Source organism: Plesiomonas sp. ISS29 (genome assembly GCF_056522795.1).
Genome location: NZ_JAWRZQ010000001.1, coordinates 57672 through 173014 on the forward strand (window position 1 = coordinate 57672; position 115343 = coordinate 173014).

The following is a 115343-nucleotide window of genomic DNA, read 5'->3' on the forward strand; positions in this document are numbered from 1 at the left end:
GCTCACGCTCTTCGAGGATCAAACGCTGGTACTCGGTACGAATAGCATTTTCCGGATCAACAATCACGCTACCGCGATAACCGTCAATAATCAGCTCGCGCCGCTCAAGCTGATCGGGTTCAATATCCACCCCCATCACGGTGGGTACGCCAAGTGCACGCGCCAAAATAGCGGCATGAGAGTTGGCTGCGCCATCGCGCACAATAATGCCGGCCATTTTTTCACGCGGTAACTCGGCAATCAGTGTAGCTGTCAGCTCATCAGTCACCAGAATAAAGTGCTCGGGCAAATTCCATTCACTTTCCGGCACATCCATCAAATGAAACAGCAGACGCTGGGCTAAAGCACGCATATCATTGGCCCGCTCACGCAGGTACGGATCGGGCAGGCCGGCAAACTGTTCAGCAAAGTGCTCAAACGTTTTGCGCACCGCCCACTCAGCCACCACACCCTGATCAAGCTGTTCGGCCATCGCTTTACGCAGTGCCATATCTGATAGCAAATGGATATAGAGATCAAAAATAGCGGCAGATTCAGAGCTGATGTCGGCATTAAAGCGCTTGCTGTGACGACGAAACTCACTGGCCGCCGACTCTACCGCACGCGATAAACGCTCACGCTCGGTATCAAGGTCCAGCGTGCTGGCCTGTGCAATATCTTCTAACGACAGGTGCGTTCTATCCAGCCAGCCAATACCGATAGCTACACCCGGTGCGGCAGCCTGTGCGCGGATCCGCCGTTGCTGGCTGTCACTGAGCAACCCCAATGATTGGGTATGCGATAAAATACTTGCCAGCTGGGTGGCCAGAGTCACTAAAAAAGACTCTTCACTCTCATCAAACTGACGCACTTCGCGTTGCTGTACCACCAGCACCCCAAGTAGCTGACGCCGGTAGATAATCGGGGTACCCAAAAATGAGCGATAAGACTCTTCACGCACATCAGGCAGGAATTTAAAACTGGGGTGTTGGCGTACATCGGCCAGATTAATCGGCTCTGCCCGTGAGCCGACCAGCCCGACAACGCCCTCATCAAAGGCCAAACTTACCGATTTCCCCGCAGGCTTTGCCAGCCCGCGAGTGGCCATTAACCGATAACAACGGTGGGTGTGATCAGCCAGATACACCGAACACACTTCGGTTTTCATAATCTGGCAGGTTTTGTTGACCAGCAGTTCCAATGCCTGTGGTAAATCGGTCGCGGCGGCGACCTGCTCGACAATTTCCCGCAATTTGGTCAACATAATCAGGTTATCCTTTCCTTCTTATTCTTGCATTTTTCAGCGATGATCTTTCCAGATCATCAATGGGCATCACAACCGAAACAAACTCTTTCATCACTCGCCGGTAAACATCACGCTTAAACGACACTACCTGCCGTACCGGATACCAATAACTGACCCAGCGCCAGTCATCAAACTCAGGGTTTCCGCTGGTTTGCATGTTTACCTTTGACTCATCACACATCAACTGTAATAAGAACCAGCGTTGTTTCTGCCCGATACACACCGGTTTGGTATCCCACCGCACCAGACGTTTTGGCAATTTATAACGTAACCAATTACGGGTTGAAGTGAGTAAACGGACATCTTTTTTTGTCAGCCCCACCTCTTCAAACAACTCACGGTACATGGCCTGTTCAGCCGTTTCCCCTGAATTGATCCCCCCTTGTGGAAATTGCCATGAGTGCTGTCCATATCGGCGAGCCCACAGCACTTGCCCCTCTCGGTTACAAATGACAATGCCAACATTTGGGCGGTAGCCATCACCATCAATCACAGGACTACCTCAATACTGAAAACGTCAGTTATGCTGCGATTGTTTCATACAACCTAGAGTCGGTAAACCGGTGTACGCATCCGGAAGTGCTTGATGTGTTATGCATCAACATTATTGAGCGACCTTGCTGCTTATTTGTACACCCTATGGATAACTTTTACCGCAACAAACACTTATAAACAACTTTCACCCTGACAGCGGGAAATTATTCACTTTTTCTGTGGATATCACTGTGTAGAAATACACACCATCACGCAAAATATGCTTCTTAACGCGAAAAGATCAAACCAAAAATAATAAATTAAAAATATAAAATACAAAGACTTAAAATAAAAACACAATTTATCCACTGTAAAATATCGCACTTGGTGATCGAAAGGATCATCGATTGTGCAAAGATCCATCAGTGGTGAATTTATCCACACTTATCGCTGACAAGATCAGCAGTTTTCCCTATTGTTGCACGTGCTTCCCGTTATGCAGACAGGGTATACCGCCTTACTCACAGCGGTTATCCACGATTATCCCAGTTTTCTGTGGATAACTAGGGGGGAGATCCTGTTTATTGTTGGTGATTTGTACAGTTAGGATTTTATTATTATGGATGATCTTAAGATAATTGCATTATTATTTCTTTATAGATCATAGGATTAAAAAAATAAGATCAAAACATCACCACATGATCTGATGTGGATGACTCTGGCTGCTCAAAAAACAACCTACGCAGGTTGTTGGCCGAATCATCCCCGTGCAAAATAAACGCACCGTATCCACTCGGTTTATTCTTCAAACCGATTTTTCACCTACAGCTTCTCAGACTCAAAAGTAGCACGAAGAAATACAGAAAAAAGAACGGTAGAAAAAAGCATGGTAAAATATGCCAATGAACAGATCTGAATTCTCTATTCCCCTCTCACGCCACGTACTGTGGCAACGGGCACTACAGTTAGCCGGTTACCGCTTAGGCGACCTTGCTGCTGCCTGTGGCCAGACCGTTCCGGTTAACTTAAAGCGTGATAAAGGTTGGGTCGGCATGCTAATAGAGCGCCACTTAGGTGCGTGTGCAGGCAGTAAACCCGAGCAAGACTTCCCCCATTTGGGTGTTGAATTAAAAACAATTCCTATTGATCGACAGGGAAAACCACTGGAAACTACGTTTGTCAGTGTAGCGCCGCTCACTGGTACCTGTGGTGTCAGTTGGGAAACCAGCCATGTTAGGCACAAGTTACAGTGTGTTCTATGGCTGCCGGTAGAGGGGGAGCGCTCAATTCCACTGGCTGAACGGCGTATTGGCACTCCGCTGCTCTGGACTCCTTCAGAAGAGGAGGAGATGCTACTGCGCCGTGACTGGGAAGAGCTAATGGATTTAATTGTGCTGGGGGAAGTTGAAAATATTACCGCCCGCCACGGTGAGGTGTTGCAGCTTCGCCCTAAAGCCAGCAACAGCCGAGCCTTAACCGATGCTGTCGGGCGTAACGGCCAGCTAATCAAAACACTGCCGCGCGGGTTTTATCTTAAAAAAGCCTTTACTGCCGCTATTTTAGCTAAACATTTCGATTTATAACACTTAATGAAAAATCCCTATCAACAGGTTATGATTTCAGGTCATTCCCGTACTGTTTAGGTGTAGGTTTTTCATGGAATTGCTTGTTGATCCAAATGCGTGGATTGCTCTGTTAACGCTCACCGCACTCGAAATTGTGTTAGGCATTGATAATATTATCTTTTTAAGTATTTTAGTTAGCCGCTTACCTGAGCATCAACGGCAGAAAGGGCGCATTCTGGGTTTAGGCCTTGCCATGGGCACACGGATCTTGCTGCTTATCTCATTAACCTGGATGATGCGCCTTACTGAACCGGTTTTTACATTGGCAGAACATGCCATATCAGGGCGCGATCTGATTTTGTTCTTTGGTGGGCTATTTTTGATAGCCAAAAGCACCCACGAGATCCACGAAAGTTTACAGCAACACAGTGCCGATGATCAGCCACAGCTAGGCCGAGCCAGCAGTCATTTTCTGCTCACCCTAGTACAAATTGCCATTTTAGATATCGTATTTTCACTCGATTCAGTGATTACGGCGGTTGGATTGGTTAGCGACATTCCCATTATGGTCGTTGCCATTGTGATTGCCGTACTGATTATGATGGTTGCAGCGAAAAGTATCGGTGAGTTTGTGGATAACAACCCGACCATCAAGATGCTGGCACTGGCCTTTCTGATCTTGGTTGGCTTTACGCTTGTTGGTGAGAGTTTTGGCGCGCATATCCCCAAAGGTTATATCTATTTTGCGATGGGTTTTTCCTTTGGTGTCGAGATGCTCAATATCCGTTTGCAACGGGGTAAATCAATCACACTGAACAAAAATACCCCTGACTAACCACTCTGCTGTCTGTCTTTCATTCACACATTTGCACCCTTGCACACTGGCAGTAAGTACGATACTTACTGCTGTTTTGCAGGCAAAAAAAAACCTGCGACTCCGCGCAGGTTGGTGCAAACAGGGCTATCGTAAGCCCCTAAAATATTTCTTGGAATTAGAGTAGCGAATGCCCAAGTCTGACTCCAGCACTGATTGGCAACAAACAGGTTCAAAACGTAACGAAGGTTTTCAGACCTGAGTGTACGGATAATAATGAGAGTGGGGTTAACAGACTAAGCTACTGGTAATCAGCACGCAAATCAGCATTAGGTAATACTAAATTGTTTGATACAGAGGCTAAACCAGTAAGATAACGACTGAAAAAAATAAAATAGGAAAGAGAAAACAGAGAAAACAGAAGAGGAAGCGTAACAAAAAGGATATGGAGCGGGTGAAGGGAATCGAACCCTCGTATGCAGCTTGGGAAGCTACCGTTCTACCATTGAACTACACCCGCATCACTAAAATCTGACTTTTAAAAGCAAAAGCTGTTACACGCAATACCCGTAACGTGTGCTCGATTATAACCTTCTTAGCGGTGACTGCAAGCAACCATATGCTTAACTGATTGAGAATTAAGCAGGAAAAAGTATGGATATATGTTTCCGTGCTCTAAATCCCAATTAATGGCATAAAAAAACGGAGTCAACCGACTCCGTTTTCTGATATTACGAACATGCCGGTATGCTTAGATACCAGCAGGCAATCACTTATTTTTGCGGACGCATTGCCGGGAACAGGATCACGTCACGGATACTCGGTGCGTTAGCAAAAATCATTGCCAGACGGTCGATACCGATACCTTCACCTGCTGTTGGCGGCAGGCCGTACTCCATTGCCATGATGTATTCAGCATCATAATGCATTGCTTCAGCATCACCTGAATCACGCTCTACCAGCTGCTGGCGGAAACGGCGATCTTGGTCTTCTGGGTCATTCAACTCAGAGTAAGCATTGGCAATTTCACGTGCACCGATGAACAGTTCAAAACGATCGGTAACACTTGCATCTTCATCATTAGCACGTGCCAGCGGAGAAGTTTCTGCCGGATGCTTGGTGATGAAGGTTGGTTGAATCAGGCAGTGCTCAGCCAGCTCTTCGAAGATCTCAACTTGCAGACGGCCTACGCCCCACTGCGGTTGATACTTGATCTTGTGCGCATCACACGTTGCACGTGCCGCTTCCAGCGTATCAAGCTTATCGATAGTCAGGTCAGTATATTTCACGGTAGCTTCAGCAGGCGTCAGGCGATCAAACGGCTGGCTGAAATCATACACATGATCACCGTAATGAACGGTGGTTGAACCCAGAATGCTCATCGCCAGAGTACGGAACATATCTTCGGTTTTATCCATCAGATCGTTGTAGTCTGCGTATGCCTGATAGAACTCAAGCATGGTGAACTCAGGGTTATGGCGTGCTGACAGGCCTTCGTTACGGAAGTTACGGTTAACTTCGAATACGCGCTCCATACCACCTACAACCAGACGCTTCAGATACAGCTCTGGTGCGATACGCAAGAACATCTCTTGATCCAGCGCATTGTGGTGGGTTGCAAATGGCAGTGCTGTAGTACCACCCGGAATCGGGTGCAGCATTGGGGTTTCCACTTCAACGAAGTTTTGCTCTTCCAGATAACGGCGAATACCGCTGATCACTTTAGAACGGATCTCAAACGTACGGCGAGATTCCGGGTTGGTGATCAGGTCTAAATAACGCTGACGATAGCGCATTTCGGTATCGGACAGGCCGTGGAACTTGTCTGGCAGAGGGCGCAGTGCTTTAGTCAGCAAACGCACTTCTGTACAGTGAATCGTCAGCTCGCCTGTTTGTGTCTTAAACAACTTACCGCGTGCACCAACGATATCGCCCATGTCCCATTTCTTGAACTTCTCGTTGTAAACGCCTTCTGGCAGATCATCACGAGATACATACAGCTGGATCTGACCACCCATATCCTGCAAAGTGACGAAAGCAGCTTTACCCATGATACGACGGGTCATGATACGGCCAGCCACTACCACTTCTTTGTTCAGTGCTTCCAGCTCTTCCTTAGACTTATCATCAAACGCGGCATGCACTTCGTTAGAAATGCTGTCACGACGGAAATCATTTGGGAAAGCAATCCCCTCTTCGCGCAGAGCTGCCAGCTTTGCACGGCGGGTTGCCATTTCACTGTTCAGATCTAATGTACTTTCTTGCTCAAGATTTTGTTGTTCAGACATGGGAGTTCCTTACAATCCGGCTTTTAAACTTGCCTCAATAAAGCGATCTAAATCACCATCCAATACAGCTTGCGTATTGCGATTTTCGATTCCTGTGCGTAAATCTTTAATACGGGAGTCATCCAGAACATAAGAGCGGATCTGACTGCCCCAACCGATATCAGACTTGGTGTCTTCCATCGCTTGTTTCTCAGCGTTTTGCTTTTGCAGTTCCAACTCATAGAGTTTGGCTTTTAACTGCTTCATACACTGATCTTTATTCTTATGCTGCGAACGGTCATTCTGACACTGTACCACGGTGTTGGTCGGTATGTGTGTAATACGTACCGCAGATTCTGTCCGGTTTACGTGCTGCCCACCTGCACCCGAGGCGCGGTAAACATCAATGCGCAGGTCGGCCGGATTAATATCAATATCAATATTGTCATCAATTTCCGGATAGACAAATGCAGAGCTAAATGAAGTATGGCGACGGCCACCCGAGTCAAACGGGCTTTTGCGTACTAAACGGTGAACGCCGGTCTCGGTACGTAACCAGCCGTAAGCGTATTCACCGCTGATCTTGATGGTTGCGCCTTTAATACCAGCAACATCACCATCAGACTCATCCATCACTTCGGTTTTAAAGCCTTTGCTCTCTGCCCAGCGCAGATACATACGTAGCAGCATGCTGGCCCAGTCTTGTGCTTCTGTACCACCAGAACCGGCTTGCAGATCAAGGTAACAATCTGAACTGTCATTCGGGCCAGAGAACATCCGGCGGAATTCAAGTTTTGCCAATTTCTTTTCCAGCTCGGCTAACTCGGCAACGGTTTCGTTGAAGGTGTCTTCATCTTCAGCGTCAACTGCCAGCTCTAACAGGCCTTCAACATCTTCTAAGCCCTGATCCAGATCATCAATGGTATTGACGACAGCTTCTAAGCCAGAGCGCTCTTTACCCAATGCTTGCGCACGGTCAGGCTCATTCCAGACATCAGGTTGTTCTAATTCCGCATTAACTTCTTCTAGACGCTCTTTTTTAGCATCGTAGTCAAAGATACCCCCGAAGGGTGTTGGTGCGTTCGCTCAGGTCTTGAATGCCGTTTTTTACAGGATTAATTTCAAACATAGTGATTCGCGTCTTTACTCGTTATTTTGGCCAAAACACTTGGAGTCTAGCGGATTAACGCCCGAAGTTACAAGGTCAGTTCATACTCATCGCGCTTCTGGTCTAATCATAATGCTTCGATATGCTCAACCAACAGTTGTAAGTTCCGGCTGCCACGAAATTCATTAATATCCAAACGGTATGCAAGCCGAGCTTGTCGTACTGAAGGATCGGGCCACAAGGTGGTATCAACATTAAATGCAATCGCATCAAGCATCGGGCCACCCGCTACCGGTTCAAGCAACATTTTCAGGTGCTTATCACCTACTCTGCGCTGCTGCAGTAAAGTAAAATCGCCATCAAACAGCGGTTCACTAAACCCTTGCCCCCATGGGCCTGCTTGACGCAGCATCTCTGCGGTTTCCATCGTCATCAGTGCAGCCGGTAACTCGCCATCACTCCAGATTTTCCCCTGCAGTGCCGACTCATCTAACCACTCGGTGACAATCTCGGCAAAACAGTGCTGAAAACGGGTAAATTGCGCTTCATCTATCGATAATCCGGCGGCCATTGCATGCCCGCCAAAGCGCTGAATTAATCCTGGATTTTGCGAGTCTAATCGCTCCAGTGCATCGCGCATATGTAGGCCAACAATCGAGCGGCCCGAACCTTTCAAAATACCCTCACCTGCCGGCGCAAATGCAATTACAGGTCTATGAAAACGTTCTTTAATACGAGATGCTAAAATTCCTACCACTCCTTGATGCCACTCTGGATGAAACAGTGCAAGCCCACATGGTAACAAATTATGATCTTGATCTAACTTTTGACAAAGATTTAATGCTTCTTGCTGCATACCCTGCTCAATTTCTCGCCGGGTTTGGTTTAATGCATCAAGATCACAGGCCAACTCACGGGCCGTTCCCATGTCCTCACACAAGAGTAATGTCACGCCGATTGACATGTTATCCAGACGTCCTGCTGCGTTTAAACGCGGGCCCAGTGCAAAGCCTAAGTCACTGGCGACTAATTGGCGTGAATCTCTGTTAGCAACTTCCAGCAGTGCCAAAATTCCCGGTCGACAACGCCCTGCTCGAATGCGGTTTAACCCCTGCCAGATCAGCAGGCGATTATTAGCATCAAGTGGCACAACATCGGCAACACTGCCCAGCGCCACTAAGTCTAGCAGTTCCGCCAGATTAGGCTCACTGATCCCCCTGCGGGAAAACCAGTCATCGGCCCGTAAAGCAGCCCGCAGTGCCAGCATCAGGTAAAAAGCCACACCAACACCGGCCAGTGCTTTTGAGGGAAAACAACAGCTGTGTAAATTCGGGTTTACGATGGCATCGGCATCGGGCAGCGTAGTACCTTGCAGATGGTGATCGGTAATCAACACCTGTATTCCGCGCGCATGGGCTTCTTGCACGCCGCTGTGCGATGAAATGCCGTTATCCACCGTCATAATCAACTCTGCACCCAGAGCTTGTGCCTGTATCACCACTTCTGGGCTAAGACCGTAACCATCTTCAAAACGGTTCGGCACTAAAAAATTCACCCGTTTTGCCCCCAGCGCACGCAATGCCAATACGCTGAGCGCGGTGCTCGTTGCACCGTCAGCATCAAAATCACCCACAATGGTAATCTGACGATCCGCATAGATCGCCTGCTGTAAAAGCTCGGTTGCCTGCTCAATGCCCTGCAGTTGACGGTAATCAAGCAAATGCTTGACCGAGCGATCTAACTGCTGCAGAGCACTGACGCCACGGCAGGCGTAAATCTGACGTAAAAACGGCGGAGAGACCTCAGCCAGATGTGAATCATCTACCTGCGGACGACGGCAAATTTCAGTATTCATGGTGTTCCTAACAGCATAACGATGCAAAAAACGGCGCAGAAAAAGCACAGAAATGGCGGATAAACAGAGGTATCAGGCATGTAATTTTACCCGTACAACAACACTAACCCACAGGTTATCGCTACTGTACGGGTAATCAGGCATGCAACGCTAATCGAGCATTACTTACCGGTAGCGCTGAGCACTTCAAGCAGCGCTTTAGGGTCACGATAACCCGGCAGCATATCGCCATTTGGTAACAGCATAGCCGGCGTACCTTGCACACCAAACTGATGGCCTAGCATAAATTGTTTCGCCACAATGGAGTCTTTGCTGTCTTTAGCTGGTGCAGGTTTACCGGCAAAAGCATCAGCAAATGCCTGTTTCGGGTCAGCCGATGCCCAGATCCCCGCCATTTCATTGGCGGCATTTGAACCGATACCATAACGCGGGAATGCCATATAACGAATGGTGATCCCCAGATCATTGTACTCTTTCATTTCATCGTGCAGTTTACGGCAGTAACCGCAGGTAATGTCGGTGAACACGGTGACCACATATTTTTGGTCTTTGGCTTTGTAGACAATCATCTCTTTGTCGAACTTGGCTAGCTCTTTCATCAGCAGTTGATTGGTAACATTCACCGGCTGTTTTCCGCTCAGTTGAAACATTGGGCCTTGCAGCACAAATTCACCGTTGTCACTGACATATAAAACCCCATTTTCGGTCAGCACGGTTTTCATGCCCGCCAGTGGTGAGGCTTGGATTTCTGGGTTTTCAATACCTAGCTCAGTCAGTTTGGTTTTGATGATTTGTTCATCTGCATGTGCGACACTAAACGCAAACGTGGTCAGCAACGCTGCTAACGTCAAAGTTTTTTTCATGAGTTATCCTATTTTATTGTATGCAACGTTCGATTATACGTAATACGTATACTGTCATTATACGCATTGTGTGATTGAAGTATCATTGAATACCCTAACTCTACTGTTACTGAAAATACGCAATTATGCTCTGGGGTGATGCTGTTCATGCAGCTGCTTTAGGCGTTCAGTGGCCACATGGGTGTAAATTTGCGTAGTGGATAAATCACTGTGACCCAGCAGCATTTGTACCACCCGCAAATCAGCACCGTGGTTTAACAGATGCGTTGCAAAAGCATGGCGCAACACGTGTGGCGATAACTTTTCAGCATCAATTCCAGCAACCACGGCATAGTGCTTGATACGGTGCCAGAAGGTTTGCCGCGTCATCTGTGTGCCGCGCGAGCTTGGAAACACCACATCAGAAGAGTTGTCTTTGAGCAACGTTGGCCGCCCGTAAGTCAGAAACTGCTCTACCCAGTAGAGTGACTCTTCCCCCATCGGTACAAGCCGCTCTTTATTTCCTTTACCGACCACCCGAATCACCCCTTGTCGCAAGCTCAGGCAATCCATCGTCAGACCGACCAACTCAGAGACCCGCAGGCCTGCGGCATATAGCAGTTCTAACATTGCTTTATCACGCAATTCAATGGTCTGTTCCGGATTTGGTGCTGCCATCAGGTATTCAACCTGCAATTCACTAAGATCTTTTGGCAAGCGAGCCGGTAATTTGGGGGATGAAAGCGCCACACTCGGGTCATCGCTGCGCTGTTTTTCACGATACAGATACTGAAACAGCCGGCGCATTGCACTAAGCATGCGGGCCGAACTGCTGGCTTTGTAACCCTTATCCAGCCGCTCGGCCATAAAGGCTTGCAGCTGATCAATTGAAGCGCTCAGCAGTGAGCTTTTCTCACGTTGTAGCATTTCAAGCAGTTGAGCAAGATCGTGCCGATACGAGGCCAGCGTATTTTCTGATAAATTTCGCTCTAACCACATCGCATCTAAAAATTGTTCAACTAATTGCTGATCTTGCTGCACTCGATCCCCTTACATTACAAGCCTAAAATAAGCATAGTGACGATTTCTGGTACACTGAGCAGAGATTACATTATCACAGGATATCTGGCATGAAATTTGGCTTATTTTATGGCTCAACCACCTGTTACACCGAAATGGCAGCAGAGAAAATCCGTGATGCAATAGGCGCCGAACTGGTTGAACTACACAATGTAAAAGAGACCCCGCTAACACAGATGCGCGATTATGATGTGCTGATTTTAGGGATCTCCACCTGGGATTTTGGTGAACTACAAGAAGATTGGGATGCCATCTGGCACTCGCTCGATAATCTTGATCTCTCCGGAAAAATCATTGCACTGTACGGCCTTGGTGATCAAATAGGCTACGGCGAATGGTTTCTTGATGCGATGGGGTTATTACACGATAAATTGCTGACCAGCAGCGCACAGCTGATCGGTTACTGGCCGGTCGACGGGTATACCTTTACCGCATCCAAAGCCCTCACTGCTGATAACCGTGCTTTTGTCGGGCTAGCGCTTGATGAAGAGAATCAATATGAACTTAGCGATGAGCGAATTGTAGACTGGAGCGGGCAGATTTTGCTGGAAATTGAAGCTCTACTCTGACAGATAAACAAAAAGCCACCTCACAGTGATCCCCTAAGAGTCACGATGAGATGGCTTTTTAATCAGCACAACAACATACGCCTATTATCAGGCTGTTTGCGCTTCACCTTCACTTTCACGGCTTGGCAGCATCAGTGCAATCGCTAGCGCAATCAATGTTGGTAACACCCATGCCATGCTCTTATCAAACAGCGGCAGGAAGTTCATTACCGACAGATTTGCACCCGCAGCAACCGCCGCATCCATAAGGCTAAATACCAGTGCCACACTCAGCACCAAACGGTAACCCAGTGCCGGATTTTTTAACCACGGGCGGGCAAATGTCAGCATCACTAAGCCAACGGCCAGCGGATACAGTGCATACAACACCGGTACTGACAGGCTAATCAGCGTACTCAAGCCAACGTTAGCTACCACGGCACAAGTCACACCCAGTGCAATCACCCACTGACGATACGAGAACGAGGTCAGGCTTGAGAAGTAATCAGAACAGGCACTGATCAGGCCAACTGCGGTTGTCATACAGGCCAAAATCACCACAGTAGATAAAATCCACTGACCCGGCTGACCGAACAGCGCTTGTACATAGGCCGCAAAAATAGCCCCACCGTTATCCAAACCACCGGCGATCGAGCCCGATGTTGCGCCCAAACGGAACAGCGAAATATAGACAAATGCCAAACCTGCTGCCGCAATCAAACCAGCAATGATGAGATATTTGCAGGTGACTTTGCTGTCAGTGATCCCCTTACTGCGAATAACATCCACAATCAGCATACCGAACATCAGCGCGGCAAAGGTATCCATGGTGTTATAACCATCCAAGAAACCTTTGGTAAACGGTGAGTGAATATAGTCACCCTGCGCCGCCTCTACCACACCTTGCGGAGCAACCACCACGGCTACCGCCAGCACGGCTAGCAGCAGGAACAAAATCGGGGTCATCACCTTACCAATGCTGTCAATCAGTGCACCACGGCTCCATGACAGCATCATCGCCAGAACAAAAAACCCGGCTGTCATCAGCATTTGTGTTGTGCCATCGGGTGCGCTGAAATAGGGCTTCATTGCCATTTCATACGCCACCAAACCAGTACGTGGTGCGGCAAACGCTGGGCCAATCACGATAAACAAAAGTACCGATGCAAATGTACCAAACCCTGCTGGCAGATCACGGGTCATATCTGGCAAACCACCACCGGCACGTGCCACGGCAATAATTGAAATCAGGGGCAAACCAACGGCAGTGGCAAGAAAGCCAAGGGTAGCGTACAGAGAGTGATCACCGGCCAGCTGACCTGCCAGCGGAGGAAAAATAATATTTCCAGCACCCAAAAAGAAGGCAAATGTCATCATGCCCAACCCCATTACATCTTGCCATCTCAATGCTTGTTTCACGGCAACACCTCTTAACTTAGCAATATCTGTCAGTACATAACCGGTATAAAAACTACAAATCGGGCGGAGTAAACCACACGGTCATACGCGCTATACGTTATGAAATCCGGTTAATGTGAAAATGTTAGGGCAAAACAGAGGATAAATTCTGCACGGTAGCAGGGCTTTATTGCCCTGTATTGCGGTTGAATAATTGTTAATCAGAATAACCCGCTGGAGACTTTGCACTAAAAAGCATCATCTATGATCGATACTGACAGCGCAATGCACTCAGAAAAAAAGGTAAAAATCTTTTGTTAGATCGCGATAATCGCAGTGATAAACTCCACCAATATCGTTAATTACCAGTTTTTTATCCTGCCTATCTTGTCTGACAAATCCAAATTCCAGCAGAATACGTTGTGCTTTTTTCCCTTCACGGCTAAAAACGGCTACGGCCTGATAGCAGAACAGACCAAAATTCTGTGCTAATGCGCATAGGGGTTCAGCAACATCAAACGGCAGAACCAGACACACGCGGCCGGTTGGCGCTAATACACGACAAGCACTCTGCAACAGCACTTCATGGCTGAGTGTATCGGTATAACGTGCTGCATCTCTGGCACTATTACGGCAGGCTACGCCAGATTCAAAATAGGGGGGATTAGAGACTACCAGATCAAATTTCGGCAGATTATGCTGCGAAAATTGCTGAATAGACTGGTTAAATAACCTGATTTTATGCTGCCAGGGTGAGGCGGTAATATTCTGCTGCGCTTGCTCGGCTGCAGTATTGTCAAGCTCAACTGCCGTAATCTGTGTATCAGCAGGGGTGCGTTGTGCTAACATCAGTGCTATCAGGCCGGTTCCCGATCCGATATCCAGAATCTTTGCCGCGCCGTTTATTGGCGACCACGCACCCAGCAGGATCCCATCCGTTCCGACTTTCATGGCGCAGCGATCGTGTGCCACAAAAAACTGCTTGAAGGTAAACCCGTTACGCGCCAGATTGCTGGTCGCTTTTTTGGGCGTAATTTCAGCATTGTTATTGAGTAAGGGTGGCTTATCAGACATGGCATCTCTCCGCAAAAAGGTTGCCAAGCATAGGCGAAATGCAATTAAGCGTGAAGAGGCGTGAAGCAAAACGCCGGCAAGGTTATAATCCCCCCCTCGCATAAGAGGTGAACCATGGTAGCGACACAATTTACAGAATTAGATCTCGACAAACGTCTTCTGGCCGCACTGAAAGATAAGGGTTACGAACGCCCGACTGTCATTCAAAGTGAGACCATTCCAGCCGCCATGGAAGGGCGCGATGTCATGGGGTCAGCCCCGACAGGTACGGGTAAAACCGCTGCGTTCTTGTTGCCTGCAATTCAGCATTTGCTGGATTACCCACGCAGAAAACCAGGTACACCGCGTGTACTGGTACTCGCCCCAACACGTGAACTGGCAATGCAAGTGGCTGACCAAGCACGTGAACTGGCAGCACACACCAATCTGGCAATTGCAACCATTACCGGTGGCGTTGCCTATTTGAACCATGCTGAAGTGTTCAGCCAAAATCAGGACATCGTGGTTGCCACCCCAGGGCGCTTGCTGCAATACATCAAAGAAGAGAACTTTGATTGCCGTGCGGTTGAAATTCTGATTTTTGACGAAGCCGACCGCCTGCTGCAAATGGGCTTTGGTCAGGATGCTGAGAAAATCGCAGCAGAAACCCGCTGGCGTAAGCAGACCTTCTTGTTCTCTGCAACGCTTGAAGGTGATTTGCTGACCGATTTTGCCGATCGCCTGCTCAATGATCCCATTAAAATTGAAGCCGAGCCGAGCCGCCGTGAGCGCAAGAAGATCCTGCAGTGGTACTACCGCTCTGATGATGTAGAACACAAAACCGCGCAACTGGCACACTTGCTCAAGCAAGAAGATGTCACCCGTACAATTGTGTTTGTACGCAAACGTGAACGTGTGCGTGAGCTGGTTGATGCTCTGCATAAGCACGGTATTGTGGCCGGTTTCCTTGAAGGTGAAATGGCACAAACCCAGCGTACCCGTGCGATTGATAAGTTGAAAAACGGCGAAATCAGCGTACTGGTTGCAACCGATGTTGCTTCACGCGGTATCGATATTGATGATGTCAGCCATGTGTTCAACTTTGACATGCCGCGCACCGCTGATGCCTATTTGCACCGTATTGGCCGTACTGGCCGAATGGGCCGTAAAGGTACGGCTATTTCACTGGTTGAAGCGCATGATTTTGATCTACTGGGTAAAATTACCCGTTATATCGATGATCCGCTCAAGTACCGTGTGATTGATGAGCTACGCCCGAGCACCAAAGCGCCAAAGCATGAAGGCCGCCGTGGTCCATCGAAAAAGCAAAAAGAGCGTATCAAAAAGAAACGTGCTGATAAGCTGGAACAAAAAGATACCGAGAAAACTAAAATCCGCCATCGGGATAAAAAGAATATCGGTAAGCGCCGTACAGCCAGCAACGAAGCAAACGTAGAAGCCAAGCACAAGCAGGATGCTGCTGCTAAAGCTGCGCACAAACGCGAACAAGCTGCCAAACGTGCTGCAGATGACGATTACGACGATTAATCGTAAAAGTGTCTGAACTGCCATAAAAAAGCCCATTCTGGGCTTTTTTTTGTTTCTGTATTTTATTATGAACTATGTAATAACAACACAGCCCTGATTCAATCTAAAATATTTTGTTGTGATTTTCTAACAAAATTCCCAGCCAGAAAATCAGCGCATCAAGCATCCCGCTATTTTGACGATAACCATGCAGAGATAAGCGAGCCCAATTCGGAGACATCGGAATACAGATGATCATAACCCTGCACCTCGATGCACTGGCAACGCTGGCTGTTTACCGCCTGTTTAACCACAGAGAAGTGCCCGAATGGGTCACTATCCTGCTGAATAATCAGCAGATTAACCTGATCATTTTCTGATAGTTCACGCAGCTTTACTTTATCCGCATCAGAGTACAAAGAGAGAGCAATACCGATAAAAACGATATTTTTCACTTTCAGTTTATCCAGTGCTCGCAGTGTAATTAACGTACCAATCGATTTAGCAACCACGGTATCAAATTCACCGGCAGGTACATATTCCACTTCTGCGGTAACGTTAAACTCTGCAGCCGGATGCTGCCATGCAAGCAACGAATGAGTAGTCAATTGCAGATCAGGCAGGCTAACGGCATTTACAACCTGATTAATCCATGTCTTAGTTGCAGGTATTTTTCCCGGAACAGCAATAACATTCATATTATACGCAACCTATGCTCAACTTTAATTCGTTGGTCGTTGTATATCGGTGTTGTTTAATATTAATCCTATTACCAATGTTCCCCTGTAATAAAGCATGTTTAAGTGTGTCACCCTCTGTTTTATCCGTGATTAATCTTGATGCTCACGTTTAAATACCGGTACAGTTGCAGTAGAGTCGGCTTCTGAGTAGTAATAACCCTCTAGTGCAAAATCAAGCAGTTGCTCCGGTGCTGTTAATTGTTGCTGAATAATATAACGGCTCATTAACCCGCGGGCTTTTTTCGCATAAAAGCTAATAACTTTATACTGTCCATTTTTTTGATCTAAAAAGACCGGTTTAATCACAGTCGCATGAAGCTCACGCAGCTTAACGGCTTTAAAATACTCATCAGATGCTAAGTTAATCAAAATATTATCGCCCTGATCTATTAACGCCTGATTTAATGACTCAGTAATACGGTTTCCCCAAAACTGATACAGATCTTTGCCTGCCGGATTAGCCAGTTTAGTGCCCATCTCTAATCGGTAAGGTTGCATCAAATCCAAAGGGCGTAATACCCCGTATAATCCCGACAAAATACGCAAATGTTGCTGCGCGGTATCAAAGTCAGCCTCTGAAAAACTCTCAACCTGTAAACCAGTGTAAACATCGCCCTTGAATGCCAATAGCGCTGGGCGGGCATTGTCTGGCGTAAAATCAGGCTGCCATTCGGCAAAGCGCGCCGCATTGAGGCCTGCCAGTGCATCGCTGATCTTCATCAGTGAACCAATCTGTGCCGGTGTTAGATCACGACACAAGCTAATCAGCGCAGCGGAATCTTGCAATAATTGTGGCTGGCTGTAACGTTCAGTGGCTAGTTCAGAGGTGTAATCAAGCGTTTTTGCCGGAGAAATAACTGTCAACATAACTGCCGTATCCTTATGGTTGTTATCGGCCAAACATTAAAACAGACATTAAAAGAACAGATGCCCGCGGTAAACACAGGAGATAACATCTTTACAGAATCTGCAGTTTATCGCGTTCAGACAGCAAAAAGCCACGCTCAGGTTGTAGGCAACACTGGCGTGGCTTTTCAGTGGTAGAGCGGCCAATCAGGGTACTGCACTGCAGCCCCCTGATATTGGCCAAAACGTTAACCGATAATTACTCTGCCATTTTTCTCAGTGCTTCAGGATCATCCCAAATTCCGGGCTCTAACTGGCTGTGCAGCTCAGGATACTTACGGACATCAAAGACCGGCAGCTTTCCTGAATCAAGTTGCTCGTTATAATCTTTTGCCAGCTTAATCGCAGTGCCTGAAAGCAGTAAAATAGCAATTAGGTTAGTTAGTGCCATCATTCCCATTGAGATATCAGCCATTGCCCAGACCATTGGCAAATCAGCCAGCGTACCAAAAGCAACCATGCCCAGCACTAAGCAGCGGAACAGCGCCAAACCGGCAGTGCTTTTGTGCTCAAGGAAAACTAAGTTGGTCTCGGCATACGCATAGTTGGCAATGATTGAGGTAAAGGCAAAGAAGAACACTGCAACAGCGATGAAAATTGCACCCCAGTCACCCACCGCGGTAGAGAGCGCGCGCTGAGTCAGATCAATACCGCTCATGCCCTGTGCGGTCTCCAGCGTACCGGAAGTCAGGATAATCGCCGCTGTTGCTGTACAGATAACGATAGTATCCATAAAGACACCTAGCATCTGTACATAGCCTTGCGAGGCCGGATGTGGCGGGTATGGCGATGCCGCAGCCGCCGCATTAGGTGCAGAGCCCATACCGGCTTCGTTCGAGAACAGGCCACGTTTTACACCATTAATCATTGCTTGGCTGATGGTATAAGCCAGTGCACCGGCCGCCGCTTCTTCCCAGCCAAACGCACTGCGGATAATCAGCATGATAACATCCGGCAGCTTTTCGATATTAATCCCGACCACATACAGTGCCAGCAGCAGGTAAACCAGCGCCATCACCGGTACAACCAGCTCAGCAACTCGAGCGATTGTACGAATTCCACCAAAAATGATGATTGCGGTTAAGACCACCAATCCAGCACCAACGGCAATTTGCGGAACGCCAAATGCCACGTGCATGGCTTGTGCAATCGAGTTTGACTGTACGGCGTTAAATACCAAACCAAAGGCAATGATTAAAAAGACCGAGAACAGCATACCCATACGGCGCATGCCCAGACCTTTCTCCATGTAATAAGCCGGGCCACCGCGGTAGTTCCCTTGTGCATCTTTGGTTTTATACAGCTGTGCCAGTGTGCTTTCGACAAAAGCCGTTGCCATACCGATAAAGGCTACCAGCCACATCCAAAAAATTGCACCCGGCCCGCCGAGTGTGAGTGCAACGGCAACACCGGCCAGATTACCTGTGCCAACACGGGCAGCCAAACTGGTACACAGTGCCTGAAAAGAGGAGATCCCTGAGGAATCAGAGCGGCGGCTTCGGCGTAAAATTGAGAACATGTGGCCAAAATGACGCACCTGTAAAAAACCTAACCGTAAGGTAAAGTAGATACCCGCGCCCAATAGAAAATAGATCAGCACCGATCCCCATAAGAGATCGTTAATAAACGAGATTAAGGCATTCACAGCAAATCCTCAGCAAAGAAAAAAGTTAACTATTAATTAAAAATTATGAATATTATTATGTATGCTCTGATAAGAGCTTATGCCGTACTACTCTGGCTATCGGCGAAAGCTAAGCGTACGATATTATTTTGCCGTTGAACGTAAACAGGGTAACGGTGTACCGATAAAAAGGTCAATTTGCAATTTAGAACCAAACGTTTGCGCAAAATAAACATACCATACACTGCAAATTGTTACAAAGATCACACACAATAGACCCCGAAGTAAAAAAGCTTGCCCTTACCCAAGATCTGCCTGCGTGCTATTATCAGATGCCAACAAGGAAGGGTCTGCACTCAACGTAAACACCGAATTTCATATTTCCATATTAAAACACTGCGTTATATGTTTATCACGTTGCTGACAAGATCATGCAAAGTGATTCATTATGTAATGAGTGTGTGGATAACGATAAATTCACCAGTTTAGGTTTGGTGTGATGAGCGGCAGACGTGTTCTGAAATGGCCCGGGGATCGACACTTCCGGTATATTTAAACACACTAACGTCGAGAAAATACCAATGGCTGATAAACTCTCTGCTCTACGCAAACTCACTACAGTTGTCGCTGATACAGGCGATATCGAAGCCATCAAGCGCTACCAACCGGAAGACGCGACCACCAATCCATCATTAATTCTCAATGCTGCACAAATTCCTGATTATGCTCCGTTGATTAATGACGCTATTGCTTATGCTAAAGCACAGAGCAGTGACCACTCCCAGCAGATTGTCGATGCTGCCGATAAGCTGGCCGTCAATATTGGTTTGGAAATTCTAAAAACAGTGCCGGGCCGTATTTCCACAGAAGTGGATGCCCGCCTCTCTTACGATACCGAAGCCAGCCTAATTAAAGCCCGCAAACTGATCCGCTTATATAATGAAGCAGGTATCAGCAATGATCGTATTTTGATCAAATTAGCCTCTACATGGCAGGGAATTAAAGCGGCAGAGGTTCTGGAAAAAGAGGGAATCAACTGTAACCTGACACTGCTGTTCTCTTTCGCGCAAGCGCGTGCCTGTGCAGAAGCCGGCGCATTTCTGATCTCTCCGTTTGTTGGCCGGATCATGGATTGGTACAAAGCCAATACCGAAACCAAAACTTTTGCACCACACGATGATCCGGGCGTGATCTCGGTAACCAATATTTATAACTACTACAAACAGCATGGTTATAATACGGTGGTCATGGGCGCAAGTTTCCGCAATATTGGCGAGATCACTGAACTAGCCGGTTGTGACCGTCTGACCATTGGCCCGAACCTGCTGCAAGAGCTAGCAGAGGCTGAAGGTGAGCTGCCGTGTAAACTGGCTTATCAGGGCGAGATTTTGCCGCGTCCGGCCGCAATGACCGAGTCAGAGTTCTATTGGCAGCATAACCAAGATCCAATGGCCGTGGAAAAACTCGCCGATGGTATCCGTAAATTTGCCGTAGATCAGGGTAAACTGGAAACCATGATTAGCGCGCGTCTGTAATCTTCCGATACAACGCAAAGTGCACAGCAGAAATTGCTGAAAAACAGTGCAAAAAGGTGCGTATTACGCGCCTTTTTTATTGCCGAAAAGGGCACTGATCACACACTCAAAAATATTTCACTTCTGCTCAACAAAACCGTCATTAACTTATTCTATTTTTAATATTGCTGTGCTATTACCAATATAGATTAACCACGTAACGAGGTGACCATGGAAGGGTATTTCTTCGACGAAACTGAAATCAGTGATAAGGCTTCACGTGGAGGGAAACAGCAGCAAAAAAAACGGAAGTGGCGTGAGATAGAAGCGTTAAAAGACAAGTATCGTCTGCAACGTGAGCTAAAAAATATCGATATTCTCAATGACTATGCGCTGGAAGAGTTGCGTTTGTAGCAATATCACAACGCAATCACTGATTAACCACTAACTTATCCGCCACTTAACAAGGGCCGTTTAAGCGTTACGTTAAGATTGAAGTTCGGGTTTAGTCGCTAAGATACACGGCAGTTTTTGATGTAAAGTGGCATTTATGCTGCCAAAAACAGCAGAAAAACAAAAGGGCTCAGCTACATATGCAGCTAAGCCCTTGTTTTATTTGGTGGCCCCACCCCGGTTTGAACGGGGGACCAAGCGATTATGAGTCGCCTGCTCTAACCACTGAGCTATGGGGCCGAATGAGCGCAATTATAGGGAATCACAACCGATGCGTCTACTACTCATCGTACTAGTTGCTGATTTTTAATACAACAAAATCAAAAAACGCGTTTATAAGCTAATGTTATTCATACAAATCCTACTTAATCAATTCTGAATGTAGGTAATTTTAAGTGCCAGCGAATTGCCGCCAAGCGAATACCTAAAGTAGCAAACAGCCCCAATAACATCGCCGTTTGGGAGGCCATACCATACTGTAAAGCACAGGTATGTAAGATCCCCCCTACAATACAAGCGGTTGCATAAATTTCAGTACGTAATACCATCGGCACTTCACGTGCCAACACATCACGGATAATACCGCCGCCAACACCCGTAATCACGCCCATCACCACTGCAACCATCGGCCCTGCGCCATTGGCCAGTGCCTTATTTACGCCGATACCCAAAAATACCGCCAAGCCAATAGCATCCAATACGGGTAAAATCCACCATGCAATGTTGCGCGGGCGCCGTACCAACAGCATAGTCAGTGCACAGGTAACAAAAATTACCACCAAATAGAAAGGGTCGGTGATCCAAAACACCGGCCCGGCATCCAGCGCCATATCACGGATAGTACCGCCGCCAATGGCGGTCACCGCCGCTAATACCACGACACCAAAAGGGTCCATTCGCAAACGGCCAGCCAGCAGTACCCCCGAAATTGCAAATACCGCCGTGCCTAACATGTCGAAAAAATACAGCATGTGCTCGTTGACTCTCATTGTATCGGTTAAAAATCAGGAGCGGCGATTTTAGCGTTTGCGTAACGGCTGGCAATGGGATTATTAAAAAATCATGATGCAGGTGATATTTTTGCCAGCGCCTGACAAATCTGTTGTGCACCTTGTACCATACGTGGCCCGTTCCGGCTGAGCAGAGCTTCATCAACCGAAATCACCGGCACATTGAGCATACTTCCCCAGTATGCCCGCACCTGTTTGGCACTGTCGGCCGAACCAGGAAGGAAAATGACATCAGGCTTACGCAGTAAAACCTGCTCTCGGCTGATTTTCGGCCAGCTGATACTGCTATCGGAAAAAATATTCTTACCGCCACACAGTGCTACAATCTCTGACTGTAGCGTACCCTTTGCTGGGGTAAACATCGCCTGCGTGCCGTACTGGATAAAAACATTCAGCGGTTTTTCCCGCGCATACTGTTGGCGCAAATCGGCCAACTGCGCGCGGATCTGCGCCGCGCTTGCACGGGCCACAGCCGGTTGTGGGCTATCTTTGGCCAGCACATCCAGCTCGCTGGCCAGATCATCGAGTGTCAACGGGTTAATGTACAGAACCCGAATACCCAACTGCTCTAATTGGTGCAATGGCCGGGCCGGATTCCCTCCCTTCCACGCCAGTACCAGATCCGGTTTTAACAGTAAAATCCGCTCAATATTGATACCCCGGTGATCGGCAACCCGCTCAAGTTGTTGCGCCGCTGGCGGGTAATCAGAGTAGCTGCTGGCTGCCACTAGCGCATCGCCCATACCGGCGGCATAAGCAAACTCAGTGCTTGAAGGCGATAATGAAATAATCCGCTGCGCACTGTGAACCGGCAGCGCAGATAGCAGCGCGCAAAACACAAGGCTACAGCGCAATATACGAGCCATCAGCACAGCACCTTTACACGCCGTGAAGTGTGCTTGAATCTCAGAACAACATTGCTTTTGCATTACAGCAGTATCCATAAAGAAGTTAAGCTCAGCACAACCAAAGCACGCCACTGTAGTTGCCGCACAAGCACCAACAGTTGTGCTGCCTGTATACTGCTTTGCCCGCCCAGTGTCGGGCGGCTGACACGAACTCCCCGATAACGCAGCGGCCCGCCCATGGCAATATTCAGCCTTAACCCTGCTTGCGTATAGAGCGCACCTATTGGGTAGTAGGCCCACCCCTTGGCCTGCACGTGCATACGCCGCAAGCGCAAGAGCATATTTTTTCCGGGGATGAAAAGCAGCACAAACAAGAGCGTACCCGGTAGCTCGGCCAGTAAAACCAGTGCCGCAGAAAAACGGCCAAAATAGTGAAACTGCGGTTGTAACGGTGACCAGACCCGTGCCAGCAACTGGCACAAACGGTACAACAGAGCGGCAATGCCGCCCCCGAGCGCAAACCAAATCAGCACATGAATAAGGCCGCGTAAATAGCCCTGCAGCAAAGTTTCAGCGCCTGCTTTACCCAGCCCGAGCAGTGAAAGCGTATCTGTATCACGTTGCACACTTTCAGCTAATAACGTTCTGGCAGTATGCTTTTGCTGCAGATGCAGTGCTTGCCTTAAGCGCTGGTTATCCGGCCACACACGGGCCCAATCAAATGCCAACCAGAGTAACAGCAGATTAAACAGCGCATCTGACCATACCAACACCGCCAGAGCCAACAGCATAATCGCCATGGGAATTAACAGCAGTAAAGTGCTTAACATGCCTGCCAGTTGCTGCTGAAAAGGGGGATTATCAGCATGCAAAACCCGCTGCTGTAAACGCAAGGCAACGATAGTTACCCCCTGCCGTAACACCTGTGCGGGCTGCGCAAGAAACAAGTGCAATGCAATTCCACCCCACAAAATAAACAACGGGCTGAATAATACGAACCACTGCATTGCATCTGCCGGTAACACGTTTGCCAAGTTAATACCTGCTATCGTTGTGTAACCGGCATAATGCGCTGAACTTAGTGGGTAGGCACTAATTCAGTCAGCATCGCGGCTACAATTTTAGAAGATTGTTCTGCGGCAATCGGTAAAAACGTATCAAAACTCATGCTGGCTTCTTTATCAGCCACATCAGAAATTGCCCGCACCACCACAAATGGCAGCTGATACTGATGACATACATGCGCAACACCGGCCGCTTCCATTTCAACGGCGGTCACAGCCGGGAAGTTTTGCTTGATACGGGCCAGATTCTCTGCGCCATGAATGAAAGCATCACCACTGCACACCAATCCTTTAACGGCATGTAACCCGTTGGCTTGAATGCTGTTTTGTGCAGCGTTAATCAGCATTTGATCGGCGATAAATGCTGCCGGACAATTTGGCAACTGCCCGATGACATAACCAAATGCAGTCACATCAGCATCGTGGTAACGAACTTCTGTTGAAACAACGATATCACCGACATTCAGGCCGCTGTCTAACCCGCCTGCTGATCCGGTGTTGATAATGACATCAGGTTGAAAATGCTCAATCAGCAGGGTTGTTCCGAGTGCAACGGCAACTTTACCGATCCCCGATTTCAGCAGCGCTACCTCCACGCCGTTGAGCTGACCGCTGTAAATTTCACAGCCTGCACGCTCAAAGGTCTGCAGGTTGCTAATCTGACCACGTAAAATGGCCACTTCTTGCTCCATTGCACCAATAATGCCAACTTTCATGCTGTTTGCTTTCATGTTATCCACGCTAAATTTTTGCCTGTACCCTGTATTGCCCGACAGTATATTGACCAATATATTCAGCACCGGATATTCACCGGCTGTATACAGATCAACAGTGGCCGACAGGCTCAACGGTAGGCGGTAAAAGTGAGGCCAACAGTATACCTGCTTTCAAACCGACAGCGTAAATCCGCCCATTTCGCCGATAAAAAAGGGGCAAACAGTGCGAATAACCACACCATTTTCCCCGTATTTTTATAACAATAACCATACTATAACGATCACTGCACTGATAACCGTGTCGATAACCATATCAACATAATGGCAATATTATCGGCCAGTTGAATGATCAGTGAGCTGATCTATACACCCAGATAATCCATGATCCCTTCAGCAGCTTTACGACCTTCTGCAATCGCAGTGACCACCAGATCAGAACCACGCACCGCATCACCACCGGCAAAAATTTTAGGGTGGCTGGTTTGATGGGCAAATTCACGATCAACGGGTGCAACAATCCGCCCTTTTTTATCTAATTCAACATCGTGTGCAGCCAGCCAGTTCATACTGTGTGGCTGGAAACCAAACGCCATGATCACTGCATCGGCCGGTAACACATGTTCAGATCCAACCACCACTTGCGGATGGCGACGACCGGCTGAATCAGCCACACCCAGTTCAGTACGCACAACCTTCACACCCGACGCTTGCCCGTTGGCATCAAGGGCAATACCTAACGGCTGCAGGTTAAACATAAACTCAACCCCCTCTTCACGCGCATTTTTCACCTCGCGTTTTGAGCCGGGCATGTTTTGTTCATCACGGCGATAAGCGCACACCACGTGTGCTGCTGACTGACGAATTGCAGTACGCACGCAATCCATCGCGGTATCACCCCCGCCCAGAACCACGACACGTTTTCCAGCCATATCAATGTAATCGGCAGGACTCGCCTCAAAGCCCATTAAGCGATGCGTATTGGCCACCAGATAAGGCAAAGCATCATACACACCGGCGGACTCTTCGTTTTCCAGCCCGCCGCGCATGTTCTGATACGTGCCCACGCCAAGGAATACCGCATCAAATTCAGCCAGCAGAGTATCAAACGGCAGATCTTTACCCACCTCGGTATTTAAGCGAAATTCGACGCCCATTCCGGTAAAGACTTCACGGCGGCGGATCATCACCTCTTTTTCCAGCTTAAAGGCCGGAATACCAAAGGTCAGTAACCCGCCAATTTCAGGGTAACGATCAAATACCACCGGTTTCACACCATTACGCACCAACACATCAGCACAGGCTAAACCTGCTGGGCCTGCACCAATAATGGCGACCTTTTTATCGGTATGCACTACGTGCGACATATCCGGCTTCCAGCCCATTTCAAAGGCTTTCTCGGTAATGTACTTTTCGATATTACCGATGGTCACCGCGCCGAACTCATCATTCAGGGTACAAGCCCCTTCACACAGGCGATCTTGCGGGCACACTCGCCCACACACTTCTGGCAAACTGTTGGTTTGATGTGCAAGTTCAACGGCTTCGAGTATCCGCCCTTCGTGAGCCAACTTGAGCCAGTTCGGGATGTAGTTATGTACCGGACACTTCCATTCGCAATACGGGTTTCCGCACCCTAAACAGCGGTCGGCTTGCGCGTTGACCTGCGTGTCGGAAAAATTTTCATAGATCTCAACAAACTCAATCTTACGAATTTTCAGCGGTTTTTTCGGCGGATCGACCCGCTGTAAGTCAATAAACTGATAGACATTCTGGCTCATGGCATGATCTCCCTTTACTGCGCCTGAACCCGGAGTTCCGCCGAAGAGCGGCTACGGTGACCAAGTAGTGCTTTAACATCGCTGGATTTCGGTTTTACCAGCACAAATTTATCCGCCCAACTTTCCCAGTTAGCGAGGATCTCTTCACCACGGCCAGAGCCGGTAGACTGTACATGCTCGGTAATTAAACCGCGCAGATGCTCTTGATGGATCGCCAGATCAGTGACATCAAGCACCTCGACCAATTCAGCATTCACCCGCTTACGGAACTCACCGCTTTCATCGAGCACATAAGCAAACCCGCCAGTCATTCCTGCGCCAAAGTTCACGCCGGTACGCCCCAATACGCAGATAATACCGCCGGTCATATATTCACAACCGTTATCACCAATGCCTTCAACAACGGCAATTGCCCCTGAATTACGTACGGCAAAACGCTCTCCGCCACGGCCAGCCGCAAATAATTTACCGCCAGTTGCACCGTATAAACAGGTGTTACCGATAATCGTGGCCTGATGGGCTTTAAACGCCGAGCCAATCGGTGGGCGAATGGCAATTTTACCGCCGGCCATGCCTTTACCGACATAGTCATTGGCATCACCGGTCAGCGACAGTTCAACACCGCCTGCATTCCAAACACCAAAGCTTTGTCCAGCCGTGCCGCTAAACTGCACTTTAATCGGATCGCCAGCCATCCCCTGATTACCCAAACGGGAGGCAATATCGCCCGACAACCGCGCGCCAACCGAACGGTCAGTATTGCGAATATCAAAGAACAGCCGCTTAGCTTTGCGCTCTTCTAGGCACTGCTGTGCTTGCTGCAACAACTGAGTATTCAGCTCACCTTTATCAAACGGCGGATTGCCTTCGGTACAGTACATTGCCTTACCCGGATGTGGCTTGGCAGTGACCAGCAACGCTGACAAATCGAGTTTATTTTGTTTCGCACTGATACCGTCAATTTCGGTCAGCAGGTCTGTACGGCCAATCAAATCAACCAGTTGTGTTACACCAAGCTGCGCCATCAGTTGACGGGTCTCTTCTGCGATAAACTGGAAATAGTTAATCACCCGCTCAGGTAAACCGTGGTAGTGATCACGGCGCAGTTTTTCATCTTGTGTTGCAACACCAGTAGCACAGTTGTTTAAGTGGCAAATACGCAGATATTTACAGCCTAGCGCCACCATCGGGCCGGTACCAAAACCAAAGCTTTCCGCACCTAAAATCGCCGCCTTGATGATATCAAGACCGGTTTTTAAACCGCCATCAACCTGCAAACGGATCTTATGGCGCAAACCGTTCGCCACCAATGCTTGTTGGGTTTCTACTAAGCCCAATTCCCACGGGCAACCGGCATATTTAACGGACGCAAGCGGGCTCGCACCGGTACCACCATCGTAACCGGCGATAGTAATTAAATCGGCATACGCTTTGGCCACGCCAGTGGCGATAGTGCCAACACCGGGTTCGGAAACCAATTTGACCGAAATCAGTGCCTTCGGGTTAACCTGCTTTAAGTCAAAAATCAGTTGCGCCAGATCTTCAATCGAGTAGATATCATGGTGTGGTGGAGGTGAAATCAGGGTGACACCAGGCACCGAGTAACGCAGTTTTGCAATGTACGGCGTAACTTTATCACCCGGCAACTGCCCGCCTTCACCCGGTTTTGCACCTTGTGCGACCTTAATCTGAATTACATCAGCATTCATCAGATAGTGCGGCGTAACCCCAAAACGGCCAGAGGCCACTTGTTTGATACGCGATACTTTATTGGTGCCAAAGCGTACCGGATCTTCACCACCTTCACCCGAATTGGAAAAACCACCTAGCGTGTTCATCGCAACCGCCAATGACTCATGCGCTTCTGGGCTTAATGCGCCAATTGACATGGCCGCGGTATCAAAGCGTTTAAACAGCTCGGTCGCCGGTTCAACCTGCTCAAGCGCTACGGTTTCACCCTTTGGCGTGACTTGCAGCAAATCGCGCAGTGTGGCAACGGGGCGATTATTCACCAAATCAGCATAACGCTGATAATCGCTAAATTTGCCTGAGTGCACGGCTTGTTGCAGGGTTTGCACCACATCTGGGTTGTAAGCGTGATATTCGCTGTTATGCACATATTTTAGCTGCCCCCCCTGCTCAAGTGGTTTACGTTTTAACCACGCGCGGCGGGCTAAATTGCTCAGGTCTTGCTGGAAATCACTAAAATCAGCGCCTTCAATCCGGCTCGGTACACCGTGGAAACAGAGATCAACCACTTCAGAGGCGATCCCGACCGCTTCAAACAGCTTCGAGCAGCGGTAAGACGCAATGGTTGAGATCCCCATTTTTGACATGATCTTATACAGACCTTTGTTGATGCCGTTACGGTAATTCAGCATCAGTGTGCGGTACGGTTTATCAATTGCACCGTCATCGGCCAGTTTTGCCAGTGACTCATACGCCAGATACGGGTAAACAGCCGTAGCACCAAACCCGAGCAGCACCGCAAAATGGTGCGGATCGCGTGCACTCGCAGTTTCAACAATGATGTTGGCATCGCAGCGCAAGTTATTGTCAACCAAACGGGTTTGCAGCGCGCCAACAGCCATCGCTGCAGGAATCGGTAAACGATCTTGTGCAATGGCCCGATCAGAGAGCATCAGCAATACCGAACCACTGCGAACATGTTGCTCGGCCTGATCACAAAGATCATACACAGCTTGCTTGAGATCTTTTTCGCGCGGATCAAAGGTGATATCCATCGGCGTATGCCGGTAGAATTTATCATCCAACGAAAGCAGTTGATGATAGTCAGAGTAAAGCAGGATTGGGGATTTGAAATTGACCCGATGTGCCTGACCTTCCGCCTCACAAAACACGTTCATCTCTTGGCCAATTGAGGTTGCCAGTGACATAACATGTGCTTCACGCAGTGGGTCAATCGGCGGGTTGGTCACTTGCGCAAATTGCTGGCGGAAGTAGTCATAAATACCGCGAGATTGGGTCGACAACACCGCAAATGGGGTATCATCGCCCATTGAGCCAACCGCTTCTTGGGCGTTTTCACCCAGCACCCGCAGGATATTATCTAGCTCTTCGTTGCTGTAGTTAAACTGCTTTTGATAGGTGGCAAGTTGCTCGTCATTCAGATCACGGCAACCCACTTGATCGTCGGGCAACTGTTCGAACGGGATTAAACGCTTAACGTTTTTCTCCATCCACTCTTTATACGGATGGCGCTGCTTGAGATCGTTATCGATCTCTAGTGAGTGCAAGATCTTGCCGTAACGGGTATCGATCACCAACAGTTCACCCGGGCCAACACGCCCTTTTTCAACCACTTCATCAGGCTGGTAATCCCAGATCCCTACCTCTGATGCACAGGTAATCAGTTTATCGGTGGTGATGACATAACGTGCTGGGCGCAAACCGTTACGATCAAGGTTACAGGCAGCATAGCGGCCATCTGACATCACCACACCGGCTGGACCATCCCACGGCTCCATGTGCATGGAGTTAAAGTCATAGAAAGCGCGAAGATCATCATCCATATCCGGATTATTCTGCCATGCTGGCGGGATCAACAAACGCATGGCGCGGAATGGATCCATCCCGCCGCTTAAGAACAGCTCTAACATATTATCGAGTGAGCTAGAGTCTGATCCGGTTTCGTTCACAAAAGGAGCGGCAGTTTGCAGATCAGGGATCAGCGGGGTATTGAACTTGTAAGCACGCGCACGCGCCCACTGGCGGTTACCGGTAATAGTGTTAATTTCACCGTTGTGCGCCAGATAGCGGAACGGCTGGGCCAACGGCCAGCGCGGTACGGTATTGGTTGAAAAACGCTGATGGAATAAGCAAATGGCAGACTCCATCCGCAAATCGGCCAGATCTAAGTAAAAACGCGGCAGATCTGAGGGCATGCACAGCCCTTTATAGATATTCACCAGATTCGATAAGCTACAAACATAAAAATCTTTGTCATCTTGAATGCGCTTTTCAATCCGGCGGCGCACTACAAATAGGCGGCGTTCAACATCGCGCGGTCGCCAACCTGCTGGTGCGTTAACAAACAGTTGTTCAATCACCGGCAGTGAAGCCAGTGCAATTTCACCGAGTACATCAGGGTTTGTCGGCACCACACGCCAGCCAACCACAGAGAGGGTTTCTCGTTGTAATTCTTCCTCTGTAATTTGACGCGCGATTGCGGCTTTAACAGGGTCTGTACTCAAAAAGAACATGCCGACGGCATAGTTCTTTGCCAAGTGCCAGCCACGCTCTTCAGCAACCATACGGAAAAAACGTTCCGGTTTTTGCATTAATAAGCCGCAGCCGTCACCGGTTTTACCGTCGGCTAAAATCGCCCCCCGGTGCTGCATTCTGGCTAACGCGTGAATCGCGGTACGCACTACCTTGTGGCTGGGCTCACCTTCTATGTGGGCAATAAGCCCAAAACCACAGTTATCCCGTTCCTGGGATGAATCGTACAGCATGATTGCCTTCCTCCCTTGCCTTAACCCAACGACAAAATACTCTGCATAAATATGGCGATGCCGCTTTTTGCCGAATCGCTTCCAATCGACTTCTCAAATTAACGATAAATGTTACATAGGTCAAACATTGTGTAATCGATTCGCAACATGCTCGACAAGGTTAATTTTTTCTCCTTTATTTTATTATTCATGCAGTTGCACTGGCATAAGTCACTTCACTACCGCAATCAACCAAGGGGATACCTCAAGGGCTTAGTAGCAGAGGATCGTTTTTTTCAACTATCCACTACAATATCCTTCTGTAAAGAGGCTTACTTTTAATGATTATTGCTTATTTATTTAGCATTCAAGGGATAAAGATAAGTGTTAAGCCTCATTGAAAAATAACTGCACTGCACATTTTTCAATAAAATCATTAAGTGCATAAATAAATGATAAAAATGATTTTATATTCCATTAAGGGAGTTGTTTTTCATCCCCAAAATAGGTATTAAAAATGTTTTTACTCGGATGAATTTGGGTTGATCCGCATCATTACAACGAGATAACAAAACCTGTAATCTGAGCCGCTTTATGTTGGGCGGAACAGAGCAATGCAGCTGCACGAATTAGTGAATATGTTTGGCGGTGATCTGCGCCAGCGCTACGGTGAAAAAATCCACAAATTAACCTTGCACGGTGGTTTTAGCTGCCCCAATCGTGATGGCTCACTCGGCCGTGGTGGCTGTACATTCTGCAATGTTGCCTCATTTTCTGATGAAAATGCACAGTATCAATCTATTGCCGATCAGGTGGCCGCACAGGCGAAAAAAATCCATCGGGCACAACGCTATCTGGCCTATTTTCAAGCCTATACCAGCACCTATTCTGAACTGTGTTTGTTAAAGCGCATGTATGAAGAAGCCTTACAACAGGCTGATATTGTAGGGCTTTGTGTTGGAACTCGGCCCGATTGTGTTTCAGATGCAGTGCTTGATCTGCTGGCTGATTATCAGCAACAAGGATATGAAATCTGGCTAGAACTCGGTTTGCAATCGGCGCAAGATCAAACGTTAAAACGCATCAACCGTGGCCATGATTTTGCCAGCTATGTGTATACCACTCAGGCGGCACGCGCACGTGGATTGAAAGTGTGTACTCACTTAATTGTCGGGTTACCGCACGAAACAAAAGCCGATTGCCTAAACACACTAGCACAGGTGATTAACGCCGGTACTGACGGTATCAAGCTGCACCCGCTGCATATTGTCAGCGGCAGCACCATGGCCAAAGCATGGGCTGCTGGCCGCCAGCAAGCGATAGAATTGACTGAATATGCGGATATCGCTGCCGAGATGATCCGCCACACCCCGCATGACATTATTTACCACCGCGTATCGGCCAGTGCCCGCCGACCGACACTGTTAGCGCCGTTGTGGTGTGAAAACCGCTGGACAGGCATGGTTGAGATTAACCGATTGCTCTGTGAACGCGGACCACAAGGCTCGGCACTAGGTCAACCTTTTCTACGCAAACAAGAAAAGTAAGTATTCACTTATAAAGGCGCATTCACTGATCAGCCGCTCAAGTACTGACACTCAACGATCTGCCAAGCGGCATTGTTATGCCAATCCTGTGATTATACGAACAGGCTAAACACGCCAAGGTGGAGTGCAGTGCCAACTCACAGTAAGATGGGATCTCACGCTCTTTTTCTACGGATGGTGTATGAACCGGATAAAAATCCTAGCGCAATATTATGTTGATTTGATGGTCAAACTGGGAATTGTCCGGTTTTCTATTTTGCTAGCGACCATACTGGTGGCGCTGGCATTAGTGGTACAGATTGGCGTAACCCTTTTTTTGCAAGGCTCAGTGCATGGCATTGATGTTGTGCGCTCGGTTTTCTTTGGATTACTGATCACCCCGTGGGCAGTCTACTTTCTTTCTGTGGTGGTCGAGCAGCAAGAGGAGTCACGGCAACGGCTAGCCAATGTTGTCAGTAAATTGGAAGAGATGCGTGAACGTGATTTACGGCTTAATGCGCAGTTGCAGGAAAAAATCCAGCAATTGAGCCTCGAAAATGAAGAGCGCTGCAAAGCTGAACATGCCCGCCAAATTGCAATGGAAGATCTGGAAAATGAGGTCTACGAACGCGAACAGGCACAAATTCAGCTCGCCCAGCAAGGCGCACTGTTGCGCTCATTTTTAGATGCCTCACCCGATCTGGTGTATTACCGTAACGAACAGGGGCAATTTTCAGGCTGTAACCGCGCCATGGAGTTGTTGGCCGGAAAAGTAGAAAAACAGCTGATTGGCCTTACGCCGTGGGATGTCTACAGCAAAGATGTCGCCAATAAGGTTGTCGAAACTGATGCCGATGTCTTTCAGCACAATATGCCGTTAACTTATGAGCAGTGGCTTGATTATCCTGATGGGCGCAAAGCCTGTTTTGAACTGCGTAAAGTGCCTTTTTATGACAGACAAGGCGTGCGCCGGGGTCTGATGGGTTTTGGCCGTGATATCACTGAACGAAAGCGCTATCAGGAAGCACAAGAGAAAGCCAGCCGTGACAAGACAACCTTTATTTCAACGGTCAGCCATGAGCTGCGCACGCCTCTCAATGGTATTGTCGGTTTAAGCCGGATCCTACTTGATACTGAACTGACCACAGAGCAGCATAAGTACCTGAAAACTATCCACCTGAGTGCGATAACACTCGGCCATATTTTCAATGATATTATTGATATGGATAAACTTGATCGCCGCCGGTTAGAGGTGTTTAAAAAGCCAACCGACTTTATCGGGTTAATCAGCGATCTTGAGAATCTCTCTGGTTTACTTGCCGAACAAAAAGGTCTTAAATTTCAGCTTGTTCGCCACGAACCACTGCCAGATTGGATTGAAGCTGACGGTACTCGTTTGCGGCAAATATTGTGGAATTTAATTGGCAATGCCATGAAATTCACCCAACAAGGTGGCGTAACCCTCACCCTCAGCGCCGAACATCAGCATGACAGCACCCTGCTACGCTTCTCGGTACAAGATACCGGGGTGGGTATTCCTCCGGCTGAAATTGACAAGATTTTTGCCATGTATTATCAGGTGAAGGGGCAGGATGGCCGTTTAAATCCAACCGGAACGGGGATCGGATTGGCGGTATCTCGTCGTCTTGCCCAGATGATGGGCGGTGATATTCATGTTACTAGTGAACTCAATAGTGGCTCTTGTTTTACACTTGAAATCAGTTGCAAAGAGCTGCAATCGCCCACTACAGAAACTCAAAGCACACCAACACCGATCCCCCCACTGCACATTCTGTTGGTTGAAGATATTGAACTGAACGTGGTAGTAGCCCGCTCGGTACTGGAAAAACTGGGCCATTCGCTGGATGTAGCCATGACCGGTGAGCAAGCTTTACAGCTGTATCAGCCGGATAAATACAACTTGGTGTTGCTTGATATTCAACTGCCTGATATGACAGGGTTTGATATCGCCTGCCGTTTACGTGAGCACTACAGCACCTTACCTCCACTGGTCGCTCTGACTGCCAACGTATTGAAAGATAAGAGCGAATATCTTGCCAGAGGTATGGATGATGCATTAAGCAAACCGTTATCGGTCAAAGCGTTGCAGGCCATGCTTACCCGTCAGCTGCCAGTGGCCAAAGTGAGCAATAACCTCAGTACCACCGCCAATCATCTGATAGAGCAAGAGCCAATTGATCAAGAGCGCCACCTCAATACCGAGATGCTTGAGCAGTACCTTGAGCTGGTCGGGCCGGCATTAATGCTCAATAACGTTGATTTGTTTGAGAAAATGCTGCCTGAATATCTGGCAATTCTTGATTCCAACATGATTGCCCGCGATCAGGATGGGATCGTTTCAGAAGCACACAAGATCAAAGGGGCTGCCGGTTCTATCGGCTTGAAATATATTCAGCAACTGGCGCAGCAAGCGCAGTCACCGGATCTTCCAGCATGGTGGGATAATGTGGATGATTGGATTGACGAAATCCATCGCGGCTGGCGTACCGATGTTGCGCTATTGCGTCAGTGGATCAACACTCACACCACCAACGCATAGTGCACATCTCGGATCTAAAAATCAGGCATAAAAAAAGGCGCACTCTGCGCCTTTTTTACACGGTTTATTCCGTTATTTATCACAAGTTATAACGGGAGACTGAAACAATTACTCTTCAAGCTCGCCGCAAAAACGGTAACCTTCACCGTGAATGGTCGCGATAATTTCTGGCGTATCTGCAACCGACTCAAAATGCTTACGAATACGACGAATGGTAACGTCAACCGTACGATCGTGCGGCTTCAGCTCACGACCGGTCATTTTTTTCAGCAACTCAGCACGTGACTGGATCTTGCCCGGGTTTTCGCAGAAATGCAGCATCGCACGGAATTCACTGCGCGGTAACTTAAACTGCTCGCCCGCTGGGCTAACCAGTGAACGGCTGTTGATGTCTAACGTCCAGCCATTAAAGCAGTACTCTTCAACCAGACGACGCTCTTCTGTGCCGCTACCGATATTCATTGTACGAGACAACAAATTACGTGCACGGATAGTCAGCTCACGCGGGTTGAATGGCTTGGTAATGTAGTCATCTGCGCCGATTTCCAGACCCAGAATTTTATCCACTTCATTATCACGGCCGGTCAAAAACATCAGCGCGATATTTGCTTGCTCGCGCAGTTCACGCGCCAGCAACAGGCCATTTTTGCCTGGCAAATTAATATCCATGATAACCAAGCTGATATCATGATCAGACAACATCTGGTGCATTTCGGTGCCGTCATTGGCTTCGTGAACCATGTAGCCTTCGGCTTCGAAAATACTTTTCAGCGTGTTGCGTGTAACCAGTTCGTCTTCGACGATCAAAATGTGCGGGGTTTGCATGTATGCTACCTAAGACAATGACAAAAATATGAATCTTGTGGTGTAAGATTATGCACTAAACATTACTCTGGCTAATGCTGACTCTTCATGCGTAGTGCACAGAAATTAACTTATAATTCAGCTGCTTGTGCTTTCCTTAGGCGCGATGTTGGCACATTTGCCTACGCAGAACACCGCAGATGTCGTCAATGACTAATGGCAGGAAATATTTTATATACGTAATATTCTATCTGTGTAACAGCATTATAACAATGCGCTATGCTCGACTAGCGAAAATAATATAAACTTGCTTGATATATATCAAAGTTTACTAACCTTACCAATCTTAGCCTAAAACGCATATAAAATATCACCATTTATCAATAATTTGTTTATCAATATGTGCGGAATTTATGCTAGTTATTAACAACAGACACACTCTTTACTGACTGATTCTATCTGCAGTTGTAACGCATTTATTATCTGTCCGTTAGTGGCTTTATGTACTATCGTTATTCGGTAGGATAATTAAGTAACTACTTGAATTTAATAACAAGGATCGAGCCATGTTGGATTTACTGCCTGATTTGTGTGATTGCTACGCAGAGTCACTGACGGTGTTACCCCCGTTATTTCGCAATTTTGGTGGGAAGCCGATTTTTTATGGTTCAGTGGTTACTGTTCGTTGCCCCGAAGATAACTCGCTGGTACGGGAGATTGTCGCCCAACCAGGGTACGGGCAGATTTTGGTGGTCGATGGCGCAGGATCACTGCGACGTGCACTGCTTGGCGATCAACTGGCGTACAAAGCGCAACACAATGGCTGGGCTGGTATCGTGGTTTTCGGTGCGATACGCGATGTTGGTGAGCTGGCACAGATGCCACTTGGCATTCAGGCACTCGGCGCTTGCCCGATGAAAACTGATAAGCGCGGGCTGGGTGAGCACGGGATCAGTGTAGATATTCAGGGGATCAGAATTCATCCGGGAGACTGGCTATATGCCGATCTAAACGGTATTGCCATTTCAAAAACCGAGCTGGATCTGACACAGCTGTAATCAGATTAGCTCTAAACCAAGCCAGCGAAAAGTCATAACGTTAAAAATCAACCCCCAGACCTAACCCAAGTTGGATATCTGACATTTTTTCTGATTTTTGAAGATTCATTCCCGCTTTAATATCCATCACCTGATTTAACTGCATTGCACTGCCAAAACCAATCGCTGCTTGGTAAGCATCACCGTTCATTGAAGGGCCTGCCGCCGACTGGTTTTGCCAGCTTACCGCACTCTCTAGCCGTAACGATTGTGTCAGCTGATAACTAACACCGCTAAGAATACCCTGATGCCGTTTTCCAGCATTGATTGACGGCGCTGAGAGTTGATTGGCCACAAAAACCTGCCACTGCGAGTTCATCTTAACCTCAACCCCGCTAGAGATATGCCATTCATCAAACGAAGTCAGCTCATTACCTGAATCAAAATAAGGGCGAGTTTTAAAATCACTCAGCGATAATGCCAAAGCCGGAAAGCTCATTGCAGCGCTTATCAATGCCGCGAACAGTAACGGCATCACCACTACACTTATCTGCTGGGAGCTGGCGACATAACTTTTGAAAGTACCAACATCCCACCCAAACCCTGAAACTGAAGGCATAATCCAAATCCTTCTGAAAGCCGCTGACACAACCGACATATCGTGTACATAACACGCATTGTTTCAGTATGTGTCATCACTGCTATTTTTTCCTGACACTGGCCTTTGTTTTTTAATCAAACCGCTGTTACAGCCTGATTTCACGCTATTTTTAAATCAATTGCGCGAAAATCGTAGTTTACGGTGATACGGGAACACATCCTCAATATGCCCCTGCTCTATTTTTTGCTGTAAATCACGCCAATAACGGGCTTCGAACAGATCGCCGTGCAGCTCTTCAAATACCCTTTTTACCTGCGGGTTAATGCAAAGAAATGTACGAAACTCTTCAGGGAAGATATCCAGCGGCCCGACGCTGTACCAAGGTTCAGCCGCCATTTCATCTTCTAAATTTCGCGGTGCGGGAATATCACGGAAATTCATCTCGGTCATGTAATTAATCTCATCATAGTCATAAAACACCACCCGACCATGACGTGTTACCCCAAAGTTTTTAAACAGCATATCGCCGGGGAAAATATTGGCCGCCGCCAGCTGCTTAATAGCGCTGCCATATTCATCAAGTACCTGACGCAACTGCGCTTCATCGGCCTGTTCAAGATAAATATTGAGTGGAGTCATGCGCCGTTCCATATACAGGTGGCGGATGATCAGCTCATCGCCGTTCTCTTCCAGCATAGAAGGCGCTTCACGGCGCAGTTCATCAAGCAATTCAGCGCAAACCCGTTGCCGTGGTAGTACAAAGTTTTCGTACTCTTGGGTATCGGCCATGCGCCCGACCCGATCATGCTCTTTTACCAGCCGGTATTTACTCTTTACTGTTTCACGCGTCATCTCTTTTTGTGGTGCAAAACGGTCTTTAATCACTTTAAAAACAGTATCATAAGAGGGAAGCGTGAAAACCAGCATCACCATACCTTTGATGCCCGGCGCAATAATAAAAGGATCATCAGAGCAATCTAAATGGCGCAAATATTCACGATAAAACTCGGTTTTCCCGTGCTTTTGGCACCCAATCGCCGTATATAACTCAGCCTGAGTTTTAGCCGGTAAAATGGTTTGCAGCCAGCGAACCACCGCTGAGGGCACAGGTGCATGCACCATAAAGTAGGAGCGCGCAAAACCAAATACGATACTGATATCGTCAAATTCAGTTAAGCAGGTATCTACAAAGATCCCGCCCTGCTGATTATGGTGAATTGGTAGCACAAAAGGCGCATAGCATTGATTTGGTAGGTTAATTCGCCCGATCAGATACGCGGCTTTATTGCGGAAAAAGGGCTCTCGTAATGTAGTGATAGACGCTTGAGCAAGGGTTGAGGGATCAAAGCGAGCGCTCAGACGGCGGCTAATATGCTCAATATCACGCGTGAGAGCTTCCCACGGTAACGTAAACGACATGTCATCTAAAATCTGCGCCAACACCGTAGGAACACCACGTTGCAAAGCATAGGTTTTATCCAAAGGCCGCTGAGGAAGATCTTCACGTGCAGTTTGTGAACTAAATACAAACAGTTTATGCGGCTTTAAATTCCGGTGGGAAAAAATACGGCAATAAACAGAATTAAAAAAACTCTCGGCAATTTCATAGCGCGGATAATCGTGTAGCAGGGTTTCAAACGCACTCTTAACCCGCATCACAAAATGTGGATCACTGTACAGATCACCGCTCATGCTTTTTAACTGGGCCACCGCCAGTGTGACATGGTGATCATACAGGTTAATCCGCTGTTTCATGGCATCTTGCACCGCATGCCACTGCGCCTGCTCAAAGCGCTGTTGCGCACCGGCGGTGATCTCGAGAAAACGCCCATATTGCGCATCGAACCCTTGCAGTATGGTGTGAGCAATTAAATATTCCAGTGCCGAAGTCAATTCTCATATCCTTATGCTTATATTTTCACCACAACTTGTTACTATGGCTGCTATTTGCTCAGTGCGCAACTGCCTAAAATTGCATTTCTCAGGGAAGTCGTTAGAGTTTGCGGCAGTGGAATATTGAGGGAAGTGATAATGCAGTTTCATATTATTTTGGTCGAACCGGCACGGCCGGAAAATGTCGGTGCCGCTGCTCGGGCGATGAAAACTATGGGGTTTACTTCACTGCGTATTGTAAACAGTGATGCGCACTTGCAAGACCCAGCCCGTTGGGTTGCTCACGGCTCGCAAGAGGTACTGGCATCGGCACAAGTTTTTTCTACGTTAGCAGAGGCTGTTGCCGACACTGAATGGGTAATAGCCAGCACAGCCCGTGAACGGGCACGCTTCAACTATTATGCAACCCCACGTGAAGTATTGACGCAAGCACATGAAAAACAGAGCTGGATGCACTCTGCCGCACTGGTTTTTGGCCGTGAAGAGTCTGGGCTGACCAATGAGGAGTTGGCGCTGGCTGATCTGCTAACCTGCGTGCCTATGCAGGCCGACTACCCTTCACTCAATTTGGGTCAGGCTGTCATGGTGTATTGCTATCAACTGGCAGAAGTGAACGGCGTTGCCCCGGAAACCGAATGTCCACCACAAGCGGGCCAACTACAAGCTTTGCGCCGTCGCATGCAAAATTTACTGGTACAAATGGCAGTAGATGACGATCAAAAGCTGACTGACTGGCTAGATCAACGAATGGGGGTACTCGCCCAGCGTGATACTGCAATGTTACATACTTTGCTTAATGATATTGAAAAATATTGTGCAGCCAAAAAAGTGCTGTAATCACCCCTATTTTTATATCAAACCCTACTAATAGACTATTTTTAAGCGATAAATAACGTAAACAATAATCTTTTTAGCTATTAATATCACACTAGAGTGCAGCAAAATTAGAGTGTCATGCGATCAGTTGATTGACATCATCTCAAATTTGCTTTAACCAATAGGGTAATTTATGCGGTGTCAGCCGTAGGTGAGATGTAACCACGTTATAAATAACGTGGTTACTAAGCAGTATCAAGATCAAGCCAGAAGAGATGAAACGATGCCAAGCACTGCCCTGATGGTCATGATTATTACCACCACCACGACAATGACCATAACAGGTCATGGCGCGGGCTGACGCACACATACACAAAATGATTCAGGCCCGTATCCCCCCAAGGAACGGGCCTTTTTTTTGAGCCTGTTTTTCGTATCCATTTTAGTGACCTGTGCAGCAGGATAGATACGGCAATAATAGACAACAGTTTTTGCGCGAGACTCTGCTAACTAGCTGATTCGCTCAGAAAACGGATATTCATTCAGCGAAGGGAGAGCTGTGATGCGAGTACTAAAATTTGGTGGAACTTCACTGGCTAATGCCGAGCGATTTGCACGTGCTGCCGATATTATTGAAAGTAATGCCCAACAAGGGCAAGTGGCTGCCGTACTCTCAGCACCGGCCAAAATAACCAACCACTTAGTGGCTATGATTGAAAAAACGGTAGCCGGGCAGGATATCCAGCCCAATCTTCATGATGCAGAGCGCATTTTCACCGATCTGCTGCAAGGGTTGCACGCCGAATTAGCCGCTTTTGATATCGCCAAAGTACAGGCATTTATTGCACGTGAATTTGCTGATTTACGCCAACTACTGCACGGTATCAGCTTGTTACGCCAGTGTCCTGATAGTATCAATGCCAGCATCATCAGCCGGGGTGAAAAGCTCTCTATTGCGGTGATGGAAGCACTGTTTATTGCCCGTGGTTATCCGGTAAAAGTGATCAATCCAGTGGTCAGCCTGCTGGCCCGTGGCAACTATCTTGAATCAACGGTAGATATTGATATCTCTACCGCACGCTGTCAGGCCGATCCGATTCCACAAGGCGCGGTTGCGCTGATGGCCGGTTTTACCGCCAGCAATGAAAAAGGCGAATTAGTGGTACTTGGCCGCAATGGTTCTGACTACTCAGCAGCCGTGCTAGCTGCCTGCTTGCGTGCAGAGTGTTGTGAGATCTGGACAGACGTAGATGGTGTTTACACCTGCGATCCGCGTTTAGTGCCTGATGCACGCCTGCTCAAATCAATGTCGTATCAAGAGGCGATGGAGTTGTCATACTTCGGCGCTAAAGTCTTGCACCCACGCACTATTCTGCCGATTGCCCAGTTCCAGATCCCCTGCTTGATCAAAAACACCGCCAACCCGCAAGCCGAAGGCACATTGATTGGCGCTGACAGCGGCGCTGATAAGCTTGATGTAAAAGGCATCACCAATTTATCGAATGTGGCGATGCTGAATGTCTCAGGGCCGGGTATGAAAGGCATGGTTGGCATGGCTGCCCGTGTTTTTTCGGTGATGTCGCGCACGGGTATTTCAGTGGTTTTAATTACCCAATCATCTTCTGAATACAGTATCAGTTTTTGTGTGCCGCAATCAGAGCTGGCAAAAGCGCAGCGGGCGCTGACTGATGAGTTTTATTTAGAGCTGAAAAATGGCCTACTCGAACCGCTGGATGTACAAGAGAAACTGGCCGTTGTTTCAGTAGTCGGTGACGGCATGCGCACTGCACGCGGGATCTCGGCACGCTTTTTCACCGCGCTGGCACAGGCCAATATCAATATTGTCGCCATTGCTCAGGGCTCTTCCGAGCGCTCAATCTCGGCGGTAATTGCCGATGAAAAAGTGACCGAAGCGGTTCGCAGTTGCCATGAAGCACTGTTTAGTTCACGCCAAGTTATTGATGTATTCGTGATTGGCGTTGGTGGCGTTGGTGGCGCATTGGTTGAACAGATCCGCCGTCAACAGCCGCGTTTGCTGGCACAAAGCAATACACAGCTGCGCGTGTGCGGGCTATCCAATTCACGCGCAATGCTGCTTGATGTCAACGGAATCGCGCTTGAACACTGGCAAGATCAGATTCGAACGGCGGAAGAGCCATTCTCATTTGCACGGCTGATCCGAGCAGTAAACCAGCATCATCTGCTAAATCCGGTGATCGTAGATTGTACCTCAGATCAACACATTGCTGATCAGTATGCCGAATTTCTGGCCGCCGGATTCCACGTTATCACGCCAAATAAAAAGGCCAACACCTCTTCAATGGCGTACTACCATTTGCTGCGCCGCACGGCACAAAACAGCCGCCGTAAATTCCTGTACGACACTAACGTAGGTGCGGGGTTGCCGGTCATTGAAAACCTGCAAAACTTACTCAACGCTGGTGATGAACTGACCCGCTTTAGCGGTGTACTCTCCGGCTCATTATCCTTTATGTTCGGTAAACTCGAAGAGGGTATGAGCCTGTCAGCAGCAACCACATTAGCACGCAGCAAAGGCTTTACCGAACCTGATCCACGTGATGATCTCTCCGGTATGGATGTCGCCCGTAAGCTGCTGATTCTGGCACGAGAAGTGGGTTATTCGCTGGAGCTGAGCGATGTTGAGGTCGAGGGTGTTTTACCGGCTGACTTTGATGCCTCAGGTGATGTTGAGAGCTTCATGGCCCGCTTACCGGAACTTGATCAGGCCTTTGCGGTGCGGGTGGCCGATGCTGAACGTGCCGGTAAGGTGCTGCGCTATGTGGGTCAAATTGAAGAGGGCCGCTGCAAGGTCTCAATTGTCGCTGTTGACGGCAGTGATCCGCTGTATAAAGTCAAAGAGGGTGAAAATGCGCTGGCCTTTTACAGCCGTTACTACCAACCGCTGCCGCTGGTACTACGCGGTTATGGCGCGGGTAACGATGTCACAGCGGCCGGTATTTTTGCTGATTTATTACGAACCCTGCCGTGGAAGCGTGGAGTTTAACAATGGTCATAAAAGTCTATGCGCCGGCCTCTATCGGTAATGTGAGTGTCGGATTTGATGTTCTGGGTGCAGCGGTAACGCCGGTTGATGGCTCACTGCTTGGTGATGTCGTCAGTGCCGAAGCCTGTCACGAGCCGTTTGAGCTATCATGCCGTGGCCGTTTTGTGGATAAACTACCCGTCAATCCGCATGAAAATATCGTGTATCAGTGTTGGGTACTCTTTAGTGAGCGCTTGCACTTGCAGGGGAGAAAAACAAAACCAGTACGTCTAGTACTCGAAAAAAATATGCCCATCGGCTCGGGGCTTGGCTCAAGTGCCTGCTCTATTGTCGCGGCACTGGTCGCGCTAAATGAGTGGAACGATTGCCCGTTTGATGAGCACGCCATGTTAAGCATGATGGGTGAGCTAGAAGGGCGGATCTCCGGTAGCATTCATTACGATAATGTCGCCCCCTGCTACCTCGGTGGTTTACAACTGATGGTGGAAGAACTCGGTATTATCAGCCAGTCAGTACCCTGTTTTGATGAGTGGTATTGGGTCATGGCCTACCCCGGAATTAAGGTTTCAACTGCCGAAGCACGGGCTATTTTACCAGCGCAATATCGCCGCCAAGACTGTATCACCCACGGCCGTCATCTGGCCGGATTTATCCACGCCTGTTACAGCCGCCAGCCACGTTTGGCGGCACAGATGATTAAAGATGTTATTGCTGAACCTTATCGTGAGCGCTTACTTCCCGGCTTTGCCGAGGCGCGACGCCACGCCGCAGATATCGGCGCGCTGACTACCGGGATATCCGGTTCAGGCCCGACACTGTTTTCCGTCTGTACCGACTATGCTGTAGCAACACGGGTTGCACGCTGGCTAACGGAAAACTATCTGCAAAATGACGAAGGATTTGTCCATATCTGCCGGATGGATCTGGCAGGCGCGCGCATACTGGAGTAACCAATGAAACTGTATAATATTAAAGATCACAATGAGCAGGTTAATTTTTCACAGGCAGTACGTCAGGGGTTAGGCAGCCAGCAAGGGCTATTTTTCCCGTTTGACTTGCCGCCACTGAGCAATATCGATCGGCTATTGGATTTACCGTTTGTCGAGCGTAGCAGTGAAATTCTCAGCGCTTTAATTGGTGATGAAATGCCGGCCGAGCAAGTGCATGCTTTAGTCGATCGCGCATTCAATTTCCCGCTGGCTTTACAGCCGGTTGCTGACAACATCTATGCATTAGAGTTATTCCATGGGCCAACTCTTGCCTTTAAAGACTTCGGCGGCCGTTTTATGGCGCAGGTACTTGAGCATGTCAGGGGCAAAGAGAAGATCACCATTCTTACTGCCACATCAGGTGATACCGGTGCTGCCGTTGCACAAGCGTTTTATGGGATAGAGCAGATCCAAGTAGTGATCCTCTATCCAAAAGGGAAGATCAGCCCCTTGCAAGAGAAACTGTTTTGCACCTTAGGCGGGAATATCCACACACTCGCCGTAGAGGGGGATTTTGATACCTGTCAGGCATTAGTGAAACAAGCCTTTGATGATGAGCCACTGCGTCAGGTAATTGGTCTAAATTCAGCCAACTCTATTAATATCAGCCGGTTACTAGCACAAATATGCTATTACTTTGAAGCTGTTGCACAGTTGCCGAAAGAGAAACGTAATCAACTCGTAGTGTCTGTACCGAGCGGTAATTTTGGTAACCTGACTGCTGGGCTGTTGGCACAAAGTCTAGGTCTGCCAATTAAACGCTTTATTGCCGCCACCAATGCTAATGATACCGTACCACGGTATCTAGCCAGCAAACAGTGGCAACCCAACGCCACGGTAGCAACGCTGTCAAACTCAATGGATGTCAGCCGCCCCAACAACTGGCCGCGCATTGAAGAGCTGTACCGCCGCAAAGAGTGCCGCATTCCGACGCTGGCTTCCGGTTCAGTCAGTGATGAGCAGATGAAAGAGACACTGCAACAGCTTGATCAACAAGGCTATCTGTGTGAGCCGCACGGTGCTACGGCGTACCGGATACTGGCCGAGCAGTTGCAAGAGGGTGAAACCGGCATCTTTTTATGTACCGCGCATCCGGCAAAATTCAAAGAGAGTGTCGAGCAGATCCTCGATAAAGAGATAGGGCTTCCTCCGGCATTAGCGGCACGTGCTGATCTTCCACTGTTATCCGACCCAATGTCTGCCGATTTTACGCAGCTAAAACAGTGGCTAACTAAAACGCTACTGTAAATCATTCAAACGAACTGACGGCAATGTACTAAAAGCACACCCGAAAATACGAAGTAAAGCATCAAGCAAAACACAAAACAAAAAGCCGATCCCCTGCAGGGAATCGGCTTTTTCATTCGTCATTATCGGATCACTAACCAGTTTTCACTTAGATTGCAGACTCAGGTTCAGCCAACTCCTGATGGACTTTACGCACACTTTTGATCCATGCATCAGTATAATATGGGGTTACATGCTGCTGTGCCGCCGTTCGAGCCTCTTGCAGTGAACTGTACTCGCCCTGCACCACTAAATACCACGCCTGTTTATGCCGTAGCGTTTTATACAGGTATCGCGGCATGGATGTGCCAGATGACGGAATATTACGCTCCTGCTCTACCGCCTTGGCCAACGGATAATTTGGGGTAGCAATTAGCTGGATAGTATAGGCACTGGCCGGCATTGACCGCAGCTTTTGCACTACAGTAGACATATCGGGTATTAGAGGTGTTATCGGCACAGTCGACTCTGGCAAAGTTTCAGCCAGTAATTGCGTTTTTTTTGTATTAATCGGTACATCCATTGCTAATGGCACAGCAATATCGGGCTCACCTGATAAAGGTGAGTCAGGTTGTAACACTCCTGTGGAATGCACGCTATTTTCTACCGGAAACAAGGGCATTCCAGCCTGAAAAATTACCGTAGGCACTGTACTTATTGCCTGCTGATAACGGCCAATATTGCTTTGTATTCGCATCGAATACACCAATGACTTTGCCACAACTTCATCAGCAATACCGTCAATCAATAATGAACTACCATCAATCGGCATTTGAATAATCGGCATCGAGAGCAATTGCCCATCAATCAGTACCGCTAGATTACCCTGCACATGCTCACGGGTTTGTGTCGATAAGATCGACTGCCCCTGAGCAGAAAGATCAAGCCGAACAGTTGGCCCGCTGCCATCCATTGAATAAATATAAAAAACATCATCAATATGCTGGCACTGCAGTAATGGCGGTGACAAATAAAAACGCTCATCTTCACTGTTGCGAAACTCAATCGCGTTGGGGTTTTGCGCTTCATACAACAGATGCAGCGATAAACGCGGAATACATGCCTCGGCAATGCGAGAGCTGATCGCCGAAGATACACAACCACTGAGTACTCCGCCAAAGAGTAAACACAATATTACGCAAAGAAGGCGCAACCCTCTTGCAGGGAAGCGCCTTCTGTATTGCCGGAAAGTTTTCGCTATCATCAAAAACATGAAAACATGCCGTTCAACCAGAATAAACCACGCGGCTTACGCCTGCGTAGCCTTGGCCTGATTAGGGTTCTCATGCGGTAAACCGTTATCAACCAGTAAGCTGATTGCACCATCACCTGTCACGTTACAGGCAGTACCAAAACTATCTTGTGCCAGATACAGTGCAATCATCAGTGCCAACTGTGCTTCGGTAAACCCAAGCATTGAACCTAGCAGGCCTAGTGCTGACATTACCGCACCACCGGGCGCGCCCGGCGCAGCAATCATAGTGACACCCAGCATCAAAATAAACGGCAGCATAGTCAGCAGGCTTGGAATGGCCATGTGTTGTGCCAGATACATCACCGCAGTGGCACAGGTCACCAGAGTAATGGTCGAACCCGAAAGATGAATGGTGGCACACAGTGGAACGGTAAAGTTTGCTACCCCCTCACTCACTCCCATTGCTTTGCTCTGACGCAATGTCACCGGAATGGTGGCGGCAGATGACATTGTACCTACTGCGGTAAAATAGGCCGGCAGCATAGTCCGCAGCAAAAACAGCGGTGAACGGCCAGATACCAGACCCGCAGCAACATACAGCACGGTCAACCATAACCAGTGCATACTGATTGCCAAAACCAACACAATACCGAACGTTTTCAAGGTACTAAAGACTGTACCATCAAGGGTCATTTCGGCAAAAACACCCGCAATATACAGTGGTAGCAAAGGAATAATGACGTTTGCCAGCAAACCATCAATAATGTCACGGCCACCATCACTGGCCGCTTTCAGTGTAATATTCTGTGTTTTACTGATCCCGATTCCGAACAAAAATGCCGTTGCCAGCGCGGTCATCACCCCAAATAGCGGGGGAATCGACATCTGCATAAACGGCTCTAATTTCACCGCATTGTGTGCGATAGATTCAGCAACCGGTGTTAACAGCGGAATAACCTGACTGGCAATCAGAAACGCTAATGTACCGGCAACAATGGTCGAGGCGTATGCCAACCCCACTGTTTTACCGAGCAGTTTGCCCGAATTCTGCGGTAAACTGGCAATACCGCTGGTAATAAAAAAAGAATAATCAGTGGGATAGTAAAATTAATCATTTCACCAATCAGCACTTTTATGGTCAAGAGTGTACGTAAAAACCATTCGGGGGCAAAAAAGCCGAAGATCACCCCAGCCAGTATCCCGGCGATGAGTTTCGCTATTAATTTCATGTAAGAATTCCTGTACTTAATCGTGGTTTATTACTTTTTTATTGCTAGTCATAACGAACCGCTAGCATTGTTGAATAAACTACCATAAAAACAGCGAAACATCTGTGACTAGAATGCAAGGAAGAGATGAGAGAGGTGTAACACATAACCAAATAAAAAAGGAGACATAAAGCCTCCTTTTTTCTGCTAAATAAACAACTTAGCGGTGTATCACCAATACTTACAGGCTCTGTGTAAAAGTACGGGTAATCACATCACGCTGTTGTTCTGGTGTCAGTGAGTTAAAACGCACTGCATAACCAGAAACACGAATAGTCAGTTGTGGGTACTTCTCTGGGTGATTCACCGCATCTTCCAGTGTTTCACGCTTGAGTACGTTAACGTTCAGGTGCTGACCACCTTCCACACGTACTGTTGGCTCTACATCCAGCGCCACTTCGCGGTACTCAATGTCACCCAGTTCGTTAACCGGTACGATCTGGTCTTCAGCAAAATCACTTTTAGCACAAACACAACGTGCTTCATTAGTGGTGCTGTCTAGTAACCAGAAAGAGTTCAGCAGTGAGTCATTTGCTGCTTTAGTGATCTGAATTCCAGTAATCATAGCGATCTCCCACAAGGTAATTATAGAAAGAGTTGATAGTTTACAACCTTTGTTGATGGTTATTGTGTGACCTTGCTTGATTTATGTCAATATCCAGATCAAAAGTAAGGGCTAATTGCACAGCTAAAAATGATCTGCCGCACATTTAACTTTACGCGCGTAAATTTAGAACCAGCAAAAACTGATCTAGGTTCGAATTTAGCTTTTCTCTAATTTATCGAACTGCAAGACATTCATAAAATCATGTTGATACTGCTCTTCCAGTGCATGCCGCCAGTATTGTTGCGACAGAGGCAGCAGGAAAAAATACTCACGGGTAGTATCAGTTGAAAATGCCATACCCAGCGGCATCAGTTCATGGTGAATATCGTGTACAAAATCGAGCGAAAATTTGGTTCGACCAGTCAGTAAGCTAATGTCTTTACGGGTTAAATAAACCCCCTGTTTGTTATTTTTAAAACGCTCAAACAACCACTGAGCAAACTCTTTTGCACTGATCATCGACATAAATACCTCAACATCGCCAGCCTTTTGTTAACAGCATAGCAACAAAGAGGCAATGCAGCCAAAACTGTGGCTAGTCAGTGTGATGGGCAACAGGGTAAGCTGAGAGCTTTCTATCTGTTGATAAGAGATGAGTAGCGTTGTCATTCTACTCATTTTGCTGAATCACGAAGAGGTTCAACATGCCAGAACAAACCTGGAGTTCAGTTATTGGGGCGGAAAAGCAACAACCCTATTTTATGGATATCATGCAGCGCGTTGCCGCAGAAAGAGCCGCAGGAAAAGAGATTTATCCCCCAGAAAAAGATGTTTTCAGTGCTTTTCGCTATACTCCGATTGATCAGGTAAAAGTCGTCATTTTGGGGCAAGATCCGTATCACGGGCCAAATCAGGCGCACGGATTATGTTTTTCAGTGCAACCGGGCATTGCCACGCCCCCTTCACTGCTCAATATGTATAAAGAGCTGAAAGCCGATATTCCCGGCTTTGAAATACCCAATCATGGCTGTTTAAGCAGCTGGACAACTCAGGGGATTCTACTGCTCAATACAGTATTAACCGTAGAGCGTAGCAAGGCGCATTCACACGCCAAGTTTGGCTGGGAAACCTTTACAGATGCAGTGATTGCCGCGATTAACACGCACCGCGAAGGGGTTATTTTCCTGCTATGGGGGGCTCATGCGCAGAAAAAAGGGCAGATGATTGATCGTCAGCGACACCATGTTTTGACCGCGCCACACCCTTCACCGCTTTCGGCACACCGTGGTTTTCTGGGGTGTAAGCACTTCTCACAGACCAACCAAATTTTACAGCAAAAAGGGTTAGCGCCGATTAACTGGCAACCAGAGATCTGAGGTTTTGCGCTGATATACGGTGCAGTGCTTGTTGTGTTGTTCTTTTTGCGGAGTGATAGTGCGCACCTGCCGGCAAAGGCAGGTGCGATGTTTTTTTGACAACACTTTTTGACAACACACGGACATAGGTTACCCATACGGTAACGCAATTTGACGTTTACTCTGCGCTATGCAGACGGCTTAACGTACCGCGCCATGTCAGCTTACGCTGCATGCGAGTCATTCCCGGCTGCGGTTTGTCAGTACCATCAAGGCTATCAAGCACCAGTTTCAGCACGGTTTCAGCCACATCACGGTGGCGTTGTGATAGAGACATCACCTTACAGCCCAGAAAATCCAATAATTCGTGATCACCAAATGTTGCAATGGTCAGTGAAGATGGGATCTTACCGTAATGCGCAATGATCTCATCGAGTACCCCTTGTAACAGCGCAAACGACGTCGTAAAGAGGGCATCAGGCAGTGGATTATCCTGCAACCAGATTTTAAAACGCGCAGCGGCCGCATCACGCTCATAACTGGCTGCATGCAGGTAGGTAATGCTGCGCTTATCACCTTCACAAGCCTGACGAAAACCCTGCTCACGCAGCTGACTTACCGATAACTCAGGCAGTGCGCCCACATAAACAATCGAAGCAACATCTTTTTGCTGCAACAGCTCATGTCCGAGCACTTCAGCATCAGCACGGTCAGCACCCACAACACTGATAAAATGCTGGGGATCAAGCGCACGGTCGAGGGCAATAATCGGCAGATCGCGCCCAGCCCACTGCTGATAAAACGCGTGGGTTGATGAAAGCGCAGTAGACACAATCAAGGCATCTACCTGACGCTGCAATAGATGGCTGACACAGCGCATCTCGTTGTCAGTATTATCTTCCGAGCAAGCAATCAGTAATTGATAACCATGCTGACGCGCACGACGCTCTAAATGGTTGGCAATACGGGTGTAACTGGTGTTCTCCAGATCTGGGATCACTAACCCGATCGAACGGGTACGCCCTGCCCGTAAACCGGCGGCCACAGCATTAGGCTGGTAGTTATGCTCACGCACCACCGCCATCACTTTTTCTACCGTTTTATCGCTTACACGGTACTGTTTCGCCTTACCATTAATGACATAACTGGCCGTAGTACGTGACACTCCGGCCAATCGGGCGATCTCATCTAATTTCACTACAATCCCCTTTTGATGAGATTTATACATAATTGAAGATCTAACCGCATAAACACCGTTCTATGCAATATTTTTTTGATTTTAAACTCACGTATTTAGCGCTTTATTTACACATCCACAGTCTGAACCTAAATAGCGAAAAATAAACTCTTCGCTGCTCACACTTTCCATGTAATTTTTTGATATGCAATAGTAGGCCTGTTATAAAAATGACATACTCTGCGGTCAAAAAAAGCAACAGAGCTTCATTTATTTACCATGACCATTCATTGATCTGTATGTTGTTTTTTGGGGGAAAGTGTGTCGAGTCAAACCATTACCGATAAAATATTCCACATTATAAAAAAAGACATTTTGTTGGGAATATTAAAGCCAAGTCAAAAACTGGTTGTGGCCGAATTAAAAGAGCGTTATGGCGTTGGCGCATCACCCATTCGCGAAGCACTCATTAAATTATCATGGTCAAAATTTGTCTGTATTGAGCCACAAAAAGGTTGTTGGGTTGCACCTGTTTCCGTTGCCGAATTGGAAGATATTCTTGAAACACGGCAAATTTTAGAGCGTATTTTACTGACCAAATCTATTGAGCAAGGCAGTGAAGAGTGGGAGCTTAATGTCCTGACTAGCCACCATAAACTGGCCAGAATAGATGATCCGGCAAACCCGAATATTGATTACGATGAGTGGGAAATCAGACACAATCAATTTCATCTGGCACTATTTAGCGGCAGTAATAACCCTAAAATGCAGGAGTTTTTGCAAAATATTCTTGAGCAAATTGCCCGCTATCGGCACGTATGGGTGAGTGTGCATTTAGATTATGATAAACGTTACCATGATAACGGTGAACACGAAAAGCTGATGCAAGCTGTTCTTAATCGAGACATTCCGCAAGCCATCATGCTCACAGAGCAGCACTCTAGCCGTGCATTTGATCTGTTTAAGAAATCAATTCAGCAACTTGAGCATATTGATACACGACAAAAATCACCGGCTTAGTAAATAAAAATATCAATCAACCAAATGATATAAGCACAAAAAAACAAAACAGAAAGACTAGAATAGGATAAGCAGCGAATAAAAAAGATAAACCGTTAATGCCATACCGTGTTAGCGTTAGTATTAACATACAAAATAAAAGTAATAATAAAGTAATGTAAGGAAAAAAACAGAAAGCAGGTCAAACCATTTAACCGAACAAATACAACATACAGGGTTAACTTCTGATGTTAATAACAACACAGTTAACAATATCAAGATATAAGCATATAAAAAAGCGGGCATTTAAATGCCCGCTTTTTTATACTCGACTAACAGTAAATTCACGCTTAAATTTCAATACCAAAGGCAATGCATAGCGCTTGCTCTTAGCCAAATACTGAACGCTCACCACGTGAAATACCCACCACACCAGAGCGTGCCACCTCAACAATCTCGGTACAGCCTTTTACCGAAGCCAAAAATGCATCAAGCTTTTCACTCGTTCCGGTTAATTGCACGGTATACAACACCGTACTGACATCCACAATTTGCCCGCGAAAAATATCCGTGATCCGTTTTAGTTCATCACGTACCCCAGCGGGTGCCTGCATTTTTACCAGCATTAACTCGCGCTCAACATGTGGGCCTTGCGTTAAATCACTAACTTTGAGTACATCAATCAACTTATGCAGCTGTTTTTCAATTTGTTCTAACACATTCTCTTCACCGGCCGTCACTATCGTAATTCGTGATAGTGTTGGGTCATCAGTCGGCGCAACGGTTAATGTTTCAATGTTATAACCGCGCTGGGAAAACAACCCGATAACACGGGATAATGCCCCAGACTCGTTCTCTAATAATACCGATAAGATCCTGCGCATTAAGTTCTCTCCGTTTTACTTAACCACATTTCATCCATAGCGCCACCGCGTACCAGCATCGGGTAAACATGCTCGGTTTCATCTACGGTAATATCCACAAACACTAAACGATTTTTAATTGCCAATGCCTGCGCTAATTTCGGCTCAAGCTCTTCAGGTGTACGAATCGCAATACCAACATGCCCGTAAGCTTCGGCAATTTTGACAAAATCAGGTAGAGATTCCATATAAGAGTGTGAATGGCGGCCGGAATAGATCATATCTTGCCACTGCTTCACCATCCCTAAAAAGCGGTTATTAAGATTAACAATCACCACTGGAACATCATATTGCAGCGCGGTTGATAGCTCTTGAATATTCATTTGAATACTGCCATCACCGGTCACACACACCACTTGCTCGTGTGGCAATGCCATTTTAACGCCAATAGCAGCAGGGAAACCAAAACCCATAGTGCCCAACCCACCGGAGTTAATCCAGCGACGCGGTTTAGCAAACGGGTAATACAGCGCGGCAAACATCTGATGCTGCCCGACATCAGAAGTCACATAAGCCTCGCCGTTTGTTAGTTTATACAAGGCCTCAATCGCTGCCTGCGGTTTGATTTTTACGCTATCACGCGGGAAATCAAGACACTTACGGGCACGCCACTGACTGATTTGCTGCCACCAGCCAGTCAGCACTGCCGAATCATAATCAGGGTACTGCTCATCCAACAATGTCAGCATTTTATTCAGCACATTTTCAGCACAACCGACGATCGGAATATCAACGGCTATGGTTTTCGAGATCGAGGTAGGATCAATATCAATGTGCAGGATCGTAGCGTTCGGGCAATATTTTGCCACGTTATTGGTGGTGCGATCGTCAAAACGCACGCCAATGGCAAAAATCAGATCCGCATTATGCATCACCATATTCGCTTCATAGGTGCCGTGCATGCCCAACATGCCCACACTTTGCGGATCATTGCCGGGAAATGCCCCTAGCCCCATTAACGTAGTGGTCACCGGTACATTTAATCTGCGGGCAAAGGTAGTCAGCAGTTCGCTGCAATTAGCACCAATGACACCGCCACCGGCATAAATCACCGGCTGACGGGCAGCAAGCAACGCTTGCAAACCTTTTTTAATCTGACCGGTATGCCCTGTCACATTCGGGTGATACGAGCGCAACTCAACACTTTCAGGATAACTGTACGGCAACTTATTAGCGGGATTAAGAATATCTTTGGGTAAATCTACCACTACCGGCCCCGGGCGGCCGGTGGCAGCAATATAGAACGCTTTTTTCATCACCAGTGGGATATCTTCAGTGCGCTTAACCAAAAAGCTGTGCTTCACGACAGGGCGTGAAATGCCCACCATATCGCACTCTTGAAAGGCATCATTACCAATCAGGCTGGTTGCCACCTGACCGGAGAGCACCACCAGCGGAATCGAATCGGTATAGGCTGTGGCAATACCGGTAATGGCGTTGGTCGCCCCCGGCCCTGACGTGACTAGCGCCACGCCCACTTGTCCGGTTGCTCGCGCATAGCCATCAGCCATATGCACAGCCGCTTGCTCGTGACGAACCAGCACATGCTCAATGCAGCCTAGGGTATGCAGTGCGTCATAAATATCAAGCACAGCTCCCCCGGGATAACCGAAAACATGTTTAATACCTTGATCGTGCAGTGCTTGCACCACCATTTCGGCGCCTGACAACATCTCCATACGTCTGTCTCCCGGTCGGATTCGATTCCTAAGCTTCCAGCATGGTTGCTTATCTTATTGATTACTAAGCATCTACTGATTTTTAGTGGTGGTATTAATGGGTTAATTACCCTATTTCACTCTGTAATTAACCTGATAAGAGCAAAACCACGGCCTAACTCACTTTAACGTTGATTTTGTAACAAAGTCCATCATTACAGCACGTTAATTATCCACAAGATTAATGCAAATATGAAATACAGTGATAACACAGGGTTAATTAATAAAATACAGAGGAATATTTCAATCAATAGGAAAGAAGCAAAATCTTCTTATGGGCGGGATAGCAGCATAAAAAAAACCACCTTGCGGTGGTTTTTTTTATGAAAATAGAGTGCCAATTACGCTTTATTCGTACATAGAGTCAATTTCACGCTGATAACGCTGTGAAATGATCTTCCGGCGCAGTTTTAGCGTTGGTGTGAGTTCACCACTCTCCATCGTGAAAGCATCTGGCAGCAGTGTAAAACGTTTTACCTGCTCAAAACGCGCCAGCTCTTTCTGAATACCTTTCAAACGTTGCTCGAACATTTCACGGATCTGGCCGTTCTTCAACAGCTCCATACGATCGTGATATTTAATATTCACGCTACGGGCATAATCTTCTAAAGATTCAAAACAAGGTACGATTAAGGCAGAAACAAATTTACGCGTATCAGCAATCACGGCAATCTGCTCAATGAAGCGATCCTGCCCCAGCGCACCTTCAATCATCTGCGGTGCGATATACTTCCCGCCCGATGTTTTCATCAGATCTTTAATCCGCTCGGTGATGAAAAAATTGCCGTGTTCGTCAACAGCGCCTGCATCACCGGTTTTTAACCAGCCATCAGTGGTAAAGCTGTTTGCGGTCTCTTCTGGTTTGTTGTAGTAACCACGCATAACCGATGTACCGCGAACCTGAATTTCATTCTCTTGGTCTGCAGCAATCCGCACTTCCAAACCCGGCAGCGGCGTACCAATAGAGCCAAACTGGTACTCGTCATCTTCCCAGCAGGTTACGGTGGCACAGGTTTCGGTCATACCGTAACCGTACTTAATGTTGATGCCGATTGACTGGAAAAACAGGTTAATACCGTCATCGAGTTTTGCACCCGATGTTGGTAAAAAACGGGTTCGGCCACCCAGAGCACCACGCAATTTGCTCAACACCAGCTTATCAGCCAGACGATAGCTGCCCTGTAAAAGCGCGCCTGGACGACGCTTCTGGCGCAAGCACCAAAAATATTTCTCACCGGTTTTCACGGCCCACTTAAACAGCATGCGGCGGATAAGCGGAGCTTTTGCCACTTTATCGTGAATGGCGCTGAACACTTTTTCGTAAAAGCGAGGGACTGCACACATTACGGTCGGGCGTACCGCCAACATCGCGGCCTGCGCTTTATGCGGATCACGCAAAAAGACATTCACCGCGCCACGGTGCAGCACATAGAAACACCATGCGCGTTCAAATACGTGCGACAACGGCAGGAAGCTGAGAGAAACATCATCTTCAGTTAGGCTTAAACGATCATCGTGTAAATGCAGCTGTGTGGCCATATTGCGGTAATCGAGCATAACGCCTTTTGGCTCACCGGTTGTGCCCGAGGTATAAATCAGGGTAAACAGATCGGCCAAATCACGATCAGCAATGCGGCTCTCCAACTCTGCGTCAAACTCTGCCGTACCCTGCTGGCGGAAATCAGCCAGATGGCAGGCAATGCTGCACCCTTTTAAATCAACTTTCGGATCAAGGGCAATAATGTGCGTTAACTGCGGGCAAGTCTCTTGCAGTGCAATAGCAGCATTCATCTGCGCCTGTTCGCCAACAAATAAAATGCGGACATCGGCATCATCCAGCACGTATGCAGTTTGTGCCGCGGTGTTGGTCGGGTAAATGGGAACGGTAATTGCGCGTAGGTGCAAAATGGCCAAGTCAGTGAGTGTCCACTCAGCCATATTCTGGGAAAAAATCGCCACGCGCTCTTGTACGCCAACACCGAGGCTCAGTAATGCTCGGGCGGTGGCGCGCAGGCGCTCATTGGCTTCCTGCCAACAGATGTCAATCCACGCTTTGCCTTGCTGATCACGCATGGCAACCTTTGCGGGATTACGGGAAATCTGATCCTGGATACGCTCTATCAGGTGATAACCTTTCATCTTCGGACCTTAAAATTCGTGGGTAAGTTTCAGCGTACAGTTGTACGCTTAGATAACAATAAGTGTAACTGAACTTGTCGATAGAAGAAAAGGATTTAAACAGCTGTTTATGAGTAAGCACTCACAAAGCGGATAAATGCAACAGAATGGTATTTTTATCCCGCCCAAAAATGGCTTTTTTAGACAACCTGTTCCTTTTAAGTTCGACTTATAAACCGAACTCGGTGTAAAGGTTCAGTGCCGGTAGTGAGAGATCGCTATCGAGCGGGCTACAATCTTGCAAGCTTTCAACCACACTTTCCGGAAACTCTACGCTTGCCCACAATCTTTTTTTCAGGGCAGAAACATCGCCTGACGCGCCATCAGCTATCCAGCGGGAAACTGCACAGGCCACATCAGGAAAAACTACCCGGCCAACCGCGCTGCTGTGCAGCCAGTGATGCAGCGCGCCCTGATCGAGCTGATTAAGACGGGTTGCCAACCCCATAATATCGAGTGTTAACGCATTACTTTGTTGTTCAAACTGCCCTTGTAGCGGCTTTACCAGCAGCTTTTTCCCCAGCGCCATCGCTTCAGAGGGTAGTTCAAAACCGGCATTAGCAATCACGCCATGACAACTGGCCAGAGCCTGACGAAAACGTGCGTGCGATAGCGGATACAAACGGATATTTTTGTGTTTTTTCTCTTGCTTTACCGCTGGGTGAAAACAATCAAACGTGGCATGGCGGCACTCGCTCAGCCAGTGCAAGATACTGTTTAAATTCTCAAACGGCAGATACACCAAGATCTGCCCGTTATCACTGGCTGTTAAGGTTGTGCTGCTATCAATAATCGGTGGAAGAATCAGGCAATCATGGTGAAACCAGTGCAGGCCAATCGCCTGTTGTACTGGCGCAAAATGGCGCATCAATTGGCGGTTAAGCAGGCTATCACCCTCTTTGAGGATAGGGTATTGAAAAGCAGCCTGATGGCTGACCGTCAGGCTCGGTACGCCGGCACGCTGTGCTGCCCATGCGCTGATCGGCTCAAAATCGCTAAAAACCAGATCATATCCACGCAGATCGAGAGCATGAATATCGCGTAGCAGTTGTAACAAATGGTTGTGCCGAACGGTTTTCCCCAGTGCAATTTTGCCATGCTGTGAAACAAAACTCAGCCCTCGGCGGGTCTGATAGCGGCCAAAAACCTGCATATCAAAATAGTCATTCGGGTTGCGCCCCGAGCAGATCACATCCACCTGTACGCCTTGCTGCCGTAATGCCGGCACTAAGGCGCGGCCGCGCGACAAATGACCATTTCCCGTGCCTTGTATCCCGTATAAAATCTTCATGCCCACTCCAGTGCCAGAGTGGAACAGCCTAGCCCCAAGATTGCTCCGGCAATAATGTCTGTCAGAAAATGTACGCCAAGCAGCACGCGTGACAAACCAATCAGCAATGCCCAACTTAAGGCGATGGGTAACCAGAATGGATAGTAAGCGGCCACTAACCCTGTCATTAAAAACGCGGCAGCGGTGTGGCCAGAAGGTAGGCTGTAACGATCAGAGGGTACAATAAAACAGGGGAGATTCAGGGGTCTATCACGCCGGATGCTGTTTTTCAGTAGCCAGTAAATCGGCAGCTCAACTGCAAAAGCCAGACAGCCGGTGCGTAAAAAATGCGGGCCCGCATGAGGTTCAGTGTAGTAAAGCAGTACGCCCACCAGCAGATAGAGCGGGCCATCACCGGTACGCGACACCATACGGGAGATCCGGGCGACAGCATGATTGAAACGGTGGCATAAACAAAATGTTGAAACCGCCAGATCAAAACGCCGCAAGGATAAACGCACCATAGACTTCTCCTGATTGAACCGAGCAGACTTGGCTTTACTCTATAAACCCAAGATGACAATTCATTGATAGTTTTGCAGCAGTTTTATTTCCCTGATTCAACCATTCCAATCAAACTATTGACAAAGACATAACATCTGAAGTATCACATAAGCATTGCGGATATTTTATCGCCAACCGATACCTCTTTATCCCTTAATTAATCATTAGATGAATGAGAACGCGACCATGAATATCACTTCGCTGCTACTTAACCTACTCCTACTCGCTGCTTATCAGCGCGGGTCAGCTCAGGGTTTGTTCAAGTAGCAACGAGAACGGTCAGCAAACCAAATCCCCGAGCCCGCGCAGTCAGCGCGGGCTTTTTTTTCCGGCTGACCGCAGGGATGGTACGACAGCAAAAGGAATTTTTATCATGAGTAATCAGGTCATTATATTCGATACCACGTTACGCGACGGGGAACAGGCGTTACGCGCCAGCTTAAGCGTGAAAGAGAAGTTGCAAATTGCCTTTGCGCTTGAACGCTTAGGGGTGGATGTGATGGAGGTGGGGTTTCCTGTCTCTTCGCCAGGCGATTTTGAGTCAGTACAAACCATTGCCCGCAATATTAAACACAGCCGAGTCTGCGCACTGGCCCGCGCGGTCGATCAGGATATTGATGTTGCCGCTGAGTCATTAAAAGTGGCCGAGGCGTTTCGTATTCATACCTTTATTGCCACTTCAACGTTGCATATTGAAACTAAGCTCAAGCGCAGTTTTGATGATGTGCTCGAGATGGCAGTACGCGCGGTAAAACGTGCGCGCCAGTATACCGATGATGTGGAGTTCTCTTGCGAAGATGCAGGGCGAACACCGATTGATAATTTGTGCCGTGTGGTTGAGGCAGCCATTCGTGCCGGTGCAAAAACTATCAACATCCCCGATACGGTGGGTTATACCATTCCGAGCCAGTTTGGCGGCATTATTGAAACCCTGTTTAACCGCGTACCCAATATTGATCAGGCGGTGATCTCAGTGCATTGCCATAACGATCTCGGGTTATCGGTGGCCAATTCGATTGCGGCAGTACAAGCCGGTGCACGCCAAATTGAGTGCACCATGAACGGGATCGGCGAACGGGCCGGTAACTGTTCACTCGAAGAGGTGGCGATGATCATCAAAACCCGCGCAGATTTGCTGGGCGTGCACACCGGCATTCGCCACCAAGATATTCACCGCACCAGCCAGTTGGTCAGCCAGTTGTGCAATATGCCAGTACAGGCAAACAAGGCCATTGTCGGCGCGAACGCTTTTGCCCACTCTTCCGGCATTCACCAAGATGGCATGCTGAAAAATAAATCGAACTACGAAATTATCACGCCGGAATCTATCGGGTTAAACCAAAATCAGTTAAATCTGACCTCACGCTCAGGTCGTGCGGCGGTGAAACACCGCATGGAAGCGATGGGCTATTCAGAAAGCAATTACGACATTGATTCGCTCTACGCCGCCTTTTTGAAACTGGCCGATAAAAAGGGGCAAGTGTTTGATTATGATCTGGAGGCGCTGGCCTTTATCAATATGCAGCAGGAAGAGTCAGAGCATTTTTGCCTGAACTACCTGAGCGTGCAATCCGGTGGCAGCGTGATGGCCACCGCATCAGTACGCCTAAAGGCCGGCGAGAATGAATATACCGAAGCGGCTACTGGCAACGGGCCGGTCGATGCGGTCTATCAGTGCATCAACCGTATTACCGGTTATGAAATCAGCATTGTGAACTACCAGTTATCGGCCAAAGGTCAGGGCAAAGATGCGCTCGGTCAGGTGGATATCGTGGCTGATTATCAGGGCCGCCGCTTCCACGGTGTCGGGCTGGAAACCGACATTATCGAATCTTCTGCGCAAGCGCTGATCCACGTTATCAACGCAATTCACCGTGCTCAGCGGGTTTCTCAAGAAACACAACGCATTCACCAACAACGTACAGAGGCAGCACAATCATGACAGGGATGACAACAGACGCCGCAGACCATCATCACACCAACAACCACTACACTATCGCCGTATTAGCCGGAGACGGTATCGGGCCGGAAGTGATGCAAGAAGCGATTAAAGTGCTGGCCGCAGTGCAACCGCATTTTGGTTTCAGCTTAGCATACAACGAACACCCTGTCGGCGGCATTGCCATTGATCTGCACGGCACACCGCTACCGGCGGAAACACTCTCGGGCTGCGAAGCGGCCGATGCCATTTTATTTGGCTCAGTCGGCGGGCCGAAGTGGGAACACCTGCCCCCTCAGCAGCAACCGGAACGCGGCGCTCTGCTGCCACTGCGCAAACACTTCCAACTGTTTTGTAATCTGCGCCCAGCAACCCTGTATGCAGGGCTGGAAGATTTTTGCCCGTTACGGGCGGATATTGCTGCGCGCGGTTTTGATATTGTTTGTGTACGCGAGCTGACCGGCGGGATCTACTTTGGTCAGCCGAAAGGCCGCGCAGGTGAAGGCGCGCAAGAGCACGCCTTTGATACCGAAATTTATCATCGTTACGAAATTGAGCGAATTGCCCGCATCGCCTTTGAATCGGCGCGTGTTCGCCGTGCCAAAGTGACTTCAGTGGATAAAGCCAACGTGCTGCAAAGCTCAATTTTATGGCGCGAAGTGGTCAGCAGCATCGCCAAAGAGTACCCCGATGTGAAGCTGGAACACATCTATATCGACAACGCCACCATGCAGTTGATTAAAGCCCCTGATCAGTTTGATGTATTACTGTGCTCGAATATTTTTGGCGATATTTTGTCGGATGAGTGCGCCATGATCACCGGTTCAATGGGCATGCTGCCTTCTGCTAGCCTGAACGAAAGCCGCTTTGGGCTGTTTGAACCGGCCGGCGGCTCTGCGCCGGATATCGCCGGAAAAGGTATCGCCAACCCGATAGCCCAGATTTTATCTGCCGCACTGATGTTGCGCTACAGCCTAGGGCAAGAATCTGCGGCGCAAGCCATTGAGCAGGCCGTGACCGCAGTATTGGCACAAGGTTGGCGTACCACCGATCTGGCTGGCGAGCAAACGGCACTCAGCACCGCTGAAATGGGCAGCAAAATTGCCGCCTATATCACTGAGCAGGCCGGTGCTGTAGCACAGGTTGCTGAAACAGCTTAAGGCGAGGCAAACCACGGCAGCCTTGCAATCGGCTGGCACTTGGCTGTGAACAGCCAGTTGGTTGCAAACCGTGATTCGTGAACCGTAACGAATGCAGGCGCAATTGCGCCACAAGGATGTAAATCATGGGAAAAACCTTGCACTCAACAACATTGCACCCAAAAACACTGTACCAAAAATTGTTCGATGCCCACGTAGTGCATGAAACAGCCGGTGAAACACCACTACTGTATATTGACCGCCATTTGGTGCATGAAGTCACATCACCGCAGGCATTTGACGGCCTGCGTGCCATGCAGCGAGCTGTCCGCCAGCCTAGCAAAACCTTTGCGACGATGGATCACAACGTCTCGACTCAAACCCGTGATATTGCAGCATCCGGCGAAATGGCACGTATCCAGATGCAGGAATTGGCAAAAAACTGCGCTGAATTTGGCATCACCTTGTACGATTTAGATCACCCTAATCAGGGCATTGTGCATGTAATGGGGCCAGAGCAAGGGCTAACCTTACCGGGAATGACCATTGTGTGTGGTGATTCGCACACAGCCACTCACGGTGCATTTGGCGCGCTAGCATTTGGTATCGGCACCTCTGAAGTTGAGCATGTACTAGCCTCGCAAACCCTCAAACAAAGCCGGGCAAAAACACTGAAAATTGAGGTGCAGGGGCAAGTTTCTGGCGGGATCACCGCAAAAGATATTGTACTGGCGGTGATTGGCAAAGTCGGTCATGCCGGAGGTACTGGGTATGTGGTCGAGTTCTGCGGCGAGGCCATCACCGCTCTGAGCATGGAAGGCCGCATGACCGTTTGCAACATGGCCATTGAGCTGGGTGCAAAAGCTGGGCTGATCGCCCCTGATGCCACCACCTTTGCTTATTTGGAAAACCGCCCGTTTGCTCCGCAAGGTGAAGACTGGGCAGAAGCCGTAGCTTACTGGGCAACACTGCGCAGTGATGCAGATGCCCACTTTGACCACACCATCACCCTGCACGCCAGCGAAATCGCTCCGCAAGTGACATGGGGAACCAACCCCGGACAGGTGATTGCCATTGATCAGCCAATCCCCGCACCGACATCATTTAGTGATACCAATGAACGCGTATCGGCAGAAAAAGCGTTGCACTATATGGGGTTGCAGGCGGGCGAAAAGCTGTCAGATATTCGCATCGATAAAGTGTTTATCGGCTCTTGTACCAACTCACGCATTGAAGATCTGCGTGCAGCGGCCAGTATTGCCAAAGGGCATAAAGTGGCCAGCGGAGTACAGGCGTTGGTGGTGCCCGGCTCTGGTCTGGTGAAAGCGCAAGCCGAAGCCGAAGGGCTGGATAAAATTTTCATCGATGCTGGCTTTGAGTGGCGGTTGCCCGGCTGCTCTATGTGCTTGGCGATGAACAATGATCGCTTGGCTGCTGGTGAGCGCTGTGCATCAACCAGTAACCGCAATTTTGAGGGGCGGCAAGGGCGTGGCGGACGCACCCATCTGGTCAGCCCAGCGATGGCAGCCGCCGCTGCAATCAAAGGGCATTTCACCGATGTGCGCAGTTTCGCAGATAACCCGCCGCAATTCGGGTAAGCCCCGACTTGACTTATCTCTATACGATAGCCTGTGCACAGCAGACACTCTGCATGGGAAAAAGGAGTGATACATGACAGGATTCACGCAACATACCGGCATTGTCGCACCGTTAGATGCTGCCAATATCGATACCGATGCCATTATTCCGAAGCAGTTTTTACAAAAAGTGACCCGTACTGGCTTTGGTCAGCACCTGTTCCATGACTGGCGTTTTCTCGATGATACCGGTACACAGGAAAACCCTGCGTTTATTCTGAATCTGCCGGTATATCGCAGTGCCTCAGTCTTACTGACCCGAGAGAATTTCGGGTGTGGTTCGTCGCGCGAGCATGCGCCGTGGGCTCTGGCCGATTACGGCTTTAAAGTGATTATTGCACCGAGCTTTGCTGATATTTTTTACGGTAATGCCATCAACAACCAACTGTTACCGGTACGTTTAGCCGCAGCCGATATTGATGCACTATTTACCCATGTTGCGGCCAACCCAAGCACGCAATTGACCATTGATCTGACAGCACAAACGGTGTCAGTCTGTGGCGCTGATAACAATACGGATAACAATATTGATAGTAATGCCAATAGCAATAATGGCGAAAACACCTACGCTTTTACGCTCGACCCGTTTCACCGCCACTGCCTGCTTAACGGATTAGACAGCATTGGCCTAACCTTGCAGCATGCCGATAAAATCAGTGCTTACGAAAGCCATCAACCGGCCTTTTTACGCTGAGTTTTTAGATCTAATCAAAAAAGCGGATAAGAGTGATCTCTTATCCGCTTTTTTATATCAGGTTTACATGAAACTGACGTAAACCACTGTAAACCATTACGCTGAGTGCATAATCACAACCGATGTTGCAATGACTACAATACCGGCCCAACCAATCGGTTTGAGTTTCTCTTTAAAGATAATCCAGCTACCAATGGCCGTACCTAAAATACCAATTGCACCCCATGACGCGTAGGCCACGGCAAGATCCATACCCCGAACGGCTTCGGTCAATAACGTAAACGCACTCATAACCAGTAAAATAGAGAGAAAACCCCAGCGCTTACGTTTAAAACCTTTGGACTTATTCAGTGCCATATTTGCAGCAACATCCAGCAGGGCAGCAGCAATAACGAATCCAATATGTAACATTACGCCTCCTCCTGTTGTGGATGGCTTTCACCCGCGTTCACCATAATAATACCGGTGACGGCCAGCGCTAACCCGATCATCTCTTGTAACGAGAGCGAGTAGCCAAAAATAAACACCGATATCAGTGTAATTAAGGTCACCCCTACCCCTTCCCACAGTGCATAAGCGATGCCAATAGGAATTTTCTTGATCGCTTTAGAGAGGAAAAAGTAAGATATTCCGATCCCTGCCCACATAGGCAAATAACTGAAAAATGAACCGTTTTCGATAATTTTATTGATAGATGATGTTCCTGCAACTTCGGTAATAATAGCCAGTAACAGAAACATCCATGCGAATAACATGTGAGTACCCTTTAATATCCTTAATGCCCCGTGATCTGCTGATAACGTTTGCGGCACAGCGTTACTCTAGCCTTCCTGCTAGCAATATACTAATCGCTCAGCGTCAACTTTTCCGACGCTACTGTTTGACAATTTGTTTACACCCTCTAGGATCAGCCGCTGATGTCTGGAGTAGCCAATGAAGTTCTCGCAGTTAGAAATGTTTGTAGAAGCCGCCAATAACGGCTCAATTACCGAAGCGGCACGCCGTTTGGGCAAAAGCCGCAGTACCGTGAGCACGGCAATCAGTGCACTGGAAGATAGCTTAGGTGTCAGTCTTTTTGAACGCGGTTCAAACTTAACGGAATTGACTGTTATCGGTGAACAGATTTTGGATGACAGTGAACGGATTTTACAAATTGCCTATATCATCGAACAGAAATGCCAGCACTACGCCACCGGCGCGGAAGCCTTGCTGCGCATCGCACGCGATGATGCGCTATCAGAAGTTTTCTGGCGGCGGTTGTTAGGCCAGTTGAAACAACAGTTTGCCGGCACCAGTGTCTCTTTGGTGTTGGCATCACCGCCCGAATTGCCCGCACTGGTTGAAGAGGGCATTGTCGATGCAGCCTTTGGGCTACTGACCCAAGAGCAGGAGAACTCGTCACTGAAAATTGAGGTGCTGCATCCGCTGCGGACGATGATGGTGGTGGAAAAAAGCCATCCGCTGGCGCTGTTAAAACGGGTTCAGCACAATGATCTGGAATCACATACGCAAATTACGCTGTCGTATGTGGATGATGAATCAGTGAAAACGCTGCAACCGGTCAGCGGTGATCATATCGGGCTATCTTGCTTTGAGATGATCCGTGATGCAGTGGTTGATAAGCTTGGCTGGGCTATTTTGCCGATCCCGCTGGTGCAAACCCAGTTGCGCCATGATCAGTTGCAGGTGCTTAAACATAAATTCAGCATGCAGTGGCGTGATTATGCCGCTTATGCCTCCCCCGCTGCTTACCACGGTAAAGTGCTCTCATGGATCCAACAAGAGATCCAAAAAGAGCTAGAGTCTTACGATTGATTAACTCACGCGAAGGTGAATGCTGTTTGGTCAGCCTGTTGGGTAAGTACAGCTAGACTAGGCTTGTTTCGGTTGGCGGCGATACCAGAAAATAAAATGCAGTAACGCCATGCCGCCGTGCCCGATGATATACACCTCTATCAAACCGGTCAGCGCTTTATGCAGTGATTTAACATCGGCCGCCCACACTGAGCCGCTGCGCCAAAGTACAAACCAACTAATCCCTGATACCACCACCAGCAGCAATGCGCCTAATCCCAACCCCTGAATGCAGGTTGCCAACCCTTTGGGTTGTGATTCAGGCAGCCGAAAATGCAGCAGTTCGCGCACATCAGCAGTGATCTGCTGTGTATCCCCCCATAAGTAAGGGTAAAAATAGCGCAGCCCACGGGTCAGTAAACAGTAAGGCAGTAACAGTGCAGTCAGCAGTAATGCGACAATGCCGCTACCGATATGCAACCATGTACACAGTTGATCCAGCCAGCCGGCACCGATCTGTTGTTCAGGCGTAAAGTGCATGCCGTTGCTGTTGATAATCTGCAAAATCACCAGCAGTGCAATGCCTGCGTGCAGTACACGTAAAAACAGGCGCTGATTTTGCGCTAAATAACGCCAAAAACTGGAAAAAATACGCATAGAGATCCCTGATGCCTGCATACATGGCTTGAAAATATAGCCTGAAAATAGGGCTTTAAAAGATAAAACTGCAGCAAAATAACTTTAGGGGATAAAAACAATAAAATCTGTGTGGGGATATCACGATCTTCAGACAAAACGGCAGGTGCTAAAAAGCGCTCTGCCGTTGGGGATAAAGTCCGATGTTAACCGGCGCTATTTATGTACCGGAAAAACCGAATTATTCACTGAAAAAAAGGGATAACTCACTCTTCGAGGTAGCTACGTAGCATCCACGCCATTTTTTCATGTGCAGTGCAGCGATCATCTAACAGTGAGGCGGTTGCACCATCCATCACTTCACCGGTCAGCGGATAGATACCGCGAATGCGCTCAATCACGGTAGCGTGGCCTTGCAGCAGGAAGGTAATCATCTCATTGTTGCTAAGGTTTGATTGTGGTTCAGGTAAACGGCTCATTTCTTGGTATGCACTAAATGATCCCGGCGCTTCAAAACCCAACTCACGAATACGCTCGGCGATATCATCGAGTGAATTCCAAATACCTGTGTACTGCTGTTCAAACATTTGATGAATCGGCAAAAAACGCATGCCCTTCACGTTCCAGTGAAAATAGTGCGTACTCAGGTAGAGGCTGAAGCTTTCAGCCAGAAGGTGAGCCAAACTGTCAGCGATCTGTTTTCTGTTTGCATCAGGAATAGAAATATCAACTTTCATGACCAGTGCTCCGTATGGAATAACTCGGCGATAACGCCATTGCAGTTACGATACAACCGACCAATGTATCTTTCTGTAGGGAAGTGCGAATATCTGCTTCAGATTGCGACAATTTTTGTCTAAAAAAAAAGCAACCTCAGTGAGGTTGCTTTTTATCTTTATCGCCCAATTAACCACTACAGTGCATCATCAGCACCGGATATTTGAGCAGAGAATTAAGCCAGAACTTGTTGTAGCCACGGCCAGCCCTGCTTTTTACGGCTCAGGGTGTTTTGCATCATCAGAACACCGTTGTCAGCATGTGCTTCTAATTTTGCTGACCATTCGCCCTGATACAGCAGACGGGTGGTTGCAGTAGTAATGTCAGTCAGCATCAGAGCGGCCAAGACCAGTGAATCTTCGCTGCAACGGCGCTGCAAATCGGCATTCAGTGCATCGATCATCTCATCAACTTGCGCCAGTGTTGCCAGCTCAATCTGGCCAACGACCACATTATGGCCATTCAGCGGATAAGCTTTCAGATCTTTTTCGACCAGCTCTGCCGCGCTCAAGCCGGCGATATCGGTTTTAGCAATCAGCAGCTCGGTGATAAAATCATCCAGATCGGTAATTTCAGCCAGCTCTGCTAACGCATAGACCGCATCTTTATCTTTTTGCGTGCAGGTAGGTGAAGCAAAACCGACGGTGTCACTGATGATGGCCGACATCATCAGAATCGCCAGCGGGCGAGTGATCGGAGCATTTTCCATTTTGAACAGGTTGAACAAAATAGTGTTGGTGCAGCCTACTGGCCAAATCCACGCTTCCAGCGGCTGTGCGGTGGTCACATCACCTAAACGGTGGTGATCAACGATACCCAGAATTTCAGCCTGTGCCAGATCGTCCGGGCCTTGCGCCATATCGGAATAATCTACCAGCCAGACTTGTTGTCCGGCCACACCAGTACACATATCTGGCTGCTCAACACCGGCTTTATTTAAGATAAACTGAGTTTCACGGTTGATGTCACCCTGACGTACAGCCTTGGCATTCAGACCGCGCGCTTGCAGCAGTGCGGTTGCTACCAGCGCCGAGCAGATGCTATCGCTGTCTGGGTTTTTATGACCTACTACTTGAATCATATAACTTCCTTTAACTCTTTCTTTTTGTTTGGAGCGAGTTTTGTTCTCGCCTATTTTTGCTGATTTCAAAAATCAGGCTCGCAGCAAAACTGTAACGGCTCACCGGTTTTTGGATGGGTGATATTCAGCTCCAGCGCATGCAACTGCAAGCGTTCAGCCATCGCCTGTGCCTGTGCGTTGGCATAAAAGCGATCACCTAAAATCGGATGTCCCAGTGCCAGCATGTGTACCCGCAACTGGTGTGAACGGCCAGTGATTGGTGTCAGTTTAACACGGCTTGTTCCATCTAAATCGCGGCTCAGCACCTGATACAGCGTCTGAGCCGGCTTGCCGGTTTCATGGCACACCTTCTGCTGTGGCCGATTCGGCCAGTCACACACCAGCGGTAAATCTATCTCACCGCTATCGTGCTCAGGGTGCCCCCAGATTCGGGCGATATACGCTTTTTTCGGCTCACGCTCACGAAACTGACGTTTGAGCTCACGCTCGGCCTGTTTAGTTAATGCCACCACCAGCACGCCACTGGTCGCCATATCAAGGCGATGTACCGATTCGGCCAGCGGATAGTCATCCTGTACCCGCTGCATAATGCTGTCGCGGTGCTCAGGCGCTCGCCCCTGCACTGACAACAGCCCGCTCGGTTTGTTGACTACCATAATGCTGGCATCCTGATAGAGGATCTCCAGCCAAGGATCAGTCGGCGGATGGTAAGACTCCAGCGGCGGCGCGCCGCTAGGGGCGGGAGGCTCTCCCGCCAGATAAGCGGCTTTACGCTGCCGTTTGGTGCTACTTGATTGTGCCATGCGATGACCTTTGCTAAACACTTATTGATGCGTAACCACAACCACACGCAGCGAATCTAACCGCCAGTTGGCTTCATCAAGATGCTGCATCACTTGCTTACGGCCCAGCTCCAGCACGGTGACTTCATCATCACGGATGTTCGGATTGACCGCTTTGAGTGCCAACATGCGATCGAGTTCGGCAGTCATCACGTTATCTGCCAGCTGACGGGCTGCATCAATTTCAATGCGCGCCAATTCAGTGGCTTTCGGCTCGGCCAGTGTCAGCATCGCGTGGATCTCTTTTTGTACCGCATTGACCAGTTTGCTACCGGTATGACGATTCACCGGGCTAAGCTGGCGGTTCAGCGCTTCGAATGCGACTGACTGAGACAAGTCATTACCGTTTACATCCATCAGCAAGCGAATCGGGCTTGGCGGCAGGAAGCGGGTCAGTTGCAGGTGTTTCGGGGCTTGCGCCTCAACCACATAGACCAGCTCCAGCAGCAGCGTTCCGGCTGGCAGCGCTTTGTTTTTCAGCAAAGACATTGCGGTCATTCCGGTATCACCGGACAAAATCAGATCAATGCCGTTGCGTAGAATCGGGTGTTCCCATGTCAAAAACTGGGCATCTTCGCGCGACAAAGCCACATCGCGATCAAAGGTTACTGTACAGCCATCTGACGGCAAGCCCGGGAAATCAGGCACTAGCATATGGCCGGTCGGTTCAAGTACCAGCATGTGCTCACCGCGATCTTCTTGCTGCACCCCGATAATATCAAACAGATTCAGCGCAAAACTGACTAAGTCAGTATCGCCATCTTGTTCACCAATTTTTTCGGCCAACGCCTGTGCTTCTGTGCCGCCATTGGAGTGCATCTCAAGTAGACGATCACGGCCCGTTTCCAGCTTGGCTTTCAGGCTGTCGTGCAGCGCGCGGCTGTCGGCAATCAGCTCATCAAAACCTTCCGTCGCACTTGGGTCAGCCAAAAACGGAATCAAACGCTCAACAAACTGATCGTACACCGGCCGTCCGGTCGGGCAAGTGTGCTCAAACGCATCCAGCCCCTCATGGAACCAACGCGACAGCAGCGCCTGTGATGTGCCTTCAAGGCAAGGAACATGAATAGCGATATCGTGGCGCTGACCGATACGGTCAAGACGGCCAATCCGCTGCTCAAGCAGATCTGGGTTCATCGGCAAGTCAAACATCACCAACTGGCTGGCAAACTGGAAATTGCGCCCTTCCGAGCCAATTTCAGAGCAGAGCAGCACCTGCGCGCCCTCTTCTTGCTGCGCAAAGTAGGCCGAGGCTTTATCACGCTCAATAATTGACAGCCCTTCATGGAATACCGCAGCCCGAATCGCTTCACGCTCACGCAGTGCCTGCTCTAAATGCACCGCGGTTTCCGCTTTCGCACAGATCACCAACACCTTGTCATCACGGTGATTTTTCAAGAATGTCAGCAGCCACTCAACCCGCGGGTCAAAGTTCCACCAAGTGGCATTTTCGCCCTCAAAAGCTTGATAAATTTGTTCGGGATAGAGCATCTGCAGCGCACGATCATCAATCTTGCTTGATCCCATCATACGCGCAACGCGAATGGCGGTCTGATACTGGCTTGGCAGTGGCAAAGTGATCTGGTTTAAGCTGCGTTGTGGAAAGCCCTTCACACCCTGACGGGTATTACGGAACAGTACGCGGCCAGTGCCATGGCGATCCATCAGATTACTGATCAACGTCTGGCGGGCACTGATACGCTCAGCTTCATCCACACTCTTGGCATTGATCACTTTCAACAGCGGCTCAACGTCTTGCTCTGGCAGCAGCTCAGTCAGCAGGTTTTGTGCCGCAACCGTCAGTGGTTTGCCACCGGTAATATCAGCAACGGCATCAGCAATCGGCTGATACTGCTGCTGCTCGGCAACAAACTCTTCGTAATCATGAAAACGATCAGGGTCGAGCAAGCGCAAACGGGCAAAATGGCTCTGCTGGCCAAGCTGCTCAGGGGTGGCAGTCAGCAGCAACACGCCCGGAATATTCTCAGCCAGCGCTTCGACCACCTGATATTCGCGGCTCGGTTTCTCTTCATCCCAAACCAGATGGTGAGCTTCATCCACCACCAGCAGATCCCACTCAGCATCAACGGCCTGCTCGCAACGCTGGCGTTTTTTACGGATAAAATCGAGTGAGCAGATCACCAGCTGTTCGGTTTCAAACGGGTTCTCGGCATCAAGCCCCGCTTCAGCACAGCGCTCTTCATCAAACAGCGCAAAACGTAGATTGAAACGGCGCAGCATCTCCACCAGCCACTGGTGCTGTAAAGATTCAGGCACGACCACCAACACCCGCTCGGCACGGCCAGAGAGCAGTTGCTGATGAATGATCATCCCCGCTTCAATGGTTTTACCCAAACCCACTTCATCGGCCAGCAGAACACGCGGTGCATAACGGCAGCCCACTTCATGGGCAATATAAACCTGATGCGGGATAAGGCTGGCACGCACGCCGCGTAATCCGCGCAGTGGTGAGCGGAACTGATCGCGCTGATGGTTCAGGGCGCGATAACGCAGTGCAAAGCGATCCATCCTATCAATCTGACCGGCAAACAGACGATCCTGCGGGCGGCTGAAGGTCAGCTTGTTGTCTAGCATCACCTCACGCAGGGTGACATTTTCCTCTTCGGTATCTACGCGTGTACCGATGTAGGTCAGTACTCCGTGTGCTTCCAGCACCTCTTCGACACACAATTTCCAGCCCTCATGGCAGCTGATTGTGTCGCCTTGATTGAACATGACGCGGGTTACCGGCGCATCAACGCGGGAATAGACGCGGTTTTCACCGGAAACAGGAAACAGGATAGTCACGGTGCGGGCTTCTATCGCCACGACCGTACCTAAACCCAACTCACTCTCAGTATCACTGATCCAACGTTGACCAAGTGCAAAAGGCATAGTGCGGACTCAACTCTCTTCTTTGGGGTGGGTGCGGGAAAGGGCGCTATGGTAATTCAAGGTGTGTTTCCCGTCACGGATTTATCCGTATTCAATACTCTAAAAACTGTGCGATTGTCACAAGCATGTCATGAAGTATGCGTTTGATTGTTAATACGTTGCTACACTTAACAAAAGGGGCAACACCCGTGCAAAGAGCGCACTGTTTTAACACTGACAAGGAGATTGCTATGGGCACAGACGAACGAAAAAATTTCGTCCTCGATACCAATATTCTACTCCATGAACCCCAGTCTATTTTTTCGTTTCAGGAACACAATGTCATCATCCCGATGACCGTACTTGAAGAGCTCGACAGGATTAAGGATAGTAAACGCGACGTATCACGCGAGGCCAGAATCGCGATTCGTATGCTCGAAAGTGTGTTTCTTGATGCCACTGCCGAAGAGATAGCTGCCGGTGTTCCGCTCAGTAAACACGGCGCTCAGGCATCAGGCTGCATCGCTATTTTTGCTGATTACGGCCTCGATGAAACGGCCTTCGCCTTCCCGCATAAAGAGGGCGATAGCCGTATCCTCAATGGGGTATTATACCTGCAAAAGCAGCGCGCCCCTCAACCGATTATTTTAGTCACTAAAGATATTAATATGCGCCTGCGTGCCAAAGGCGCGGGAGTGATACGGGTTGAAGATTACCGTACCGATCAACTTATTGATGATGTCCGCTTCCTGACCAAGGGTTTTCGCCATCTTCCCGGTAATTTTTGGGATAAGGTCGAGGTCTGCCAAACCCAGCATGAGGGGCGAGAAACTTACCACGCCGTTGATGCTTCACTGATCCCGACAGCGCATATCAATGAATATCTGTTTGATGATACCGAGCATTTTGCCGGACGCATCTGCGCTATTGGCGAGGATCGCGTCACATTTCGCGATCTTGGCCGCGAGAAAATGATGCATCGCCAGGCCTGGGGTATCCACCCGAAAAATATGTATCAGGCGATGGCGCTGCATGCCCTGCTCGATCCCTCGATTGATTTGGTGATCTTAACTGGCCCTGCCGGTAGCGGTAAAACTCTATTGGCAATGGCCGCCGCGCTCGAACAGGTGATCGAGAAAAAGATGTTCGATAAGATTATCGTCACCCGCAATACGCCAGATATCGGCGAGTCAATTGGCTATTTACCGGGCACCGAAGAGGAAAAAATGATGCCGTGGCTGGCAGCCATTACCGATACGCTTGAGGTGCTGCATAAAAACGATCACAACACCGAGGCATCGATCAAATATATTCAGGATAAAGCCAATATCCAGTTTAAATCGATTAACTTTATGCGCGGGCGCTCGATTCAAAATGCATTTGTCCTGCTTGATGAGTGCCAGAATTTAAGTGCGTCACAGCTAAAAACCATTATTACCCGCTGTGGTGAGGGCACTAAAATTGTTTGCTCAGGCAATCTGGCACAAATCGATAGCGCCTATCTCACCCCAGTAACCTCGGGATTAACCTATATTGTTGAGCGTTTTAAAGATTTTGAGGGTAGCGTAAACCTGTATCTGAACGGCGTTGTGCGCAGCCGTTTAGCCTCTTATGCTGAGGAACATCTGTAAAATTGGTGTGGGAGCAAAACAATCTCTGGTTTTGCTCCTCTTCCTGCTGTTTTATTCTGCCTTTGCACCGCCGATTGACGGTGCAAAGCGCACCTTGCACAATACTTTCCTGTAAAATCACAACACTTCCCAATAAAATTTTTCCCCGTCAGTTTGTTCTGACCAACTACATTGAGATACTGATGGATGCTCTATTTGTACACATACAGCTCTATGCCGCGCAGTATGCGCTGACTGCGGTTTTTTTGGCGGCGCTGATTGAGTCGATTGCGGTTATCGGCCTGCTGATCCCAAGCTCGATCATTATGACATCGATTGGCCTGATGATCGGCCACGGTGAGGTTAACTTTTGGCTGGCATGGCTGCTCGCAACACTCGGTTGCATGGTTGGTGATTGGGGATCATTTCTGACTGGGCACTACTTTACCGTGCCGCTGCGTAAAGCACGCCCCTTGCAGCGCTATACCGGCCAGATCAACAAAATTGAACATGCACTGCATCAGCACAGTCTACTTACTATCTTCTGGGGGCGACATATCGGCCCGACACGTCCGATTGTGCCACTGGTTGCCGGTATGCTTAATCTGCCGCTGCAAAAGTTTGCGCTGCCCAATTTTCTGGCCTGCGCAACATGGCCTCCGGTTTATCTGTTACCCGGTTTGCTGGCCGGCGTAGCACTGGGGATCCCAAACGGGCAAGATCTCGGCGCGTTCCGTGTCTGGCTGATCCTCGGCGCGGTCAGTTGTACACTCGCGGTCTGGTTGTGCTGGCGTTACTGGCGGGCAGATCACCAGAAAGCGGATATTTTTAGCCGGCTGTTAACCCCTAGCCGTTTACGGATATGCGCGCCGATCACGTTGATTGCGGCAATTATCAGCACAGTATTGTTGCTACAACAACCGCTGATGCCGCTGTATGCCAAGCAGGTCTGGCTGATAATCAAACCATAAACACGACTATTTATGGTATACGTACAAGATAGCTACGCTATCTTGTACGTATATTCCCGCCCACATTGAGCAAGGTTTTATACGCTAATTTGAGTAAGTGATAAGAGATAAATCATCAATAATACCCGTGATTAACAACCTATTCCGAGTACCCGAGCAGCAGGCGTTTCGCCGCGGATGAGCGCCTGTGTGCTACCGTCATAGTAAATCCGGCCATCAACAATCAGTAGAGTACGCGGAGCTATCCGCGCTGCATCTTCTAAATTGTGCGACACCATCAGTAAGGTTAAATTTGCCCGCTGGCAGGCTAAATCAACACACTGCAACATATCGGCACGCAGCGCCGGATCAAGCGCCGAAAACGGCTCATCGAGCAGCAAAATAGGGGTGTCGCGCACCAAACAGCGCGCCAGAGCAACTCGCTGGCGCTGGCCGCCCGAGAGCGTATCCGGCAGCCGATCAAGATACTCGCTCAGCCCAACATCTTCCACCACTTGCGCCAAACGCTGGCGCTGTGCATCGTTCAGCTTTAGCCCCGGATTTAGCCCTAAGCCAATATTCTGCCGCACGGTCAAATGATTAAACAGATTATGCTCTTGAAACAGCATCGATACTGGGCGTTTTGCAATAGGTAAATGCACCGCATCCACCCCGTTTAAGCGAAGCTGGCCGCTATTGAGATGCTCAAAACCGGCAATAATATTCAGCAGTGTACTTTTTCCTGCCCCGCTCGGGCCAAGAATCGCTACCCGCTCTCCGGCTTTTATGTGTACATCAAAACGCATCGGCAGATGGTCGTAAATAAACAGGCCTTGCGTTAACGAAATCATGATCGGGGTTCCGTGCGCTGCCGTGGCAAACGCTCAAAAAAGGTAAACAGACCAAAACAGAGCAGCATCAATAGTAGTGCCGTGACTGCCGCATCATTGCTGCGGTATGCTCCAATCTGCTGATACAAATACAGAGGAAGGGTACGCAGATCATCACTGCCCAGCAGCGCTATCACCCCGAAATCGCCCAGAGACAACACGCAGGAAAATGACATCGCCAGTGAGAGCGGGCGGGCCAGCGCGCGCCACTCTACCCAGCGCAAACGTTGCCAGCCCTGTATCCCAAGTGAGGCGCACAACCGGTTATAATGCACCGCCAGATCCCACATCGGAACACTGAGGGTTTTCAGCACATATGGCAGTGCCATCAGTGCATTACAGATAATCACCAGCAACATGGCATGCTCGGCCAGTGCCGGATAAGGCTGCAACAACAAAAACAGGCCGGTAGCCAGCACCAGACCGGGCATCGCCAAAATCAACATCCCCGACAGCTCCAGACGCGCGGCCCAGCGGCGGCACCCCTGCATCCGTAACTGGCGGCTTGACCAAAGGATCATCATGCCCAGTATCACCGCCAGCGCCCCCGCGCCCAGCGCTATCTGCAACGAGGTCAGCAACGCCTGCCAGAGCGCCGCTTGGCGCAACACCGACCACAACGACATATTCAGGCCGCTCACCAGCACCGATAATAGCGGTGGTAGCAACAGCAGTAGTGCCGCCCCGATCAGCAGTAAATCGCCCAGCAAGCGGCCTCGGTGTCGATCTCGCTCATGCCAGATCCCACCATTACCGACGGCGGCAGGCAGTGCTCCAGCCAACCGCTGGCTGATCACCACCAGCCCAAGGCAAACGGCCATCTGCAACAGCGCCAGCAACGCGGCCTGCCCCAGATCAAAGTCATAGGTTAGCGCCTGATAAATCGCCAGCTCAATACTGGTCGCTTTTGGCCCACCACCGAGCGCCAATACCACCGCAAAACTGGCAAAACAGAGCATGAAAATCAGGCTGGCCGTCGGCAATAACTGGCGACGCAGATAAGGCCACTCTAAAAATCGAAACCGTTGCCCTGCATTCATTCCCAACTGTGCAGCAAGACGGCGTTGTTCAAGGGGAATAGCTTCTAAGCTCTGTAAAAACAGGCGGCATGCCAGCGGTAAATTAAAGAACACATGTGCCAGTAAAATCCCCTGCAAGCCATACGGGGAAAAACGGTAGTGAATGCCAAGCCACCGACACAGCTGTGCCAGCCAGCCGTTTTGCCCGTACACACTGATCAGGCCAAATACCGCCACCAGCACCGGCAATACCAAGGTCAGTGAAAACAGCCGCACCAGTAAAGCGCGACCAATAAACCGCCGTCGCGCCAGTGCCCGAGCCAGAAAAATCGCCGGCAACACCGAGAGCAGTGTCGATAAGCCTGCCTGCATCAACGTAAAACGTAATACGTGCTGTAAATAGGGGTCATCGAGCAAAAATACAGGTTCTGTCGCAGGAGCATTCAGCCATAAACTGGCCAAGGCGCTCACCGCCAACAGCAACAGCAATAATGCGGCCACCATGCCCGGCCACAACCAGCCGGGCACACGACAACTACGGAAAAAAAACAAAATTACTGACTGACGGCCGATTGCCATTCCCGTACCCACGCTTTGCGCTGCTTAGCCACTTCCTGTGGGGAGAATTCCAACGTTTTCTTCGGTGCAACCACCTGCTCAAATCCGGCGGGCAGAGCAATATTCGTCACAGGCAGCATCCAGTTAGCCGTTGGCATCTGCTGCTGAAAAGCCGGTGTCAGCATAAACTGTAAAAACTGTTGCGCCAGTTGCGGCTGCTGGCTACTGGCAAGCTGTCCGGCCACCTCAACCTGCAAATAGTGCCCCTCGGCAAAATCGGCTGCAGCATAACGCGCATCTTTTTCACTGATCAAATGGTACATCGGCGACGTGCTGTAACTGAGCACCATATCCGCCTCACCTTTAAGAAATAGGCCATAAGCCTCACTCCAGCCTTTCGTCACAGTGACCGTTTTTTTCGCCAGTTGCTGCCACTTAGTTGCTGCATTTTCACCATATACGGCCTTCATCCACAGCATTAACCCCTGCCCCGGCGTACTGGTCCGTGGGTCTTGGTAGATAATAGTCCACGGCTGTGGGCTCTCAATCAGTTGGCTTAAACTGGTCGGTGGGTTAGGCAACTTCTCTTTGTTATACACAAAAGCAAAATAGCCATAATCATAAGGAAGGAAAACCCGATTGCTCCAACCATCAGGCAGGGTTAACGCATCAGTATTCACTGATAACGGGGCAAATAATCCGGTTTTTTCAGCCTCAGCCACCAAATTATTATCAAGCCCAAGCACCACATCAGCCTTACTGCGCTTGCCTTCCATCCGCACCCGATTGAGGATCGACACCCCATCATCAAGTGCCACAAACTTCAACTCACACCCACCACACTGCGCTTCAAACGCCTTTTTCACCGCCGGGCCTGGGCCCCAATCAGAGGCAAATGAGTCATAGGTATAAACCGTCAACGTTTTACCGGCATGACTGCCCGCACCTGCCGTATCAAGCGGCTTTGTCGCTGTCGTATCGAGTGATAAAGACGTTTTGGAGGATACAGATGCAGAATCAGCCGCAACCGACGGTAAAGCGACCGGCAATAGCAGAGCAGCCAGCAGAGCATGAGGACGAACCGAAGAGATGTAATCGGTAACAGACGTGAATATTGACACTTTGCGCTCCTTACAACCTTGTTGGAGTCGGCAAAGGTTTTGGTAGCCGCAGGCAAATACCGGCAGCAATCCCCAATCCCTCCGCCGGTATTAACCGGATCAGGTTCGACGGGTGTTATCTCAGCCACAAGGCACCCCGTTGAGAACGCCGCTATTGTAATCTCAAGTGGCTGATCCGCCAACTCTAATCCCCACCGTTGCAACGCACCTTTTTAGGTCATCACCACAGAATTCATCCACTAACTGGCCGACTAACCCCAGATAATCGCGAAAATAAACCACTGCCAGATGAAAATACCACCTCACATATGAAACATTGTGTTCTGAAAATAACACGAAAAAAATCGACTTACCGCTCAAAATCAGCATCAAACTCCATACAGTAATCGACTCTCTGCATGATTTGTATGATGCTAATGCTCCGCTCGGTCTTAAGGATATGAGATGATCCCGCACGGTATGCTACAGCAATGGATTTTTGCCCACGATCAACGCTCACTGATTGATTTGGCGCTGCCCGAATTAGCGCTCTTATTGAACGCTGAACAGTGCTGGTTGTTCAGCGGGCGGGAAGATCCAACACTGCTTGATAGCTGGCCGTCAACCACTCCGCACGATACGGCATTCGGCCATTGCGCGCTGATCATACAGATCCATCAGCTTACACAAGACGGTATCTGGCAAACTTTTACCGACGATCCTACCCTGCAAATCTGCCGCTTAAGTGGCAGTGATGACAACACTCAGATTTTGGTCTGGAAGCTCAACAACACTGCATCTACAGAGCAAGACTCTTCCACCCAAATTTGTGCTCTGCTCTTTTTCGGCCAATTGCTGCAAAAACATCACACCGAAACACGAAGCTGTGCCGATCGCGCCAAACGCGATCTGCAAGAAGCCATGCTGGCCAAACAGCTCAATGACCTGCGTAATCAGGTCAATACCATTCGGGAACTGCAACAGCTAATGAGTGCCATGGTGTTGTGCCGTGAGCTTGATGAGCTTTACCAGCTGGCCGTAGAACAGTTGCGCTCAATTCTACCCGGTTGCCGCAGCGCACTGATGCTGTACGATCCGGCTACCGGCCAAGTACAGGGAACATTTGGTACTGACAGCAACGGCAATACTGCCGATGAACGCAGCATTATCTACAGCTACCGCGATCAAACCGACACCTTCAATGATGCACTGCGCAGTCAAGACCAAGAGTTGGTCATCAAAGAGAACGCACCGCTGTATACTCAGCACGAAATTGTCGGGGTAGGCTGGAACGCAATGCTGATCCTGCGTGATGAAAACGGCCCAATAGCCTGGTTTGCACTCGATAACCTGATTTCACAACGCCCACTCACTGCCGCACAACAGGTATTACTGATCACTTTCGGGCGAATGGTCTCATCAGTACTGGTACAAATGCTGCGTGAAAAACAGCTGCGTTTTTTGCATGAAGGCCTGCTGGCAATGGCAGAGACCGATAATATTCTGTTGGCATGCAAAGTAGCGGTAGAAAAGATTAAAACGCTGGGTGTTGATCGTGCTGCCGTGGCATTGTGGGATCAAAAAACACATATGCTGTGCGGTACTTATGGTTGTGATGAGCAGGGTAACTTGCGTGGTGAGCATCACCTGCATATTGACCCTTATGCTGATCCAGTTATTACCCCGATGCTGACCGTGCAGGATTACTTTACCGTTCGGCGGGATGCACCTCTGTTTAACGATAACCACCTGATCGGCATCGGCTGGCACTTAAGTGCGGGTCTGTGGCACGGCGGGCGTTTTTTCGGTGCAATTTTTGCCGACAACCTGCTCAGCCGCCGAGTGATGACCAGCCACCAGCAAACCATTTTGCATCTGTTTACCGCCGTGGTTGCCAGCTTGCTAGCCCGTTTTCAGAGTGAGCAGGATCTGCGTCATCTCAATCTTTCGCTCGATAATCAGGTACAAGAACGCACACAGGCACTCAATGAGGCCAATCAGCGCCTGCTTGATCTCTCTTATCATGATCCGCTAACCGGGCTCTACAATCGCCGTTATTTTGATCAAATTATCCAGCAAATGATGGAAGAGCCCGCAGCACCCGGCTTGATCTTAATTGATATCGACTCATTCAAAGCCTTTAACGATATTTACGGCCATCCGGCTGGTGATGAGTGCCTGCGTAGCTTCTCTGTCACACTGAGAAACTGCATGCACAGCTGCACCGTGGCACGCATGGGAGGGGAAGAGTTTGCAGTATTGATTCCAGCCGTACAGCAGCATGAGTTAACTGAACTGATCAATGATCTGATGAATATTACCGAGCAGCTGGCCATTCCACACCGAGGTTCACCGTTTGGCTTGTTAACTTTCTCAGCCGGTTATGCCAGCGGGGAAAACCGCACCATTACCGAACTCTACCATACCGCAGATAAAGCCCTGTACCGCGCCAAACAGCGTGGTCGGCACTGTTTAGTACAAGCACCAGATGCTAAACCGCAAAACCTGCCCGATCTCAGAGCACAAAAAGAGCCGCTTATTACATCTTCAGAACTCAATCAAGCGTAAGTTTAACCCAGCCAGCATACCCGCAACCTAACAGCAATTAGGCCGTGGAAATACAACAGGCTCATTCGCGGTAACACGAAGAGCCTGAGAGTGTAAATATGGGTACCGTATTACGCAAAACGAGACCGCAGTTTACTGCCAATAGCAAGGCAAACCCTCGTTAGTCTCAACTCTTATAGCCGGTTTTAGCGAAAACCACGCTCACGTCGGATCAGGTCATAAGCGGCCTGAATATCCTGTGCTTTTTGCTTGGCTAACTCCATCATCTGAGGCGGTAAACCTTTTGCCACCAGCTTGTCGGGGTGATGCTCATTCATCAGCTTGCGATAAGCTCGCTTCACCGTTTGATCATCATCGCTGCTGCTGACGCCTAAAACTTTACAGGCATCGGCCAGTGTCGGGCCATTGGCATTGCGCGGGGCCCAGCCCTCTTGCTGTGAACCTTGCTCACCACGAAATTGTGAACTGCCCTCAAGCATAGATAACAGCTGCTCAAATTGGCTGCGCGAAAAGCCCAGCTCTTCGGCTATCACATACAACACATCGCGCTCGCTCGGATGCAAAGAGCCGTCGGCAAACGCGGTTTGCAGCTGGATCTCCATAAACATCTTAAGCAGGTCAAAGCGGCCAAAACAGGCCCGGCGGAAATCACGCAACGTCTGGCGCAGCGGAAAATCGGCCAGCTTGCCATCACGAAACGCTTCCTGAGCCGCTTTTCGCGCCTCACCATGCAGATTCATCCGGCTCATCATCGCATTCGCCATTTGAATATCGGCTTCGGTCACCCGCCCTTTTGACTTGGTTAAATGCCCCATCGTCGAAAATGTCGCGTGAAAAAACAGCGACTGACGCGCCTGCTGGTTGCTAAAATAGCCCTGAAAGTTAGCTTGGGCTGCCACCCGCTTATCAATTTGATGGCCGATTAATAATCCGAAAAAAGCACCAATCGGCCCGCCAGCTAGCGATCCCAGTGCAATACCCACCAATTTGCCCCACAACTGCATTCCTGCCCCTCTTAAACCCCATCAATGTGGTTGAAAAATCTCGCTAAAAAGATCTGTTTTTGTACTCGTTGTTGTACTAAATAAGCATTTTTCTCATCAACAATTTACGCGGTATACTGGCTTTCACAGACAAATAATCATAAATGTGCCGAGTGACGCAAATTGCTTTATCATACTCTGCATTCAGCTCAATTGCTTGCGGGCATTATGGCTCGCTCAGGTTGTAGGACCCTCTATACCGGTATGAAAAAAATTCTTCCGACAATCTTAGCTTCAACCATCGGAGCCATACTGTTTAGCCCGCACACGTACGCCGATCTGCGTAGTCAATGCTTATCTGGTGTGCCGCACTATACCAAGCCGCTGGTTGAGGGTGATCCTAACACGCAAACCGTCACTATTTTGTCTGACGATGCCAATGTTGATTACCCAAATCGTGCCTTTTATCAGGGAAATGTGAATGTTGAGCAGGGCAACCGCCAGCTAACCTCACATGATGCAGAAGTGACCCAACAGCTTAAAAACGGCCAACCGGTCAAACGTGAAATGACCGCCCGCGGTAACGTACACTATTTTGACCCGACCATTAGCCTAAAAGGCCCACGCGCATGGTCAGATTTAGACAGTAAAGATACCGATGTTGATCAAGCCAGCTACCAGTTTGTAGATAAACAGGGGCGCGGCACAGCCAAAGAGCTGCAACTGCGGGAAAACCGTTACAACATCATGAAAAGTGCCGTATTTACCACCTGCCTTCCTGAAGATGACAGTTGGAGTATTGCCGCCACCACCATGGTGCAAGATCGCCAAGAAGAGATGGCAGAGTTGTGGAATGCCCGCTTTCAAGTCGCCGGGGTACCGATTTTCTATACCCCGTATTTACAAATTCCGCTCGGCAACAAACGCCGCTCCGGTTTTTTAGTTCCGGCATTTAAAACATCCAATAAAGACGGTATTCAGCTCGACATTCCCTACTACTGGAATATCGCGCCTAACTATGACGCGACCATTACTCCGCGTTATATGAGCAAACGCGGAACCGAGTGGATGACCGAATTCCGTTACCTCACCACGCCAGGGGCCGGCACGATTGCCTTCGACTACCTGCCAAATGATCCACTACACCAAGATGAGTCGCGCTACCTGACCTACTGGGGGCATAGCGGCGTGATTAATCAAGTGTGGCGTTTTAATGTGAACTACACCAAAGTCAGTGATCCGCAATATTTCTCTGACTTAGATTCCCCATATGGCAGCACAACTGATGGCTATGTAACACAAACCGGCAGCATCGGCTATGCCGATCCGAACTGGATGGTGAATCTTTCTGCCACACAGTTTCAGATATTTGACAGCCAAGTGGCCAGTGCCTATCGCACCTCGCCACAGCTAGATATCAACTATTACGACACCAGTTTGCTCGACGAGAAGCTAAATACCCATCTGTTCGGCCAAATCGTACGTTTTGAAAATAATAATCCGATAATGCCGACAGCAACACGGGTACATTTAGAGCCTAGCTTCAGCTACCCACTGGCCAACCGCTGGGGCAGCATAGAGGCCAGCGGCAAGCTGTATGCCACCCATTATCAGCAAGATATTCCACAAAATGCAGCCAATAATGCATTAGAAGAGTCGGTTTCGCGTTTTATTCCGCAAGGAAAGATCGATGCTAAAATGATCTTAGAGCGAGATACAGCCCTGCTAAACGGCTATACCCAGACTTTAGAGCCGCAAGTACAGTACTTGTATCGTCCGTATACAGATCAAAAAGCCATCGGTAACTATGACTCTACCACGCTGCAACTCGACTATTTGGGCATGTTCCGAGATCGCCGTTACAGCGGTTTAGACCGTATCTCATCGGCCAATCAAATCACTACCGGTTTAACCACCCGGATTTTCGATCAGGGCCTTAATGAGCGCTTTAACTTTGCTATCGGGCAGATTTATTACCTGTCAGCACCGCGCATTACTGAAAAAGCACAACATGAAGCGCGAACTTCTGCTTGGGCCACTGAGTCTAATGTGCTGTTCAATGAGAACTGGAGCGCCAAGGCCGGAGTACAATATGACCCGCAAGACAAGCAGGTTACACTGGCTAATACCGCCGTTGAGTACCGTAAAGATAGCGAGCGTTTAGTACAGCTAAACTACCGTTACGCCAGTCAGGAGTACATCAACAGTGCCTTGCCGAATAAGAACTATGACCATAACATCTCCCAAGTGGGCGTAGTTTCAGCATGGCCGGTCACCGATAAACTGGGCGTAGTAGGCCAATACTATTACGATACCGGTTTGAAACAGTCGGCAGAACAGTTGTTAGGGTTACAATATAATACCTGCTGCTGGGCGGTGAACCTGATGTATGAGCGCAAAACAATTGGTTACGACAACAACACGCGAACCAGCACCTATGATAATGCTGTTTCATTCAATGTTGAGATCCGTGGCCTTGGCAACAACTACTCAACCGGTATCGGTAAGATGTTGGGTAGTGGTATCCTGCCGTATCAGCGTCCGTTTACATTGAATAACTAAATTTCACACATCATCGGATGATGTGTACAGTTAACTTCAATAACAGATATTTACCTTATTAATTAAACGCTGCAAAGCGCAGGATGGAAAGGCGAATGAAGAACTGGAAGACGTGGTTTTCACTGCTGGCAATGGTCAGTACCAGTGTGATTGCCGCCCCGCAATCAATTGATCAGGTAGCTGCAATCGTCAATAACGGTGTGGTATTACAAAGTGATGTCAACAGCCTAATGCAATCAGTAAAACTGAATGCACGGCAGGCCAATCAACAGTTACCCGATGATGCGGCACTGCGCCATCAGGTGCTTGATCGCCTGATTTTGGATCAAATCCAGTTACAACTGGCCAGTAAACTGGGTATCAGCGTCAGTGATGCCGATCTCGATGGTGCAATTGCTACCATTGCCGGACAAAACCGTCTGAGTGTCGGGCAGTTGCAGCAGAATCTGCAATCACAGGGCATCAATTATGCTGACTACCGTGAGCAGATCCGTAAAGAGATGCTCGCAACCGAAGCGCGTAACTCGCAAGTACGCAGTCGAATCAATATCCTGCCACAAGAAGTTGATACGCTAGCTAAACAGATCAGCCAGCAAGTGCAAAAAGGTCAGGAGTACAACCTCAGCCACATCCAGATCCCATTGCCGGAAAACCCAACCCAAAGCGAAGTGGATGCTGCCCAAGCCAAAGCTGATCAAGTCATGCGTGAGCTGAAAAAAGGCGCTGACTTCTCAAAAATGGCTATCGCAAACTCTTCTGGCCCGAAAGCGCTGGAAGGCGGTAACTTAGGCTGGGTGCGCCCACAAAGCATCCCGACTGTGTTTGCGGAAAAAATCACCAATGCCACCACCGGAACACTGGTTGGCCCGTTCCGTACCGGTGTCGGTTTCCATATCCTCAAAGTCAATGCACTGCGTGGTGAAGAGCAAAGTGTGCAGGCCACCGAAGTGCATGCCCGCCATATTTTGCTGAAAACCTCAGTTATGCTCAGTGACGAACAAGCGCAATCGCAACTGCTGAAAATGCGGGCAGATCTACTGGCCAAAAAAGCCGATTTTGCTGCACTGGCAAAAGAGTATTCACAAGATCCTGGCTCTGCTGCACAGGGTGGCGATTTAGGCTGGACTCTGCCTGATGCATTTGTGCCACAGTTCCGCAACGAACTCGACAGCCTCAAGATAGATCAAATCAGCCAGCCATTTAAGACGCCGTTTGGCTGGCACATTGTTCAGTTACTCGGCACCAAAAAAGTTGACCGTACCGATGCGGCCATTAAAGATCGCGCCTACCGCATGCTGTTTAACATGAAGTTTGCAGAAGAGACTCCGGTCTGGCTGCAAGAGCAACGTGCTGCCGCATATGTCAAAGTGGTTGACCCAAACGATGAGTAATCGCATACCACGTATGATCATCACCCCCGGCGAACCTGCCGGGGTTGGCCCTGATCTGGTGGTAAAACTGGCACAACAGGCATGGCCGGTACAGTTAGTGGTTTGCGCAGACCCTGCGTTACTACACAGCCGTGCCACCGCGCTAGATCTGCCGCTAACGTTAATCCCCTATGCTGCCGATACGGTTGCCTGCCCTCAGGCAGCCGGAACGCTGACCATTTTGTCAGAGCCGCTGTCAGCGCCGGTTATTGCCGGAGAGCTAAACAGTGCCAATGCCGGCTATGTTCTCAATACGCTGGTACGCGCCGCTGACGGCTGTCAGCATGGTGAGTTCGCCGCACTGATTACCGGCCCGGTGCATAAAGGCATTATTAATGAATCCGGTATCCCGTTTAGCGGGCATACCGAATTTTTTGCCCAGCGTGCAGGATGCGAAAAGGTAGTGATGATGTTGGCAACCCACGAGTTACGGGTTGCACTTGCCACCACCCATTTACCACTACGCGATGTGGCCGATGCCATTACCCTTGATAGCCTGCGTGAAGTGATCCAGATCCTGCATCAGGATTTACAGCGTAAATTTGGCTGTGCTAATCCGCGTATCTATGTGTGTGGCCTAAATCCGCATGCTGGCGAGGGCGGGCATATCGGCATGGAAGAGATCACCACCATTGAACCGGTTTTGCAGCAACTGCGTCAGCAAGGGTTTGATCTGGTTGGCCCGCTTCCTGCAGATACTCTGTTTCAAGATAAATACCTGCACGATGCCGACGCAGTACTGGCCATGTATCATGATCAGGGGTTGCCGGTACTCAAGTATCAGGGCTTTGGCCGTGCGGTAAATATTACACTGGGGTTGCCGTATATCCGCACCTCAGTCGATCACGGAACGGCATTGGATCTTGCCGGTACCCGACTTGCTGACGAGGGGAGCTTTCGGACAGCGCTCACTCTCGCGATTACTATGACGGATTCACAAACACAATGAATGACAGTGTTCACCTTGGCCACCGTGCCCGTAAACGTTTTGGCCAGAATTTCCTTAATGATCTCTTTGTCATTGATAGTATTGTCGCCGCGATCAACCCACGTAATGATCAAGCTATGCTCGAGATCGGCCCCGGCCTTGCCGCACTGACCGAACCTGTAGCCCGCGATCTTGATCATATGACCGTGATCGAGATCGATCGCGATCTGGCTGAACGCTTGCGCAATCATCCAAAGTTAAAAGACAAATTAACCGTACGCCAGCAAGATGCCATGACTGCCGATTTCAGCCAGATTGCGGCTGAATTGGGGCAAAAGCTGCGTGTATTTGGTAACTTGCCATACAACATCTCAACCCCGCTGATGTTCCATCTGTTCAGTTTTACTGACAGCATCAGCGATATGCATTTTATGCTGCAAAAAGAGGTGGTTAATCGCCTAGCCGCCGGCCCAAACAGCAAAGCTTATGGCCGTTTAAGTGTGATGGCGCAGTATTTTTGTCAGGTGATTCCGGTACTCGAAGTGCCTCCGCATGCGTTTAAGCCAGCACCAAAAGTTGACTCCGCTGTGGTACGACTGATCCCGCACGCAGAAAAACCGTATCCGGTACAAAACCTGCGCTGGCTTAGCCGTGTTACCACCGATGCGTTCAACCAGCGCCGGAAAACTATCCGTAACGGTCTTGGCCACCTGTTCAGTGTTGAACAGCTCGAAGCGCTGGGCATTAACCCGGGTCTGCGAGCGGAAAACATTACCGTTGAGCAATATTGCATGCTGGCAAACTGGCTGGATAACAACCCGCCACAAGCTGCCGATGCGCATGCCGCACATGATCCACGTTAATTTGCAGCCGTGAATTTACTGTAAATCACGGTGCAAACACGGCGCTGATATCATCAACTTACTGCTGATATCAGCGTTTAGTGTCTCTTTTTCTGCACCACATCCAGCAAGAAAGTAAGGTATCTACAGCAATGGCAACGTATCTGGTCGGTGATCTGCAAGGTTGCTACGATGAACTTTTGGCCCTGCTCGAACAGGTAAAGTTTAACCCGCAACATGATGAGCTTTGGTTAACCGGTGATCTGGTTGCCCGCGGGCCAAAATCACTCGAATGCCTGCGCTTTGTGCGCGCGTTAGGCCCGGCAGCACGCACCATTTTAGGCAACCATGATCTGCACTTACTCAGTATTGATGCCGGGCTTGCCAAAGCCAAAGCACGTGATTACCTGCAACCGATTTTAGATGCCCCCGATCGTCACGAACTGCTGCACTGGCTGCGTCAGCAACCGTTGCTACTGGTACACCCTACCTATCCATTTGTCATGGTACATGCCGGAATCTCTCCGGCTTGGGATCTGAGCACCGCAACAGCATGCGCCGCAGAGGTCGGGCAGGTTCTACGTAGCCCGCAGTATCAGGCGATGCTGAGCATGATGTATGGCAATTTGCCCGACAAGTGGTCACCCGATTTACAAGGTGATGACCGCCTGCGTTATATCATCAACGCCTTCACCCGCATGCGTTTTTGCTACCCTGACGGGCGGCTTGAAATGCACTGTAAACTGCCAGCAGACCAAGCACCTGCACCACTGCTACCGTGGTATCAGTTACCTAATCCATTACTGGCCAACCATCGAGTGGTTTTTGGCCACTGGGCTTCACTGCTTGGGAAAACGAACCAACCGGCAGTCTATGCGCTGGATACCGGTTGTGTCTGGGGAAATCATCTGACATTGCTGCGTTGGGATGATCAGCGCTATTTTCAGCAACCGCGGATCAGTGCATAAACAAGTAAGCACAGCCCTTTTTATATCCATTACTGATTATACCCATCACTGAGTATTGGCAGTTTGGCGCGCTAAAATGGTAAACCGGTAAGCATATTGGTTTGCAGCATCTGCGGTGTGCGCCTCACTGAAAATCTCGTGCCACTCTGCGGTATCCCATTGCGGGAAGCGGGTATCACCGTCAATCTCGGCATCAATCCGTGTCAGATACAGATGTGATGCCAGTGGTAAGGCTTCATGGTAGACATGCCCACCACCAATCACCATGACCTCGGGAACATCTCCGGCCAGCCTCAGAGCGTCTGACAAAGATACTGCCCATAATACCCGCTCATCATTGCCCGCCTGACGCGACAGCACAATATTTTGCCGACCCGGTAACGGTCTCCCGATCGACTCATAGGTTTTTCGCCCCATGATGACAGGTTTTCCAAGCGTATTCGCTTTAAACCATGCTAGATCAGCCGGTAAATGCCACGGCATCTGGTTATTCAGACCAATCACCCGATTAGCGGCCATTGCCGCAATTAAACTTATTTTCATCTAGGCACTCTTTTGCAGTCGACTGTCATTCTCGGCCGCATCATAGCAAATCAGGCAATCGGAATCAGCGGGCTATTTTTTTATACGACCGGGCGGCGACGATAAAACAGCAAACCGGGGATCGCCAGCCCCAACGCCAGTGCCCCAACAATGAAAAAGCTTTGCAGAAAATGGGTCACCATTTGCGACATCAACTCATGGGTGTAGCCCTGATGGTTTATCTCAACCAGTGCAATCATCGCTTTATAAGCTTTCACCCCCGGAACCATTGGGATCACCGCGGCAACCGTAAAGACCTTCGGATGAGCCAGATAGCGGTGCGACCAGTGAACGCCAATCATACCAATTGTGGTTGATGCTGCCAGCGTGCTCCACTCAATCGGAAACCCGTAATGCAGCAGTAAAAAGCGCATTCCGTGCCCCAATGCGCCCAGCATCGCGCAATAGCGCAGTGCCCGCACCGGAACATTAAACAGCAAGCCAAATCCAACCGCAGGAATGGCGGCAAAAAACATATCCTGTACCAGCATCCACAATAAACTGGCCATTATGACCACCCCCTGACATCCCACAGCGCCATTGCCATGACAATCCCGGCACAAGTGGCAAAGGTCAGTAAGGTCGCCATCATCCAGCGGGCTAGCCCCATATTGACATGCCCCTTGACCATATCTGACAACGCATTAATCAGCGGAAAGCCCGGAACCAATAGCAGCACACTTGATGCCATCGCCAATGAGGGCTGATTACCTAGCTGATACACCAACCCGACCGAGGAAACGGAACTGGCCACAAACGCCGTCAGGCAGAAATTAACCAACGGATTAAAATGCCGCAGAGCCAGCTCTTGACGCACCAGCATCGCAATCGCACTAGCAATAAATGTCACCGCAAAAACGGTGGCATCGCCTCCCGATAAGTGTGAAAAACTAGCACAGGATAACCCCACCATCACAACAACCCACGAGCGCGGATAACGCAGTGGTTTAATCTTATCCAATCGTTTGCGCACTTCCGCAACAGAGAGCAAGCCGCGTTCCGCCATAATCAGCGTACGCTGCACCTCGGTAACCACCTGCATGTTAATACCGCGGTCTACATTGCGCCGGGTGGTAGTAATACACTGCCCATGGTTGAGCGTTGATAACACAATCGCATTGGCCGAGATAGAGCTTTCAACACTCTGCACACCCAGCGCCAACCCTAAGCGCTCTGCCACCTGCTCAACTAGCGTACTCTCAGCGCCGTGCTGTAACAGCAGCAACGCGCTTTGTACGCATAAACGGGTGATCTCGCGCTGTATTTCTGTGTCTGCCCACTGATCTTGATGCATTCCGTGCCGCGCTCCCTTACCAAACCTGAATAACCCGCAAAATAACATCTTGTGACATTAAACCGTTTTTCGGGATAAAAAAGCCTGATATAGAGCAAAAAAAACCGCTTTCTGTGAACAGAAGCGGTTTTTATCGCAGCGTCTTTGTTTATCCCGAAAATGGGGTAAACAAACGTGCTGGAAAATCTATGATTACGGCTTGTAGATGGTCTCTACATCGTACTCATCTTCATCCCAGTCATCGTCATCAAGGTCATCAGAGTCATCCGCACCTTCCCAGACATCACTCAGCTGTTCGCGGTGGTAATCATCCCACTTGAACTTCACCTCTTCGGTGATCGCTTCTGGCTCGGCATCAGCTTTTGGCAGGCTCTCAATTAGCTGCATGATATCCCAGCACAACGGCGTTACATTTTTACCGGTGGCTGCAGAGATGGTGTAGTAGTCCTCACCCCAACCCAGATCGGCAACGATCTTATCGATCCGCTCTTGGGCCTCTTCTTCGCTCATCAAGTCAACTTTGTTGAACACTAACCAGCGTGGTTTAGAGGCCAGCAGCTCACTGTACTGCTCAAGCTCAGAGACAATAATACGTGCATTTTCTGCCGGATCAGATCCATCAACAGGGTTGATATCAATAATATGCAGCAGTACACGGCAACGCTCAAGATGCTTAAGGAAGCGAATACCTAAACCCGCACCTTCTGCCGCGCCTTCAATCAGACCCGGAATATCGGCAACAACGAAGCTGCGCTCGCTATCCATACGCACCACACCCAAGCTTGGGATCAAGGTGGTAAACGGATAGTCAGCCACTTTCGGGCGTGCCGCAGAGACTGCACGAATGAAGGTCGATTTACCGGCATTTGGCATACCCAGCATACCCACATCGGCCAGCAGCATCAGCTCTAAACGCAGCTCGCGTTTTTCACCTTCCGTACCACTGGTTTTCTGGTATGGCGTACGGTTTACCGACGATTTAAAACGGGTATTACCCAAACCGTGATAACCGCCCTTCGCAACCAGCATTTTCTGGCCGTGCAGAGTCAGATCGCCCAGCGTTTCGCCGGTCTCTTCATCAACGGCACGTGTACCTACCGGTACTTTCAGGGTGATGTCTTGGCCACGCTTACCGGTACAGTTACTGCCCCGACCATTCTCGCCACGTTCAGCGCGGAAGCTGCGCTCAAAGCGGTAATCAATCAGGGTATTTAAGTTTTCATCAGCAATGATAAATACATCACCGCCATCACCGCCGTCGCCACCATCTGGGCCACCTTTCGGGATATATTTCTCACGACGGAAGCTGGCACAGCCATTACCGCCATCACCAGCATCAACGCGAATTACCGCTTCATCGACAAACTTCATGATCGTCTCCGTGCAAAAGTGCAAACCGGGTTATTTCACGCCCGCTGCCGGTGCTCTCACAGCACGTTGAGGCAGCAGACGGTGGCCGATCGCAGAAAACATGGCGCCGGCAACCACCACCAACGCACCAAGATAACCCAGCATATTCAGCGGAGCGGCGGCAAATTGTGCCGGAGCCCACATACTCAATAGCTCTAAAAACAGTATGGTGAACAGTGGCGCTAACGTCACTATTGCACTCACTTTAGCCGAATCCCACTTCGCCATGGCTTCTGCAAATGCACCGTATCCAACCAGTGTATTGATACAGCAAAATGCCAGCATTGCCCACTGACGTGCATCCATCGCTAACGCCTGCTGCGGTTGTGCTACTGGTGAAAACAGTAAGGCACTGAGCACATACAAGGTCAATAAAATCTGTGGGGAGGAGAGACGACGCAATAAAACCTTTTGTGCCAAGCCGTACACGACCCAGACCAACGCGGCAACCACTGCCAGCAGTACCCCTAGTGTATAGGAGCTTAAACTGGTGAACAGCTCATACAGCCGTGCATTGAAAAACAGCAGCATACCGCCAACGAGCAGCAACAAACCAATCACCTGATGCCGTTGTAGTTGCTCTTTTAACACCACGACACTGGCTATCAACAACAACACCGGAGCAAGTTGAATAACAACTTGTACGACTGCTGGGCTAAGAAATTGCAACGCACTGTTGAATAAGAGGAAATTACTGGCAAGCCCTAAGGTTGCAGCCAGAATCAACCACCGATAATGTCGCCACAATAGCGTAGGTGAGGGTAAATTACCGCGAATAGCCAGCCAGATACCTAACCCAACCGCTGCGGTGGTAAAACGAAACCACACAATGGTGTAAGGATCGACAACTTCCAACGCCTGTTTCATGGCAATTGGCAGTGCGCCCCAAAAAATGGCGGTCAGCAGCGCCAGAAAGAATCCCAGCATAGCGTGCTGTCGCATCATATGGCTCCCGATAGCTGATATAAAAAAGCCCCGCAACTGCGCGGGGCTCTTCCTGTGAACCGGTCAAGGCCAGTAATTAGTCAGCAATGATGCTTACATATTTACGGTTGTTCGGGCCTTTAACTTCAAACTTCACTTTACCGTTAGCAGTTGCAAACAGAGTGTGGTCTTTACCACAACCCATGTTCACACCAGCGTGGAACTTAGTACCACGCTGACGAACGATGATGTTACCTGCCAGAACAGATTCACCACCGAAACGCTTAACACCTAGGCGTTTGCTTTCGGAATCGCGGCCGTTACGTGTGGAACCGCCAGCTTTTTTATGTGCCATTTGTCCGTTCTCCTAAACTTAAGCGCTGATAGCTGTAATTTTGATTTCAGTGAACCACTGACGGTGGCCCTGCTGCTTACGGCTGTGCTTACGACGACGGAACTTAACGATCTTAACTTTGTCGCCACGACCGTGAACTACAACTTCAGCTTTAACCATACCGCCGGCTACGAAAGGTGCACCGATTTTGATATCTTCGCCATTGGCGATCATCAGTACTTCTTCGAATGCAACTGATTCACCAGTTGCTACGTCCAGCTTCTCCAGGCGAATGGTTTGGCCTTCGCTTACTCGGTGTTGCTTACCACCACTTTGGAAAACCGCGTACATATAAAACTCCGCTCTTTTTCGGCACCGCAGACTCGATCTTATAAGTCAATTTGGGTGCTCAATAAAACTATTCAATAGGGCGCGAATTCTACGCAAAAAGCAGCTCAATGACAAGAGCTCTTCTGGCAATATCGGAGAAAAATTCTCCAACTTGCCCTTGCGCGTTTCCGTTCCTCGTTTTTAAGGTACAATCCATGCAGACAAGGTTTTATTATGGACTGATCTTCCCCCTATGATAACAAAATTAGAAGACTGACGGACTATGAAGCTTGAAGAGATTCGCGCCTTAAGCAATGCCGACATGGAAAATGTGAATGCGGCTATTTTGCAGCAACTCAATTCAGAGGTCGCACTGATTAATCAGCTCGGCTATTACATTATCAGCGGAGGGGGAAAACGGATCCGGCCGATGATCGCTGTTTTAGCTGCGCGCGCACTGAATTATCAGGGCGATGGGCATGTTACCGCTGCGGCATTTATTGAGTTTATCCATACCGCCACCTTGCTGCACGATGATGTGGTTGATGAGTCAGATTTGCGCCGGGGTAAAGCCACCGCAAATGCAGCATTTGGTAATGCAGCCAGTGTGTTGGTGGGTGATTTTATTTACACCCGCGCATTTCAGATGATGACCAGCTTAGGTTCGCTGCGAATTTTAGAGCTAATGGCCGCGGCCACCAACGTCATTGCAGAAGGTGAAGTGCAGCAGCTGATGAACTGCAATAACCCTGATATCACCGAGCAAGATTACATGCAGGTGATTTACAGTAAAACAGCACGGCTATTTGAAGCAGCCGCACAATCATCGGCCATTTTAGCCAATGCCAGTGATGAGCAAGAGAGTGCCATGCGTGATTATGGCCGTTATCTAGGCACCGCTTTCCAACTGATTGATGATCTACTCGATTACAGTGCCGGTGAAGAGCTGGGTAAGAATCTGGGCGATGATCTCAACGAAGGCAAGCCTACCCTGCCCTTGCTGCACGCTATGCAACACGGCAATGCTGAGCAGGCCGCGATGATCCGCCAAGCTATCGAAAAGGGTAATGGCCGTGACTTACTCGAGCCGGTACTTGAGGCGATGCAACAGTGTGGTTCACTTGAGCACACCCGTCTGCGAGCGGAAGAGGAGGCGGATAAAGCCATTCACGCGCTAGCCTGCATTCCGCCAAGCCCATACCGCGAGGCGCTGGAAGGATTAGCGCATCTGGCCGTTTATCGCAGTCATTGATTGAATTGATTAGCCCGATCATTCATTGATCCGGCAATTGATTGATCCTGCGAACAACACAAGCCGTGCAGCACACGCACGGCTTGTTGCAATATGTCTTTGCTAAACTGTGTATATGATCACACCGTTTACACATTCAAACTCTCTAGGTGATCAATCTGCCAACCTCTTAAGATCGGTATTTGCGTAAAAAGATCTGTACAGATCGCAGTTGATCGGGCCTGCTGCTACCCTACACAGTAGCCGGTATTTTTATGTGCCGTTTTTAAAATTACGTGGTGTCTTTTACACTCTAGTAAAGAAGCCTATAAAAAAGGCTGCGCAACCGGCAGCCTTTATTCACAACATGAAGTACCCGATTAACGGTTAGCCGTTAACAAATGCTTCACCCAGTGCAATTTCATCACGCAGAGTTGGCAGCATGCTTTCAAGTGCATTTTGTTCAAACGCACTGAGCGCACCAATCGGTAAATACTCTTCAATACCGTTAGGGCCCAACACAACCGGCTGTGCAAAGAAGCGTGAATATTGCCCGTCACCTTCTACATAGGTGCACTCAACAATACCCTTCTCGCCTTGCATTGCACGCAGCAGTGACAAACCAAAACGTGCCGCAGCCTGCCCCATAGAGAGGGTAGCTGAACCACCACCGGCTTTTGCTTCAACCACTTCAGTACCGGCATTTTGAATACGTTTGGTCAGTGCGGCTATTTCGTCATCACTGAAAGTGACACCTTCAATTTGTGACAACAGAGGCAAAATAGTCAGCCCTGAATGGCCACCCACCACGCGAACATCCAAATCCTGCGGCTGTTTATTTTTCAACTCGGCCACAAAGGTATTAGAACGGATCACATCTAATGTAGAGATACCAAACAGTTTACGCTTGTTGTAAACACCGGCTTTTTTCAGCACTTCTGCGGCAATGGCAACCGTGGTGTTAACAGGGTTGGTAATAATACCCACACATGCTGTAGGGCATACAACAGCCACTTTTTCGATCAAGTTACGCACAATACCGGCGTTCACATTGAACAGATCTGAACGATCCATACCCGGCTTACGTGCCACCCCCGCAGAGATAAGCACGATGTCAGCGCCTTCCAGTGCAGGGCTTGGATCTTCGCCAGAAAAACCTTTGATCTTGACTGCTGTAGGGATGTGACTGAGATCCACTGCAACACCCGGAGTTACGGGGGCAATGTCATACAGGGAAAGATCAGAACCTGCTGGAAGTTGAACCTTCAACAGCAGAGCCAGAGCTTGACCGATGCCGCCTGCAGCACCTAAAACCGCAACTTTCATCCTTAATGCTCCTTGTAAAATCCTATTGTGTTGGGTATCAAGATGACTAGACACTAATCCAACATCAAACTAAACACAATCTGTTAACACACAGATTGAGAGTTAGCGCAAAGCTGGCTCAATGTTGCATCATATGCTGATTTAATTCTGTTTCGATTGTACGGGCAGAGCTGGAAAATAACGCTGATGTAACGCCGCTAACGCGCCATCGGCACGCATAGCATCCAGCGCATTATCCAGCTCGCGTTTTAAAACATGGCTCTGTTTTGGTAGCGCAATCCCCAGCCCCTGTCCGAAATAATCACGCGAGGTATAGGCATGCCCCAAAATTTTCCACTGACTCTCTTTATGCTGATTCAGCCAGTTTAGGGCCACTGCCTGATCGGTAAATACCGCATCAATATTTCCGGCAATTAGATCAGAAAAGGCCTCTTGATAGCTGGCATAAGGTAAGGGAGTAATCTCTTCCCCTAAATGGCCATCTACCACAAAATTCATCAAGGTCGTGCCTGTTTGTACACCTACCAACCGCTCTTTGAGCACATCAGGGCTTACCACATTATCAGTATTAACCACCAATACAGCAGCATTATCCAGATAAGGCTGGGTGAAGTTCATCAGTTGTAAACGGTTGTTATTGATATCCAGCGCAGCAATAGCTGCATCATATGCGCCAAGGCGCAACCCTGATAGAATCGTATTAAATGGTTGTTCAATAAACTCGCAACGGCGTTGCAGGCGATCACACAGTGCCATTGCCAGTTCAATATCAAACCCGGCTAATTGCCCTTGTTCATTGTGGTATTCAAAAGGGGGATAGGTCGGATCAGTGGCAAAACGAATAGAAACAGACTCATCAGCCTGTACGAAAAAGCAGCACAGGAAACTAATTGAAACAAGAAAACGCGCCATTTTACACCTTATGCACACAATCTCAGTTGTTTGAGTATTGAAAATAAATGAATTTTTATGCAGTATGAGCGCTGTTTTTTTGCATTTTGGAGCCCATAATGCGTAGCCCAGATAAGCAAGAACAGCTCATTCGTGCGTTTAAAGCACTTCTGAACGAAGAGAAGTTCAGCTCGCAAGGTGAGATAGTTCAAGCATTATTAGATCAAGGTTTTCGTAATATAAACCAATCTAAAGTATCACGCATGCTGACCAAATTCGGTGCGGTACGTACACGCAATGCGAAGATGGAGATGGTTTATTGCCTACCCGCAGAGCTGGGTGTTCCAACAACGTCGAGCCCATTGAAAAATCTGGTTCTTGATGTTGATTATAACAGTGCGCTAATTGTTATACACACTAGCCCCGGTGCGGCACAGTTAATTGCACGGATGCTCGATTCGCTCGGTAAAGCGGAAGGCATTCTAGGCACGATTGCCGGTGATGACACCATTTTTATCACGCCTTGCCGCACTGTTGCGATTGAAACTTTATACCACTCCGTTCTGGAGTTATTCGAACAGCACGAGTAATTATCGCAAGATGACAACCGTCATTGGTTTTGAAGCAAAAAAGCCCTAACGGGCTTTTTTGCTATGGCCGGCTGATTTAACCTCGGCTATCTCTTAAACTTAAACGTCAACATTAACGTCAACAGTTTCAATCGACTCAATCGCGCCAATAAGCCGGAGACATCAGCACTAGGAATGGAAAAATCTCCAATCGGCCAAATAACATGGCCAGCATCATCACGTATTTTGATGGCTCTTTGAGGCCGCTGAAATTTGAACCTGATGCACCATACCCAATCCCCATATTATTGATACAACCGGCAGTAGAGCCAATGGCAGTATCAAGCGTTTCACCAAATGCAGTCAGCAAGAAGACAAAAATCAGTGTCATCATGACATACAAAAAGAAAAAGCCGAGTACTGCCAACCCTTGGCGATCATGAATCGGTTTGCCCGCCATTTTCAGTGATACCACCGAACGCGGATGGATCAGTAATTTGACCTCTTTGACACTTTGCGCAATCAGAACCAATATTCGCAAAGCTTTGATCCCGCCACACGTTGACCCGACACAGCCGCCAAAAAAGCTAGCACCAATCAGCAAAAAAGTGACATCAACCGGCCAATCAGGGTAACCCGCAGTGCCTAATCCGTTATCCGTCATCACCGACATTGACTGGAAAAAACCGTGATAAAAAGAGGCCCATAGATCAAAGGTATTCGAACGGTATAGCCCCCAGACTGTGTAGGCAACCACACAAAAACAGACCAGAATATATAATCTGAACTCTGGGTTGCGGCTGATCACTTTAATATTGCGACGCTGAAATGCGATAAAATAGAGCGCAAAGTTAATACCGGCCAGAATAGAGAATATACCCGCAACCAGCTCAACACCGGCGCTGTTAAAATAAGCCACACTTTCGGTATAAGTAGAAAAACCACCTAATGAAATAGTGGCAAAGGCGTGGCAAATAGCATCAAACCACCCCATCCCCACAGCCCGAAAACTGAAGATACAGGCAAATGTCAGCGCGCAATAGACCACCCACAGGCTCTTAGCAGTATCAACAATACGCGGGGTCATTTTCTCATCTTTCATCGGCCCGGGCATTTCCGTTTGAGCCAGCATTCCGCCTACACCAATAAAGGGAAGTACGGCAATGGCTAAAACGATAATCCCCAACCCGCCAAAAAAATTCAGTTGAGCGCGGTAATACAGCAAGCTTTTCGGTGCATTGGTAACATCACTTAAAATCGTCGCACCGGTTGTGGTGATACCGGAGATACTCTCAAAAAGGGCATCGGTCAGGCTAATATCCACGCCTTTCAGCATCACCATCGGTAAGGTGCTGAAAAAGGAAAATACCAGCCAAAATATCAATACCACTAAATAACCGTCTTTTGTCCCTAATTGTGACTTATTATTTTTGGTCAAATAGTAGGTCATCAAACTTAATAATAGGGATATAACAAACGATTTAAAGTAAGCGGCGGATTCTCCATCGCCCTCATAAATAGCGACAAATATCGGAATAATAAATGTGACGGAATAAAGCGCTAACAAATAGCTATTTATCTTTAAAATCGCCTTGAATTTACCGGCTGTAATCATGCAAAAACCTTACTCTATTTCAGGCAATTAAAGCGTAATACGAAAATAACCTATTCAAACTGGCCATCAGAACCCCAGTACAAAAGTGGGTACTCCTGATGGGCCAATTCAGGGTGCAGCAGTCGATCCTACCGCACAAATTGCTTAGCGCCAATCCCGCAAAGAACAGCAAACCTCTGTGCTGTCCGTGAATGACCTAGCAAATGTGCGGTTTGTCACAATAATGCGATTTACTGCGCAGAAAGGTGCTCAAGTGCAGCCAATAATTTTTGATGAATACCACCAAAATTGCCGTTACTCATCACCAAAATATAGTCCCCCTCTTTAGCGGTTCGCATGATCATGGTGACTAATACATCAACATCCGCAGCCCAGTGTGCCGGCTGTACACAGGCTTCTGCTACATCAGTGACCATCCACGGAATATTAGTAGGTTGCAGCAGGAAAACTTCATCGGCACGCCCCAAAGCGGGGGCCAGATCCTGCTTTTGTACACCCAATTTCATGGTATTAGAGCGCGGTTCAAGTACTGCGAGAATACGGGCTGTACCACCAATTTTAGCGCGTAATGCGGATAATGTGGCGGTGATTGCTGTTGGGTGATGGGCAAAATCATCATACACAGTCACGCCTGATACACAGCCTTTGAGCTCTAAGCGGCGGCGTGCATTGATAAACTGGCTCAATGCCGCACAGGCATAAGCTGGCTCAACCCCCACATGGCGAGCGGCGGCAATCGCCATCAGGCCATTGTGCATATTGTGCTCACCCACTAAGCCCCAGTGCACTTCGCCAACATATTGCTGATCAAGCTGAACACTAAATTGTGCCGCATCGTGGCTCAGTTTTTCTGCCTTCCACTCCCCATTGTCACCCGCACTTTCAACTTCACTCCAGCAGCCCATATTCAGCACCGCTTTGACGTTGTTATCATGCTGCGGCACGATCAATTTGCCATTGTTCGGCACAATGCGAACCAAATGGTGGAACTGTTTTTGGATCGCATGTAGATCATCAAAAATATCAGCATGATCAAACTCAAGGTTATTGAGGATCAAGGTGCGCGGGCTGTAGTGCAGGAATTTCGAGCGCTTATCAAAAAAAGCACAATCATATTCATCGGCTTCTATCACGAAAAACGGGCTGTTACCCAGCCGTGCCGACACATCAAAATTCCCCGGTACACCGCCAATTAAAAATCCCGGTTCATAACCACAGTGCTCTAAAATCCACGCTAACATACCTGCAGTGGTCGTTTTACCGTGTGTACCGGCAACCGCCAGTACCCAACGATCACCTAATAGATGATCATGCAACCACTGTGGGCCTGAGGTATAAGGCAGACTATTTGCCAGCACATACTCAACACAGGGATTACCACGCGACATAGCGTTGCCAATCACGACGCAATCAGGCTTCGGGGTTAACTGAGCCGGATCGAATCCTTGAATAATATCAATGCCTTGCTCTTGCAATAAAGTGCTCATTGGTGGATAGACATTACTGTCAGAACCGGTCACGGTGTGGCCCTGCGCACGCGCTAATAGAGCTAATCCGCCCATAAATGTGCCGCAAATGCCTAAAATATGAATATGCATAGCTAACTGTTCTCACCCTCATGATTTATCGTGCATTCTACTCTCGTCTGCAAAAGAGAGGAAATCACGCTGCCAAAGCGCGGAAATGTTCGACAGCGCAGGATATTTTTTATCATTATCGCTAAAATTGTGAACAGGTACGCAAACGTTTGGTTTGAAGACCTTCGTGTTGTATCACTGTACGCCTACTCACATGATAAATAATCAGGAAGATGACAATGAAAACACTTGGCGAATTTATCGTCGAGAAACAGCAGGATTTTCCCCACGCAACGGGAGAGCTGACTTCTCTGCTGGCCGCAATCAAACTGGCCGCAAAAATTATTCACCGCGATATTAATAAAGCCGGTTTGGTGGATATTCTGGGTGCTAACGGCCTTGCCAATGTGCAGGGTGAAAGCCAGATGAAGCTGGATGTGTATGCCAATGATAAATTGAAGGCCGCGCTACAGGCTCGCGGTGAGGTTGCCGGAATTGCCTCAGAAGAGGAGGATGACATTGTCATTTTCGAAGGTGATCGAGGCTGTAATGCCAAGTATGTGGTGTTGATGGACCCGCTAGATGGCTCATCAAACATTGATGTGAATGTGTCGGTCGGGACTATTTTCTCAATCTACCGCCGTATCACGCCAACAGGAACGCCAGTAACACGGGAAGATTTCTTGCAATCTGGCAACCGGCAAGTGGCTGCCGGTTACGTGGTTTATGGTTCATCAACCATGTTGGTATACACCACTGGCCGTGGCGTACATGGCTTTACCTATGACCCGAGTCTGGGTGTTTTTTGTCTGTCGCACGAAAATATTCGCATTCCGCAAACTGGGGTGATTTACTCAATTAATGAGGGCAATTACATCAAGTTTCCACAGGGTGTGAAAAAATACATTAAGTATTGTCAGGATCATGACACTGCCAGCAAGCGCCCCTATACCTCACGCTACATCGGCTCGTTAGTAGCAGATTTTCACCGCAATATGCTCAAAGGGGGGATCTACATCTACCCAAGCACAGCAAACAGCCCAAAAGGGAAATTACGTTTACTGTATGAGTGCAACCCGATGGCGTTTTTAGCCGAGCAGGCCGGAGGAAGGGCCAGTGATGGCACGCACCGCATTTTGGATATTATCCCCAGTGAGCTGCATCAGCGTGTGCCTTTCTTTGTTGGCTCACAAGCAATGATGGATGATGCCGAACGCTTTATGCGCGAATACCCAGACCGCGAATATCCAGACAATGTCTGAATCGGGATCTGACAACCGCAATAGATTGCCTCGGTGATGAAGCCATACGTACAAAATAAGGTGCTGAATACTCAGCACCTGTGCGGTGCATTTTTCATCTTTTTATTTTAACCGAGATCGTTATACTCATTGCGTTAACGATAACCTCTTTCAACAAGGAATTTGACATGAGCTTAAGCAAAGTACCTGCGGGAAAAAGCCTACCCGATGATATCTACGTTGTGATTGAAATTCCGGCAAATGCTGATCCTATCAAGTATGAAGTGGATAAAGAGTCTGGTGCTATTTTTGTTGACCGCTTTATGTCTACCCCGATGTTCTATCCGTGTAACTACGGGTATGTGAACCACACGCTGTCACTCGACGGTGATCCGGTCGATGTGCTAGTACCAACACCCTACCCGCTACTACCCGGTTCGGTTATTCGCTGTCGTCCAGTCGGCGTGCTGAAGATGACTGACGAATCAGGTGAAGATGCCAAAGTAGTTGCTGTACCGCACAGTAAGCTGAGCAAGCAGTATGACCATGTGCAAGATATCGGCGATCTGCCCGAGCTGCTGCGCGCACAGATCACCCACTTTTTCGAGCGTTACAAAGAGCTAGAATCTGGTAAGTGGGTCAAAGTTGAAGGCTGGGAAGGGGTTGAAGCAGCCAAAGCTGAAATTCTGACCTCATTTGAGCGCGCTAAAAAAGCATAACTTGCTAGAGCAACGCGCTATCTTCAAGTCCGGCTGCAAACAACCATAAAAAAACACCGCTCACATGGGCGGTGTTTTTTGTTGTCTACGTACCAGACTCACTGGCGCAGCACATTTTTTGTTTAAAACTCAAACTGATAAATCAGATCAACTGCCTGATTTAAGCCCGATATCGCCTGTAAATACAATCTTGGCATTAAGCGATAACGCAGTGTTAGCTCTGCTAGTGAGTCAAAAATACCTACGCCGTATTTCACCTGTAACCCTGGCATGATGTAACCACTCACCACCACTTGAGAGCTATCACCCACACCCTGAGTATCCAATGATAGATCACTGATACCAAATGCCTGACCAATCTGCCCGACTAGCTGGCTTCCTTGTGATAAACCGATACCAATCAGCGCCGAGGTCATCGCACCACTGTCACCATCACCATCATCCAGTGGTTCACCGCGCAACAGGTAAGAGAGCGCTTCCGCCTGCGACATGGCCGGTTGAGAAAAAATAGTCAGTACTGGGCTACTTGCTAAACCAGTAATCCGTAAACCTGCGACAACATCGTTCTCTACGGCATCTGGATTACGGATAGCTTCAATATTTAGCATCGGCTGATCCGGTGGCCCGACAAACAGTAATTTACCTCTACGAATAACTAAATCCTGGCCAAACGAATGATAACGACCATCGGCCAAATAAACTTCACCACGGATCGTTGGGCCTTGCATATTCTGTAAAACGTGTAGACTTCCCAACAAACGCGCTTTTAAACCAAAAGCATTCAGGCGGATATCATCACCTAACCGGATCATCAGGTCAGTTTTCACTGCTGCGCCCGGATTACTCTTCTCTACCGGTTGCAACTGATTATTGAGGATCACCAGATCAGATGAGCTGTCTACCGCACTCTCAGGCAAGCTATCAACATTGATGCGCGCCCACGGGATCTGCACCGATCCGGTCAGCTCTATTTGTGTTGGTGAGGCTGTGAAGGTGAGATCCGGTGTGACATCCAGTTGCACCATCGGCGGCAATGCGATCCGTAAGCGGTTTGCATTGGCCTTGACCAGTGCACTCCACTGTTCCGGTTTTTGCCAGTTGGCCTCACCAGTCAGATTAAGAACGCTTTCAGGGGTTTTTAATGCACCAGTCAGCGTTGAACTTGTTCCCAAGAAGCGGATATTCAGGTTGCCGCCAGTAATATCAACCGGCAACCATGCGCCGGTGAGCTGAGGCTCATTCACACTCAGATCACCACGCAATAACGGTTTTAACAGAGAACCACCCAGCTGCAAATCGGCATTGATATCACCCTGCGCCTTTTCACTTTTTTCCAGCATCGGTGAAAGCACGCCCAGTGAAAGCTGGTTGATTTTAATGCTGCCACCCAAACGGCGGCTACCGGCCAGATCGCTGATCTCAATGCGGTTATCCAGACCGCCATTACCCTTAATCTGAACCTGATTGGTCAGCAGTAAGCGCCCTTTTTCGATATTCAGATTGAGTGCCAGCGTACTTAAATCTATCGGAAGACGACGGCCCATAAGCCACTGAACAACCCGAATATCGCTGCTGTTGATGCTGGCTTTGACCGTAGGAATGGCATCATCTGCCCGCCAGCGGATCTCACTTTGCCCCTGTAGCTGCCCTTTCAGGCGGGTTTGATCGCCCAAGAAAGGTTTGAGCATAGCCAGATCAAAGCGGCGCAAAGCAATTTGCGCCTGCCCGCTCGCGCCTACTGTGGCAGCCTGTGGCAGACACACCTCAGCATTTGGGTTGATTAAACACAATGGGCTGATGGTAAGTTGCTGTTGCGTATTTTTATACGCCAGAGCAACTGGTGCTTGCAGCGTCCACGGGCCGACTGGTGTTTGTGCTTGTGTCTGGCTCAGCGTGCCTTTCCAGTTCATGCTGTTACGATCAAAGCTGCCGTTTAACCGTAATCCGGCGGAAACCGGCTCACCCTGCATCGCAAAGCGCAACTGATGCTGACGCTCATCGCCGCTAGCTGCCAGTGTCAGTGTTTTAACTGACAGATCACCCTGCACCAGATTTTGCAGGCTGATATCCATATTGCCCTTAATTTGCTGCTGCGAATCTACTTTACCTTTAGCCTGTAAACGGCCAATTTGCAGATCTTGCCAGCGTAAACGGGTCGCGGTTAGATCAAGATCAACATTCGGTGTCAGCAGTGCACCGCGCAGTTGCAAGTTACCTTTTACCTGCCCGCCTAAATCCGGCAAAATGCCATCAAGACGCGGAGCGTTGATCTCGGCATCCATCTTCCAGTTTTTATCAATAACCCCTTTTGCCAGCAGATTATTGCCCCCCATATTGAGCTTGAGCGCTGAGATATTCCATTTTCCGGTACTGCGACCGCTGACAACTGCCTGTAAATCGAGTGGTTTTTTCAGCGCCTGCCCTTTGATGTTAAAAATCGGTACATCAACAGCCCACGCTTCACCTTGTAGTTCACCTTTGGTGCTAACACGGCCATTTAATTGTGCCGGATAATCAGGCCACTGCTTGGTGGTACTCAGATTATTCAGAGAGAGATCAGCACGCCATTTAAGCAGTTTTTTCCATGCCAGAGAGCCTTTCAGTTGTGCATTGCCACCGAGTGTATCAAGGCGCAAGTTTTGAATGGCGACATGGCTAAGATCACCCTGCGCAGCTAACCCTATTTTACTGGCTGGCAGATCTGTACCGCTGACTGCGGCATTCAATTTAAGTTGATAATTTTCAGCACTGCCAGTCAGCTTCAGGGCCAGATCCTGCACGCTGTAATCTGCCGTACCGGTTAACGGCCAGACCAGCCGTTTGCTATCAACCGACAGTTGCAGTGGTAAACCAGCTTTAGCCAGTTCGGTCTGCAAGGAAACCTGCGCCTGTACATCACCACGCAGTGCCAGCGCTACATTTAGCTGCTCATACAGTGCACCGCTCACATCCAACTGTACCTGCTGTTTATTTAGCGGTTCCAGTGCAAGGTTGGAATCTAATGTGAGCTGTACCGGAAAGCTTTTTGCCAGATCAATCGTTCCCGATAGTGATGCACGCCCTTGCGGCAGGGTGACTTGCAGTGTGTCGATACTGACTTTGTTATCGGTGGTATTAGCACTGAGCAGCAGATCATCAATCTGCAATGGCGTGCCGGTATCAATCAGTGTTTGCTTGGCATGGATCTGCTCAATAGCAATATCCACCGGCAAGGTGATGGCCGGCAGCTCAGGCAGCAGTGGTTTTGCAAATAACGCGGTTAGCTGCTGAGCGATATCATCAGATGCCGCGCTGTCGGTTGTATTGGCGGCAGCGCTGTGAGTGACCGAACTACTGACGGGTTTCTTTTGATCGGCAACGGCTTTTTTAGGTGTTATTGCCTTGCTGCTGTCAGTAGCCGACAGTTTTGGTGCTGCGCTATCTTCTGATGTCGCACTATCAATCGCTGCAGGGGCAGTTTTCACCGTAAGACCATTGAACTCAGTCGGTTTCAAGGTGACTAACTGCTCACGCCAGCTGGCAGCGCTGGTAAAGTGGGCCAGTGAAATCTGTGTACCATCGACCGAAACATTGATGTTATCAAGCTGCAATAGTTGCAACCCCAACGGATACGGTGTTGAGATACGGGTAAGCGGGGCAGACTCTGACGGTTCAGAAGCCGGCAGCAGCGCTGTATCTATCGCCACATTAACCTTATTGGTCGTCAACTGGCGAATACAGAGCTCGCTGCGGCGCAGGCAGCGCATATCAAGCTGCAACAGAAAATCATCAACCGTGACATCCACGCCAGGCGTACGATATTCCACCCCCTCTAGGTGAATACCACGAGACCAGTTTCCGGAAACGGCGCGAATATCCAACCCCGGTACCCAGCGGGCGGCACTGTTAAACACAATCTGCAAACCTGACTCAGTACCCAGTAAACCGGCCAATGCCGCAATCAGCAAAAACAGGGTAATTAAAAAACCAATACTTAATTTTTTTAACGGATTCATAGCTCTGGCCCCAGAGAGATATAAAGCTGCACGCCGGAGCTATCTTTAGCAAGAGGATGTGCAATATCAACGCGTACCGGGCCCAGTGGTGACCCCCAGCGAACACCTACGCCCACACCTGATTTCAGGTCATCACGGCTAAACTTGTTGGTTGCAAAACCGGTGTCATAGAACACCGCGCCCCACCAATTACCGCTGACATTATACTGGTACTCCAGTGATCCGGTCGCCATTCGCGACGCACCGGTCAGTTTCCCTTCACTGTCAACCGGAGAGATCGACTCATACTTATAACCGCGAATACTGCGATCACCACCAGCAAAGAAACGCAATGATGGCGGCACTTTATCAAAGTCACTGCTCTCTAACCAACCAGCCTCAAGACGCGAAACAAAACGGTGTTTCTCTGCGTAAGTCCGAATCCAAGTGGTGCGGCCACGCAACTGCAGCATATCAATGTCTGACATCCACGCGGTATTGGCATAATAAATACCAAAGACCTGTGAATCCCCCCAATATGGCATCAAACCGCCGCGTGAGCGGGTACGAGCAAATTGCACCCCCGGATATAACAAGAAGGTATCGGCTTGTTGTGAGCCCTGTTCAAAGCTGCTGTAGCTGGTATTTAAAGTAAGCGTATGCTGCCAACCAGAAGATACATTCCAGTACGCACCGATACTGGCAGAGACAGATTGATCTTTGGTGTCATTATTATTCTTTGATTCAATCTTACTGTTGAAGGTATAGAATTTTTCCAGCGGATTATCACGCGTAGGAATACGGTAGCCAAACTCCAGCGTTTGTTCTGGTTGTGAAAGCCCCATTTTCGTTTCAGAGCTGTGGCCCAACTTATTTGTCCACGGTTTATTCCAGGTGATATTGGTTCGCGGGCCAATATCTGTGGCATACCCCAGACTAAATTCAACTTTGTTGGGTGCTCGCGGCGCAACCGTTACCTGTAAAGGCAACTCCATATTATCAGAAACCTTACTGAATAACGGGTCAATGACCACGTTACGGTACCAGTTAGTATCCGATAAATTTTGGTTAAATTTTGCCAGCGTAGTGGCTAAATAATAATCCCCTGTTTTGAAGGGAATTAACGGCGTTAAGCGGGATTCAAGAATTTGCGAGCCACTGAAAGTCACATCACCAAAACGGTAACGGCGACCACTGTCGAGCGTAATATCCCAAAATGCTTCATACAATTCAGGTGCAACTTCCAGTTTACTGTTTGATATCTGTGCCTTGAAATAACCGCGCTCTAATGCCAGAGAGGTTAATTGCTTACGAAATGCATCAAAATCACCCTGATTCAAAACAGAACCGACTTTAGGTGTCTTTTTTAGTAATGCCTGAAATACTGGGTCATTACGAGCATCCCCTAGTAACTCAATATTGATTTTCTTAATTTTAATCGGTTCACCAGGCTTTACCTTGGCAATCAACAGTGGCTTTGCCGGTGGCTCACGGCGGACTAAATCAAACTTAATTTCAGGGCTAAAATAGCCAAGCGCTTTCAGGCCATCTTCAATACCGGCTTTAACCCGCCGTTTAAAACGCGGGCTAGCAGAGACCTCGTCATCGGTAATTGTTGAAAGGTGTGCACGAACGTTACGTTGCAGTTCACCACTCAGGCCATCTATTTGTAATTTTACCGAGGCTTGTAACGGTAATGATGCTAATAGTAATGTGAATAACAAATATGCTGTTCTTTTTCGCACAAACACCTCAACGGAGATCACGTTGATTAAATTCAAGAAACAATTTCTTGCTCTACAATGGTAGAGATCATAACTATCCATTCCACAGTAATATACAGCGTAGAGCAAAAATACAGAGGATTTTATGATGAATTCAGATAAATCTGTCTTAGTCAGTGCAAATAATGCATTAAAGGGACGATCTGTTCCGATAGAGCTTAGCACTCCCCATGCGGTATTTGGCACGTCTTTGTATGCAGATGCACCGCCTAATACACAGACGATTATTATGGCTATGGGCTGTTTTTGGGGAGTAGAACGCCTATTTTGGCAGCAAGAAGGGGTTTGCTACACCGCCGCCGGATATACTGCCGGATACACTGAAAATCCGCATTATGATGAAGTCTGCTCTGGCCTGACCGGGCATACTGAAGCCGTACTTATCCGTTATAACCCTGAAATCATTCGTTTTGAGCAATTGTTACAACTCTTTTGGGAACACCACGATCCAGCGCAAGGTATGCGGCAGGGTAATGATCGCGGCACACAATACCGCTCGGGGATCTACACATTTACCGAAGAGCAAGCGCAGCTAGCTACTCGCAGCCTACACGACTACCAGCGCGCCCTGCGCGATGCCGGTGATCTGCGCAGCATTACCACTGAGATTTTTCCTGCCAAGACATTTTATTTTGCCGAAGAGTACCATCAGCAATATTTGTTTAAAAATCCGCACGGATACTGTGGGCTGGCGGGAACCGGAGTCTGTCTGCCACCACAAGGTTAACAACGACACCTAGCTTCTAATTCAACGGACAGCTATACTGCGTAAGTTAGTTAAGTTGGTTACTTAATCTACAACAAGTAACTGCTGCGCTGCGATCTTATCGTCAGACTCCTCCTTGTCGCTATGATCGTAGCGCGCGTGACTTTAGTAGTACGAACAACAAATAGTACCGACAACGAAATGCTCCACAATTTGGAGCCATAATTACTGTTAAGGTCTCGTGATAATGCTGGAAAATATACTGGCCATTGTTCTGCTGATCGCGGGAAGTGCTTTCTTTTCCATTTCAGAAATCTCTCTCGCAGCCTCTCGTAAAATCAAACTCAAGGTGATGGCCGATGAAGGCAATATAGGTGCAGCGCGTGTCATTGCCCTACAAGAACAGCCTGGCAACTTCTTTACTGTGGTACAAATAGGGTTAAATGCCGTTGCAATTTTAGGCGGTATTATTGGTGACACCGCGTTTTCGCCTTACTTTGAAAGCCTGCTGGTTCACTGGCTCTCACCGGAAATGGCCGGAAAAGTCGGCTTTTTACTCTCATTCTCTATTGTTACCGGTGGTTTTATCCTGTTTGCAGATCTGATGCCAAAACGCATTGGTATGGCAGCGCCTGAGTCAATCTCAACGCGCATTGTTACACCAATGCAATTTTGCATCACCGTATTCAAACCATTAGTCTGGTTTTTCAATGGGATAGCAAACACACTGTTTAAACTGTTCAATATTCCCACCATTCGCAAAGAAGATATCACCTCTGATGACATCTACACCGTGTTTGAGCAAGGCGCGCTAGCAGGGGTGCTCGGTAAGCAAGAGCATCATCTGATTGAAAACGTGTTTGAACTTGAATCGCGCACAGTGCCCTCTTCGATGACACCACGTGAAGATGTGATCTACTTTGATATCCGCGAAAGTGAACAGAGCATCCGCGAAAAAATCTCCTCACACCCGCACTCTAAGTTTTTGGTGTGTGATAACAACATTGACAGTGTCGTCGGCTATGTTGACTCAAAAGATATGTTGATGCGGATTTTGAACGGAAAGAGCATTGCCTTGCATGAAGGCTTGCCAATGCACAACCCACTGTTTGTCCCTGACTCACTCACCTTGTCTGAAACACTGGAAAGCTTTAAAGGCAGCAGTGAAGATTTTGCCGTTATCCTCAATGAGTATGCTCTGGTTGTCGGTATTATCACTCTCAATGATGTGATGAGCACCTTGATGGGTGATCTGGTCAATCAGAATCAGGAAGAGCTGATTGTACAGCGTGATGAAAATACGTGGCTGATTGAAGGCAGTACACCGATTGATGATGTCATGCGGGCATTAGATATTGATGAATTTCCGGATTCAGATAACTATGAGACCATTGGTGGTTTCATGATGTTTATGCTGCGGAAAATACCCAAGCGTACCGATTACACTATCTTCGATAAATATAAATTTGAAGTGGTGGATATTGATAACTTTAAAATTGATCAGTTACTTATCACTCGTATGTCACTCGAGAGCATCAATAAAGAAGAGATTGAATTAGCAAAACGTGGTGATGGCACACAAACGCCGGAAGAAACTGAACAGAAAAACTAAATAAAGATAAAATAGGCCAACAGCCCACAGTGAATATGGTTACTGTGGGCTCTGCATAAAACGGTATAAAACGCTATAACATAAAGAACATCAATATACCGAATAACAGAGTCTACCTAAGTCCTGCCTATCTTTTACTAAACTGATCACTAAAAAAGCCATCACTATTGATGGCTTTTTTTATCGCATTATTCTGTTGTGCTTTTATTACAATCTGATTATGCGGGCATACTGTATCTCACCAATATACTCATCTCTTACGCTGCCTCAGCATGAAGTTCACTGATATGGCGATTAATCTCACTCATCACAGTGTAATGCTGTTTATCTTTTGTTTTTGGCAGCAGGATCTTGCCCTGATCAAATTCAAAAGCACCAATTCCCTTAATATAGACACGGCCACGGAAAAATCCCTTTACGTAGCGCGCAATCACTGGGGGGTTGTAATGTTGAAAAATACGCATCATTGGTTTGACCTCCATTCAAGTCCACTTGTCTGCTCTCTCGGCTTTTGAACATTCCTCGTCAACCAAGCACAACATAATATTAACACAAGTGAGGTAAATCGTCATCATGACCAGGTCATCATAGTCATAATGTCATTTCAGGTCGTTGATGATAGTCGGAAAATATTGCTGAAATTTTTCAAAAAAACGATATTTTGTGACGATTCACAAATTTATCCCGCGATATAATCATGCTTACATACGGAGTGTTACTCTAACCATACAGCAAAAACCGTATTTAACTGCCAGAGTGCGCGATTCCCCCGAAAGAAGAACAACACAAAACAGCAACCAAGCTGTAACCTGTGCCTGACAAACCCTGCTGTGCAGGCTATGCTAACCACAGGTCATATTCTTACCGTATGACTTCTACACTTCAGTCAATCACACCTATTTCAATAAGATCACGGTAACTGCCGCAGATGACGATTGATGTTCTTTCCCTATTTTATTAAGGATTAAAGAGAAATGAAGAAGATAGCCCTGATGATTGCACTTAGTGCCCTGTTTCCAGCTTGGGTATTTGCTTCTATTATCCAGCAAGATAAGCCACTGCCGAGTGCCACAGTGATTGATAAAGGCGAAATGGTTATCCAAAAAACCGAGAAATCAGGTACTGAGATTGCATATACCCCCTGGAGCACACAACAGCTGAACGGCAAAGTCCGTGTGGTACAGGCGATTGCTGGCCGCTCATCCGCCAAAGAGATGAATGCACCTTTTATTGAGGCCATTAAAGCCGCCAAGTTTTCACGCGAGCGCTACCAAACCACCACTATCGTGAATGCGGATGATGCCATTATCGGCACCAGTGCTTTTGTGCGCAGCAGCCTAAAAGACAGCAAACTCGAATTTCCGTGGTCACAATTTATTTATGATGCCAACGGTGTGGTGCAACAGGCATGGCAATTAAAGCCGGAAAATTCTGCCATTATTGTGCTGAATGCACAAGGGAAGGTGCTGTTTGCCAAAGAAGGGCCGCTGACGGCAGGTGAAATCAATCAGGCAATGGGCCTGATTCAAGCTGAGCTGAAAAAATAGCCACTAAAATAAGTGGTTTACTACCGAAATCATTAACACGCTGAGATCACCACGGGCGATGCGATAAAACTGCCCGTGATGATCTCGTGATGCTTGATGCTTAGTGCTTAGTGCTTAGTGCTTAATGGATAGTGCCAATTTTTAATGTGGGCGCTTACAGAATATCCAGCAGCTCAACATCAAATTGCAGCATGCTACAAGGCGGGATAGATTGACCAGCACCTCGTTCACCATATGCCAGCGCATGTGGAATGTACAAACGCCACTTAGAGCCGACCGGCATCATGGTCAGTGCTTCGGTCCAACCTGCAATCACGCCATTAACCGGAAACTCTGCCGGTTGGCCGCGCTGTACTGAACTATCGAAAACAGTGCCATTTAACAGGCTACCGGTGTAGTGTACCTGCACACGGTCAGTACGTGCAGGGATCGGGCCAGTACCCTGTTCCAGCACTTCAAACTGCAAGCCTGAACCTGTACTGTTAACACCTTCACGGCTAGCATTTTGTTGCAAAAAGGCTTCACCTTCGGCAGCAACTTCTTGGAATTGAGCCTGACGAGCTGTTTCAGCACGGGTGTGCATTTCACGCAGTGCGCGATGAACCACATCAACCGGAATTGCCGGTGCATTGCCTTCTAACGCATCACGCAGGCCAGCAGACAGCGCATCAAGCGCTAAATCAGCCATACCACTGTCAACCAGTTGTTGGCCAATTTGCAAACCAATACCATAACTTGCTTGTGCTTCTAAGGTTTCAAGAATCGGGGTTGTCATCTGTTTTCCTTACCGATAAACCGCTTACTGAACCGCGAGCATAGCAGTCTCTGTTCTTTCCGGCAAAAAGTGGGAAGAGAAATCCGAGTTTTCAATCTAAATACCGTGACATTTGTCGTCGAAAAGGAAAAAATGAACTTATCGCGGCACGTCTAGTACATGGAGCAAAAGTGGACCTGCGAACAGATAATGGGCCTGTGGGAAGAACAGGTCAAAAGCGCCGAGCAAAACCGGTCAAAAAAAATCAGAACAGCCGCACACGGCGTCTGCAACGCTGGTTTAATCGCCTAGAGTTGCCTCAGTGGCAGCTGCCGGCAATGAATATCTCGCTGCCGTCGGCAGAGTTAGGGTTGTCTGGCGTATTACAAGCTGGCCTGATTGCACTGTGGCACATTCCTGATCGCTTTACGTGGTTTGGTCCGGTCTCGCCTTTTCATCGCCGCTGGATGACCGTCAGCCTGCTGGTTATTCTGCTGGGAGTCTTGCTGCCTTCGGGTGACAACGCCTCACGCGCATCTGCGGCAACCTCAGAAGATGGAAACAGTGTGCTCAGCGGTACGAATACCAATGACGGCCAACCAGTAACACTGACACCGGAAGCGCTGTCTGCCCGTGAGCCTGATCGCCGTATTCCGCAAGAGATGCCAGAAGAGCTTGAGCGGCAAACCGAGGTTGAACCGGTTATGCCTCCCGCTCGCGATAATGGCAATAACACCTCTGCGGTAAATTCAGCCAATCGTACTCCGGCAGCAGAACGCCCGATCATTGAGCGGCCAAAAAGCACGGTAACTGCACCACCTGCCCGTAACACGAGCAGCGAAAAAACCGTGGTCGCCGATAAACCGGTGGTCAAACCAACGCCGGTAACCAAACCACCGGTTAAAGAAGCGGCCAAAGAGGTGGTAAAAACCACACCGCCACCGGCGGCTGTTGGCAACAGTGCTGGCTGGAAAAGCTATCAGGTTGGTAAAGGCGTCACCTTGGCGCAGGTATTTCGCTCAGGCAACTTACCGCTGCCAGATCTGATGGCAATGACACGCGCACAGGCGGCTGATAAACCGCTCAGTAATGTCAAAGCTGGCCAAACCGTAAGGGTAAAAACCAATGCTCAGGGTGAGGTTGATGCTCTGCAAATTGATGCGCTGACTGGCGGAAAGCCGGTTATTTTTGTCCGTACCGCCGCAGGATTTGTGCAGTCACAATAACTATTGTGCTAACGCTTACGGCAATAATGGCAGCAACCGTAAAATGCTAAAATAATCAGATAGATAAAATAAAAAGCCTTTCGGTATCCGAAAGGCTTTTTTGCTGAAGTTTCTGTTTCAAAAAGAAAAATAGCGCGCCATGTAATACTGACCAGCAGTGCCATTCTCGCACTTATTGTTTTTTAATCCGCCTACTGTTTTGCTTTTGCAGCCTGTGGCGCAAGATCAATACGGTAGACGGCAAAGCCGTTGTCATCTTTTCCTACCTGTGTCATCGGATATTGTGCATGTGCGTTGATAAACTGGGTGGCCTTCTCTGATGGTGAGGTTTCCATCCGAATATCGAGTGGCGTTTTGCTATTAATCGGGGCTAACCGCCAGTTGTTATCTGCCGTCGGCACAACCTGACCGTGTTTTTTACTTTCTTGGGTGATGTAAGAGGCCAGCACTTGGCGGTTCTCATCTGGTGAGGCAAATGCAATGAACTGGCTGCCGGTACCGGCAAATTTCTCACCGTAAGCACGGTAGTTGTTGGTGACAACAATAAAGGCTGCTTTCGGATCAATTGGTTTACCGTTAAAACTCAGCCCCTGAATACGCTCAGAAGCTGGGTTAATCAACTGGCACTCACCGTCAAAACGCGCAGGTTGCGTCACATCAATTTGATACTTAACACCGTCAATGACATCAAAATTATAGGTGCGGAAACCATCCCAGTTAATCAGTGATTGTGGAGCACTGCTGTTAACATCAATCTGATTAAACTGACCAGCCGAACACTCCAGCCAATCTTTCAGTTGTGCACCATTGAGTTTTACCGCCACCAGCGTATTGGGATACAAATACAGATCAGCAGCGTTGCGGAACGTTAGCTGGCCTTTTTCCACCTCAACATAACTGGTTGGATCATTTTTACGGCCACCCACTTTAAACGGCGCGGCAGCAGAGAGCACCGGAATACCGTCTAAATCCGGATCACCTTGAATAAAGTGCTCGGCATAGGCTTTTTGGGCGTTATTGACAATCTGTACCGTCGGATCATCTTGGATCAGCGCCAAAAAACTGTACATATTGTCTGAGGCTTTACCAATCGGCTGGCTGACAAACTCACGCGTCCCCGCATGATCGGCTTTCAACGCTGCCGTTAGTTTTGGATCAGCCTCTACTAGCGGTTTATTGCCCGCCTTATCAAAAATCGGGCGCGCATGTGCAGAGGCATCA

General features: G+C 48.6%; 95 protein-coding genes, 2 tRNA genes and 1 riboswitch (2 of these 98 cut by a window edge). Of the genes, 36 read left to right on the forward strand and 61 right to left on the reverse strand.

What is annotated here, in order from left to right:
• Together ptsP and rppH are read right to left on the reverse strand one after the other, a co-directional pair.
• A protein-coding gene (gene ptsP, locus AC1HDJ_RS00245) for a phosphoenolpyruvate--protein phosphotransferase (protein ID WP_479536278.1) crosses the window boundary here: on the reverse strand, positions 1-1243 show its 5' portion. The gene continues 1022 nt to the left of window position 1, outside the view; 1243 of the gene's 2265 nt are visible here — the first part of the coding sequence; it begins with the start codon at positions 1241-1243; the stop codon falls past the left edge of the window.
• Positions 1244-1250: 7 nt separating this feature from the next.
• Complete coding sequence (gene rppH, locus AC1HDJ_RS00250) at positions 1251-1778, reverse strand: RNA pyrophosphohydrolase (RefSeq protein ID WP_438623537.1); 528 nt, start codon at positions 1776-1778, stop codon at positions 1251-1253.
• Between the two features lie 883 nt (positions 1779-2661).
• Between rppH and mutH the strand changes: the two genes are divergently transcribed.
• Together mutH and AC1HDJ_RS00260 are read left to right on the forward strand one after the other, a co-directional pair.
• Positions 2662-3342, forward strand: a complete 681-nt coding sequence (mutH, locus tag AC1HDJ_RS00255) for a DNA mismatch repair endonuclease MutH (RefSeq protein WP_479536281.1) — start codon at positions 2662-2664, stop codon at positions 3340-3342.
• Between the two features lie 73 nt (positions 3343-3415).
• Positions 3416-4159: a TerC family protein gene (locus tag AC1HDJ_RS00260; RefSeq protein WP_479536283.1), complete on the forward strand. Its 744-nt coding sequence runs from the start codon at positions 3416-3418 to the stop codon at positions 4157-4159.
• 425 nt (positions 4160-4584) lie between these two features.
• Here the strand turns inward: AC1HDJ_RS00260 and AC1HDJ_RS00265 are convergent.
• The 6 genes from AC1HDJ_RS00265 to xerD form a co-directional block, all read right to left on the reverse strand.
• Positions 4585-4658, reverse strand: a tRNA-Gly gene (locus AC1HDJ_RS00265).
• Between the two features lie 253 nt (positions 4659-4911).
• Entirely contained in the window at positions 4912-6426 is a 1515-nt protein-coding gene (gene lysS / locus AC1HDJ_RS00270; RefSeq protein ID WP_479536285.1) for a lysine--tRNA ligase, read from the reverse strand.
• Positions 6427-6435: 9 nt separating this feature from the next.
• A protein-coding gene (gene prfB, locus AC1HDJ_RS00275) for a peptide chain release factor 2 (RefSeq protein ID WP_479536287.1) occupies positions 6436-7534 on the reverse strand; the annotation gives its coding sequence in 2 pieces (ribosomal slippage) (positions 6436-7458 and positions 7460-7534; 1098 coding nt in all).
• Positions 7535-7640: 106 nt separating this feature from the next.
• Positions 7641-9368, reverse strand: a complete 1728-nt coding sequence (gene recJ / locus AC1HDJ_RS00280) for a single-stranded-DNA-specific exonuclease RecJ (protein ID WP_479536289.1) — start codon at positions 9366-9368, stop codon at positions 7641-7643.
• Between the two features lie 161 nt (positions 9369-9529).
• A complete protein-coding gene (gene dsbC, locus AC1HDJ_RS00285; protein ID WP_479536291.1) occupies positions 9530-10231 on the reverse strand; it encodes a bifunctional protein-disulfide isomerase/oxidoreductase DsbC in 702 nt (233 codons plus the stop codon).
• 123 nt (positions 10232-10354) lie between these two features.
• Positions 10355-11251, reverse strand: coding sequence for a site-specific tyrosine recombinase XerD (xerD, locus tag AC1HDJ_RS00290; RefSeq protein WP_479536293.1), 897 nt, complete (start codon positions 11249-11251; stop codon positions 10355-10357).
• Between the two features lie 89 nt (positions 11252-11340).
• On the opposite strand from xerD, the gene fldB reads away from it, so the two are divergent.
• On the forward strand, positions 11341-11859 hold the full coding sequence (fldB, locus tag AC1HDJ_RS00295; protein ID WP_479536295.1) for a flavodoxin FldB: 519 nt from the start codon (positions 11341-11343) through the stop codon (positions 11857-11859).
• Positions 11860-11946: 87 nt separating this feature from the next.
• On the opposite strand, the gene brnQ is transcribed toward fldB, so the two are convergent.
• Positions 11947-13257 carry a branched-chain amino acid transport system II carrier protein gene (gene brnQ, locus AC1HDJ_RS00300; RefSeq protein ID WP_479536297.1) on the reverse strand — a complete coding sequence of 437 codons (1311 nt, stop codon included), beginning with the start codon at positions 13255-13257 and terminating at the stop codon, positions 11947-11949.
• Positions 13258-13527: 270 nt separating this feature from the next.
• A complete protein-coding gene (locus AC1HDJ_RS00305; protein ID WP_479536299.1) occupies positions 13528-14310 on the reverse strand; it encodes a tRNA1(Val) (adenine(37)-N6)-methyltransferase in 783 nt (260 codons plus the stop codon).
• A gap of 114 nt (positions 14311-14424) precedes the next feature.
• Between AC1HDJ_RS00305 and srmB the strand changes: the two genes are divergently transcribed.
• Complete coding sequence (gene srmB / locus AC1HDJ_RS00310) at positions 14425-15837, forward strand: ATP-dependent RNA helicase SrmB (RefSeq protein WP_479536301.1); 1413 nt, start codon at positions 14425-14427, stop codon at positions 15835-15837.
• Between the two features lie 170 nt (positions 15838-16007).
• Here the strand turns inward: srmB and AC1HDJ_RS00315 are convergent, their stop codons facing one another.
• The 3 genes from AC1HDJ_RS00315 to AC1HDJ_RS00325 form a co-directional block, all read right to left on the reverse strand.
• Complete coding sequence (locus AC1HDJ_RS00315; RefSeq protein WP_479536303.1) at positions 16008-16514, reverse strand: alpha/beta family hydrolase; 507 nt, start codon at positions 16512-16514, stop codon at positions 16008-16010.
• Positions 16515-16646: 132 nt separating this feature from the next.
• The gene (gene yaaA, locus AC1HDJ_RS00320) at positions 16647-17423 is read right to left on the reverse strand and encodes a peroxide stress protein YaaA (protein ID WP_479536305.1); all 777 of its coding nucleotides are present in this window, start codon (positions 17421-17423) and stop codon (positions 16647-16649) included.
• Positions 17424-17661: 238 nt separating this feature from the next.
• Positions 17662-19107, reverse strand: a complete 1446-nt coding sequence (locus AC1HDJ_RS00325) for an alanine/glycine:cation symporter family protein (protein ID WP_479536307.1) — start codon at positions 19105-19107, stop codon at positions 17662-17664.
• A gap of 560 nt (positions 19108-19667) precedes the next feature.
• Here AC1HDJ_RS00325 and tal point away from each other — a divergent pair.
• Both tal and AC1HDJ_RS00335 read left to right on the forward strand, forming a co-directional pair.
• The gene (tal, locus tag AC1HDJ_RS00330; protein WP_479536309.1) at positions 19668-20621 is read left to right on the forward strand and encodes a transaldolase; all 954 of its coding nucleotides are present in this window, start codon (positions 19668-19670) and stop codon (positions 20619-20621) included.
• 210 nt (positions 20622-20831) lie between these two features.
• Positions 20832-21014, forward strand: coding sequence for a DUF3545 family protein (locus AC1HDJ_RS00335; RefSeq protein WP_479536311.1), 183 nt, complete (start codon positions 20832-20834; stop codon positions 21012-21014).
• A gap of 203 nt (positions 21015-21217) precedes the next feature.
• Here the strand turns inward: AC1HDJ_RS00335 and AC1HDJ_RS00340 are convergent.
• The 7 genes from AC1HDJ_RS00340 to gltB form a co-directional block, all read right to left on the reverse strand.
• A tRNA-Ile gene (locus AC1HDJ_RS00340) sits at positions 21218-21293 on the reverse strand.
• Positions 21294-21418: 125 nt separating this feature from the next.
• Positions 21419-22024 (reverse strand): TRIC cation channel family protein, encoded by a 606-nt coding sequence (locus AC1HDJ_RS00345; RefSeq protein ID WP_479536314.1) that lies wholly within the window; start codon positions 22022-22024, stop codon positions 21419-21421.
• 89 nt (positions 22025-22113) lie between these two features.
• Entirely contained in the window at positions 22114-22929 is an 816-nt protein-coding gene (gene btuF / locus AC1HDJ_RS00350) for a vitamin B12 ABC transporter substrate-binding protein BtuF (RefSeq protein ID WP_479536316.1), read from the reverse strand.
• A gap of 62 nt (positions 22930-22991) precedes the next feature.
• Positions 22992-23936: a cobalamin biosynthesis protein gene (locus AC1HDJ_RS00355; RefSeq protein ID WP_479537164.1), complete on the reverse strand. Its 945-nt coding sequence runs from the start codon at positions 23934-23936 to the stop codon at positions 22992-22994.
• A 53-nt stretch (positions 23937-23989) separates the two neighbouring features.
• The gene (gene mtnN / locus AC1HDJ_RS00360; protein ID WP_479537166.1) at positions 23990-24691 is read right to left on the reverse strand and encodes a 5'-methylthioadenosine/S-adenosylhomocysteine nucleosidase; all 702 of its coding nucleotides are present in this window, start codon (positions 24689-24691) and stop codon (positions 23990-23992) included.
• A gap of 362 nt (positions 24692-25053) precedes the next feature.
• A complete protein-coding gene (locus AC1HDJ_RS00365; protein ID WP_479536318.1) occupies positions 25054-26469 on the reverse strand; it encodes an FAD-dependent oxidoreductase in 1416 nt (471 codons plus the stop codon).
• A gap of 14 nt (positions 26470-26483) precedes the next feature.
• Positions 26484-30944 carry a glutamate synthase large subunit gene (gene gltB / locus AC1HDJ_RS00370; protein WP_479536320.1) on the reverse strand — a complete coding sequence of 1487 codons (4461 nt, stop codon included), beginning with the start codon at positions 30942-30944 and terminating at the stop codon, positions 26484-26486.
• 593 nt (positions 30945-31537) lie between these two features.
• Here gltB and mnmL point away from each other — a divergent pair.
• Positions 31538-32470 carry a tRNA modification radical SAM protein MnmL/YtqA gene (gene mnmL / locus AC1HDJ_RS00375; RefSeq protein ID WP_479536322.1) on the forward strand — a complete coding sequence of 311 codons (933 nt, stop codon included), beginning with the start codon at positions 31538-31540 and terminating at the stop codon, positions 32468-32470.
• A 181-nt stretch (positions 32471-32651) separates the two neighbouring features.
• Positions 32652-35009 (forward strand): aerobic respiration two-component sensor histidine kinase ArcB, encoded by a 2358-nt coding sequence (gene arcB, locus AC1HDJ_RS00380; RefSeq protein ID WP_479536324.1) that lies wholly within the window; start codon positions 32652-32654, stop codon positions 35007-35009.
• Between the two features lie 108 nt (positions 35010-35117).
• Here arcB and arcA read toward each other — a convergent pair whose 3' ends face one another.
• A complete protein-coding gene (gene arcA / locus AC1HDJ_RS00385; protein ID WP_438623512.1) occupies positions 35118-35834 on the reverse strand; it encodes a two-component system response regulator ArcA in 717 nt (238 codons plus the stop codon).
• Positions 35835-36379: 545 nt separating this feature from the next.
• On the opposite strand from arcA, the gene AC1HDJ_RS00390 reads away from it, so the two are divergent.
• Positions 36380-36871, forward strand: a complete 492-nt coding sequence (locus tag AC1HDJ_RS00390) for a putative 4-hydroxy-4-methyl-2-oxoglutarate aldolase (RefSeq protein WP_479536326.1) — start codon at positions 36380-36382, stop codon at positions 36869-36871.
• A gap of 40 nt (positions 36872-36911) precedes the next feature.
• Here the strand turns inward: AC1HDJ_RS00390 and AC1HDJ_RS00395 are convergent, their stop codons facing one another.
• Entirely contained in the window at positions 36912-37469 is a 558-nt protein-coding gene (locus AC1HDJ_RS00395) for a hypothetical protein (RefSeq protein ID WP_479536328.1), read from the reverse strand.
• Between the two features lie 156 nt (positions 37470-37625).
• Positions 37626-39344, reverse strand: coding sequence for a bifunctional isocitrate dehydrogenase kinase/phosphatase (aceK, locus tag AC1HDJ_RS00400; RefSeq protein ID WP_479536330.1), 1719 nt, complete (start codon positions 39342-39344; stop codon positions 37626-37628).
• Positions 39345-39482: 138 nt separating this feature from the next.
• Between aceK and AC1HDJ_RS00405 the strand changes: the two genes are divergently transcribed.
• From AC1HDJ_RS00405 to thrC, 4 genes are all read left to right on the forward strand, one after another.
• A complete protein-coding gene (locus AC1HDJ_RS00405; protein WP_479536332.1) occupies positions 39483-40181 on the forward strand; it encodes a tRNA/rRNA methyltransferase in 699 nt (232 codons plus the stop codon).
• Between the two features lie 541 nt (positions 40182-40722).
• A complete protein-coding gene (gene thrA, locus AC1HDJ_RS00410) occupies positions 40723-43185 on the forward strand; it encodes a bifunctional aspartate kinase/homoserine dehydrogenase I (RefSeq protein WP_479536334.1) in 2463 nt (820 codons plus the stop codon).
• Positions 43186-43187: 2 nt separating this feature from the next.
• Positions 43188-44135 (forward strand): homoserine kinase, encoded by a 948-nt coding sequence (gene thrB / locus AC1HDJ_RS00415; protein ID WP_479536336.1) that lies wholly within the window; start codon positions 43188-43190, stop codon positions 44133-44135.
• A gap of 3 nt (positions 44136-44138) precedes the next feature.
• The gene (thrC, locus tag AC1HDJ_RS00420) at positions 44139-45422 is read left to right on the forward strand and encodes a threonine synthase (RefSeq protein WP_479536338.1); all 1284 of its coding nucleotides are present in this window, start codon (positions 44139-44141) and stop codon (positions 45420-45422) included.
• 148 nt (positions 45423-45570) lie between these two features.
• Here thrC and AC1HDJ_RS00425 read toward each other — a convergent pair whose 3' ends face one another.
• From AC1HDJ_RS00425 to AC1HDJ_RS00445, 5 genes are all read right to left on the reverse strand, one after another.
• On the reverse strand, positions 45571-46593 hold the full coding sequence (locus AC1HDJ_RS00425) for a SecDF P1 head subdomain-containing protein (RefSeq protein WP_479536340.1): 1023 nt from the start codon (positions 46591-46593) through the stop codon (positions 45571-45573).
• Positions 46594-46710: 117 nt separating this feature from the next.
• Positions 46711-47733, reverse strand: coding sequence for a dicarboxylate/amino acid:cation symporter (locus AC1HDJ_RS00430; RefSeq protein ID WP_479537935.1), 1023 nt, complete (start codon positions 47731-47733; stop codon positions 46711-46713).
• Complete coding sequence (locus tag AC1HDJ_RS00435) at positions 47634-47885, reverse strand: hypothetical protein (protein WP_479537930.1); 252 nt, start codon at positions 47883-47885, stop codon at positions 47634-47636. Before AC1HDJ_RS00435 ends, AC1HDJ_RS00430 begins: the two co-directional genes overlap by 100 nt.
• A 220-nt stretch (positions 47886-48105) precedes the next feature.
• Complete coding sequence (grcA, locus tag AC1HDJ_RS00440; protein WP_479536344.1) at positions 48106-48489, reverse strand: autonomous glycyl radical cofactor GrcA; 384 nt, start codon at positions 48487-48489, stop codon at positions 48106-48108.
• 198 nt (positions 48490-48687) lie between these two features.
• A complete protein-coding gene (locus AC1HDJ_RS00445; RefSeq protein ID WP_438640419.1) occupies positions 48688-48996 on the reverse strand; it encodes a hypothetical protein in 309 nt (102 codons plus the stop codon).
• A 179-nt stretch (positions 48997-49175) separates the two neighbouring features.
• On the opposite strand from AC1HDJ_RS00445, the gene ung reads away from it, so the two are divergent.
• Positions 49176-49847 carry a uracil-DNA glycosylase gene (ung, locus tag AC1HDJ_RS00450; RefSeq protein ID WP_479536346.1) on the forward strand — a complete coding sequence of 224 codons (672 nt, stop codon included), beginning with the start codon at positions 49176-49178 and terminating at the stop codon, positions 49845-49847.
• A gap of 157 nt (positions 49848-50004) precedes the next feature.
• Here ung and cra read toward each other — a convergent pair whose 3' ends face one another.
• The gene (gene cra, locus AC1HDJ_RS00455; RefSeq protein WP_479536348.1) at positions 50005-51024 is read right to left on the reverse strand and encodes a catabolite repressor/activator; all 1020 of its coding nucleotides are present in this window, start codon (positions 51022-51024) and stop codon (positions 50005-50007) included.
• Positions 51025-51324: 300 nt separating this feature from the next.
• On the opposite strand from cra, the gene AC1HDJ_RS00460 reads away from it, so the two are divergent.
• The gene (locus AC1HDJ_RS00460) at positions 51325-52023 is read left to right on the forward strand and encodes a GntR family transcriptional regulator (RefSeq protein WP_479536350.1); all 699 of its coding nucleotides are present in this window, start codon (positions 51325-51327) and stop codon (positions 52021-52023) included.
• Positions 52024-52391: 368 nt separating this feature from the next.
• Here AC1HDJ_RS00460 and ilvN read toward each other — a convergent pair whose 3' ends face one another.
• The 5 genes from ilvN to AC1HDJ_RS00485 form a co-directional block, all read right to left on the reverse strand.
• Positions 52392-52886 (reverse strand): acetolactate synthase small subunit, encoded by a 495-nt coding sequence (gene ilvN, locus AC1HDJ_RS00465; protein WP_438623497.1) that lies wholly within the window; start codon positions 52884-52886, stop codon positions 52392-52394.
• Positions 52886-54604, reverse strand: a complete 1719-nt coding sequence (gene ilvI / locus AC1HDJ_RS00470; protein ID WP_479536353.1) for an acetolactate synthase 3 large subunit — start codon at positions 54602-54604, stop codon at positions 52886-52888. Before ilvI ends, ilvN begins: the two co-directional genes overlap by 1 nt.
• A 387-nt stretch (positions 54605-54991) precedes the next feature.
• Complete coding sequence (locus tag AC1HDJ_RS00475) at positions 54992-56782, reverse strand: AMP-dependent synthetase/ligase (RefSeq protein ID WP_479536355.1); 1791 nt, start codon at positions 56780-56782, stop codon at positions 54992-54994.
• Between the two features lie 208 nt (positions 56783-56990).
• Positions 56991-58112, reverse strand: coding sequence for an MJ1255/VC2487 family glycosyltransferase (locus AC1HDJ_RS00480; protein ID WP_479536357.1), 1122 nt, complete (start codon positions 58110-58112; stop codon positions 56991-56993).
• Positions 58109-58615: a phosphatase PAP2 family protein gene (locus tag AC1HDJ_RS00485; RefSeq protein WP_479536359.1), complete on the reverse strand. Its 507-nt coding sequence runs from the start codon at positions 58613-58615 to the stop codon at positions 58109-58111. The genes AC1HDJ_RS00480 and AC1HDJ_RS00485 overlap by 4 nt, the downstream gene beginning before the upstream one ends.
• A gap of 413 nt (positions 58616-59028) precedes the next feature.
• On the opposite strand from AC1HDJ_RS00485, the gene leuA reads away from it, so the two are divergent.
• The 4 genes from leuA to leuD all read left to right on the forward strand — a co-directional run bounded on the left by leuA (position 59029) and on the right by leuD (position 64064).
• Positions 59029-60597 (forward strand): 2-isopropylmalate synthase, encoded by a 1569-nt coding sequence (gene leuA, locus AC1HDJ_RS00490; protein ID WP_479536361.1) that lies wholly within the window; start codon positions 59029-59031, stop codon positions 60595-60597.
• Between the two features lie 5 nt (positions 60598-60602).
• Positions 60603-61754, forward strand: coding sequence for a 3-isopropylmalate dehydrogenase (leuB, locus tag AC1HDJ_RS00495; RefSeq protein WP_479537168.1), 1152 nt, complete (start codon positions 60603-60605; stop codon positions 61752-61754).
• Between the two features lie 125 nt (positions 61755-61879).
• Positions 61880-63331, forward strand: a complete 1452-nt coding sequence (leuC, locus tag AC1HDJ_RS00500; protein ID WP_479536363.1) for a 3-isopropylmalate dehydratase large subunit — start codon at positions 61880-61882, stop codon at positions 63329-63331.
• A gap of 73 nt (positions 63332-63404) precedes the next feature.
• Positions 63405-64064: a 3-isopropylmalate dehydratase small subunit gene (gene leuD / locus AC1HDJ_RS00505; RefSeq protein ID WP_479536365.1), complete on the forward strand. Its 660-nt coding sequence runs from the start codon at positions 63405-63407 to the stop codon at positions 64062-64064.
• Positions 64065-64160: 96 nt separating this feature from the next.
• Here the strand turns inward: leuD and AC1HDJ_RS00510 are convergent, their stop codons facing one another.
• Both AC1HDJ_RS00510 and AC1HDJ_RS00515 read right to left on the reverse strand, forming a co-directional pair.
• Complete coding sequence (locus tag AC1HDJ_RS00510) at positions 64161-64475, reverse strand: SMR family transporter (RefSeq protein ID WP_479536367.1); 315 nt, start codon at positions 64473-64475, stop codon at positions 64161-64163.
• The gene (locus AC1HDJ_RS00515; protein ID WP_438623487.1) at positions 64475-64819 is read right to left on the reverse strand and encodes a DMT family transporter; all 345 of its coding nucleotides are present in this window, start codon (positions 64817-64819) and stop codon (positions 64475-64477) included. The genes AC1HDJ_RS00510 and AC1HDJ_RS00515 overlap by 1 nt, the downstream gene beginning before the upstream one ends.
• A gap of 178 nt (positions 64820-64997) precedes the next feature.
• Here AC1HDJ_RS00515 and AC1HDJ_RS00520 point away from each other — a divergent pair, with 178 nt between their 5' ends.
• Positions 64998-65879: a LysR family transcriptional regulator gene (locus tag AC1HDJ_RS00520; RefSeq protein ID WP_438623486.1), complete on the forward strand. Its 882-nt coding sequence runs from the start codon at positions 64998-65000 to the stop codon at positions 65877-65879.
• A gap of 57 nt (positions 65880-65936) precedes the next feature.
• Here the strand turns inward: AC1HDJ_RS00520 and AC1HDJ_RS00525 are convergent, their stop codons facing one another.
• The 5 genes from AC1HDJ_RS00525 to rapA all read right to left on the reverse strand — a co-directional run bounded on the left by AC1HDJ_RS00525 (position 65937) and on the right by rapA (position 72089).
• On the reverse strand, positions 65937-66515 hold the full coding sequence (locus tag AC1HDJ_RS00525; protein ID WP_479536370.1) for a cytochrome b/b6 domain-containing protein: 579 nt from the start codon (positions 66513-66515) through the stop codon (positions 65937-65939).
• A gap of 245 nt (positions 66516-66760) precedes the next feature.
• A complete protein-coding gene (locus AC1HDJ_RS00530) occupies positions 66761-67231 on the reverse strand; it encodes a Dps family protein (protein WP_479536372.1) in 471 nt (156 codons plus the stop codon).
• A 215-nt stretch (positions 67232-67446) separates the two neighbouring features.
• Entirely contained in the window at positions 67447-68352 is a 906-nt protein-coding gene (locus AC1HDJ_RS00535) for a manganese-dependent inorganic pyrophosphatase (RefSeq protein ID WP_479536374.1), read from the reverse strand.
• Positions 68353-68417: 65 nt separating this feature from the next.
• Complete coding sequence (rluA, locus tag AC1HDJ_RS00540; protein WP_479536376.1) at positions 68418-69155, reverse strand: bifunctional tRNA pseudouridine(32) synthase/23S rRNA pseudouridine(746) synthase RluA; 738 nt, start codon at positions 69153-69155, stop codon at positions 68418-68420.
• A 21-nt stretch (positions 69156-69176) separates the two neighbouring features.
• Positions 69177-72089, reverse strand: a complete 2913-nt coding sequence (rapA, locus tag AC1HDJ_RS00545) for an RNA polymerase-associated protein RapA (RefSeq protein WP_479536378.1) — start codon at positions 72087-72089, stop codon at positions 69177-69179.
• Between the two features lie 230 nt (positions 72090-72319).
• On the opposite strand from rapA, the gene AC1HDJ_RS00550 reads away from it, so the two are divergent.
• Both AC1HDJ_RS00550 and AC1HDJ_RS00555 read left to right on the forward strand, forming a co-directional pair.
• The gene (locus tag AC1HDJ_RS00550; protein WP_479536380.1) at positions 72320-73699 is read left to right on the forward strand and encodes a PhoH family protein; all 1380 of its coding nucleotides are present in this window, start codon (positions 72320-72322) and stop codon (positions 73697-73699) included.
• 182 nt (positions 73700-73881) lie between these two features.
• Entirely contained in the window at positions 73882-74649 is a 768-nt protein-coding gene (locus AC1HDJ_RS00555) for a DedA family protein (RefSeq protein ID WP_479536382.1), read from the forward strand.
• Between the two features lie 131 nt (positions 74650-74780).
• Here the strand turns inward: AC1HDJ_RS00555 and thiQ are convergent, their stop codons facing one another.
• From thiQ to thiB, 3 genes are read right to left on the reverse strand one after another with little or no spacing between them, the layout of a single operon-like run.
• The gene (gene thiQ / locus AC1HDJ_RS00560; protein WP_479536384.1) at positions 74781-75479 is read right to left on the reverse strand and encodes a thiamine ABC transporter ATP-binding protein ThiQ; all 699 of its coding nucleotides are present in this window, start codon (positions 75477-75479) and stop codon (positions 74781-74783) included.
• Entirely contained in the window at positions 75476-77116 is a 1641-nt protein-coding gene (thiP, locus tag AC1HDJ_RS00565) for a thiamine/thiamine pyrophosphate ABC transporter permease ThiP (protein ID WP_479536386.1), read from the reverse strand. Before thiP ends, thiQ begins: the two co-directional genes overlap by 4 nt.
• Positions 77092-78216, reverse strand: a complete 1125-nt coding sequence (gene thiB / locus AC1HDJ_RS00570; RefSeq protein ID WP_479536388.1) for a thiamine ABC transporter substrate binding subunit — start codon at positions 78214-78216, stop codon at positions 77092-77094. Before thiB ends, thiP begins: the two co-directional genes overlap by 25 nt.
• 59 nt (positions 78217-78275) lie before the next feature.
• A riboswitch (TPP riboswitch) is annotated at positions 78276-78365 on the reverse strand.
• Positions 78366-78660: 295 nt separating this feature from the next.
• Here thiB and AC1HDJ_RS00575 point away from each other — a divergent pair.
• The gene (locus tag AC1HDJ_RS00575; protein ID WP_479536390.1) at positions 78661-80763 is read left to right on the forward strand and encodes a GGDEF domain-containing protein; all 2103 of its coding nucleotides are present in this window, start codon (positions 78661-78663) and stop codon (positions 80761-80763) included.
• Positions 80764-80948: 185 nt separating this feature from the next.
• Here the strand turns inward: AC1HDJ_RS00575 and djlA are convergent, their stop codons facing one another.
• Complete coding sequence (gene djlA, locus AC1HDJ_RS00580) at positions 80949-81767, reverse strand: co-chaperone DjlA (protein ID WP_438623474.1); 819 nt, start codon at positions 81765-81767, stop codon at positions 80949-80951.
• Between the two features lie 243 nt (positions 81768-82010).
• Here djlA and lptD point away from each other — a divergent pair, with 243 nt between their 5' ends.
• From lptD to apaH, 5 genes are all read left to right on the forward strand, one after another.
• The gene (gene lptD / locus AC1HDJ_RS00585) at positions 82011-84308 is read left to right on the forward strand and encodes an LPS assembly protein LptD (protein ID WP_479536393.1); all 2298 of its coding nucleotides are present in this window, start codon (positions 82011-82013) and stop codon (positions 84306-84308) included.
• A 95-nt stretch (positions 84309-84403) separates the two neighbouring features.
• Positions 84404-85699 (forward strand): peptidylprolyl isomerase SurA, encoded by a 1296-nt coding sequence (gene surA, locus AC1HDJ_RS00590; RefSeq protein WP_479536395.1) that lies wholly within the window; start codon positions 84404-84406, stop codon positions 85697-85699.
• Positions 85692-86687 carry a 4-hydroxythreonine-4-phosphate dehydrogenase PdxA gene (gene pdxA / locus AC1HDJ_RS00595; protein ID WP_479536397.1) on the forward strand — a complete coding sequence of 332 codons (996 nt, stop codon included), beginning with the start codon at positions 85692-85694 and terminating at the stop codon, positions 86685-86687. The genes surA and pdxA overlap by 8 nt, the downstream gene beginning before the upstream one ends.
• Positions 86684-87529, forward strand: coding sequence for a 16S rRNA (adenine(1518)-N(6)/adenine(1519)-N(6))-dimethyltransferase RsmA (rsmA, locus tag AC1HDJ_RS00600; RefSeq protein ID WP_479536399.1), 846 nt, complete (start codon positions 86684-86686; stop codon positions 87527-87529). Before pdxA ends, rsmA begins: the two co-directional genes overlap by 4 nt.
• Positions 87530-87660: 131 nt before the next feature.
• A complete protein-coding gene (apaH, locus tag AC1HDJ_RS00605; RefSeq protein ID WP_479536401.1) occupies positions 87661-88476 on the forward strand; it encodes a bis(5'-nucleosyl)-tetraphosphatase (symmetrical) ApaH in 816 nt (271 codons plus the stop codon).
• Between the two features lie 45 nt (positions 88477-88521).
• Here apaH and folA read toward each other — a convergent pair whose 3' ends face one another.
• The 7 genes from folA to rplU form a co-directional block, all read right to left on the reverse strand.
• Complete coding sequence (folA, locus tag AC1HDJ_RS00610) at positions 88522-89019, reverse strand: type 3 dihydrofolate reductase (protein ID WP_479536403.1); 498 nt, start codon at positions 89017-89019, stop codon at positions 88522-88524.
• 80 nt (positions 89020-89099) lie between these two features.
• The gene (locus tag AC1HDJ_RS00615; RefSeq protein ID WP_479536405.1) at positions 89100-89567 is read right to left on the reverse strand and encodes a threonine/serine exporter family protein; all 468 of its coding nucleotides are present in this window, start codon (positions 89565-89567) and stop codon (positions 89100-89102) included.
• Positions 89567-90352, reverse strand: a complete 786-nt coding sequence (locus AC1HDJ_RS00620) for a threonine/serine exporter family protein (RefSeq protein WP_479536407.1) — start codon at positions 90350-90352, stop codon at positions 89567-89569. The genes AC1HDJ_RS00615 and AC1HDJ_RS00620 overlap by 1 nt, the downstream gene beginning before the upstream one ends.
• Before the next feature lie 192 nt (positions 90353-90544).
• Complete coding sequence (gene cgtA, locus AC1HDJ_RS00625; RefSeq protein WP_479536410.1) at positions 90545-91723, reverse strand: Obg family GTPase CgtA; 1179 nt, start codon at positions 91721-91723, stop codon at positions 90545-90547.
• Between the two features lie 30 nt (positions 91724-91753).
• Positions 91754-92707, reverse strand: a complete 954-nt coding sequence (locus tag AC1HDJ_RS00630) for a DMT family transporter (RefSeq protein ID WP_479536412.1) — start codon at positions 92705-92707, stop codon at positions 91754-91756.
• 76 nt (positions 92708-92783) lie between these two features.
• Entirely contained in the window at positions 92784-93041 is a 258-nt protein-coding gene (gene rpmA, locus AC1HDJ_RS00635) for a 50S ribosomal protein L27 (protein ID WP_438623464.1), read from the reverse strand.
• A gap of 18 nt (positions 93042-93059) precedes the next feature.
• Positions 93060-93371 (reverse strand): 50S ribosomal protein L21, encoded by a 312-nt coding sequence (gene rplU, locus AC1HDJ_RS00640; RefSeq protein ID WP_438623463.1) that lies wholly within the window; start codon positions 93369-93371, stop codon positions 93060-93062.
• A 262-nt stretch (positions 93372-93633) separates the two neighbouring features.
• Here rplU and ispB point away from each other — a divergent pair, with 262 nt between their 5' ends.
• Positions 93634-94602 (forward strand): octaprenyl diphosphate synthase, encoded by a 969-nt coding sequence (gene ispB / locus AC1HDJ_RS00645; RefSeq protein ID WP_479536414.1) that lies wholly within the window; start codon positions 93634-93636, stop codon positions 94600-94602.
• Between the two features lie 366 nt (positions 94603-94968).
• Here ispB and mdh read toward each other — a convergent pair whose 3' ends face one another.
• Together mdh and AC1HDJ_RS00655 are read right to left on the reverse strand one after the other, a co-directional pair.
• Complete coding sequence (gene mdh, locus AC1HDJ_RS00650) at positions 94969-95907, reverse strand: malate dehydrogenase (protein ID WP_438623461.1); 939 nt, start codon at positions 95905-95907, stop codon at positions 94969-94971.
• 141 nt (positions 95908-96048) lie between these two features.
• Positions 96049-96819, reverse strand: coding sequence for a transporter substrate-binding domain-containing protein (locus AC1HDJ_RS00655; RefSeq protein ID WP_479536417.1), 771 nt, complete (start codon positions 96817-96819; stop codon positions 96049-96051).
• 98 nt (positions 96820-96917) lie between these two features.
• Here AC1HDJ_RS00655 and argR point away from each other — a divergent pair, with 98 nt between their 5' ends.
• A complete protein-coding gene (gene argR, locus AC1HDJ_RS00660; RefSeq protein WP_479536419.1) occupies positions 96918-97388 on the forward strand; it encodes a transcriptional regulator ArgR in 471 nt (156 codons plus the stop codon).
• A 136-nt stretch (positions 97389-97524) separates the two neighbouring features.
• Here argR and AC1HDJ_RS00665 read toward each other — a convergent pair whose 3' ends face one another.
• Both AC1HDJ_RS00665 and mpl read right to left on the reverse strand, forming a co-directional pair.
• Positions 97525-98907 carry a TrkH family potassium uptake protein gene (locus tag AC1HDJ_RS00665; protein ID WP_479537170.1) on the reverse strand — a complete coding sequence of 461 codons (1383 nt, stop codon included), beginning with the start codon at positions 98905-98907 and terminating at the stop codon, positions 97525-97527.
• A gap of 305 nt (positions 98908-99212) precedes the next feature.
• Complete coding sequence (gene mpl, locus AC1HDJ_RS00670; protein ID WP_479536421.1) at positions 99213-100580, reverse strand: UDP-N-acetylmuramate:L-alanyl-gamma-D-glutamyl-meso-diaminopimelate ligase; 1368 nt, start codon at positions 100578-100580, stop codon at positions 99213-99215.
• A gap of 218 nt (positions 100581-100798) precedes the next feature.
• Here mpl and fbp point away from each other — a divergent pair, with 218 nt between their 5' ends.
• Both fbp and ppa read left to right on the forward strand, forming a co-directional pair.
• Positions 100799-101821: a class 1 fructose-bisphosphatase gene (fbp, locus tag AC1HDJ_RS00675; protein WP_479536423.1), complete on the forward strand. Its 1023-nt coding sequence runs from the start codon at positions 100799-100801 to the stop codon at positions 101819-101821.
• Between the two features lie 167 nt (positions 101822-101988).
• A complete protein-coding gene (ppa, locus tag AC1HDJ_RS00680) occupies positions 101989-102519 on the forward strand; it encodes an inorganic diphosphatase (RefSeq protein ID WP_479536425.1) in 531 nt (176 codons plus the stop codon).
• Between the two features lie 122 nt (positions 102520-102641).
• Here ppa and tamB read toward each other — a convergent pair whose 3' ends face one another.
• Together tamB and tamA are read right to left on the reverse strand one after the other, a co-directional pair.
• Positions 102642-106514: an autotransporter assembly complex protein TamB gene (gene tamB / locus AC1HDJ_RS00685; protein ID WP_479536427.1), complete on the reverse strand. Its 3873-nt coding sequence runs from the start codon at positions 106512-106514 to the stop codon at positions 102642-102644.
• The gene (gene tamA / locus AC1HDJ_RS00690) at positions 106511-108217 is read right to left on the reverse strand and encodes an autotransporter assembly complex protein TamA (RefSeq protein ID WP_479536429.1); all 1707 of its coding nucleotides are present in this window, start codon (positions 108215-108217) and stop codon (positions 106511-106513) included. The genes tamB and tamA overlap by 4 nt, the downstream gene beginning before the upstream one ends.
• Before the next feature lie 145 nt (positions 108218-108362).
• On the opposite strand from tamA, the gene msrA reads away from it, so the two are divergent.
• Positions 108363-109004: a peptide-methionine (S)-S-oxide reductase MsrA gene (gene msrA, locus AC1HDJ_RS00695; RefSeq protein WP_479536431.1), complete on the forward strand. Its 642-nt coding sequence runs from the start codon at positions 108363-108365 to the stop codon at positions 109002-109004.
• A gap of 226 nt (positions 109005-109230) precedes the next feature.
• Entirely contained in the window at positions 109231-110595 is a 1365-nt protein-coding gene (gene paeA, locus AC1HDJ_RS00700) for a polyamine export protein PaeA (RefSeq protein WP_479536433.1), read from the forward strand.
• 257 nt (positions 110596-110852) lie between these two features.
• Here paeA and AC1HDJ_RS00705 read toward each other — a convergent pair whose 3' ends face one another.
• Positions 110853-111059 carry a DUF1107 domain-containing protein gene (locus AC1HDJ_RS00705; RefSeq protein ID WP_479537172.1) on the reverse strand — a complete coding sequence of 69 codons (207 nt, stop codon included), beginning with the start codon at positions 111057-111059 and terminating at the stop codon, positions 110853-110855.
• Positions 111060-111569: 510 nt separating this feature from the next.
• On the opposite strand from AC1HDJ_RS00705, the gene AC1HDJ_RS00710 reads away from it, so the two are divergent.
• The gene (locus AC1HDJ_RS00710) at positions 111570-112142 is read left to right on the forward strand and encodes a YtfJ family protein (protein WP_479536435.1); all 573 of its coding nucleotides are present in this window, start codon (positions 111570-111572) and stop codon (positions 112140-112142) included.
• Positions 112143-112296: 154 nt separating this feature from the next.
• Here the strand turns inward: AC1HDJ_RS00710 and AC1HDJ_RS00715 are convergent, their stop codons facing one another.
• The gene (locus AC1HDJ_RS00715) at positions 112297-112917 is read right to left on the reverse strand and encodes a BamJ family beta-barrel-assembly machinery protein (protein WP_438623449.1); all 621 of its coding nucleotides are present in this window, start codon (positions 112915-112917) and stop codon (positions 112297-112299) included.
• A gap of 170 nt (positions 112918-113087) precedes the next feature.
• Here AC1HDJ_RS00715 and AC1HDJ_RS00720 point away from each other — a divergent pair, with 170 nt between their 5' ends.
• Positions 113088-114122 carry a LysM-like peptidoglycan-binding domain-containing protein gene (locus tag AC1HDJ_RS00720; RefSeq protein ID WP_479536438.1) on the forward strand — a complete coding sequence of 345 codons (1035 nt, stop codon included), beginning with the start codon at positions 113088-113090 and terminating at the stop codon, positions 114120-114122.
• A 191-nt stretch (positions 114123-114313) separates the two neighbouring features.
• Here AC1HDJ_RS00720 and AC1HDJ_RS00725 read toward each other — a convergent pair whose 3' ends face one another.
• On the reverse strand, positions 114314-115343 hold the 3' portion of the coding sequence (locus AC1HDJ_RS00725) for a bifunctional 2',3'-cyclic-nucleotide 2'-phosphodiesterase/3'-nucleotidase (protein ID WP_479536440.1). It continues 950 nt past the right edge of the window; 1030 of the gene's 1980 nt are visible here — the last part of the coding sequence; its start codon lies beyond the right edge, outside the window — the gene reads right to left on this strand; the stop codon is at positions 114314-114316.

Coding starts and splice junctions, on each gene's coding strand:
- argR (WP_479536419.1), top strand. CDS start 96,918: ATGCGTAGCCCAGATAAGCAAGAACAGCTCATTCGTGCGTTTAAAGCA.
- AC1HDJ_RS00530 (WP_479536372.1), bottom strand. CDS start 67,231: ATGAAAGTTGATATTTCTATTCCTGATGCAAACAGAAAACAGATCGCT.
- AC1HDJ_RS00525 (WP_479536370.1), bottom strand. CDS start 66,515: ATGCGTATTTTTTCCAGTTTTTGGCGTTATTTAGCGCAAAATCAGCGC.
- rluA (WP_479536376.1), bottom strand. CDS start 69,155: ATGGCACAATCAAGTAGCACCAAACGGCAGCGTAAAGCCGCTTATCTG.
- arcA (WP_438623512.1), bottom strand. CDS start 35,834: ATGCAAACCCCGCACATTTTGATCGTCGAAGACGAACTGGTTACACGC.
- dsbC (WP_479536291.1), bottom strand. CDS start 10,231: ATGAAAAAAACTTTGACGTTAGCAGCGTTGCTGACCACGTTTGCGTTT.
- mutH (WP_479536281.1), top strand. CDS start 2,662: ATGAACAGATCTGAATTCTCTATTCCCCTCTCACGCCACGTACTGTGG.
- ilvN (WP_438623497.1), bottom strand. CDS start 52,886: ATGCGCAGGATCTTATCGGTATTATTAGAGAACGAGTCTGGGGCATTA.
- yaaA (WP_479536305.1), bottom strand. CDS start 17,423: ATGTTGACAGTTATTTCTCCGGCAAAAACGCTTGATTACACCTCTGAA.
- AC1HDJ_RS00395 (WP_479536328.1), bottom strand. CDS start 37,469: ATGCCTTCAGTTTCAGGGTTTGGGTGGGATGTTGGTACTTTCAAAAGT.
- AC1HDJ_RS00315 (WP_479536303.1), bottom strand. CDS start 16,514: ATGAATGTTATTGCTGTTCCGGGAAAAATACCTGCAACTAAGACATGG.
- rplU (WP_438623463.1), bottom strand. CDS start 93,371: ATGTACGCGGTTTTCCAAAGTGGTGGTAAGCAACACCGAGTAAGCGAA.
- AC1HDJ_RS00715 (WP_438623449.1), bottom strand. CDS start 112,917: ATGACAACCCCGATTCTTGAAACCTTAGAAGCACAAGCAAGTTATGGT.
- ilvI (WP_479536353.1), bottom strand. CDS start 54,604: ATGGAGATGTTGTCAGGCGCCGAAATGGTGGTGCAAGCACTGCACGAT.
- pdxA (WP_479536397.1), top strand. CDS start 85,692: ATGAGTAATCGCATACCACGTATGATCATCACCCCCGGCGAACCTGCC.
- surA (WP_479536395.1), top strand. CDS start 84,404: ATGAAGAACTGGAAGACGTGGTTTTCACTGCTGGCAATGGTCAGTACC.
- AC1HDJ_RS00705 (WP_479537172.1), bottom strand. CDS start 111,059: ATGCGTATTTTTCAACATTACAACCCCCCAGTGATTGCGCGCTACGTA.
- AC1HDJ_RS00550 (WP_479536380.1), top strand. CDS start 72,320: ATGGGCACAGACGAACGAAAAAATTTCGTCCTCGATACCAATATTCTA.
- apaH (WP_479536401.1), top strand. CDS start 87,661: ATGGCAACGTATCTGGTCGGTGATCTGCAAGGTTGCTACGATGAACTT.
- AC1HDJ_RS00260 (WP_479536283.1), top strand. CDS start 3,416: ATGGAATTGCTTGTTGATCCAAATGCGTGGATTGCTCTGTTAACGCTC.
- thrA (WP_479536334.1), top strand. CDS start 40,723: ATGCGAGTACTAAAATTTGGTGGAACTTCACTGGCTAATGCCGAGCGA.
- grcA (WP_479536344.1), bottom strand. CDS start 48,489: ATGATTACTGGAATTCAGATCACTAAAGCAGCAAATGACTCACTGCTG.
- ppa (WP_479536425.1), top strand. CDS start 101,989: ATGAGCTTAAGCAAAGTACCTGCGGGAAAAAGCCTACCCGATGATATC.
- leuA (WP_479536361.1), top strand. CDS start 59,029: ATGAGTAATCAGGTCATTATATTCGATACCACGTTACGCGACGGGGAA.
- AC1HDJ_RS00345 (WP_479536314.1), bottom strand. CDS start 22,024: ATGCTGTATTTTTTCGACATGTTAGGCACGGCGGTATTTGCAATTTCG.
- leuC (WP_479536363.1), top strand. CDS start 61,880: ATGGGAAAAACCTTGCACTCAACAACATTGCACCCAAAAACACTGTAC.
- AC1HDJ_RS00630 (WP_479536412.1), bottom strand. CDS start 92,707: ATGATGCGACAGCACGCTATGCTGGGATTCTTTCTGGCGCTGCTGACC.
- thrC (WP_479536338.1), top strand. CDS start 44,139: ATGAAACTGTATAATATTAAAGATCACAATGAGCAGGTTAATTTTTCA.
- mnmL (WP_479536322.1), top strand. CDS start 31,538: ATGCAGCTGCACGAATTAGTGAATATGTTTGGCGGTGATCTGCGCCAG.
- AC1HDJ_RS00620 (WP_479536407.1), bottom strand. CDS start 90,352: ATGCATCAAGATCAGTGGGCAGACACAGAAATACAGCGCGAGATCACC.
- AC1HDJ_RS00485 (WP_479536359.1), bottom strand. CDS start 58,615: ATGGTGCGTTTATCCTTGCGGCGTTTTGATCTGGCGGTTTCAACATTT.
- recJ (WP_479536289.1), bottom strand. CDS start 9,368: ATGAATACTGAAATTTGCCGTCGTCCGCAGGTAGATGATTCACATCTG.
- AC1HDJ_RS00520 (WP_438623486.1), top strand. CDS start 64,998: ATGAAGTTCTCGCAGTTAGAAATGTTTGTAGAAGCCGCCAATAACGGC.
- AC1HDJ_RS00445 (WP_438640419.1), bottom strand. CDS start 48,996: ATGTCGATGATCAGTGCAAAAGAGTTTGCTCAGTGGTTGTTTGAGCGT.
- fldB (WP_479536295.1), top strand. CDS start 11,341: ATGAAATTTGGCTTATTTTATGGCTCAACCACCTGTTACACCGAAATG.
- AC1HDJ_RS00510 (WP_479536367.1), bottom strand. CDS start 64,475: ATGTTACATATTGGATTCGTTATTGCTGCTGCCCTGCTGGATGTTGCT.
- AC1HDJ_RS00390 (WP_479536326.1), top strand. CDS start 36,380: ATGTTGGATTTACTGCCTGATTTGTGTGATTGCTACGCAGAGTCACTG.
- AC1HDJ_RS00335 (WP_479536311.1), top strand. CDS start 20,832: ATGGAAGGGTATTTCTTCGACGAAACTGAAATCAGTGATAAGGCTTCA.
- fbp (WP_479536423.1), top strand. CDS start 100,799: ATGAAAACACTTGGCGAATTTATCGTCGAGAAACAGCAGGATTTTCCC.
- rsmA (WP_479536399.1), top strand. CDS start 86,684: ATGAATGACAGTGTTCACCTTGGCCACCGTGCCCGTAAACGTTTTGGC.
- thiQ (WP_479536384.1), bottom strand. CDS start 75,479: ATGATTTCGTTAACGCAAGGCCTGTTTATTTACGACCATCTGCCGATG.
- gltB (WP_479536320.1), bottom strand. CDS start 30,944: ATGCTGTACGATTCATCCCAGGAACGGGATAACTGTGGTTTTGGGCTT.
- rpmA (WP_438623464.1), bottom strand. CDS start 93,041: ATGGCACATAAAAAAGCTGGCGGTTCCACACGTAACGGCCGCGATTCC.
- djlA (WP_438623474.1), bottom strand. CDS start 81,767: ATGCAGTTGTGGGGCAAATTGGTGGGTATTGCACTGGGATCGCTAGCT.
- srmB (WP_479536301.1), top strand. CDS start 14,425: ATGGTAGCGACACAATTTACAGAATTAGATCTCGACAAACGTCTTCTG.
- tal (WP_479536309.1), top strand. CDS start 19,668: ATGGCTGATAAACTCTCTGCTCTACGCAAACTCACTACAGTTGTCGCT.
- msrA (WP_479536431.1), top strand. CDS start 108,363: ATGATGAATTCAGATAAATCTGTCTTAGTCAGTGCAAATAATGCATTA.
- arcB (WP_479536324.1), top strand. CDS start 32,652: ATGAACCGGATAAAAATCCTAGCGCAATATTATGTTGATTTGATGGTC.
- lptD (WP_479536393.1), top strand. CDS start 82,011: ATGAAAAAAATTCTTCCGACAATCTTAGCTTCAACCATCGGAGCCATA.
- leuD (WP_479536365.1), top strand. CDS start 63,405: ATGACAGGATTCACGCAACATACCGGCATTGTCGCACCGTTAGATGCT.
- mpl (WP_479536421.1), bottom strand. CDS start 100,580: ATGCATATTCATATTTTAGGCATTTGCGGCACATTTATGGGCGGATTA.
- AC1HDJ_RS00405 (WP_479536332.1), top strand. CDS start 39,483: ATGCAGTTTCATATTATTTTGGTCGAACCGGCACGGCCGGAAAATGTC.
- cgtA (WP_479536410.1), bottom strand. CDS start 91,723: ATGAAGTTTGTCGATGAAGCGGTAATTCGCGTTGATGCTGGTGATGGC.
- AC1HDJ_RS00365 (WP_479536318.1), bottom strand. CDS start 26,469: ATGAGCCAGAATGTCTATCAGTTTATTGACTTACAGCGGGTCGATCCG.
- AC1HDJ_RS00555 (WP_479536382.1), top strand. CDS start 73,882: ATGGATGCTCTATTTGTACACATACAGCTCTATGCCGCGCAGTATGCG.
- AC1HDJ_RS00480 (WP_479536357.1), bottom strand. CDS start 58,112: ATGAAGATTTTATACGGGATACAAGGCACGGGAAATGGTCATTTGTCG.
- tamB (WP_479536427.1), bottom strand. CDS start 106,514: ATGAATCCGTTAAAAAAATTAAGTATTGGTTTTTTAATTACCCTGTTT.
- ispB (WP_479536414.1), top strand. CDS start 93,634: ATGAAGCTTGAAGAGATTCGCGCCTTAAGCAATGCCGACATGGAAAAT.
- thrB (WP_479536336.1), top strand. CDS start 43,188: ATGGTCATAAAAGTCTATGCGCCGGCCTCTATCGGTAATGTGAGTGTC.
- lysS (WP_479536285.1), bottom strand. CDS start 6,426: ATGTCTGAACAACAAAATCTTGAGCAAGAAAGTACATTAGATCTGAAC.
- AC1HDJ_RS00515 (WP_438623487.1), bottom strand. CDS start 64,819: ATGTTATTCGCATGGATGTTTCTGTTACTGGCTATTATTACCGAAGTT.
- mdh (WP_438623461.1), bottom strand. CDS start 95,907: ATGAAAGTTGCGGTTTTAGGTGCTGCAGGCGGCATCGGTCAAGCTCTG.
- AC1HDJ_RS00655 (WP_479536417.1), bottom strand. CDS start 96,819: ATGGCGCGTTTTCTTGTTTCAATTAGTTTCCTGTGCTGCTTTTTCGTA.
- AC1HDJ_RS00615 (WP_479536405.1), bottom strand. CDS start 89,567: ATGGCCAGTTTATTGTGGATGCTGGTACAGGATATGTTTTTTGCCGCC.
- paeA (WP_479536433.1), top strand. CDS start 109,231: ATGCTGGAAAATATACTGGCCATTGTTCTGCTGATCGCGGGAAGTGCT.
- leuB (WP_479537168.1), top strand. CDS start 60,603: ATGACAACAGACGCCGCAGACCATCATCACACCAACAACCACTACACT.
- folA (WP_479536403.1), bottom strand. CDS start 89,019: ATGAAAATAAGTTTAATTGCGGCAATGGCCGCTAATCGGGTGATTGGT.
- rapA (WP_479536378.1), bottom strand. CDS start 72,089: ATGCCTTTTGCACTTGGTCAACGTTGGATCAGTGATACTGAGAGTGAG.
- AC1HDJ_RS00575 (WP_479536390.1), top strand. CDS start 78,661: ATGATCCCGCACGGTATGCTACAGCAATGGATTTTTGCCCACGATCAA.
- mtnN (WP_479537166.1), bottom strand. CDS start 24,691: ATGAAAGTTGGCATTATTGGTGCAATGGAGCAAGAAGTGGCCATTTTA.
- btuF (WP_479536316.1), bottom strand. CDS start 22,929: ATGGCTCGTATATTGCGCTGTAGCCTTGTGTTTTGCGCGCTGCTATCT.
- AC1HDJ_RS00475 (WP_479536355.1), bottom strand. CDS start 56,782: ATGAAAGGTTATCACCTGATAGAGCGTATCCAGGATCAGATTTCCCGT.
- AC1HDJ_RS00435 (WP_479537930.1), bottom strand. CDS start 47,885: ATGAAATTAATAGCGAAACTCATCGCCGGGATACTGGCTGGGGTGATC.
- thiP (WP_479536386.1), bottom strand. CDS start 77,116: ATGGCAATCGGCCGTCAGTCAGTAATTTTGTTTTTTTTCCGTAGTTGT.
- ung (WP_479536346.1), top strand. CDS start 49,176: ATGCCAGAACAAACCTGGAGTTCAGTTATTGGGGCGGAAAAGCAACAA.
- AC1HDJ_RS00710 (WP_479536435.1), top strand. CDS start 111,570: ATGAAGAAGATAGCCCTGATGATTGCACTTAGTGCCCTGTTTCCAGCT.
- AC1HDJ_RS00535 (WP_479536374.1), bottom strand. CDS start 68,352: ATGATTCAAGTAGTAGGTCATAAAAACCCAGACAGCGATAGCATCTGC.
- AC1HDJ_RS00305 (WP_479536299.1), bottom strand. CDS start 14,310: ATGTCTGATAAGCCACCCTTACTCAATAACAATGCTGAAATTACGCCC.